We start from the raw sequence: 115,343 nt of genomic DNA, 5'->3' as shown, positions 1-115,343 counted from the left end.
TTAAAAGAAATTAGACAAACATCAGACCTTACAGGAATAGGTAGTAATATCACTGATGAAGACATTATGAATGCAAGTAATGATTTAGAGATTCCAGGAGAAGATATGCCGAATTTAATGGGAATGAATTTCTCCTCTATCTTAAAAGAGGACCAAGAGGATATAAGAAATGGCACAGAATAATATATGGGAGCCTAAAAGAAGAATAGAGCGTGGATATAATAGGGCATTAAAAAATATTACTAATCAAATTAATGTAGCTATAGGAGAAACCGAAGATCCATATAAAATGGTGAGGCTATTAAAGCAAATATCAAATCAAAAACCTTATCAAGAATACTGTGAAAGCTTGGCCATGAAAATGGTTACTAATGTTTTTAATGACTCAGCTAAAGTTTGGAGACAAGCAGCAAGAAATAGTTCTTTGAGTAGAGATATTTACCATGCAATTATGGAAGAAATAAAAAATCCTAAAATAAGATTAGCGGTAGTAGAGCAAATAAGTAATAATGCAAGACTAATATCAACATTGCCATCTGATATAGCTGACTTCTGTACAACATATATCCAAGAGGAAAGCTTAAGAGGGAAAAGAGCTTCAGATATTGCTAAAGAATTAATATCACTAATTCCTGATAAAAGCAAGGCAAGAATCGAGGTAATTGCTAGAACAGAAACAAGTAAAACTTCTACAGCCTTAACAATGGCCAGAGCAGAAAGCTTAGGCTTGAATTGGTATATATGGAGAACTTCCCAAGATGCAAGAGTACGTAAAAGTCATGACCATATGGAGGATGTACTTGTAAACTGGAAAAAACCACCGTCTCCTGAAAGGCTTGTAGGTCAAATATCAGTAGGTAATTATCATGCTGGAAATATATACAACTGTAGATGTTACCCTGAACCTGTAGTTAGTTTAGATTTTATTAAATGGCCGCATAAGGTTTATTATAATGGCAGCATACAAACGATGACTAGAAAGCAATTTGAAGAAATAGCATAGGAGGGATTTTCATGTATAAATATACTGAAAAAGTTAGAGAAATAGAACGCAAATATGAAGCTGAGTCACCAGAGGGAGTAATTGATTTATATAATAAATTTGCTAATGACGAAAGAATTGATAAGGATAACAATTTAGATTTAAGTTCTATAACAACAGAAGGATTACTAAATGAATTAGTAACAAGGCCAATACCAGAAGATGATGATAGTAAAAGGAGTTTCAAATGTTATATTGATTTAATAGCAAGTAATTATGAGCGCATTTTTAATCATTTTTAATAATGTAGTTTAGTTTTGGAAATAAGACCTTTTTTATTTTATTTGAGAGGGGGTGAAAAAAAGAATGTCGCTAAAGGAGGGCAATAGTCAGGAGATTATATCTCAAAATATAAAAAAACTAGAGGTAGGTGGTATGCCGTATAGTCAAGCTTTAGCAATAGCCATAAGTAAGGCAGGAAAAAATAATAAAGATGTTAAATACGCAGGTAAAGCCTTCTACGGGTCGAGATTAAGTAACAATATAACTAAGACCCCAGAAGGCTATTTAGTTTGTCAAAATGTTCCTTTATCCCGCACAGGTATGCAAGAATATTTAGGGCAGGAGTTAAATCTAGAAGGAGAATATTTTGACCAGATAGTACAAGTTTACAGAAGGGAAGAAGATGTATTTGACCCAAATGCACTTGCTAGTTTTGAGGGGAAACCAGTCACAAATGAACACCCTAGTGATGAGGTAAGAATTGATAATTATACGAGTTATGCCAAAGGGCATGCTCAAAATGTTCGCAGGGGGACTGGTGAAGATAGTGACAAAATGATAGGGGACTTAATGATATGTGATCCCACCCTAATATCAGAAATTGAAAGAGGAAAAAGAGAAATCAGTTGCGGATATGATTGTGTATATATCCTTGGAGAAGATGGGAATTTTTATCAAACTAGTATAAGAGGGAATCACGTTGCAGTTGTTACAGCTGGCAGGGCTGGAGCAGATGTAGCAATAAAAGATAATAAACCACAAATTAAAAATGGAAGGAGTAAAAAGACTATGGCTAAAAAAAATGAGAAAACTAGTATTTTTGCTAAAATGTTAAAGGCCTTCGCTATGGATGCAGAGGTAGAGGAAATAGCAGATGCAATAGAAGCTATGAATGGCTCAAAGGAGGATGAGGAAATTAAACCAAAAGACAACGAAGTTAAGACTAACCAAGATATTCATTCAGAAACAAAAGAGGAAGATTTCTATAAGACAGTTGTTCAGACATTAGAACAAATGAAAAATGATATTGCTGAACTTAAAGCAGGAAAAACAGTAGATGAAGAAGACCCTCTTGCAAAACTAGAAAAGGAACTTTTAAGTGACAATGAGCTTACCGATGAAGAGGAAGTCACTGTATCAGCTGAGGAAATTGACGAAGATCTAAGTATGTCTGATGAAGAAGTAGAAGACGAAGAGACGATTGATGAAGATGGATCTATTGTTAGCCCTGCAGCTCTTCCACAAAATCCTATACCGGGTGCAGATAAGGCAGCTTTATTAAATCATATCAAGAGCATGAAACCAATTATCGCTCAAATCAAAGATGCAAAGGAGCGAAAAAGAGTTTCAGATGCCTTTGCAAAATCAATTAGACAGCAAATGGGAGTTAAAAGCACTCAGCCCGGAGGATATGGAACAATTCTTCAAACGAAGAAAAGGGCAGCTTCTACTAAGTTGAAAGATGCAAAGGTAGAAGATGAAAGTCAACTTGGTAAGGATATTGCTAAGAAATACAATCCTCACTACAAAGAAAAATAATAAGGAGGTCATAAACAATGCCAGGTAAAGTAATTCAAGAAAAATTAAATTATGGTTATCCAGGAAGTGTTTCAAGAAGTAATGATGCAATCATTATTAACAGAAGGGTTAAAGGAGAGGGGATTGCATTTGGTTCTCCTGTAGTAATGAATGACGATAACTCATTTTCTGCATTTGGAGAAGGACATGCAGCAACGAATTTTGTAGGAGTAGCAGTAAGAGAGGTAAAACAAACTGCTGATTATTACAACTCTACTGGAATGTATTTAGAAAATGAACCAGCCGATGTTATTACAAGAGGTTCTGTAACAGTTGAGGTAAATGTAGGTACTCCTAAAGCTAGAGGAAAAGTCTATATTAGAGTTGCTGAAAACTCAGCTTTTCCAAATGGTGTTATTGGAGGATTTGAAGCTGCAGCTGATGGAGTTAATACAATTGAATTAAGCAATGTAGTGTTCACAACAGGACAAATAGATGCCAACAAGGTAGCTGAAATTACTATATTAAGCAGAAATGCATAAGGAGGGAAAGTAGATGATTAACTTAGGTTCATTAGGATTAGGTGGAGGAATGCCAACCTCTGCTATAAATATTCAAGGTGGTGGAGCAGTTCCTCGTTCTATGAGGACACAAGATGCGATGATATCTGGTGGTATGGCTTTTCTAATTGGAGAACTTGAAAAAAGAGATCCAAAATTAAGAGAACCATTAACTAGTATCACTTGGGCTAGAGATATTGTAGCGAAAACTGGTGGAGGATGGGTAGAATCCACTAGCGCGTACAATGTTAGTTACGCAACAACAGGTGGAGACACAAACGGTATTATCAATGGTCAAACCAATGATATACCTATAATGCAAGCTGACATTGGTAAAGATGTGTACAAGGTATTCAGCTGGGGACATATTCTGAAAGTACCTTTCGTGGATCAGCAGAAATTACAAGGAATTGGAAGACAACTTGATGATATCTTAGATAAAGGTATTAGACTAAATCATGATAAGACTGTAGATATGAACGTATATACAGGATTCCCAGACTTCGGGACTTATGGACTTGTTAACAATCCTCAAGTTACAGCAGTTTCAGCAGGAGAGAATGAAGCTGGAAAAACAAAATGGAGTGATAAAACTCCTGATGAAATTCTCATGGACATAAATAAAGCTATGAATGATACATGGGCGGCTTCTGGTTACGACCTCACTGGTATGGCAAATCATATTTTATTACCACCTGAACATTATGCATATCTAGTAAGCCAAAAGATATCTGAGGCTGGAAACATATCTATTCTTCAATTCTTGCTTGAAAACAATATAGGTAAGAATCAAGGAATAGATTTATTTATTGCTCCATCTAGATGGTGTATAGGAGCTGGTACAGCAAAAACTGATAGAATGGTTGCTTATGCTAATGATGAGGACAGAGTGCAATTTGATATAACTGTTCCTCTTAGTAGAGTAATGACACAACCAAGTGTTGAGAATTTGGCATATCTTACTGCATACGCTGGACAATTCGGAGAAGTAAAATATCTATACTTGTCTCCAGCAATGTATGTAGATGGAATATAGGAGAAGGGAGAATATATAAATGGCTGATAATTTTAAAGTATACTCATATAAAGCTTATAAATTCGAGAAAAAAGAAGCAGGTAAGACGGTGGAATCAGTAAGTGTTCCACCTCTTACTTTTTCTACTGTTCCAGAATGGGTTAGAAATACTGCGTTCTTTAATTTAGCTTTAAAAGATGGAAGTATTGTTATTGTAGAATCCAAGAATGTTGAAAAGAATACAGAACCATCTGAACTAGAGCAACTTAAGGCAAAAGCCAAAGAACTTGGGCTAAAAGGATATGGTAACTATGGAATACAAAAACTTAGAGAAGTAGTTGCTAATGCTGAAGCTGGAAAAGAATCTGGTAAGGAAGCTGTAGAAGATAAAGAGGAATAGGGTGATGGCATGACTATTAATGGTATAGTAGGTCAAGCATCAAACATAAGGGCGGGCAACAATCCGCCCTTTAATACTGAGGATTTCTTGAAGATATACCCTCAATTTGGAAAAGATAGTGATGAAAAAGAGATAGTACCTTCAGAAGTTTTAGATATGTATGTAAAGTTTGCTGATAGTTGTATTAAACAATCTAGGTGGCAGGATGGCTGGAAACTAGGAATGTCATTGTTTGTTGCTCATTTTTGTACTTTATGGGTACAAAGCTTTGCGGATCCAAAGAGTGGAGCTCATGCAGTCATGCAAGCAGCTCAAACAAAAGGACTAGTAACATCTAAGTCAGTTGGAGATTTATCTATCACTTACGACTTTTCTACAGCATTATCAGACCTAGATGGCTGGGCTGCATGGAAACTTACAACATTTGGGGTGCAATTAGCATCTATGGCCAAGCTTATAGGTATGGGTGGTATTTATATATGGTAGGTGGTTAGATTGAAGATTTTGACCGAAATAAAAGAGTTAGATCATAATTTAAAATCGATACAAGATGCTATTAAATCCATACGTGAACTTGACGTATTAGTAGGAGTTCCACAGGAGAAAGATTCAAGAGAGGGAGCTATATCTAATGCAGAATTAGCATTCATTCATACTAAAGGTTCTCCGCTTCGTGGTATTCCTGCACGTCCCATTATTGAACCTGCTATAGAGGATAATAAGGAACAAGTAGCCGAATTAATTAAAAAATCAGCTCAAAAAGCTCTTGATGGAAATAAGGAAGGAGCAATTGAATCTCTTGAAAGGGTAGGCATGCAAGGACAGAACATCGTCCGTGCATGGTTTACTAATCCTAAAAATAATTGGGCGCCAAACTCTCCTAAAACTATTAAACTCAAAGGGAGTACAAGACCTCTAATAGATTCAGGAGAACTAAGAAAATCTATAACTTATGTTGTTAGAAAGAGAGGGAGATAGATGTCTTTGGTAGATATATCTTTTTTAATAGAAGATCCAGACTTTGCACAACCTTTTATAGCCTATAGGAAATCAGGAAACTGGAAAAAGGGAAAGTACATCCAGGAGGAAAAAGAGATAAAGCATTTTGGTATAATTCAACCTGCAAGTACCGAAGACATTGAACAACTTCCTGAAGGCGATAGAGTTAAGGGGGTAATGTGTTTCTATAGCAGAAAGGACATATACTTAACACGTACAGGAAATGAAGAAGTGGACTCTGGAACATCTGATGAAATAGAGTGGCATAATAAGAGATATAAGGTAGTTCAAGTTATGCCTTTCGTTGACTATGGATATGTAAAAGCATTTGGTGTAAGAATGGAGGGGAGTTGATGGCAGATGTAGTTCTTAAACTCAATGAGATAGAAGAAATATTTTGGAGTATTACAATGCTTATGTTAGGACTTAATCCAGATAGCAAAGATGAGAAAGAAATATCAAGAGTACGTACAATATGGCCAACATCTGGAGCTCCTGCATGGAAGATTGATGAAGATATATGCTTTCTATCTATTACACAAAGAGACGATTTAATAAATCGCCAACGTAATGTAAGGCATGAGGAAATTGAAGGGCAGCTAACTAGAATAATGGAATATACACGGGTGGTAAATTGTGCTTATATTCTTTATGGTCCTAACAGTTATGATCATGCGGAACTACTCCAACATTCTTTATTTCTTCCACAATACAAAGAAATGTTTAATCAAAATCACTTATACTTAGTACCTGATATAGTCGCTCCTGTTAGGGCTCCTGAATTATTCAGTGGGCAGTGGTGGGAGCGTTCTGATTTTGAGGTGAATTTTAATCTATATGTTAGGAGAGAACAGGCAGTTGATTATATAGAAGACATTGCAATTAACTTTGTAAGTAAAAATTTTTCAACGGAAAGGAGAATAATAAATGGCGGTATTAAGCCTTAATGATGTTGTAAAGGTTATTATCAATTTATCACCAAAATCAGCGGCAAGAAGTGGCTTTAACCTTGGGTTGATAGTTGGAAAAAGTGGGGTTATTAGTGCTGAAACAAGAGTAAAAATTTATTCAGGAATAGAAGCCATGGCCGAAGATGGTTTTGAAAATGATAGTCCAGAATACAAAGCTGCATCTTTATATTTCCAGCAAAAACCTAGGCCGGACAAAGTAGCCATCGGTTTATGGGGAGCAGAGGAAACGGTACTTCAAGCAGTACAGGCTTGTAGAGCAGCTAATAGAGAATGGTATGCAGTAACTATATGTGGAGCAGTAAAGGAAGATATTATATCAGTATCAGAATATATTGAAGTTGCTACCCCTAGTTCTGTATTATTTTATACTACATCTGATGCAGATGTTATGACAAATACTGAAGGCAATATATTTAAGACTTTAAAGGCACTTAATAGACTTAGAACCTTAGGACAGTATTCAAAAACTCCTGATGCCGTGACTGCTATTATGGGATATGCTCTAGGTGCAAATACTGGATTAGCAAATAGTGCCTATACTTTAGCCTATAAAAAAGAAATTGGAGTTATGGTTGATAATGTAGACGAAACTCAGCTGCAAAATATAAAGAGTAATAACGGAAATATTTATATAAACCGTGGAGCTACCTATGATTTATTTGAACAGGGGGTTATGGCCAACGGAGTTCCATTTGACGAAGTAATAAATCTTGATGTATTGGCCAATGGAGTACAACTTTCAATTATGGATTTACTTGTAAGTAGACCAAAGATTCCTCAGACAGATGAAGGAGTAACAAGTATAATTGGAGCAATTACACCTGATTTTGAATCCGCAGTCAATAAAGGATTTATTGCACCAGGAGTATGGAGTGGACCAAGTATGATTGAATTAACTACAGGAGATACATTAACGAGAGGATATCTTATTCAATCAGAGCCAATCGCGGCACAATCTAAAGCTGATAGAGATGCTAGAAAATCTCCTCCGCTTTATGCAGCTATAAAATTAGCTGGTGCAATTGAACATGTGGTTTTCCAAATAGATGTTGATAGATAAGGAGGTATAAAAATATGAGTGATACTGTTTACAGCTTTCAAGACCTAAATTGTAGTTTTACTCATCCAAGTGTAGGACAAATTTCCATGAATGGAGAGGGTATTGGTAGTATAACAATTACCAGAGCCAATGATGTAACTTCTCATGATGTAAGTGCAGATGGCTCAGTAATGATATCAAAGATTAAGTCAAAGAACGGTACAGTCGCAATATCAGTACAGCAATCATCACCACTGAATAAATGGTTAGATAGGTTATATAATTATCTTGAAGTTGCTTCTTCTAGTGAATGGGCTAAAGCTTCAATAATACTTAGACATTTAACACTTGGAGAAGGAACAGTATGTACTGGGGTTACTTTTCAGAAAAGAGCAGACAAGCCATATCAAGCACAAGGACAGCAGGTTACATGGAACCTAATGGCTGCCAATATAGATGATAATTAGGGAGGTATATAAATAATGGAAATTTATAAGATTATTGAAATAGAAGGTAGAAGATTCAGGATAACAAAATATGATGCAGCTACAGCGATTAAGCTATCTAAATTATTAGCAGCTAAACTACTACCTGCATTTAATTCCATTACAGATGTTTTGTTTGGTGACAAAGGAAAGAAAGTGGATATGAACAATGTATCGGACTTCTTGAATTTTGAATCTATATCTAGGGCTTTAGACCTTGTATCCGATGAAGATCTGAATAAGATTATAGATTCCTCTTTGAATGTTTGTGAAGAAGAATTGCCAGCAGGATTTACAAAAGTAAAAAATGCAAATGGCTCATATGCAGTAATGAATTTGGAATTTGATCCAGTGCTAGTAATGAGGCTTGTAGTTGAATCCATAATGTGGGGAATATCAGGTTTTTTCGACGTAAGCCGCTTGACTTCAATCCTGAAACCACTCTCGAATTTATTCCAGCCAAAGCAGTAAATGTAGATGAATTTTTATTTAGTCCCGTCCTTGCAGGTTTATGGAAACAACATGAGCTGTGGGATGGGACTTATACTTTAGATGATTTGCTGGATATAAATGAGTTACTAGAAGTTAAGCAAGAAAATCAACGTAGAGCAGTTGAAGCCGCAGAAAGAAAGGCAGGTGAATAGTTAGTATGGCTGGTATTGATGTTATAAAAGAATACCTTGTTGCCATGGGACTGCAAGATAATTTTACGGAAAATTTTAATAAAGTTATAGATGATAGCAGTAACAAGATGGGTAAATTTGCCACCACCTTTATAGGTAAATTTGCAATTGCTGGAGTTGCTGTTGTTTCTGCTACAGCTATGGCAAATATAGCTATAGGAAAATTTCTAGGTAATATGGCGAAATCAGACCTTGCAATGGAGATGTATGCTAAAAGTATAGGTAAAACCAAGCAGGAAGCAACTAGACTAGATACTACTTTAAAAGCTATGGGAAGAACTTTGGAAGAAGTTAATTCTAACGCTGAACTTAAAGCAAATTTTAAGCAACTTCAAAAAGATGCGGAAAAAGTACAACCTCCTGATATGTCTGAAGGCATGAAGCAAATACGAGAAATTCAATTTGAGTTTACAAGGTTAAAACAGAATGCTACCTATGCATTGAACTGGATAGGATATTACCTTACAAAATACTTAAAGGAGCCTATCGGAAAGATACAAGAGGGGTTCAAAGGACTGAATGATATTGTTATAAAGAACATGCCTAAATGGACAGAAAAAATAGCAAAGGTATTGTCTTGGGTTGTTAGACTTGGTACCACTCTAGTTAGAGGCTCAGTTAATGTTTTTACTGCAATAAAAAGGATCTTCGACATGATTCCAAAGGAACTTAAAATTGTTGGAGCCGCAATCACAGCATTAGGACTTTTGATTCGTTCAGGACCTATAGGAAAACTCGCAATGGTTATAACCGGCATACTTCTTTTACTTGATGATTTTTATACTTATATAAATGGTGGAGACGCTCTTTTAGGTGGTTTTTGGCAAAGGTTAATAGATATTTACGAAGTGCTTAAAAATAGTGGAGCTATTGATAGGTTTAAAGATAACATGGTTAAGGCTTTTAACTATTCCGGTGAAAAGATTAATGAACTTAAATCTTATTTAATAAGCCTATTTGAGAAATTTGAGAAAAGCGGCTCAATTGAAAGTTTAATAAAGCTAATAGGTAGACTAAAAGATTTATTTATAGAATTATTGAAGCCTGTATCAAATGTTGCTAAAGAGATTACTTTTAAAGCTGGAAGATCAGCTCTTGAATGGTTTATTGATAAAGGACTACCAAAGGCTATCGATTTATTAACATTTGTGGTTGGAAAAGTCACTGACATTATAACTTGGATGAATAAATTTGGTGCAGTGGAGTCAATTATTAAAGGTGTTGGTAGTGCATTTGTAACATGGAAGTTAGGAATTATTATAGCAGACATTTATAAGGCCACAGCTGCAATAGCTGCTTCTACTAAAGCTAAAGCAGCGGATACTATCGCAACTATAGCTTCAACAAAAGCCAAGATTATAGATAAAGCAGAAACAATATATTTAATCGGATTGTATGCAAAAGATGCTGTAATCAAAGGGATAAGTACAGCTGCAACATGGACACAAACGGCAGCTACTACGGCATGGAATGTAGTTGCTGGAATTGGTGCAACTGTTACTACTGCATTTGGTGCAGCTATAGCCTTTTTAACTAGCCCCATAGGTCTTGTGATAGCAGCTATAGTCGCATTAATAGCTATAGCAATAGCATTAATAAAAAACTGGGATAAAGTAAAAGAATTTTTTATAGAGTTATGGGATAAAATTAAAAATATTTTCAGTGGTATAGGAGAATGGTTTGGAAAAACATTTTCAAGTGCTGTAGATGCTATTAAAAATGCTTTTTCTCCTTTAGTAGATTGGTTTAAAGAAAAGGTAGATAAGATAAAAGGCTTTTTCGGTGGAATAGGTGATAAAGTTAAAGGTATATTCGGGAAAGATAAACCAGATCCAAATGATGAACCAAATCCTAAACCTGTAGGTCATTCTAGCGGTGGAGTATTCTATAATAGGCATAAAGCAGAAATAGCTGAGGATGGAGCAGAGGCTGTAATACCGCTTACTAAACCAAATAGGGCAAGGGAGATATTGTCACAGATAAAAGATTTTATAAACCCCGATCAAAAATCTGGTGGTGTATCAAATATAGATGGAATAAAACAGGCACTTTCTCAAATGACAAGTGTCCTTTTTAGTGTTCAAAGTAGACTTAATGAACAGCAAAACATCAGTTACACTTCAAATGGTGGGAATGTGACAATTAACAATATAACGATAAGTCCTCAAACTAACAATAAAATCTATGGCTCAGGTAATCCAGAGGCAACCGCAAATGCGATAAACAAAGGTACAATAAATTCTACAGGATTGTTGCTTAGAAATACTCAAGGGGTGATTGTGTAATGGCTGTTTACGAGAACTCTCCATTTGGTCAAGGGAGCATAAAGCAATTAATAGGTTGCAAAACTAACATTGGTGGATTTTTCTTTGATGCTTACCTTAGGTTGGACCATACAAGAAAAACTAAAATCACTCAACATCCAGTAGAAACAGGTGCAGCTATAACAGACCATGCTTATGTAGAGCCAGCAGAATTAATTATTGAAGTTGGAATGTCTGATGCTTGTATCAGCTTTATACAAGGTCAATTTAATCAAAAATATACCAGGAGTGTATCGGCGATTGATACTCTTTGGAAACTACAAGAGCAACGTATTCCTATGGATGTACTCACTAGATTAAAGCTATATAAAAATATGCTTATAGAGGTTATATCTGTACCAGATGACTGGCAAACCTTAAATGGTTTAAGAGCAACAGTGACATTACGTGAAATAATAGTTGTAGGAGTAAAAACAGTTGAAATGAATAGCAAAGCATCATCAAGTAAAAGTCCTCAGAAAACTGCTGCAACCAACAAAGGAACACAGCAAGTGACTAAGCCAAATCAATCAGTCCTAAAGCAAACTACAAATCTTTTAAAAGGAGGTTAAGGATATGTATGAGATTCCACTTACAACTGAACCTAATCAAAGTTTTAAAGCAACTATCCCAGTTGACGGGAAAAATATCGAGCTGAAATTTAATATAAGATACAATACTATTGCTGAATATTGGGTTATGACTGTTGCTGATGCTTTAACTGATGAAATTCTCATAGATTCCGTTCCCCTGTTAACAGGACAATATCCAGCTGCTAATTTGCTCGAACAATACTCATATTTACGCATTGGCTCTGCTGTAATGGTTAATACCTCAACAATAGATCTATCTGACGAGCCAAATGATAAAAACTTAGGTACTGATTATATTTTAGTGTGGGGTGATACGATTGGGTGATATTTTATATGGAAGAAGGTATAGGATTCTTGTAGGAGTAGGAAATAACAAAGCATTAGATGTGTCTCAACTTAGATGTACATTTATGGTTGAAAAGAGTATGGCCGAGGAGCCGAATTTATCACATGTCACAATATATAATCTATCAGCGGAGACTGAAAATTCAATAATAGTTAGTGGTAATGATATTGTTATTGAAGCCGGCTACGAAGGAGAACAATATGGCATGATTTTTCGTGGAAATGTAGTACAACCTATTCGCAGTAAAGAAGAAGGGGTTACTTATGCACTCCAACTCATATCACAAGATGGCGACAAGTTTTTAAATGGTGGGGTAATAAGTACCTCCTTTAGAAAAGGTCAGACCCAGAGGAGCATAGCCAATGAACTTACTAGCAAGGCTTCAAATCCTACTCAGACAGGAGCAATATCAAGCAGCTTGGATAATGTGAAACTTGCAAGAGGGAAGGTCGTTTTTGGATTATCTAGGGATTACTTAAGGCAAATAAGCCGTTCTCAAGATGCTACTTTCTACGTAAACGATGGGGTGGTCAATATAGTAAAAGCTACGGATTTACCAGCAGGGCAAATACTTAGTCTTGGACCAGATAGTGGATTAATAGGTACTCCTGAACAAACAGAGAATGGAATTAAAGGCAAATGTCTTCTAAATCCTAGAATTAACTTGAATACCTTTATTCACATAGACAATAGTATTATTCGTATGCAAAAGGCTCAGGCTGGGGAAACAGCGAAACAATTGGATTCAGATGGGATATATAGAGTAATAAAATTAATTCATTCTGGAGATACCAGGGGAAACGATTGGTACACAGAATTTGAAGCAATTACTCAAGCTGGATCTATACCACAGACTGGCACATCAATGAGATAGAGGAAGGTGAGATTAGAATGGTACTAGGAATAGGTGAAAGAATCGGAGGTTCACAAGAACAACAGCTGCGTTCACAGGAGAGTGCAGCTTCAAAACTTAGAGTAGCAATACCTGGAATAATTCAGGAGTTTGATCCAATTACACAGACGGCTACAGTACAACCCTCAATAAGAGAAAAAGTGGTAAACGCATCTGGTGAACATGCTATGATGGAAATTCCTATGCTTCTTGATGTTCCTGTTATTTTTCCTAAGGCAGGAGGTTTCTCTATAACTTTTCCAGTTGCTAAAGGTGATGAATGCCTAGTTGTTTTCGCTGATATGTGTATTGATGCATGGTGGCAATCAGGAGGAGTACAAAATCAACTAGAGACTCGAAGGCATGACTTATCTGATGGATTTGCAATTATTGGAGTAGGGAGTGTTCCTAAGGCTATAACAAACTATTCTATGGACTCAGTGCAATTAAGAAACAAAGAAAATGATTGCCACATAGAAATTACTAATAACAAATGCATAAATATTCGAGCCAATAAAGAAGTTAATGTCTATGCTGAATCAGTTACAATTGATAGCAGTGACATTAAGCTTGGAGCAGGAGCAATGGAGGGAGTGCCATTAGGGATGACCTTAAAATCATGGCTTGATGGCCATACCCATCCAACACCAGCAGGTATTAGCGGATCACCAAATAGCCCTTCACCAGAACCGTCATCTATAACAAAGACTGAATAAAGAACCAAATCGGAGGGATTGAATATGAAATATAGATCATTAGATTCTGATGGAGATTATGTATTAGGCTATCGAAAAAACATATTTCTTTTTGGTAGGGAAGCAGTTGGACAAGCGATAAAAACAAGGCTTAAGCTTTTATTAGAGGAATGGTGGGAAAACACAGAAGATGGATTGCCTCTATTTCAACAAATATTAGGTACTTTTGGAGGCGAAGATAATCTTAATGGAGTTGATTTAATTATTCAAGAAAGAATATTATCTACCCAAGATGTAATTGGTTTAAAGGATTTTCAAAGAAACTTTAATTTCAAAACTAGAGAATATACTTTTTCTGCGATAGTTGAGACTAGGTATGGAGAGTTTGAAATTAAATCTGAAGAGGTGATGTAATGACTTATTTTACTCCATATATAGATGAGGGAGGGTTGCATATTCCTACCTATCCAGATATTAGAGATCATCTTATAGAACAGGCCAAATTAATCTTTGGCCAAGATATTTATTTAGGAAATGATAGCCAAGATTATCAATTTATATCGATAGTAGCTGATAAAATTCATGATGCTTATCAAACATCACAACTGGTATATAACAATAGAGGACCCGCCAGTGCAATTGGGGGAGGACTTGATGGGGTTGTAAAGATTAATGGAATTAGCAGGAAAGCAGCTACTAGAAGTACATGTATTGTTGAAATAATAGGAGATCCTAATACTAAAATTTTAAATGGTATCGTACAAGATAAAAGGAATAAATACAACTGGGATTTACCAACAGAAATTACTATACCTTTTACAGGTAAAATGGAAGTGATGGCAATTTGTCAGGTGTATGGTCCTACTTTTGTAGATATTGGTGATATAGATACAATAGTAACTCCAACGCAAGGGTGGTCTAGTGTTTATAATTCTACTAAAGCGACATTAGGCCAAGCAAGAGAAAAGGATTCAGAACTTAAGGCAAGACAAGCCGTTAGTACAGCCCTGCCTTCAAAAACTGTATTAGATGGTACAGCTGGTGCTATAGCCAGTATAGTAGGAGTTACTAGATATAAGGTATATGAAAATGATACTAATGAAATAGATATAAATACATTACCTCCACACAGCATATGTGCAGTAGTGGAGGGTGGAGATAATTATATGATTGCTGAAGCAATTTATAATAAAAAGACTCCAGGATGTTATACCTATGGAGATATAGAAATTAATATAACTGAAGAGTATAGTCAAGTAGGTTCACCCCCTATAAGGTTTTTCAGACCGACATACAAAGAGGTATATGTAACTGTAACAGTAAAAAAGCTAAAGGGCTATACAACAGATACATCAGAAAGAATAAAGCAAAATATCAATGAGTATTTAAATAGTCTAACTATAGGGGATAATCTTTCAATTTCTGCTATATGGGGAGTGGCATTAACAGCTATGAAGGATTTAAGAGCCCCTAGTTTTTCTATAGCATCTGTTGAGATTGGACCTGATGAAAATAACAAAAGCTCTGAAGATATAAGGATAGCTTTCAATGAGGTAACACAGGGAAATATTGAAAACATAGTCATCAATGTTATTTAGGGGGAGTTGATGTGAGAAATGAAAAATATTTAAGTAAAATTACTTCACAACATAAAACTAAGAATAAGTTCGTGTCTTGGCTAAAGGAAAATCTTAATCTAATAGATTATATATCTAATGTTTTATGTAAAATGGATGAAGATTTTAATATATATGATGCTAAGGGAAAGCAACAAGATATAATAGGTGAAATAATAGGAATTTCAAGAATCTTGGATTTTGAACCAGCAGATGGTTCAAACCCTATACTAAAAGATGATATCTATAGAACTTTACAATTAGCCAAGATTTCAATGAACCAGTGGGATGGAACCATTCCAGGAGTTTTGAAACTTTGGAAAACTTTATTCCCTAAATATAGATTATCCATTATAGATAATCAAGATATGTCAATGGATTTAATGGTTGTAGGAATGACATCTTCTCTAGAAAAAGAATTGATGATTAGAGGATATATAGCTCCAAAGCCAGAGGGAGTTCGTATAAACTATGAATTTATAATAGAGGTAAATAGTCAACTGAACTTACAAACTAACATGGAAAAATATCAAATCCCTTACAATATGTGCGGTACATTCCTTTGTGGAACTAAACCTTATATTCAAAACAAAGGAATTGATTTTAGTACCGAATTTAATATAAATACAGGCAAGATGGAAACTTCTCAAAGGTATAAGATTACAGGAACATTTAAAAGTGGGGAGGAAAGGCTATGATTACAAATGAAGGAATACAGGAAATAGCAGAAAGTATATTAGGGATTGTAAGTCATGGTGAGGTAATTATAGACAATGAGACTAAACATATTGAGCTATATAGGACTAACATAAGTGTAAATATAGTGAAAATATTTTTTAAGCTGGATGATACTTTAAGAGGCGAAATTACTTCATCAAAAGTAATTTCTAAAAGTGGAAAGATTTTGATCGATAAAGCTGAAAAGATAGAGAAAGATATGCACGGACTACTTCTCGTATTCTCAATTAAACTAACAGAAGTGGAGGTATAGGAAATGAGTAGTTTTATATATGAAAAAGTTGGATTTGTAGACCATACGACAGAAAGACCGGGAGTATATAAAGAAGTAATCCTTAATGATGGGAGCATACTTCACGTTCCCGATGAAGGGGAAATTCTTGACAAAGGAACTCCTGTCAATGCACGTACACTTGGGCATATGGAAGATGGAATTTATAAAACATCTATACTTGCAAGTGAAAATAGAGACCTATTAATAAACCATTCTGTAAGACTTGCTGTATTAGAAGGCAATGCAATGAATAACATTGGCCATAACATGTTTATTGTGAATTTTGCAAATTTAGATAGTGTGGAGTTGGCTCATGGGGTTTATGACCCTGTAGGGAAAAGGATGGTGATATAGATGGCTAAGTATATATATAAGAAATACTTAGCAGTATCCTCAACAAGATATGAAGAAGCACCATGGGTTCAAATAACTACAGACGGAAAGGTTAATACGGGTTATATTTTAACAGGTGCATCATCTTATTCATTTAATACGAGCACAGGAAAGTTTTCAGTTTCAGGTTCAACTAGTATAGGCAGAAATTCTCCAGGTACTATATATGCCTTACACAATTCAAATGCTGTAGGAATTAGAAGAACGACAATTTCTGTCAGCGGGGACACAGCATATCTCAATACATGGGACAAAGAACGAACAGCCTCTACAACTTATTCACGAGGGAGTTTTATTGAAGAGATAGTGGCAGAGGATGGGGCATATCCTTCGAACGGGCGGTCAGGTTCTTACTGGTATGTGAAAGGTGGGTTAGCAAATTCACCTCCTACAATAGATGGAATAGATAGCAATCTAGGAGATAAGAATCTAGGATTTATGATATCATATGAAGTTGATGATGTAGATTCTGCAGATAGCTTAATCGTAACAGAAAAATTAAATGGAAGTATAATAAAGACCATCAACGGAGCACCTAGAAATCAACCACTTGAAATAAAGATAACTAATAAAACTCTATTTTCTCTACCTCTTAATAGTAAAAATACTATAGAGATAAAAGTTGACGACCAAAACGGTGGTATAGCTTACCGAAGATATACCTTCAGAAGAACAAATACAGCTCCTGTTATTTCAGATGAGGACCAAGATATAGGACAAAAAATAGAACCATTTAGTGTAGAGTTTAATGCAACAGATAATGAGGGTAATTCTTTAACAGTAAAAACATACCTAAATGGAATCAAGAAGGAAGAATACCAGGTTGGAGACGGAGCAACAAATACATTTACTATCTCCAGTGAGGATTGGTATAAGCTAGGAATAGGTACTCATTCAATTAAAATCGAAGCTATAGATGAACATGGAGCAACAGCAATAAGAAACTACACCTTTACTAGATATGATGATAAAATCCAATTCACATTAAAAAATGTAATTGAAACAGATATTGCAGCTACAAAGATATTAGTTACTCCTACTTGGGTTATACCTATAGGTGCTACTGCAAAAGTAGAAGTTTGCAACAATGGATATGACGAAATACCAACATGGGAGGACATAACTTCCCAAGTTATCACCGGTAAACACTATATATTCACTAATGATACTAAGACAGCCGATAAATGGGGCATAGACATAAGATTTACTATAGAAAAAGGAACTGCAATAGAGGAATGCGTAATTCATGGATTTGGAGGTGCTTTTGAATAATGATTGAGATAATAAATAAGAAACCTCTAAGAGAGATTCGAGATGAGAGAGCAGATGAAAAAGATATAATGTTAGCTGAAATATATGAAATATTAATTGATTTTGATGATAGACTTACAGAAATAGAAAATAAGATAGATGGAGGGGAAAAATAATGATAAAACCTTGGAAAGTAAAGGCATATGCAGTATTGGTAAAAGCTAAAAAGTGGGAGTTGGAGGACTATGAAGGAAATGTCCTGTCAGTAGTTCCTGAAGAATATAAAATAGCAGTTGCTGAATACCTAGTAGAATCTGAATAACAGTATAAAAGAGAGATACAGTTTTAAAACAACTATATCTCTCTTTGAATCACTTCTAAAAATGAGGAATGTTTTGCCAAAAATCCTGAGAAATTTTGCCAAATTTCTTGAGCGGCTACAGAAGGTCTTTTTATAGGCATTCTTGATATAAGTTAAAAAAAATATGAATATAGATGAATACCCTCCTTTAATTTAGGCAATAACCTTAATTATAAAATTATAAGGGGGAGTTATATGAACATAGTAAATCTAATTACGACTTTAGTAGGTGTTATGGCTGCATGGATTGCTTATAAGCAAGTTATAATCGGCATTAAGGTTTCAAATCCAGTAACGTTTTTGAATTTGAACAATATAACTTACAATGGTTTAAAACCAAAATTTGAAATATCTAACATAGGACCCGCTCACGCACTGAATGTAAAAGTCACCATAGAGAGAGGAAAAACTATTGATAGCAACTTTAATATAACTTTAGATGAATTAATAGAACTAGAAGGTCCTAGGGTAATTATCATTAAAGATAAAGCAATATATGAATCAGATGAATCAATAGATATATGTATTGATGAGCATAGCCTAATAGTAGTATCGTATGAGAATGCCACAGGGTTTAGAACAGAGCAAACATGGAAGATTAAAAACTATAAATTTGAATTAATAGAGTCAAGGAACTTAGCTTAGCTAGGTTCCTTTTAATATTAACTTGGAGGTGGGTGAATGGAGCAATGTAATTGTACCAAAGAGGGAGAAATAGCTACATTAAAAGCAGAAAACAAGACAATATTTAAAGAAATAGATAATCTGAAAAATATACAAAATACCATACTAGAATTATCTACAAATATAACTAGACTTGTAGAGCAAATGAGAGAAACAAAGGAAGATGTAAAAACCATTAGGGATGACTTAGATGAAATTAAAAAAATTCCTTCATCCGATTTACATCATTACAAGAAATTAATTATAGGTGGAGCTATTACAATAATAGTAGGTTTTTTAGTAGGTAAGCTATTATAGGAGGAGATAACCTTGACTAATATTAAATTGGTAGAACATTGCAAAATAGCATTACAACAAAAATGGGGCTATGTATATGGTACCTTTGGTACTGTATTAACAGAGCCTTTGTTACAACAGAAACTAAAACAGTACCCAAGTAATGTTAAAATATATGAAGCTTTTATAAGACAAAATTGGATGAATAAAAGGGTTGTAGATTGTGTAGGTCTTATCAAGTCTTATCTATGGTGGAATGGCGGGAATGTGAAATATACTCCTAATCAAGACAAGTCAGCTAATGGAATGTATCAGTCAGCAAAAGAAAAAGGTCCCTTGAATACTATCCCAGAAATACCAGGTATATTGGTATGGAAGGATGGACATATAGGAGTATACATTGGCAATGGACAAGTCATCGAGAGTAGAGGTACTAAGCAAGGAGTAATCCAGTCTCCATTAAAAGACAGCGGTTCTGCCGGGTGGACTAATTGGTGCAAATGTCTTTACATTGAGTATATAGAAGAGAAATCAATACCTTCTACTACAAAATTGCCTTCTAACAAACTGAAAATAAATATATTTGGTAGAAATATTACTGTAGAAGGATATTTAAAAGATGGGGTTAATTATGCAAAAATAGGTGACAGTTATATACCTATTAGAACAATATTTGAATCCATGGGGCTTAATGTTACATGGAATAATGGAGTGATGATAGATGAATAAATTTACAGAGGAAGAATTAAATAAGATAAAAGATGTATTGGATCTAGAAGAAAAATCTAAGAAAAAGCTACAGTTCAATAAAAAAATAGTAATGATAATAGTGGTAATGAACATTTTATTTACTGCTACTATAGTATTTCTATATTATAAGACTGGTTCAGAACCGTCTACACTTATTGAAAGATGGTTTAAGTTTACTGGTACAGAGCTTGTAGCTCTAGCAGGAATAAAATCATTTGATACTATAAAAGAAATAATAAAGGAATGGAAAGGAGAAGAATAATTATGAATGAAGGATTAGTTAAAATTATATTAGGTTTAATTGGATTATTAGGTACTATAGTTACTTATGTGTTAGTGCCATACCTAAAAAGTAAAACTACTAAAGAGCAAAGAGAAAATATATACTTCTTAGTATCTTTAGCGGTTCAAGCGGCTGAACAAATTTATATTAAGCCTGGACAAGGTGAAAAGAAAAAAGAATATGTTATTAATTATTTAAATAGCAGAGGAATAAAATTAACTGTAGAAGATCTTAATATATTTATTGAAGCTGCAGTAAAAGAATTAAATATTATACAAGATAAAGCCCTAGAGTAAATCTAGGGCCTTCTTTTATTGTTTAAATAAGTACCATATCTTTGAATTGATTTCATATTTCAGCTCATAAATATCCTTCTCATTATGCATACATACAAATATAATTCTTTTGTTTCCTACAATCTTTTCTTCATAGGTTTTCATTACTTTTTCTACATTAACCACTGTATCATCTAGGCGAAATCTAATAGGTTCAATTTTTCCATCAGGATAAAAAACTGCCATAACTTTTATAGGTTGATTAATAACTTTCAAGAAAACCATCCTTTCTACAAAATGCTAGTCATACCTGGATATTCATCATCAGGATATCCACCAAGAATAGGGTGCAAATCAGAATTAGCGAACACCCCTCTCATTATAGCTGTATCTCCATACTTTTCACGTAAACTATCAATAACTTTATCAAGCTTACTATTGTTTGTATTATTAAAGAAATTCATCTGTTGTATATCAGAGCAACATAAGTCTGAGACAGATACTCCTAGCTGTCGGATAGGCTTTTTATCCCACACTTCATCGAATAGTATACATATGTTTTTATAAATTTCAGTTGTAGAGTCAGTCGAATAGAGCAATTTCCTTTGATGTGAGACATGAGAAAATAGCGAATCTTTGATACTAATTCTTACTACTCTACATACCATATTAGCTTTTCTTAATCTCCAAGCTGTCATTTCTACAAGGCTCAAAATTACGGCATGAGCTGTTTCTCTATCCTCTACATCAAATTTAATAGTAGAACTATTGCCTATGCTTTTTACAGGAGCCGAAGGTTTAAAAGTAGAATCATCAATCCCATTGGCATATGCATAAATAAGCCTGCCATGAGACTTTAACAAAGAAGATAATATATTAATATCAGTATTTGCTAAGTCTCCAATCGTATATATACCTAAATCATATAACTTAGGGGCCGTTTTTCTTCCTACCATATATAATTCTTCGACTGGTAATTTCCAAAGTTTATATTTTATTTCTTCTGGAAAACATGTATGTACTTTATCAGGTTTCTCAAAATCTCCTGCCATCTTCGCAAGTAATTTATTTTCAGATATACCAATATTGACAGTATAACCGAAAGTATCTTTAATTTGATCTTTAATCCTATAGGCTAACGGAATAGATTCTTCTTCAGTAATGTTAGTGAATCTAATAAAACATTCATCAATGCTAAATACTTCTACATCAGGAGAGAAGGTATTTAAAAAGTCATATAGTGCTTGTGATGCCTGAACATATACTTGATAATTAGGCGGTACAACGAGAAGATTAGGACATTTTTTTCTTGCAGAATGTAAGGACTCTCCCGTCTGTATCTTATATTTTTTAGCAAGTATAGATTTAGCAAGAACTATGCCGTGACGATTTTCCTCATTTCCTCCAATCACCGATGCAACTTCTCTTATGTCTCTATCAATTCCTAATTGCTTTTCATGTGCAGCTGTCCAAGCTAAAAAAGCAGAATTTACGTCAATATGCATTATTATGTCCATTCCTATTACACCTCGATTATAAACATTTGTTCTGAACATTTGTTTGTATATAGTATAACATATTTTTTCAAATTTAAAAGGATAATTTTGTAAAACCTTAAATATTTTACATATTAAAAAGCTAAGGAATAATCCCTAGCTTTTCTTAGTCTATAAGTTTTTTCGTTTCTATCAAATTAAATTCTAAAGGATTCATAGCTATTTTAAGAATTTATTCGTAATATTATAAATAAACATTCGTATTATAATGATAAAAAATTCTCTTTATTTCTTCAAGTATAGGTCAATCTAAATCTGGATTTTTAGTAATTATTATAATTTATTATTATTCTTTCTGACACTTTTTTAATTAATTCTATATAGTTATTTAATTCATTATAGTCGCCTGTAAATGTGGTTCTAAAAGGATATTCTCTATTTGAATGTGTACAATTACATCTATAATCATAAATAATGGTTGCTATTTTTTGTAAGTCTTTTAGTTCCTCTTTTCTACTTATTTTTTTAAGTTTATTTATTAAAATATCAATAATGTCTTGGTTACTTAAAAAAAATGCTTCATCATGCGAATCACCCTTGAAATATTTTTCCAACACCAATTTTAATTTTTCTCTATCGTTTTTATTTTTATTATATTGCTCCACTACATTGATCAAAGAGACTATGTTTTCATCATCATACGATGAAAACCAACTGGAGTTAATGATTTGTTTAATATCCTGTACTGTTTCATGTAGATATACTTCATCAAAAATACATTCTAAAACTTGATAATAGGCAGTATACTTAAATTCACTATCATCCATTTTATTAGCTCTATAATAATAATTAATTAAGTCTGAATCATAAGATTTTTTTATGTAGTTATCTTTAATATTCACCATGGTTTCAGCTAATTCGAATACGGGGTCATAGTCTTCAAAGTCTTCAAAAACTTCAAAATCATTAGGCAATTCTTCAAGAGTTAGAACTAAAGAGTGCTTATATGATAAATCAAATAATAAATTTTTTGCAGTGTTTTTAGCTACTTCTATAAAACTGACATCATCAATAGAGATTTTTTTTATATCATTGACATTATATATTTTTATAGTAGCTATATACCTTAAAGACTCTATGAAATCATCATTATATTTTTCATTTACTCTAATAATATTAAAAAGGTGATCACTTATACCACTTATCTCATAATAAATTTTATCATCGAAGCATTCTAATTCTGGAACATTATATCCCTCGAAACTTAATTGAAAAAAAGTATAGGGTGTACTTAACATAAACTCTATATAGTTATCCATATAGCAACCTAATCGAGGTATGTATTTTAATATAAAGAAATCTTCAATAAATTTTTCAATATCAGTATCCTCATCTAAATAAAAATATAAGTCTTTTTTCCATGATTTAGAAGATAAAGAAATCTCATCATCGGTAATAGCACCAGTTACGTTAGGATTATATTTGCTTATTATTTCTTGAATGCTACTGCTATCCATATTTATCCCCCCTATAATATTGACTTTAAATAAGAAATGTCATAGATTTCCATTATCATATATTATAACACAAATATGAAAATCAAATAAGATAGCACCTTTTAAATAAAAATTGAGTCCCAATAATATAGTACTATTAGTAAGTTAGGAATTCTACAGCACAGTAACGTCAATCTTAATGCTTAGGAAATATCAAGATAAGTAGGAGGAGATTTTTATATAAAATGGGTCTAATAAGAAAATGCTAAAGTTTATAATAAGATAAAAAGGACTATTACCTCCTATTTCTTTTAACGTCTAATATAACCTAATTGGTTATATTCTAACTATTTTAGATTGCATGTAACAATTGATGTTAGAATGTAACCAAAGGAGCAAAGGCGTATGACTATAAGAATTTTACTGTCCAAGAAGTTAGGCGAACTTCGATGGTCACAAGCTGATTTAGCACGAAAAACAGGAATACGGCCATCTACAATTAATGAAATGTACCATGAAATCATAGAAAGGGTTAACTTAGAACATTTAGATTTAATCTGTGAAGCTCTTGACTGTGATTTATCAGAAATTCTAGTACGTATTCCTAACGATATACCTAAGCTTGATAATCGTTCTCGTGCTGGGGAAACTAAAGCTAAAGATGAATAAAGTGTTGCAGCACCCATTCATCAAATTAATGCGTCTATTGAGGACGCATTTTCCTTTTACCTTTTACTCATGAGAAGATACAGGGTTTTATTTGATACATTTAATAGTACAATATATATTATTAAATGGTATAATAAAGATAGAGAAAGGCATAGAGATTAAAAGTTAAAGAAAAATTTATGATACTATTATGATACTAAAAAAACCAATAAAGAAAAAATACTAAATATAATATACATAAAATATAGAAAAAGTGACACAGGATAGACCAGTTAATACATATAAACACTAATCCGTAATAGAGTGGGAGTAGTATCCAAAACCCCTAGAAAACTGATAAATAATAGTTTTCTAGTGGTTGTTTTTATTTGTGGGGTAAATTGATATTGTCTATTTAATTTTTTTCGAGTATAATTTTCATAGAATGTTAGTAAATTCTGGTTGTAGCAGATAGAAAATGTTATCTACGGTGTTATGCTGTTTCTCAATAAGAGAGAAAATTTATATTTTCTGCAAAAAAATAGTATTACCTTCTTGACTCTTCCTTTGGGGAATCCTTTATACTAAGTTTATCCCTAATAATTTAGAAAAGAGGTCGAAACAAATGAACAACCTAATCAAAATTAAAGATGTGTCAAGCAAATATGACATTACAGCCCGTACACTACGTTATTATGAGGACATGGGATTGCTGTCCAGCACCCGAAGTGATGACTATGCATATAGAATGTACGACGAAAACGCTGTTAGGCGGCTTGAACAAATACTCATATTACGCAAGCTGAATATCAGCATAAAAGACATTCAACGTGTTTTCAACACTTCCGGTTCTGATGTAGTTTTAGAAGTGCTGGGGAAAAAAGTACAGAGCATAGACGACGAAGTTGCGCTTTTGCATGAGTTGAAAGAAATCGTGATGGATTTTATACGGGAAATCGAACAAGTGAACTTTGCAGACAACTCCGACATAAAACTGCTGTATAACAAGGCTAAAGAGATTGAAACACAGTTGATAAGCGTTGATTATATCGGCAAGCCCTCCAATGTAAACCGCTTGATTGAAATAACAGAAAAATTAGATAAAAAAATTCCTGATATAATGGTCGTCAGGATACCGGGATTCAAAGCGGTAACGTGCGGCGACCAACCGTGGGGAGAAATGTTCAAAGAAGGCGGATATATGTACCAATTGTGGCAGTATTGTCATTTGTATAAGAGTGTGATTTTCGATTGTTTTGATTTTTTGCTGTCTAAAAATGACAAAGCTGAATGGATATGTGCCGTTAAAGATGTCGTTACCAATGCGGATGTAAGCCCTTTTAAATTGTTCGATTTTCCGGGAGGCTTATACGCTATGGCAGTCAGTATTGACGAAGATAACGAGAGTATACACAAAGTAGAAGATAAAGTTCGCCGATGGATTGAAAGCACAAATTTTGAGCTTGACAAAGGCCGCAATGTTATGTTCAATATGCCTTATTTATATGAAGATGGAAGAGATATTGCCTATAAAGACATAGAAAAGGGACTTGGCTATAAACAAATGCAAAGATATTTTCCAATCAAGCTAAAAGAAGGAATATAAAGATACAAGGAATTTCCCATGTATTATTTAGGTAATTGCGAAATACAAAGTATGATAGAACCCATAGGGAAATAAAAAATAAATGGAGGAATTATCATGAACAAGTATGAAAACGTGATGAAGCTTATGGAAGAATATTGCGGAAACGGAAAGGACAACCTTATCGCTCTTGCAACTATTGCATTGTCCCCGAATGCTATAGGCAATCCCCGCCCTGCTGTCCGTATGGTTGATGCTTATTATGAAGACGGCGTGTTTTATGTTTCTACAGATGCGAATAAAAATAAAATGCTGGAAATTGGGAAAAACAACGAGATTTCCATTTGTGGGTTAGACTTGTTTGTTGCTCAAGGAACGGCTGAAAATCTCGGTTGGGTAAAGGACGAGAGGAATGCGGAAATAAGAGCCAAGATGAAAAAAATCTTCACATGGTTCGATGCACATGGCGACGAAGACAACCCTGACTCAATCGTTCTGCGTATCACCCTTACGGAAGGAACGATAACTGATAACGACAAAAAATACGGTGAATGGCAGTATAAAGTTGACTTTGCGAAGAAAGAAGTGAAATAAATGGGAAAAACACTCAAAGATATGGCAAAGCACTTAAAAAATGTTATTACGTCAGAAATACCTGAAACATATGCAATTAATCCAATGTTTGAAAATATTTCAAACGAGGAAAACATTCGAGAAGGAGTTCTTGTGTTCAGAAACTTTTTGTATCAGCTTTGCGATGTTTTGATTGTTGAAGGTGATTTGTATGACAATCATAAAAAGAATGCCCACGTATTTGATGACCGCGTTACTATTTCGGTATATTTTCCATTCCTGCACAATGTGAAATGCTTATTATTGAATATAGGTTTTCATGGTGTACTAACAGAAAGCTCTCAATCTCTTACCGTCGGAAACAATATATTCGACACGAAAATCCCCGTTTCAAAAAGCATTGAATGCTTGCGATTCTTGACTGATTGCGGCATATTGATTGACGGTATAAACTTGAATGATAAAAAACCGGATTTATTAAAAGCTGAAAGAATAAAAATTTCGTATCCTGATAATCCTGCTATGTTGACGGGCTTGAAAGTAATGGCAATAGCAGAGATAGAATTTGGTAGAAACATCAACAAATCGAAGGTCAATAAGTCCAATACAATCAGTTATTGCCGCTTCTCCGATATTTTATTGCGATGTGATTACAGAGTATTGAAAAATAATAAAACTGACGATGTTATTTCTATATTAAAAGATACTATGAAACCTTTGTCTGCCAATGTGCAAGATTTTATATTGCAGTTACATCAACGTTATTTGGATAAAGGGCTTAAATGCGATGTGGAAATAAAAGATTTATGGATAAAGATTAAATATTCTTATAAAAGAAATGAGATATGGGCAATTAATGCATCACTTAATAATGGTTATCAAATAAACGTCAAAGCAAAAAACACGCATAAATACGCTGATGCCATCGAAAAACTTCCTTTATTTTTACAAGAAATGATTGAAAAGGGATATGGGTGCGGAAAAAAAAGAGGTATAAGCGATTGTTGTGATGGAGGTTGCCGAGGGTTTCGTATTTCCCTGGATGACTCAATCATTGATATAAGAAATGCTATCGAAACTTGGCTTGACACGGAATTGTCATTTGTATAGTATAAGCATTAGTAAAACATAGTGGAAAAATACTATATACCTTGATTAGTGTGATTATCTAAGCTGAAGTTTGAAAGATATTTGTTTTGCGGAGTGATGTTGACAACAAAAAATTAGTAAGTCAAAATAATATGTGTAATTGAAATAAAAAGTCGGCATAAAAAGCACAAAAACTAAACATAAATGTTTAGAAACGCCACTGAACTTGCCGAGTGGGAATAATAGACAAAAACCTTATAATGGCTAGAAATAGCTGCTATAAGGTTTCTTTTATGTGTGACGATTCTAAAATGGTTTTGTTTAATAAGTATACTCTATGAAAATTTCGAATAATTTGCATACTAAACATCTATAAGTTAAGATATAATTAGATAAACAAGGAAATATTTGGTCAGATGGTGGTTCTGAACTTTTTGCAATCTTTATATTTGGATTATGGTTGCTCGATAAACGATATGACATATTATTAAAGAAGGAGGCATGTTTATGAGAAAAATTATCATATCAATTTTTACAATATTACTTGTATTCTCTTTAGCATCTTATAAACAGAACAATATTAGTGATGATTTAATGATAGACATTGGAGAGTCTGCTAAATTTACTGAAGAAGAAATAACTGAGGCAATAGATCTTGTCAAAAATAATTTTGATTTTCCAGCATCTACTTTAACGAAAGTCTGGTATGATGAAGAAAAATCTGACTCATATTTTAGAGATGATTTTAAACAGGGAGTTATTCCTGAAAATGTCATTTTATTATTATCTAACTTTGATGTTGATGGATCTGGAGATAATCCCGTTTTAAATCCAAATTCAACCTATACGAATTATCAATGGATATTAAGAAGAGGCAGTAAAACAAGTAAGTGGAGAATTGAGGATTGGGGTTATTAAAAAAGTATATATTATTGTATGAAGTAATAATATCTTAAAAAAAGGAGGTAGATATATTTGAAAACAATGGATATAAAAAATAAAGTCCTGTGGGGGACTAGTATGGTTGGATTAATGGGTATCTCATATTGGCTATGTAGATTTTCTTTTTTTGAAATGCACGGCATGAAACAGTGGCCAAATATATTGGCCATACTAGGTGCTATTGTAATAGTTATCGCTACTATATTTGGAAACCGCATGATTTCAGGGGCTGCTGTCGTAGGATACGTGGTTGGATTTATTCTTGCTATGATATTTAAGACTTATGGTGTAGATCAGGGTGGAGGAACCACAAATAATAATTGGATAATATGGGGAACGGTTTTTATTATTTCAATTTTGATTGCTTTTATTATAGATTTTATTCTCAAACAAGCTTATAAAAAGGAAAGAGGATAAATATTATTTATTATTTTAATAGTATTATTTATATTTTCACTCATTGATTTATTAGAGTACGTTTCAAATCCACATACATAGATATAAACATTTTTTTGAGGTGGTTTGGGTGCATTTCTTGTTAGAAAAGAGTAACATAATAAAAGTAGAGAAGAACTAAAAATAAAATCACTAGAAGACTTAGAAATGTAAGTTTTCCAGTGATTTTTTTGTTGTATCATATTAGTTGATACTCTTTGCTTCAAAGATTGGCAGTACTTTTTGATTTATAAATATATTACAAAAGATTAACATGTTTACCCTGCAGTTTGACAAATGTTGACAGTGCATTTATGTTATCATACCTATAAGTTTATAAAATCAATAGTGATATATCTTTATCTAAAATTTCATTTAATATAACTTTTATTCATATCTTAGTAATACTGCAATGGATTATGATGAGCAAATTAGAGAATATACCTGTGAGATCATAAAACCTAAGTCCTGTTAAATTGTCATGTAAATCAGAAGACATAAATATAATCCTTAGAATAACATTAATGAATTGAGGTCCTATATAAATTAACCTATTAAGTTAGTTTTATTAAGTTTAAACAAATTTAAAATCACAGATTATTCTGAAAGACATCTTTAGTTACTTCTTCAAAAATTATTTAATCTAAATTATTTACTAAATTCAAGTTTAAGTTATATTAAAAGGGCTGAAAGTTAAGGTATGAGAAATTTTATATAGATTTTCTTATATTTAAAATCAATTAAAGGGAGGGTGAAAAATGGATGGTGCTAAAACAAGAGACTTAATAGGAATTATATTAAAGGGTATTGGTTTAGCCATGGGAATTGCAGTATTTGTACTAAGTATACTAGGAAGTATTGAAAATGATACTTCTATAAAACTATTATCTTTAGGAGTTGTAGCATATGGTTTGTACTTGTTACAAGATAAAAAATAATTGAAATTAGGAGAAGAGATATGGAGATAAAAGTAAAAAACGATTCAGTTATAGCAATGAATAATATTGTTATGAACTTTGGAAATACAGAAGCCTTAAAAGGAGTTAGTTTTCATATTGATCACCAAAGAATATTTGGATTATTAGGACCATCAGGAGCAGGAAAAACCACTATTATAAAAATACTTACAGGGCAATTGAAACCCACATCAGGTGATGCCTTTGTAAATGGTATGAATAGTAAATCTCTCGATGATGTGACGTACTCAACTATGGGATTAGTATTAGATACAACAGGTCTATATGATAGGCTTAGTTGTTGGCAGAATCTATCAATATATGCAGATATATACAATGTGGATAAAAATTTAATTTCTAAAGCGCTGGAAGAAGTTGGACTTTTAGAAGCGAAGAACAAGCCTGTATCCAAATTATCCAAGGGAATGAAGCAAAGGCTATCTATTGCGAGGGCAACACTACATAATCCAAACATATTATTTTTAGATGAACCAACTACTGGATTAGACCCTGTTACTATGAATCAGATTCATGATAATATTTTGAAACTTAGAGACAACGGAACCACTATTTTCCTTACAACTCACAACATGGAAGAGGCATATAAGCTTTGTCATACAGTAGCCTTATTAAATGAGGGGGTTATAGTAGAGATGGACGAACCTAAAAGGCTTTGCAGGAAATATAATGACAAAAATGAAATTGAAATAATTCTCAAAGATGGCAGCAGAAAAATTCTATATAATAGTCCTGATTGTGCCGAAGAAATTAGGGAATTTTTTTCTCAGGACGAAGTTGAGTCTATTCATTCTTCTGAACCAAATCTTGAAACTGTATTCATTCATTTAACGGGAAGGGGGTTATTATAATGTCTTGGATAAGAGTAAAAGCGGTACTAAAGAAACAAGTACTTGACACATTAAAAAATAGAACTGTGCTAATTCAATTTATTATGTTTCCCATATTAGCCCTAATACTTACAAAAACCATAGCCAATGGTAACAATGATATTCCTTATGATTACTTTATTACTATGTTCGCATCAATGTATGTAGGCATGTCGCCGGCAGTAGCAATGGAAGGAATAATATCTGAGGAGAAAGAAAAAGGAACTTTGAGATCTTTGTTAATGGCCAATGTCAAACCATATGAATATCTATTAGGAATTGGTTTCTATACCTTTGTAATGTGTATTGTAGGAGTTGTGATTCTAGCTATTGGTGGACAGTATAGTGGGGGAGAGCTTTTAAGGTTTTTTATTATTATGGCTTTAGGGATTTTATGCTCTATGATGTTCGGAGCTACTTTAGGAATAGTGTGTAAAAATCAAATGAGTGCTAACAGTACAACTTTACCTTTGGTCATAGTTTTTGCCTTTATGCCTATGATAGCCATATTTAATAAATCCTTTGGAAAGGTTTCAAAGTTTTTGTACACTCAACAGGTATATGACATAGTTAATAACTTGGGACAATTAAGTTTAAACATGGAGTGTTTAATTATTTTAGCTGTTAATTTTATATTGTTTTTAATATTATTTATCAATTTTTATAATAAAAAAGGTTTATTAGATAATTAATATTGGGAGGAGGATTATAATGACATATGATGGAAATCAAGATAATAATGAAAATATAGTTGATAATCTAAATTCAAACAATGTGGCTATTCAAAAAATTATAGAAAAGGCAGTTTTAGACCCAGAATTTAAGAAGAATTTGATTGAAAATCCAGATGAAGTATTAGTTAATTATGACATTAGCGAAATAGGAAAAATCATGATTAAATCTTTAGGCGAAGAGGACTTTGATAAATTGACTCCTGAAAACATAGAGGAGTATTTTGCAGCAGATTCCGCAATTTACACACCAGACTTTGATGAAGACATTCCTGTAGAGTATTCTGATGAAAATGATATTTAAGGAGTGTTATATATGTTTGTTTCAAGTGAGGATATAGTTTTTAATGAATTAGATAAAAATTTAGAATCTATCATAAGAACCAGTTCTATCTTAGCAAAACTTAAGGGAAAAGATAATAAATTAATTTATATATTAGAACAAGAGTATAAAAATGATCCATTTAATATAGAAAAAATTTGTGCTTATTGCTTTTACTTATGGTTTTTAGCTGATGATCGTTTGGATTTATCAGATACTAACTCTGTATTTCAAGTTTCTTTTAACCTAATAAATGTAGTGGATGATGTGGTAGAGATAGAGCCTAGATATTGGATTTTATGGATTTTAAAATATAGAATTCAATCATTTATGAATTTCAGTGAAGAAGAGCTAATATCTGATTTAAAAGAATTATTACAGATACAGCGACTAAAGAATTATCCTTCATATTTCCTAGTATCAGACATTCTTCTTTCTCATGTATATTATCTTAAGGGAAGGTATCAAGAAGCAGAAGATATACTTAAAGAAGTCAATACCTATTATGAAGGTAAAATTAAGATTTTAAAAGAATTTTTTCAAGGATTTATAGATGAATATAGAAATCTAGTTAAGCGCTCAGAAGAAGAAAGTATTATGGAGTTATTAAATCAAATAGAAAAGGAATATTTTTAGAGGGGATATATGTAATGAAGAGAATACTGGGAGTGGCCTTGGGAGAATTATCAACAGGGGAATTGGTCATTGCTCATTCTTTTGCTAAAGGTCTTAATAAAAATCAATATTCCATGGATTTTTTAATTTCTGAAGAAAAGAATGTTTTTTTCGAGAAGGATTGTGAATTTAGAGTCCATACAATTAGCCGAAATTATGGAGTTACTCATAATCAAAGGCATATAATTTCCATAATAAAATCAAATAATTATGATTTAATAATACTTTTTGATGCCTTTACTATGGAATATGCACAGCATTGGACCGGCATAAATATGGATGTATTAAAAGCATTAGATATCCCTATTTCATCCTTAGATGAATATGACTATATAAATGCTGGATATAAATTAGATTACTATGGAATTTTTGTGAAGAAATTACCAGATCTTCTTTCAGAAGTAGATATAATATTAAAAAACTGTCCCCTCTCTATGCCTAAGGGAGGGCAAGATTTAATAAAGGAAGCTAAGAAAAAAGGCCAGTTTTATTATCAAGTTATTCAAGAAGTAAGAAAGTTAGATAAAAATGTTATTTTCAATATTAGAAAAAGATATGTAAAAGACGATGAAAAGATAGTTTTTCTTACACTTTCAAAATGGGAGCTAGAGGGAGCATATTCTTTTACAAGTCAAAGCACATTATGCAGATATCTTTTACCTCTCATTTATAATTACTTATCAGAACTAGACACCAAAATATGCTTAATTCATGTAGGTGACTCATGTTGGAATGAATCGGAATTTAAAAATCCCAAAATAAAATATATTCATTATAGATCATTGCCTGTAGATATTTTTGAAGAATTACTTCAATCATCAGATTTATTTGTAACATATAATTTAGTATCTATAACTCTTACAAAGGCAGTAGATTTTGGAGTACCCTCAATTGTATTGAACAATGATAAAATCATTGATTTTAAAACCCTTGAGAAGAAATGTATGGAAAAACCTCTATGGTATCAATACATGGCTAAGGATTTAAAAAAGATATACCCTTTTACAGCTAGTATGTTTGGTTGGAATCATTTTTTAAAGGGAATTATGAAGGATAATATTTATATGAAGAGTTTTGAAAGGATACAAGTTTTCAATACAGAACAAGTAAATTCAACACTAAAGGAAATACTTTATGGTGATTTATGTGAGAAAATGATTGACAACATCAATATATTTAAAAGAGAGTTATCAAAAGTACCTAATGTCAATGAGGTATTAAACAATGCTTTTCAATATTTGCTAGAGTTAGACGAAAAGAGGGGATAACTTGGATTATTTGTTTTTAAAAAATAAAAAGAGTAAAGAATTCACAATCAGCATGACTAATGAATTCATTAATACGAGTTCAGGAGAAATATATGTTACTAGTTTAGAAACTAAATATAAAAGGTTTATTTATGAAAAGCCTATAGAAAGCTTAGGATTTGTGAAATATATAGTAGATGAGACTCGTTATAGAAAAAAAGATAGTGAGGATTTTATGACATGGTCCTTTGCCAAGGGATTTGAATTTTACAATGCAATATATGCTTTAAAGGATAAAGCATATAAGGATATTCTGATTGAGGAAAGTACCTATAAAAAGCCCTTTGAGACGGTGGAAGAATCATTTAACAAATTGCCAAAATTACCTTCAGTATATTTATTGATGATGCAAGTATTCGATATCTTAGCTTTTGATTCATTTCTATCTTTTATTCATTGTCAGGAAGATGTAGAAAAAAGTTTAAAACAATATATGAAGATAGAAGAACTATCAAATAAAAACATCGATATGTCTATTGGAGAGAATTTTGAGCATTCAAACTTTAAGCACAATGATTTTTATATAGCATATTTAGGAGAAAGTTATATCTATGAAATATTTGATTATTATGCAGACTCTTCTGATGTGATTTTTGGGGATTTAAATTCAAAAATGAGAAAAAATAAATCATTATATTCGGGGAAAGTCCTTGTATCTAAGGAAGATGGAGATATTTATCATGGATATATGCATGAACTAATTGTACCTATTGATGGCAGTAATAAGGTCATTAGCAGAAAAGCATATAAGGATCAAATTTAAATAGGAGGAGATTTTGTGAAAGGATTGAGTATTCATCTGACGGATCAGTGTAACCAATCTTGTAAATTTTGTGTAGTTGATTCATATCAGGAAAGAAAAGAAAATGTGAATAAAAGGATTATATATAAGTTCTTAGAAGGAAACAGAAATAAAGGATATGAAGTAGTAAACATTCACGGCGGCGAGCCTACAATAGTTCCTGAGTTTCTGGATATTTTAGCCAGAATTAAGGAACTAGGTTATCCACAAGTTTCTCTTCAAACAAACGGGAGAACTTTAAAAGATTTCCATTTTGCAAAGCAATTATCAGATTACAATGTAAATACTTTTGTAATCTCGTTTCATAATACTGATAAAATGGAAATCGCCGATTTAGCTAATGTAAATGAAGAATGGTTAGGAGAAATAATACAGGGGATTAAAAATGCAAAAGCCGTGGGTTCAAGGGTAAGAACCAATACTGTAGTCTATAGAAACAATTTAAGAAATCTATGTGAGATTATGAAATTTATAGTAGGAGAATTGGACGTTGACCATATTAATATTTCAGCTATGCATCCTGCAGGAAGAGCATATAAAAACTTTTATGAGGTGGTGCCAAGGTATACTGAAATCATAGAGCCTGTAATGGAGGCTGTTGACTATGTTATAAAAACAGATAAAGAATTAACACTTGAGGGGTTTCCTCCATGTCTATTAGGTGAATATAAAGATTATTTAGTGGATTGGTATGATACTGACTTTAAACTTCTTTATCATAATTTTATTTTAAATAGTTATGCTGACTTTATGTCACAAAGTACAAAGAGCCTTGGCACTATGTGCAACGGATGCAATTATAGTCATGATAGATTATGTGGAGGTATATACAAAGAATATATAGAGAAATATGGATGGCATGAGTTTAGCGAAAGACCAATAGCGGAAGTGAATATATGAATGTAGTTTTTATAGTTACTAGTTTTTGGTCTTTTGGTGAACTATTAATTGCAGTGGAATTTGCTGATGAACTAATAAAATCGGGAGACAAAATATGTTTTATAGCTCCCCCAACTCACAAAAATACTATTCTTAAAAAAGGCTATATATGCATTTCATTAGTTCCTAAATCTAGACAGTTAAATCGAATACTTTTCAATGAAGTTAAATATTCATTTAAACCAGACTTAGTAATACTCTCTGATTTTTTAAATTATAATTTTGCGGATAGACACTATGGTATAACAAAAGAAGATTTAAATATATTTGATACCACCCTATGCACATTTGACAATTTCTATTGGAACTATCCGAGAAAATGTATGGACACCTATGGATTTAAAAGTGATATACCTAAGAAAATAGTTTTAGAAGATTATGGAGCTAGAATAGTTCCTTGTCCTATTGTAAATCCAGATTCAGTAGAGGGAGAAAATGTATACACTTATTCATTGATTAGCGATTTTGTAGATATATCTAATTTGGAAAAAAGAAAAAATAGAATAAAATATGGATTTGATAATGATGAAGATAAGATTATCTTAGTATCCTATGCAAAATGGCAAAACGAGCACATAGAGGATAGGGGAGTAAGTGAGTTTGTAAAATTATCCAATAGTTTTTTTAATAAACTTATTAGTAAACTAGCAGAAGAATTTCATATAATCTGTGTTGGAAGCAAAGAAAAGATTCAGGGTGATAATATTCATCATTACAGCTCTGTGCACACTGAAACTTTCGATGAATTAGTTTCTATCTCTAATATCTATATAAGCCGTAACATGACATCCACTTCAATGGTGAGGATCGCTTTATCAGGGGTAAGATGTGTAAATATAATTAATAGTATAAGTGATATAGGGACTATAGAAAAAATAGCAGCAAAAGATGAATTTAATATGACCATAAAACCCTATAGATATCTTATGTTCCCAGTAGGATGGTATAGTTTTTTAAAACCAATTTTTGATAATAATCCATATGCTGAGCTTATAATTCAAATTGAGCAGTTTGAAATTGAAAGAGGAATAGAAACTATAAGGGATATTCTCTATGGAGATAATTCTGATCATACTATTTTAACAAATAAACTTAGAAGGAAATTATCGGAATTGATGACACCTAAGGAAATTGTAAGATCCATACTAAGTTATGATTTGGAGGGGAAAAGGTGATAAAGAACTTTTATATGATTCTTGTTGCTGATGAGGATTCAATAATAAAAGAACAGAATTTTATAGGCTTGTCTCTAGCGATGGGAATTATTTCATCTTATTTAAGAAAACTAGGTATAGATACGTATATACATGATATAAATCAATTTCTGATGGATAAATCTTTCACTAAAACAGATAAAGAACTGATTTCTCTATTATATGATAAAGATAGGGTCTTGAGTTATATTTATGGTGAAGAGGATATTACATTAGATAGAATAGCTAGATTATTTTTAGATCAAAATTGGAAGGAATATGATTCTTATGGTATTTCCATAGGTGCTGATTTTTCTCTGTTTCAAATTCATTTAGGAGTGATTATTGCTAAATATCTAAAAAAAGAAACTAAAAGGCCTGTAATAGTCGGAGGTAACAATGTATCCTATCTTTATATTTTTAAAGATTTCTATCATGAATTACTTACAGCTGCTATAGAAAAATTAAAGTTCATAGTAAAAGGACCTGGAGAAAAAGCCATTTATAAGATTATAAACTCCATAGACAAAGGAATTCCCGAAGAAATTATAGTTAGAGAAGGAGAAGGCTTGTTATATCTTGAAGATGGAGAGATAAAATCTAACATAGAGGCCAGTCCAATTGTAATTTGTCCAACATGGGATGGGCTAGATATGAAGCCTTATAGCTATCCACTTTCTACAAGTCAAAGGGAGAATGAAAATATATTATATAGATTCCCATTGGCAATAACAAGTCAAGTAGTAGAGTTTAATAGAAGGAAAAATAGAGAAAACACCTTATTTATACCATATATTTTTAATTATAATTGTGTCTACAGTTGTGCGTTTTGTACTCAAAGTGATACAGATAGGGGACAGCTTATCATTGGAGAAGTAGAAAGAGTAGTACAGGATATTGAAGAATTATCAAAGAAGTATAATTCAAAATATTTTTATTTTCTAAATAACTATTTCCCATCATCTTTAAAATTCATAAAAGAATTTAATAGATTATTAAAGGAAAGAAATTTAGAAATATATTGGTCCGATTGTGGGCGAGTTAATGGTATGACCTATGAAAAGTTAAAATTATTATATGAAAGTGGCTGTAGAAAGCTTGTATTTGGATTTGAAACGGGGGACACTTGGCTGCTTGAATTTATAAATAAGAAATTAGATTTGAAAGAACTTATACAGGTTCTAAAGTGGTGCAAGGAAATAGGGATCTGGGCAGATTTAGAAGTTATAATAGGATTGCCTTATGAAAGAGAAAATGAATTTATGAACACCTATAATTTCCTCTATGAATATAGGGATATAATAAACAACTTTTGGTTAAATGAATATTTTCTAATACCTAATAGCTTAATAGGAAGATATCCAAATAGATATAAGATTGAACTGATTAAAGATATGTACAACTATGATATGTTATTAAATGCAAATAGGGATAAGTTCTTAAATGAAAATATAAGTAATATGACTTCTAATTCTAGGCTTTGGGGATTCAATGAAGTGAAGGAAAATTTTTTTAGGTCTTATGGTGAAATGCAAAGGGAAAATATTGATAAGATTAAACGATTATCAGAATTAAGAAATCCTGAATTTAATCAGCTATTCAAATTCTATTCTAGTATGAATAAAATTAGAGAAAGCTCATAATAAAGGAGGAAAACCATGAAGGCTGTTATATTGGCTGCAGGTAAAGGAAAGCGGATTGATTCTGTCACAAATGGGGAGAACAAATGTCTTTTAAAAATTAGAGATAAAACTATTATTGAATATAATGTGGAAAACATTAGTAGAATTGATGAAATCAATGAGATAATAATAGTTGTTGGTTATAGGTCCCATGATATAATGTCTAAGGTTGGAAATTATTATAATGGTAAAAGAATAAGTTACTGCATTCAAAAAGAGCAAAAAGGACTAATTAATGCACTTGAGGCAGCCAAATATGCAGTTGAAGATAATGATTTCATTCTTATATTAGGGGATGAGTTTATAATTAATAATAATTATTCCAGTGCAATCAAAAGGTTCTATGAAAAGAAATATAACTGTATGATTGGAATAGTAGAAGTCGATGATATAAACTTGGTTAAAAAGACTTATACAATTGAAATAGACAAAAATGATAATATACTAGATTTTATTGAAAAGCCGATTAAGCCATTTAACAATATTATGGGAACGGGGAATATTATATTTAAAAAAAGTTTTCTTAAATATATAGACCAAACTCCGGTAAATTCCATAAGGGGAGAAAAGGAATTAGTGGATTTTCTCAAGATAATATTAAAAGAGTATGGAAAGGTGACTACATTTAAGGTAGGAGATTCTTATATAAATCTAAATACTAAAGAAGATTATTATAATCTAGTAAGATTGTTTGGTATAAAAGTTGATATTTATGGTGATTCAAAATATGGTGTTGAAAGTATTTGATCTATATAAGTTTTAGCATAATTTAAAAAAGATTAATATCTTTAAATAAAAAAGATATTAATTTTTTTATTTTTGTAACTTTTTCTTCTTTTTTCCGAATATCTAGTGGAGGGTGATAAAATGGAAATAAAAATACAAAATCTTAGTAAAAAATATAAAAATGTAAAGGCTTTAAATAATATTGATTTAACTATTAATACTCCTGCAATGATTGGCCTTGTAGGGCCAAATGGAGCAGGGAAAAGTACTCTTATGAAAATTTTAGTAGGACAGCTGATGGCTACAGAGGGAGAGGTTTTAGTAGATGGAGTTCCTCTTAACAAAAGAGAAAAATACTTAAAAGAAAGATTAGGATATTTGCCCCAAGACTTTGGATTATATGAGGAGTTAAGGGTAGAGGAATACCTAGACTATATGGCTTCCTTAAAAAGAATAAAGGAAAATAAGAAAGAGGAAATAAGAAGAGTTTTAGTAATGACTAATCTTGAAGAAAAGAGGAAACTTAAAATAAAGACTCTTTCAGGAGGACAAAAACAGAGAGTTGGAATTGCCCAGGCAATGTTAAATAATCCTGAATTGCTTATAGTTGATGAACCAACTGTAGGACTTGATCCTGAAGAAAGAATTAAATTTAGGAATCTTTTTTCTGAAGACTCAATTGATAAAATAGTTATATTATCTACTCACATTATTGAAGATGTAGAATCCATATGTAATCTAATTATAGTTATAAATAAAGGTAAGATACTATTTGTCGGTGAACCTAGTGAACTAGTTAGAAAAGCCATAGATCATGTAGGAATTGTGGAGATTATAGGTGCTGACAAAGAGAATTTTTTAGAAAGAGAATTAAAAGGAGAATTTAAGATTACATCTACAGTTATAACTCCTACTGGTACTAGATATAGGGTAGTATCTAAATCTCTACCTTCATATTTTGAAAAAGTAGTTCCTTCCTTAGAAGATGCCTATATATATTGCATGCTGGAGGAGGAAGAATATGTCTTTATTTAAGAATGAAATTAAATTAATGCTTAAATCAAAAATGATAGTGTTTTTGATATTGGTATCCTGTATTGCTGCAACAACTGGAATAAATTCCTTAAATATGTCTAATGATTTTGATTTGTTTTATATAAGAAGGTCTTCTTCAACTATTGCCTTTGGTGCTGTAAGATTTGGAGCCTCAATATGTGCATTGCTATTTGGATTGTTTACAGTATTAACGCTAGATAAAGATAAGAAAAAAAGAAGTAAGGGAATTATAGAATCTAATATAAATTATCATAGATTAATGATAATTCGTATCTTGGCTATAGTTTTTTATGAAGTTATAGCAACTATAATTGGAATGATGGCTGTTATTGCCATACAAAAATTTGTATTTGGTATTCCAATTGATATTTTTTATTATCTATTTAACTATTGGATTATATTTTTTCCATCTCTTTTATTTTCTACCTTAATAGTAAGTGGCTTATATCTTTTAACAGATAGCTTGGATATAAGTTTTATAGCTTTAGGAATATTATTTGTTAAGAGTTTAACTTCGAATAACTATTTATTTACATGGGTACAAACTAATTTAGATATTATTTCAGATTTTGCAGGAATACAGCCTGTAGGGCAAACCATTATCTATAATAGATTACTGTGGATATTTATCTCTATTTCAATATTTGGAGTAGGATTGCTATTTAAAAGAAGATATGAATTCAATTTAAAGGAATCATTTTTAATCAATATAAAAAGCAAAATATTGATATTATTAGTTGTAATTGCTGTATTGGGAAGTGGGTTTACCTATATAAAAGAGCCTTATACAATGGAACTAATAAGAAATATGGAAACTAATATTGATGAAAACATATCTTTAACAGGTCTTAAGCCAGAGATCATTTTTGATAATGAAAAGGGAGAAATGTATGGAAGGGTTCTATATGATTTCATAAATAAAGGTTCTGATTCAATTACATTTCATACTAACGAGGGACTAAATATAGATTCTATAAAGGTTAATGGAAAAGAAGTAAAATATAGAGAGAATAAAGGTAAGATTGAAATTCCTATATCAAATATAGAAGAAATAGAAATCATGATTTCCTATGGTGGAAAAGTGAAAACTGATAAAAATGGAGTAGGTAGAGGTATGCCGGGATATATCTCTAAAGATAGTATTTATTTACTAGAGAATTCTAATTGGATTTTCAGGCCTTTAGTTAAAGAAGGAGACTCTATAAAGATTAGTGGATATTATTCAGCGCCGGAATATTTAACAATGGTAGTTCCAGGAAGACTCATAGCTACAGAGATAGAAGGTCAATTGAAGAAGTGGATATTTGAATATAATTCTCATACAGCAGACATTGGAGCATTTGCAGGCATATATGAGAAACACCAAATTAACTTTAAAAATATGAACATTGAATTTTACTATTCTCCTAGACATGAGGAATATGTGCAGAATATGAAAATAGAAGAATATATAAAAAATATGATGAAGTATTATATTGAAAATATAGGAGATTATTATTCGGATATATATCCACTAAAAGTTGCAGAAGTTGCACTATATAAGCGAGGTGGTCATTCATCAGAAAATGTTATAACTATTTCAGAAAACATGTTAAATCGTGATAAAGCTATGTATTCAGTAATTGGTGATGATAATACTCAGTATAGGGGTATGGATATAGATATTTTTATGAGTGATATAAGTACAATAGCTCATGAAATTGCACATCAATGGTGGGGGACAGGTGTTAAGGTAATAGAAGATAGTCCTTGGTCATGTGAAGGGCTTGCACAATATATGTCCTATAAATATATACAAAGTGAATTTGGAGATATGGAATCTAACTTATTTTTGAGTAGATGGGAAAGTCGTGTACGAGAATTGAATAACTACTATTATCTAAATAATAGTGAAATGTTAGATAAAATAAATGAGAAATATAGAAAGTCCTTAGAGATGGAAAAGCTTCAGAGTGAATTATATTATTTGATGCCTATTAAATTGTTAAATGGAGAAGAAGTCTCAGGAGAAAAAGAATTTTTAAAAGGAATAGCAAAGGTATATAAAAATTATTTGTATAAGGATTTAACCTATGAAGAGTTTCTTAAAGAAATGAATCTTTCTAAGGAGGCGATGGAATTTGAATAATATTAATTTATTAAAATATGAGATTAAAAGAACGATTATATCAAAAAAGTATTTATATATGATCCTTATATTGATGGCATTTACTTATGATTCACTGACAAGACTAGTAATAGGCGGATATTATGGAACGGCGCCATTTTCTGAATGGACATATACACTTTTTATTCAGTTAATTTCACCTTTAATAATGAGTATAATGGTATTTATCATGACAAATATTTTTAATGAAAAAGAATTAAGAGCTAGAAAGATATTATTTTCAGCTCCTATATCTCAGAGCAAATACTATATATTGAAAATTGCTGGATTAGTGGTTGTTTTTATATTGACAACTGTGGTTCCGATTGTCATGAGTTTTATATATTATAAGGTATTATTTAATTATAGCCAATTTACCAACTTTGGAAAATATATTATATGGTTTTTTATTCCTACTTTTATATTTCTATTAGGAGTTAGTATGGTTTTGGGAAAAACGAACTCAAAGCTATTATATGGCTTGATTCCAATAGTATTTTTATTAGGAAGCATAAATACAAGAAGTATTCTGCCACTATGGTTAGATATATTTGGACAACATTTCTTTGATATATCTACCTTTGCAGAACTTATAGGAAGAAAGAGCCAAGTTATACCATTTAATTTATCTAATCATTTCATTTATTCTAGACTTATATTTATATTCTTAGGTGTTATACTTTTAATGTATACATGCTTGAAAAGAGAAAAGGAATAAAGCTATGGTTAGTTATATAAATGAGATGGGGGTGAAAGAGTGGATGAACGGTTACAGCTATTAAAAAATGGTGATGAAAATGCCTTTGAGGAATTTGTTCTTAAACATAGAAAAGAAGCTGTAAATTTTGCATTAAGTATACTTAAAGATTATTATGCAGCAGAGGATGTTGTTCAAGATAGTTTTGCTATCTTTTATGTATATAGAGAAAGATTAAGAGATTATAGTACATTGAAATCTTATTTATTTTCTATTATACACAATAAATCTGTAGACTATATTAGAGATAATAATAAAAATATTTATACTGATTATAATATTGCCTCCACTATTTCTCCCGAAGAGATTATAGTAAATAAAGAAAAAGAATATAGATTCATGGACAACTTTAATAAATTAGATGAAAGTCAAAAGAGCATACTTTATTTATATGCATTTCAGCAGATGTCTTATAGGGAGATCTCAGAAGTATTAGGTATAAGTTTATCTAAGGTGAAAATAAATATTTTTAGAGCAAGAAAAAAATTAAAGGCTCTATATGCTGAAAAATAAAGTTGATGGAGGTAAATTTTATGAGATCTGAGGAAAACAATAGAAAATATCTAAATGAAGTATGGAGAAGAGTAAGAGTACAGGAATATGATAGATATCAGTTAGATAAGATAAAAGAAAACAAGAAATTTCTAAGGATGATAGAAATAAAATTATCATTATCAATATTTGGAGGTTTATCTTTTTTAAGCTTGATACTATATTTTATATTAGGAGTTAGTATGGAGTGGCTAATTATATGTATATCAGCATTTTTAATAGGTGCGGAAATTTATGATTATTTGAGTTTTAATGAGGCTAAAAGGAGGATTTATTATGAAAATTCAAATTAAAGAGTTAGAAAAATACTATGGAGCTTATAAGATATTAGAGAGAATAAATCTTACCTTTGATGAGGGAATCCACGGACTTTTAGGGCCTAATGGAGCAGGGAAGACAACTCTTATTAGAATTTTGTCAACATTATTACCTAAGACATCAGGAGAAATTTATTATGATAATATAAAAGTGGATAATAAAGAGGAAATAAGAAAGATAATAGGGTATCTTCCTCAGGAGTTTTCCTTTTATCCAAATTTTACAGTATATGAAACTTTGGATTATTTTGCCTCCCTTTCTAATATAAAGTTAAATAAAAGAGAAATATTAGATAGGCTAGAAATGGTACATCTTCAAGATATATATAAAGCTAAGACAAAGACTCTTTCAGGAGGAATGAAGAGAAGATTAGGAATAGCCGTAGCAATGGTAGGAGATCCAGAAGTATTAATTGTAGATGAGCCTACAGCAGGGCTTGATCCAGAAGAAAGGATAAGGGTCAGAAATATGCTTTCTGATTTTGGAAAGACAAAAACTGTATTATTATCAACTCATATTGTTGAGGATATTCAATTAAGCTGTAAAAGTCTTTCGATTCTAAATAAAGGAAGGCTTATCTATAGTGGGACAGTAAAAGATGTAATAAAAAAAGCAGACGGATATGTGTGGAATCTAAATGTAAATTTTGGAGAGTCTGAACAGTATATGGACAAGTACAATGTTATTTCATCTATAGTGGATGAGGATAAGATTTCTTTAAGGATTTTGTCAAAGGAGAAACCATCTCTAAATGCTAATAATGTTTTTCCAACTTTAGAAGATGCATATATGAAGCTTATAAAGGGGGTATAGAAAATGCTTAGAAAAATCTTTTTAAAGCAAATAAAGGAACAAACTAAAAGTCTAAGTATATTGATTTTAATAGTAGCTATATTCCTATTCTATTACACTCAATTTATAGGAGATGTAAAGAGAGATGGCATAAAACCTATACCTCCTAGATTTAAATATAATACTGTTGATGAAACTATAAGGGAAGTTACATTAGAAGATCATATTGAGTATGCTTATAATACTATGAAAGCTGATTATAACTCAGGTGATACTCTAAGGATTAAGGGAATAAATATGCTCTATGAAAAAATAAATGAAGAACAAAGAAAAATTTTAGAAGAAGCAATAAAAGAAATGGAAGACATAAGTTTTCAAACTATTGATGAATATTATGAGTTTATATATAGAGTAGACAAAGCTTTAGGTGGAAATACTGTATATAGCAATGAAAATAATTTCTCATCTATTATTCGTAGCAGATATTATGATGAAGAGATAGAAATTTATAATGCTATTCTTAAAGAAGATAAGGTTACTGATGCCTATGGAAGACTCTTTGCAGACTATATAGGAATTGCAATAAGCTTTTTTACCGTATTTGTAACGGCTTTTACTCTTACCAAAGATAAGAGATATAATTGTAATGAGCTTATATATACTACTAGTGTGCCTTCATATAAATATGTACTGGGAAAATATCTAGGAGATATAACTATAACAATTTTAATATTGTTCTTAGTAACAGGTCATGTAACTTGGCTATTTCATGGCTTTTCAAAATTAACAGGAGATACTATTTCCTACGGAGGATTCTTTAAATATTCTATAGTGTGGATTATACCTACTATTATGTTTGTGACTTCCCTAAGCTATGTAATTCAGCTTGTGTTTAATAATGGAATAGTATCAATTATAGCCCAGTTTTTTTATTGGCTCTATAGCATGAGAAATTTGTTGCCTCAAGGGATTCAGCCTACAAAATATTTTATAAGGTTCAATAGAGTTATTCCGTACTCTCAATTTCAACCTTTTATAAAGAATATATGTTTAAATAGAATACTATTTACTATATTTTCTTTAATATTATTATTTATAGCTATAAAGCTATGGGATAGAAAGCGAGGGGAGATGAGCAATGGATTTAAGATTAGACAAAAAGATACTTTATAGTAACATAAAGATAATTTCCTTCAATACCATGGCTTTAGCGTTGGTATATATGGGAGCTATTTATTTAATGATAAATAAAAATGACTTATTAGAAGATAGTATAATTTTTATTGGAGAACAGCTTATATCTCCTATTGGTATAGCAATGTTTGTTAGAACTGCATTGATTGAAGATGAATATGGGGTATCGGAAATGGTCTATTCAAAGGTATATCCCTACTGGAGAATTATTTTATATAGGATCGTTATTACTTCTATACAATTATCTTTGGTATTAAGTATTATCTTTCTTCCATTGAAAATTGCTAGAGCAGACTTCCATATAACTAATATTTTATTTGGCTCTTATACAACAGCATTGTACTTGGGAGTCATTGGTATGATATTAGGATATATGACTAAGGAAATATCTATTGGTATTTTAGTCCCTTTTCTCTATTATTTCTTCGAAATGTTCTCAAAGGGAAGATTTACCAAGAATTTATATTTATTTGGAATGGGTAGGGGAAACTATATAAGTAAAATAAAGTTATTTTCTATTGCTACAATTGCTATAATAGTATTTCTTTTTATTATAAAAAAAGAAATTTCAAAGTAAAATTACATTGCCAAAGGATTATTTTTACTATCCTTTGGCATTTTTTATAATTTATCTTAAGATGTTATATATTCAAATACAGGCTTTACCATAATTTGGATATGGGGTATCATAGAAAAAGAGATAGACACATAATAGGGGAATGAAAATAGGGGGAATAATAATGAATAAAAAGGCACTAATAGTATTAATAGTCGTTACAATTATTTTTGCAAGCTTTATAGAGATAAAGGCTGATGCAGAAAGTGAGTTAACTACGAGGCTAAAGGAAAGCCTAATTCCGTTAAAGACTACGGAACCTAGGAATGGTTTTGAAGACCTTATGCCATTGAAAGAAATTCTTAAGGATAAGAAGATTATAGGCATGGGGGAAGCTACCCACGGAACAAGTGAGTTTTTTCAGATGAAACATAGGATGTTTGAATTCTTAGTAGAGGAAATGGGGTATAGGGTGTTTGGTATAGAGGCTGAATTTGGTGGGGCTCAAGTTGTTAATGATTACATTCTCAGTGGCAAAGGAAGCATACAGACTTGTTTAGATGCTATGAAGTTTTGGACTTGGAATACTCAGGAAGTAGCAGATATGATTGAGTGGATGAAGGAGTATAATGAAAATACAACAGATGAAAATAAGATTAGGTTTTATGGATTTGATATGCAATCCGTAGATAATAATGTAGATTATGTTTTAGATTATTTAGAGAAAATAGGTTCTAACAATATTACTCAATATAAAGCAAGCTTAAAAGATTCAAATAAGGTTTATTATCATTCAAATAAAGATAGTTTAAAGAAATTTAACCTAAAGATAGACAAAATACATGCTGATCTTATAAGAAATAAGGATAATTATATTAATAATAGCTCAGTAGAAGAATACGACTTAATACTTCAACATATTGCAGTTATAAGCCAATGGGTTGATTTTCAAACTAATGGAGCAAAATCTGAAACCAGAGACTATCATATGGCTGAGAATGTAAGATGGATTTTAGAGTATGAGAATAGATATTACGGCAATGATAAAATTATGTTATGGGCTCATAATGGACATATTGCCAATAGTTATTTTGAAATTAAAAAGATGGGAGAAAACTTAAAGGATATATATAATGAGGATTACTATTCTCTAGGTTTTGACTTTTATCAAGGAAATTTTGTATCTTGGCCAGCCACATTTTATGGTACAAGAATAGGTAGTAGTTTAGCTAATTTCCATATAAGTTCATCACCAGTAGGATCATATGGAGATGAAATGAATAAAACAGGAATTTCAATTGGTTTTTTAGATTTTAAAAATGCTGAAAAAGACAAGATATTATTGGATTTTTTATCATCTAAAGTCCATGTAAATCATATTGGTGCAACCTATTTTGGGAAATGGCATAATGTAAATCCTATGAATAAAATTGTAGTAAGAGATAGGTTCGATGGCATGATCTTTGTGCAATCTACTACAGAAGCTAAAAGAGCCGAACCACATATTGATGGATTACCAGATGGAAATAAACTCTTAATACAATACTATATTCTTATGGCAATTATAGCTATAATTGTATTTGTAATTTTATATAAATTATATAAGAAGTCTGCATCAAATTTAACAAAGAAGTCTTCAGGAAGGTTTCATATTTTAGGGAAAGACGTTGAGGAGAAAACAGATATTAATATTATTCAAAAGCTAATAATAAATACGAATAATTATTTTAATTCTATTTCCACCTTTAAGTATTGTGCAATAGTTTTATTTATTATGACCATTTTAACGATGACATCAATCACAGTGAATTCTTTAGATATATTTAATAGAATATATGTTGATACAGGTATATCAGCTATTATATACCTAATTCTTTTTATATTGATTGGAATTGGTGAAATATTTTTACTCTATATTTTGCCTCTTAATATAATAAAAGCTCTTTCAAAAGAAAAAGCTATTTATCTTAAACATATTCTTATTGTTTCTATTATAATGGCATTGATTAATTCACAGCACTATTTTAGTTCTGGAATATTATTATATTCTTTTAATATTTTAATAAACATTATATATGGACTTATATATGGTTATACTTATGGATTGTTGTATTATAAAGGGAAAAAACCTTTAATTATGATTTCAATAATATTAGTTATCTATAATATTTTAATAATGTTAGGAGTTGTTTCAATTTCTAAAATCTAATACCTAACCTCAATCAAGCATAAACCCTTAGCCTCAATCATAGGACCTGCAATACTACGATCTCCAGCCTCAAGTATAGACTTTACATCCTTGGGGCTAATTTCTTCTTTTCCTACCCTAACTAAAGTTCCTGTAATTATTCTAATCATATTATGAAGAAATCCATCACCTTCAAAATCTATATAAATATAGTTGCTTTCCTTTAATATATTGATATTCATTATAGTCCTTATAGAGCTTTTCTTTTTTGATTTCATAGTAGTAAAGGCAGCAAAGTCAAAAGTTCCAACCAACTCATTAGCAGCTTTCTGCATTAAATCTATATTTAGTTTTTTAGGAACATGAGAAGTGAATTTTCTAGTAAATACATCTTGGTACTTATTATTATCTATAGTATATCTATATAATTTAGATTTGGCATTATATCTAGAATGAAATCTTTCATCTTCTTCCAATAGATTATAAACTACAATATCATCAGGTAAATAGCGATTAATATAACTTTCTATCGCATCTATTGTCATATCAGAATTAGTGAAAAAGTTGCAAACTAATGCTTTAGCATGGACTCCCTTATCAGTCCTTGAACAGCCTATTACATTTACTTCTTCAGAAGTCATTTTTCTCAGTAAAGTTTCTAGCTTACCTTGTATAGTATTATCATCATCACCTAATCTCTGCCATCCAGCATATCTGCTGCCATCAAATTGTAAGTACATCTTAATATTTCTCATTTTATCTACTCCTATATCTTATTATAGTTATTATAGCTTATATTAGATTATATATAAATAAAAAAACTGATGTGTAGCCATCAGTTTTTCATTTCTTTTATGATTCTTAAATAATGGTTTGCTTCTCTTAGTACATGATCTCCTAAGAGAGGAATAATGATAGATCTGATTTTGCATGCTAACAAGCCTTCAGTACCAGCTTTTTTAAAATTCCTTATATTTTCTGTTGCCTTTAAACTTTTATTTAATATTTCTTTTTCATTATTTTTATCGCATTTTTCTTCTAATATCTTTTCAAAGGTTTCTGCTAATTCTTCCGCAGTTTCCTTTAATTCTTCTTCTGTAGGATCAAGTAGTCCATCAATAAATTCTGCATGTTCTTCCATTATTTGATTCCAAAAGTTTAAATCATCACATTTAGTTCTATCAGGTAGTTTTCTATTCTGTAAAGACTTTAATGTTTCCATATACAACTCAGCCTCTCGAAGAATATGTTCTATTAGAAGAGGATAGAGGGTTGTAAATATTTTACATTCTAACTGAGATTTAAGCAATTTTTTCTTAAGATTAATGACTTCCTCTAATAAATTCATTGATCTCATGTTTATGTTGCAAATTTTTTCTTCTAACCATTCTGTATAATTAAAGTTTGGATCTGATCTTAAATCGTATTCAGCTTCAGTAATTTCCATGTTTAGAGAAGCACCAGTTAATTTAGATGATATTTGCTCTGCTCTTAGAGTAAAAGGTGTCACAATTTCATTTGATTGTAAAACTTCATTTCTTACTGCACAATTACCAAATATGACGGTTTCAGCTAATAGTGCTTCAAAGGATTTTTTAAGTATATTAGCCTCATCAATTTCAGATTCATTGATTGATGGAAGACTAGTTTGTATAAAAAATAGATGCTCTTTCATAATTCTTTGAAAAAATAAATTTGTCTCAAGTGAAATCTGAATAAATTCTTTTCTTGTTAACAAATAAATCCCCCCTATTTATAATATTACGTAATATATAATATTATGAGGGGAGATTTTTGTGATTAGTTTAATCTTTCATCAAGTTTTACTCTGATTTCATCATTAATTATATTATTATTTTGTTTTAAGTTTTCCATAAATTCTCTTATTATATCTGCAAAATTAGTATATTCATATTTTCCTATGGCATTTTCAAATTCTTTAAGAACTTCTTCTTTCATTATAAAAGTATTTTCATTAAAGTTAGGAGTATGGTTATCTCCGTAAAAATAAGTGTAGATGTACCATTTATATAATTCATCAACCTTTGGTAGTAGATTTGAATATGGATAAACCATTTTAAAGCTTTCAACTAATAATATCCTTTCGGCTAATTTATCCATAGATATCATAAGACTTCCATCATTCATAAAAGGTTCATTAGTATCTAGAGCTAATATTTTGAGATAATCATTATATTCGTTAGTAATATTTTGACCAAAAGTATCTACGAACTTTTGATTATCTATTAAATAATAATAAATACCTTCCGAAGTATCTAACTTATATCCAAGGATGATATGATCGATTAGATGTTTCTTCAATTCTTCTTCATCCTTTAGTACCTTTTCACGAGTTAAGTATTCTAAGCTATTTAATTTTTCAATAGATAAACCATATTTTTTAAATAGATAATCGAAGTTTTCATTATTCTGGTATTTTATAAATAAGTTTTCGATTTCAACACCTTCATCAAAAGACATCTCATCTAATATTTTCATATATTTCATTAAAAGCTCAGTATTATCATATTTTGATAATTCATCTTTATGTTCCTCCATATATTTTAATGCTTCAGGGAAATTATTTTCTATCAAGTCCTTTGCTTCATTAAATATTTCTTTGTCTGACTCGTCTTTAGAATAATCTTTTCTCTCAACTTCCAGTAGAGTGGCAGAATCTTTACCATCCCATCTATACCAGAGAGTCATCTTGTCAGAGCTAGAAACAGTAGAATCTTTAGTTTCTGGATCCGTTATATAAATACTAAATTCTAAGATTCCATCATCGTTTATATCTTTAATTTCATTGTCAGTATATATAGATAGTAGTGAAATCTTATTTTCATTAAATATGCTTTTAAGTTTGCCATCCTTTAGAATAAAACCATAAGTTAATCCAGAGTGAGCACCTACCTGATTATTTAAAAGCAATCCATTTTGTTCTTCAGATATTTTACCAATTGCAATTTGATAGTTGGTATTGTCATAGTTCATTGAAATTTTATCTATAGAAGTATATTTTTCTCCGTTAAATTTGTAAATTTCCAGACTTCCTTCATCATTCATGTCTTTAGGATCTCTCTCTTTAAATACAGCAAGCTCTGGTATGCTATCTTCATCAAGATTTCCAATTGCATAATGAGGAGATTTATGGTCATTTGTAAGTTCAGCCCCAAGTTTATCCATATGTTCCATATAGGCTGTATCAGTCAAAAAATCGTAGCTAGCACCTTTTGATATGATGATTTCTTTGATCGATTGCTCTAGACTTAAAGCAGTCGGAAGACTTTCTTTTTTAGAGCAAGCCATTGTAAAAATAGTTAAGCATAGAAGTAGTACTATGAATTTTATCGATTTTTTCCACATACAATATTCTCCTTTCTATAATCATATTATACACTGGAATCTTAAGGTTTGGGTAACAAACAAGTTACAAAAAAAGTGATATATAGTTGTCAAAAAAGTTGATGTAGAATCAAATCAATGGTATTATCTAATCATAATGATGGAAAGTTTATACTTTCAAAATGGGAGCTGATACAATGTTGATGATAGATGAAAGAACTGAGATTGTAGAATATGGGAAAAGATTGGTTACATCAGGACTTACTAAGGGAACAGGTGGAAATCTAAGTATTTATAATAGAGAGAAAAGATTATTTTGCATATCACCCACTGGCATAGATTATTTTGATATAAAACCAGAAGATGTAGTAGTTATGGATTTGGAAGGGAAGATAATTGAAGGAGATAAAAAGCCATCATCAGAAGTGGAAATGCATAGGATATTTTATGCTAATAGAGAAGAGATAGATGCAATAATTCATACACATACTATGTATGCCACAACACTTGCTTGTTTAAATTGGTCACTACCACCAGTACACTATATGGTTGCTTTGGCGGGACTTGATGTTAGATGTGCAAAGTATGCTACATATGGAACAAAGGAATTGGCTGAAAATGCCTTTGAAGCTATGAGAGATAGATATGCAGTATTATTGGCAAACCATGGATTATTGGCAGGTGCAAAGGATTTAGCTAATGCATTTAATATTACGGAAGAAATTGAGTATTGTGCAGAGCTATATTATAGAACTAAGTCCATTGGAGAACCGATAATTCTACCAGAAGAAGAGATGGTATTAATGCTTGAAAAATTTAAGACTTATGGGCAGGTGAAGAAATAATGAAAGAAATAAAAGCTATTGAATTTAAGGATGACATTCTATATTTAATTGACCAAAGAAAGCTACCAACTATTTATGAAATATTTCAATGCAAAGACTATAAGGAGGTGGACTTCGCTATAAAGGACATGGTTGTGAGAGGAGCACCAGCTATAGGCGCTACAGCTGCCTATGGAGTTGTCTTAGCAGCCAAGGAGTTTTTAAATCAAGACAAGAAAGATTTCCTAGGAAATCTTGATAAAGCTTTGGAAGTTTTAAACAATTCAAGACCTACAGCAGTAAATTTAATGTGGGCAATAAGAAAGATGAGATTGCTAATAGAAGAAAATAGAAGCTTATCAAATGAAGAAATATATGTAAAGATAAAGGAAGAAGCAGATAAAATATTTGAGGAAGATATGGCTACAAATAAGGCTATGGCAAAGCATGGTAATGAAATTATAAAACAAGGGGCAACTATTCTAACTCATTGCAATACTGGTGCTTTAGCTACAGTCGGATATGGTACAGCTCTTGGAGTTGTAAGAGAAGCACACTATACTGGAAAAAATATATTTGTTTACGCCGATGAGACAAGACCTAGATTACAGGGTGGTAGATTAACTGCATGGGAGCTGGTACAGGAAGGGATTCCATCAAAATTGATAGCAGATAATGTAGCTGCCACATTGATAAGAGATGGGAAAATAGATGTAATATTAGTTGGTGCAGATAGAATTGCTTTAAATGGTGATACTGCAAATAAAATAGGTACGTTTATGTTATCTGTAGTAGCTAAGGCTTATAATGTACCATTTTATATAGTTGCACCTACGACGACCATAGATTTTGATATAGAAACAGGAAAAGAAATTGAGATTGAAGAAAGGGATTCAATAGAAGTGACCCATATAGATGGAGTAAGAACTGCTCCAGAGGGAATAGAAGTATATAATCCAGCCTTTGATGTAACTCCTTGGGAAAATATATCTGGAATAATAACTGAGAAGGGAATTATAAGGTTTCCATATAAGGAAAATATAATGAAACTAAGATAGAGGTGAATCTATGAAAGCTATAATCGGAGGCACGGGTGTATATGATACAGGTCATAACACTACTATAAAAAAAGTAAAGACAAAGTATGGAGAAGTAGAATTGGATATTATCAATATAGAGGGAGAAGATATTGTATTTTTGGCTAGACATGGTAAAGGACATTCTGCACCTCCTCACTTAATAAATTATAGAGCTAATATGATGGCATTGAAAGAACTAGGAGTGAAATATATATATGGAACTGCGGCAGTAGGATCATGTAATGAAAACTATATTCCTGGCGATGTTGTTGTAATTAAAGATTTTATTGATTTTACCAAATTAAGACCAATGACTTTCTTTGAGGGCGGAAATGAACCAGTAAAACATGTTGATATGAGTGATCCATATTGTAAAAATCTAAGAGAAAAGTTTTATAATGAATCTAAAAAACATGAATTAGAAATAAAAGGAGATGCAGTCTATGTATGTACAGAAGGGCCAAGATTTGAGACTGGTGCTGAAATAAGGATGTATAAAAGTCTTGGCGGTGATGTAGTAGGTATGACTAATGTACCAGAGGTTGTGCTGGCTAAGGAATTAGGTATGTGCTACTCAACCATAGGAATTATAACCAACTGGTGCACAGGAATAAGTGGGGAAATAGAGCTGCATGACATTCAGGGTGCAATGAACAGAAATAAGGAAAAAATAACAGAAGTTTTTATAGAAATATTTAAACAAGGACTAGATCAAGAACAGTGTAAATGCAACAATTCAATAATTGAATTATAATTGTGCATTGTGAACTGTAGAAACGGAGTGATAAAAATGACAGGATTTGATACAAGAGCAATTCATGCAGGAAGTAAAGGAAATAATCCAAGTAATTCATTAAATCCACCTATATTTCAGACTTCAACCTTTGTATTTAACAATATAGATCATGCAAACAAGGTAATGTCCTTTGAGAGTGATGATTATGTATATACTAGGGGAAATAATCCAACCTTAAGATTATTTGAGAACAGAATGGCAGAACTAGAACATGGGGCAGGGGCTGTGGCATTTGCTTCAGGTATGGCTGCTATTAGCTCTGTGATATTTTCTCTTCTAAAACCAGCAGACACTATTATAGTTCACAAAACACTTTATGGTTCATCCTATAGCGTCGTTACTGAATTACTGCCAAAATATAATGTAAATTATAAAATAGCAGACCTTACCAACATAGATGAGCTAGAAAATGCTATAGATGAATCTGTTAAAGTAATATATTTTGAGACTCCATCAAATCCAGATTTATCTATTATAGATATAAAAACAGTGTCGGAAATAGCGAAGAGTAAAGGTATCAAGGTAGTAGTAGATAATACTTTTGCTTCACCATATTTCCAAAATCCACTATTACTCGGAGCAGATGTGGTAGTGCATAGTGCTACAAAATATATTTGTGGTCATGGTGATGTAGTAGGAGGAGTTGCCATAGCTAAAGATTTAGATTATATTCATCATCTAAAATTTGGCTATATGTGTGAATTTGGAGGGGTGATGAGTCCTTTTAATGCTTGGCTGCTACTTAGAGGATTAAAGACTTTAGGACTTCGAATGAGACAGCATGAGAAAAATGCGATAGAAGTTGCAGAATTTTTAAAAAATCATTCTAGGATAGATTCAGTAATGTATCCAGGTCTATCAGATTTTAAAGAACATAATATAGCGAAGGAACAGATGAATGGCTTTGGAGCTATCATAAGCTTTGAGGTAAAAGGTGGACTTGATTCTGCAATAAAATTTGTAGATAGTTTAAAACTAGCACAGCTAGCAGTTAGTTTAGGAGATTGCGAGACTTTAGTACAGCTACCAGCAGCCATTACCCATAGAGGTTATCCAAGAGAAAAATTAGCTGAATTTGGATTAACAGAAAGTATGGTAAGAATCTCCGTTGGACTTGAGGATAGTAAAGATATAATAGAGGATTTAGAGCAGGCTTTAAAACAATAGATTTAATATTTTTATTAAAGCAATAATATGTTATAATTATAACAAATATATAAGGGAAGTGATAAAATGGCAGTTAAAGTAAAAATTTGCATGGGAACTCATTGTACAATGATGGGAAATTTAAATTTACAGGAAAGTCTTGAAAATTTACAATTAGAATATCCCGAACAAATTGAAATTGAGGCAATAAAATGTTTAAAGTTTTGCAAGGGTGATAAAGCACCTGTAGTTGAGTTGAATGGAAAAATAATCACAAATGCCAGTGCGGAAAAAATCGTATCAGAAATAATAGAACTAGTTAAATAATTAGAGGAGAGAAAAAATGCTAAGAGGACTGTTTACACCAATTACATACATTCGTAGACAAGTATTTACCGAGATTGCAAAGATAGCTTGGGAGGGAAGAGACCCAAGAGAAGTTGACGATATACCCTATAAAGTAATAAGTGGGGAAATACCTCAATATAGGGGAAGTATTTTTCATGAAAGAGCAATTGTAGCGGCTAGAGCTAGACTTGGTCTAGGGTTAGATAGAAAATCTAATGATGAGAATGCTCGTTTATCTAAATCTGTTGATGAAGCAGTAGTGACCCATAGTATAATTCAAGAACCTTTAGTTAATGTAATTCCATTTGCTTGCGAAGCTTGCCCGAGATCAAAGCATTATGTTACTGACAATTGTAGAAAATGTATCGCTCACCCTTGCGTAATAGTGTGTCCAGTTAATGCTGTTTCCATAGGAAAGGATAGAGCAATAATAGATAAGGAAAAATGTATAGATTGCGGGAAATGTGCTAAAGCATGTCAATATCATGCAATTATGCGATTAGAGAGACCTTGTGAGGTTGCATGTGGAGTAGATGCTATAGAGTCAGATGAATTAGGCAGAGCAAAAATAAACTATGATAAATGTGTAAGTTGTGGTATGTGTATAGTAAATTGCCCATTTGCAGCTATCACAGATAAATCAGATATATTTCAGTTAGTTTTAGCTATTAAACAAGGAGAAGAAGTTCATGCAATAATAGCACCTTCATTTGTAGGACAATTTGGACCATTTGCAACACCGGGTAAAATAGTAAGAGCAGCAAAGGACCTAGGATTTACAGAAATCATTGAGGTAGCATTAGGGGCAGATGTTGCTGCCCGACATGAAGCTGAAATGTTTCCACAACTTGTACCGGAAAAACAACCGTTTTTAGGTACTTCTTGCTGTCCATCTTGGACAATGACAGCGAAGAAATTCTTTCCAGATCTATATCAGTATATATCTTCATCTAATACACCAATGGTAGAAACAGCAAAGGCAATTAAGAGAAGAAGTCCAAGTGGTAAGATAGTATTTATAGGGCCATGTATTTCAAAAAAAATTGAAGCAATGGATGAAGAAGTTCGACCATATGTTGATTTCGTAATCACATATGAGGAACTTGCTGCAATATTTGTAGCAGCAAATATCGATGTTGCTGAGATTGAAGAGGATGAAGTTGTTGCAGATGCATCAACGAAGGGAAGGAATTTTGCATTTGCATCAGGTGTTGCAGCATCAGTAAAAGAAAGCATAGAAAAATTTAATCCAGGAGTGGAAGTACCAACACATAATGCTAACGGTTTATCTGAGTGTAGAAAAATGTTAATGTTAGCAAAGGCTGGGAAATTTAATGGATATTTATTGGAGGGTATGGCTTGCCCTGGTGGATGCGTTGGAGGCCCAGGAACCATGTTGCCAACGGAAAAGGGTGAAAAAGAAGCGAAGGACTTCGCTAAAAAATCACCATATAATGATGTGTTTCAGAATCCATTTTTAGAGTGAGATACGAAGAATAAGTATAATTAAAACTTAAATTTAAAATGGGCAGTAGTCTACTATAGATTTTCTGCTCATTTTTTAATGCAATAAAGAAATAAAGGGAAAACTTGTTAAAATATAAACAAAATAAACATAAGAATACCTAATATAAAGAGCTTATCTATAAAAATATTTTGTCGAAAAAATATAATAATTATATTGACTAAAAGTATATTTTTGATAGAATTACATTATCAAGATTTAATAAAACCTTCAATAATATTGGAACGGAGCGGTTTGACAATTTTATTCATTCTAAATATTCTCACAATTTCATTTAGGTATATAATCATAAACTAGGCATAGCAAATATAATTCATATCAGTATTCAAATATTCACAGCATAAATTTTTCAAATTAAGGGTTAAAAAATTAACAAAATATAATAAAAAATAGTTAGGAGGTTCATTTATGCTTACTGTAGAGATGAAAGACACAATTAATGAGATTGTAATGAAGCATGGAAGTAATCAATCCTCAATCATTACTATTCTACAAGAGATTCAAGGGAACTATAGGTATTTACCTGAGGAAGTGTTGGAGTACATAGCAAATAAGATGGATATTAGTCCTTCTAAGATATTTGGTATTGCCACATTTTATGAGAACTTTTCATTAAAACCAAAGGGAAAGTATGTTATTAAAATTTGTGATGGCACAGCATGTCACGTTAGAAAATCTATACCTATACTGAGTGCATTACAGAAAGAGTTGGGACTTGATAATGAAAAGCATACTACTGATGATTTAATGTTTACTGTTGAGACTGTATCATGCCTTGGAGCATGTGGACTTGCACCAGTATTGAATATCAATGATAAGGTTTATGGGAAGATGACTCCTGAATCTACAGTTGAACTCTTAAATAAATTAAGGGAGGAAGCATAAATGAAAATCAATAGTATTAAAGAACTCATAGACATTTCTGAAAGATTTAAGAATTCCTTAGATAAACAATATAAACAAGTATTGGTTTGTGGTGGAACAGGCTGTGTAGCAGGAGGATCTTTAGAGGTATATGCTGAGATAAAAAGATTGATAGAAGAAAAAGGTTTATTAGCTAAAGTTGAATTATATGAAGAAGATAAGGGAATAGGAATTAAGAAATCTGGTTGTCATGGATTTTGTGAGGCAGGGCCGTTAGTTAGAATTGAACCTGATAAATTTTTATATTTAAAGGTAAAAGTAGAAGACTGTGAAGAAATAGTAAACTCTACTTTAGTAGAGGGAAAGCCAGTTGAAAGGCTTATGTACAATGTAGGAGATAAGGTTTATCATGAGCAGGAAGAAATACCTTTTTATAAATCTCAAACTAGAGTTGTATTAGAGCATTGTGGACATATAGATGCAGAATCAATTCAAGAATATATTGCATATGGCGGATATCAAGCATTAGCTAAGGCTATAGGCACAATGACACCAGAGGAAGTATGTAAAGAAATATCTGATGCGAGTCTTAGAGGAAGAGGAGGCGGAGGATATCCTGCTGGAAAGAAATGGTCTCAAGTTCTTTCTTATTCCAGTGATATGAAATATGTAATATGTAATGGTGACGAAGGAGACCCAGGTGCATTTATGGATAGATCCCTTATGGAGGGAGACCCTCATAATATAATTGAAGGTATGGCTATTGCGGCCTATGCTACTGGAGCCTCTGAAGGATATATCTATGTTAGGGCAGAGTATCCATTAGCAGTAGCTAGACTTAATAAAGCCATAGAGCAAGCAAGGGAAATAGGACTATTAGGTAAAAATATTCTAGGCACAGGCTTAAACTTTGATCTTCATGTTAATCAAGGAGCAGGAGCTTTTGTATGTGGTGAAGGTAGTGCACTTATTGCTTCAATCGAAGGTGAAAGGGGAATGCCTAGAGTAAAGGCAAAAAGAACTGTAGAAGAAGGACTTTGGAGAAAACCTACTGTTCTAAACAATGTTGAAACATTTGCTAATGTTAGACATATAATCATGAATGGCGCTGAATGGTACAGATCTTTTGGTACTAAAGGCAGCCCAGGTACAAAGGCCTTTGCATTGACTGGAAATGTTAATAATACTGGACTTATAGAAGTACCAATGGGTACTACTCTTAGAGAGATAATATTTAACATAGGCGGCGGAATAAAAGATAATAAGAAGTTTAAGGCTGTACAAATAGGTGGTCCATCAGGTGGATGCTTAACGGAAGAGCATTTAGACATGGCGTTGGATTTCGATTCGCTGACAGATGCTGGTGCTATGATAGGCTCTGGCGGAATGGTAATTATGGATGAAGATACTTGTATGGTAGAAGTAGCTAGATTCTTTATGAACTTTACTCAAAATGAATCCTGTGGTAAATGCGTTCCTTGTAGAGAAGGTACAAAGATTATGCTTAGTATTCTAGAAAAAATTGTATCAGGTAAAGGAACTGTTGAGGATTTAGACCTACTTGAAGAACTATCAGATACAATAACGAATACTGCACTTTGTGGATTAGGTAAGACAGCTGCCAATCCTGTAGTTAGCTCATTGAAATATTTTAGAGATGAATATTTAACCCATGTAGTAGATAAGAAATGTCCTACAAAGACTTGTCAAGGTCTAAAGGTAATAGAGATAAGCCCTGAGCTTTGTAAAGGATGTAGTAAATGTAGTAGAATTTGTCCTGTAGGTGCAATTAGTGGCAAAATAAAGGAACCATATATAATAGATCAAAGTAAATGTATCAAATGCGGTGCTTGTATAGAATCCTGCGCATTTACAGCTATAAAGGAGGCTTAGGCTATGAAGGGTACAATGATTGTAGACGGCAGAAAAGTAGAATTTGATCAAGAGAAAAATGTATTGGAAGTAGTGAGAAAAGCTGGTATCAATTTACCAACATTCTGCTATCACTCTGAGTTAAGTATTTATGGTGCTTGTAGAATGTGTATAGTTGAAGATAAATGGGGCAGTACATTTGCTTCCTGTTCCCAATTACCAAAGGATGGTATGGAGGTATTTACAAATACTCCAAAGGTACAAAAATACAGAAAGACAATACTTGAAATGATACTAGCAAACCACGACAGAGATTGTACTGCTTGTGATAGAACTGGAAAATGTGAGCTGCAAGAATTAGCTATTAGATTTGGTATTAAAGATATTAGATTTGACCATATAGGAAAAAGATTACCGATAGATAAATCCAGTTTAAGTATAATTAGAAACCCTAATAAATGTATTCTATGCGGCGACTGCGTAAGGGTATGTGAAGAGGTGCAAGGAGTAGGAGCTTTGAGTTTTGCACATAGAGGTTCAAATATGACAGTATCACCAGCATTTGATAGAGATATTGCAGAAGTAAATTGTATAAACTGCGGACAATGTAGAGCAGTTTGTCCTACAGGAGCCATTATTATAAAAAATGATAATCAAAAGGTATGGGAAGCAGTTCACGATAAATCAAAGAGAGTAATAGCACAGATTGCCCCAGCCGTAAGAGTTGCTTTAGGTGAGGAATTTGGACTAAATCCTGGAGAAGTAACTATAGGAAAAATAGTATCAGCTCTTAAAACTCTTGGAGTTGATGAAGTTTATGATACTGCCTTTGCTGCTGATATGACTGTAATAGAGGAAAGTAAGGAATTTGTAGAAAGATTAATTACAGGAGAAAATTTACCATTATTCACTTCCTGCTGTCCAGGATGGGTGAAATTTGCAGAAAATAAGTTTCCAGATATGGTTGATAATATTTCTACATGTAAATCCCCGCAGCAAATGTTCGGAGCAGTTATAAAGGAATATTATAAGGACAAAGATAAAAAAGAAGGTAAAGAAACAATAATGATTTCAGTAATGCCTTGTACTGCTAAAAAAGCAGAAGCGGCTAGAGAAGAACTTCAGCATAATGGTGTTAGAGATGTAGATGTAGTAATTACAACTCAAGAGCTGGCACTTCTTATTAGAGAAGCAGGAATTATCTTTGACCAGTTAGAAGAAGAATCCTTTGATATGCCATTTGGATTAGCAAGTGGATCAGGAATAATATTTGGAGCTACTGGTGGAGTTACTGAAGCTGTAGTTACTAGATTATTAAGAGATAAACCTGACCATTCTGCAAAAGACATATTGTTTAGCAATGTAAGAGGAATGGATAATCTAAAGGAAGCAGTATTTAATGTAGATGGAAAAGAAGTTAAGATTGCTATAGTGCATGGTTTGAAAAGTGCAGATGAATTGATAAAGCAAATAAAAGCAGGAGAAAGACATTATGATTTTATAGAAGTAATGGCCTGTCCAGGTGGATGTATAGCTGGTGGAGGACAACCGGTTCCAATGAATAAAGAAATGAGAAAAGAGAGAGCTAAGGGGCTTTATAAGCTTGATAGAACATCACATATAAAGAGCTCAGAGAAAAATCCATTAGTAATGTCATTGTTTGAAGATATACTAAAGGATAATCATGAACTATTACATGTGCATAAGAAAGCTGAAGCTGAAATGTAATTTTGAATTTTGAATTATTAATTGAAGAATTGGCAGTATGGAGGTTATTTCCATATTGCCAATTATAATATTATTTAGAAACCAAAGAAGAGGAAATAAGTTATGAAAAAATTAATAGATAAGCTTTATAAAACTAATAAATTAGAATATGATGAGCTAGTATATGTCTTAAATAATATTGAAGAGTCTGGGAAGGACTATCTTATAGAAAAGGCTCATGAAACAAGAATAGGAGCCTATGGAGATAAGGTTTATATGAGGGGCCTAATAGAATTTACAAACTATTGTAAGAAGGGCTGTAAATATTGTGGTATAAGTGCATCAAATAAAAATGTAGAAAGATATAGGTTGAGTCCAGAAGAAATACTCTTTTGTTGTGAAATCGGATATAACTTAGGCTATAGAACATTTGTTCTGCAGGGCGGAGAAGATGATTATTATTCAGATGATATGATAATTGAAATAATCATCGCTATAAAAGATAAATACCCTGATGTTGCCATAACACTTTCAATAGGTGAAAAGTCTTATGATTCTTATGAAAGATATCATAGTGCAGGTACAGATAGATATCTTCTACGACATGAAACAGCTAGCAGAGAATTATTCGAAAGAATACACACTAATTCAAGCTATGATAATAGAATGGAATGCCTTTGGAATTTAAAGAAAATAGGATACCAAGTAGGAGCTGGATTTATGGTTGGTATACCAACACAAACCAAAGAAGATTTAGCAAAGGACCTTTTGTTCTTAAAGGAGTTAGAACCAGAGATGGTAGGCATAGGACCTTTTATTCCACATAAGGACACTATTTATAAGGATGAATTAGGTGGTACACTTGAAGATACTATTACTATGATTGCTCTAACTAGATTGTTTTTACCTTATTCACTATTACCGGCAACAACAGCTTTAGGTACAATTCATCCCATTGGAAGAGAGCAGGGAATAAAGGCAGGAGCCAATGTAGTGATGCCAAATCTATCTCCTGCTAATGTGAGGGAAAAATACTCTTTATATGACGGAAAGATTTGTACTGGGGATGAGGCGGCAGAGTGTAGAAATTGTATAGAGAAAAGAATAGTATCATCAGGATTTTCTATAGATATGTCTAGAGGAGACAATATAAAGTGGAGGGAAAAAAGATGATTGACCATGAACTCATATATAATCTATTGGAAGAAGGAAAGAATGCAACGAAGGAAGATATTAAAGAGATATTAGATAGAGCAAAAAATAAAACGGGACTGTCTCATAGAGATATAGCTATTTTACTTCAAGCTGAAGATGAAGGGGATCTAAAGGAAATCTTTAAAATAGCAGGTGAGATAAAAAAGAAAATATATGGCAATCGAATTGTAATCTTTGCACCACTTTATCTAAGTGATTATTGTGTAAATAACTGTGTCTACTGTGGATATAAGAGAAATAATAATTTCAAAAGAAGAAAGCTAACAAGAGAAGAAATACAAGAAGAAGTAAAATTACTAGAAAAGATGGGACATAAAAGATTGGCTCTGGAAGCAGGAGAAGACCCAATAAATTGTAATATAGACTATATTCTAGATGCTATAAAAGCAATCTATGAAACGCAAAATGATAATGGTACCATAAGAAGAGTAAATGTAAATATAGCCTCAACTACAGTAGAAAATTATAGAAAATTAAAGGATGCAGGTATAGGCACTTATATATTATTCCAAGAAACCTATCATAAACCTACCTATGAGAAAATGCATCTAAACGGACCAAAGGCAAATTATGAGTATCATTTAACTGCATTTAACAGAGCTATGGAAGGCGGCGTAGATGATGTAGGGGCAGGAGTATTATTTGGACTACATGACTACAAATTTGAAGTATTAGCTTTGATGCTTCATAATGAATACTTGGAAAATAAATATGGAGTGGGCTTCCACACAATATCAGTTCCAAGGATTAAAAAGGCTGAAGGTATGGATTTGAATCTATTTCCTCATATAGTTACAGATGCTGAATTCAAGAAAATCGTTGCTATAATAAGGCTTGCAGTTCCATTTACAGGAATTATCCTATCTACAAGGGAAACCCATGAAATGAGAAAGGAAGTAATAGAATATGGAGTATCTCAGGTAAGTGCTGGTTCATGCACAGGTGTAGGTGGGTACAAGGAAAGTGAAGAAAAGAAAAATAAACCTCAATTCGAGGTAGCAGATAATAGAAAACCCTTTGAAGTAATTAAGGAATTAATAGACGAGGGTCATATCCCTTCCTATTGTACGGCCTGCTATAGGATGGGTAGAACTGGGGACAGATTTATGCAATTAGCAAAATCAGGGCAGATACAAAATGTTTGTGGACCTAATGCACTAATGACACTATTGGAATATGCATTAGACTATGGTGACGCAGAATTACAGAGTACAGTAAATAATATGATAGCAAGAGAAATAGAAAATATAGAGAGAGAAGATATAAGAAATCTTCTTCTAGAAAAAATAGACAAGATAAAAAAAGGGGAAAGGGATTTATATTTATAGATAGGAGAGGAATATGAACAATACGCCAAGAGCCAGTAGAAAACATATAGGATTCTACGGAAAAAGAAATGCAGGAAAATCATCTATTATGAATGCTATTATAGGGCAAGAAATATCCTTAGTATCGGAAATCAAAGGCACTACAACAGATCCAGTATCTAAATCAGTAGAGTTAATTCCCTTTGGACCTGTGGTATTTATAGATACAGGAGGCATAGATGATGAAGGGCATCTAGGAGAACTAAGAGTAGAGAAAACCATAAAGACCTTGGAAAAGATAGACTTTGCTATCTATGTAATGGAAATAACTGATATAGATGATAACTATCATAAAGAATTTGTAGAGGAATTTAAAAAAAGAGATATTTCCTATATTATAGTTATAAATAAAACTGATATAGTATCAGAGGGAAGATTAGGAGAAATTAAAAATAATATAGATAATGAGAAGAAATGGGAAAATGTAGTTTTTGTATCTACAACAGATAATACTACAATATCTTATCTAAAGGATGAATTAATAAAAAATCTAGATGCAGATAAGGAAGAGGAGACTTTAATAGGTGATATCATTCCCTACGGAGGCAAAGTAATAATGGTAGTTCCCATAGATGCAGAAGCACCAAAGGCAAGACTAATTCTACCTCAAGTACAATTGATTAGAGACTGTTTAGATCATGGTATAAAATCTTATGTAGTGAGAGATACAGAACTAGCCTCGGCTATAGAGGATTTAAAGGATATAGACCTTGTAGTCACAGACTCACAAGCCTTTAAAGAAGTAGATAAAATAGTACCCAAAAGTATAAACCTCACTAGTTTTTCTATTATAATGGCTAGACAAAAGGGAGACTTAAACACATTCTTAGAAGGTATAAAGGTTATAGAAAGTTTAAAAGAAAAGGAAACTCCTAAAATTCTAATCATGGAAAGCTGCTCTCACAATACCTCTCATGAAGATATAGGCAAGGTGAAGATTCCAAAGCTATTAACAAAACATCTAGGAAAAGAAATAGATTATCATTTTAGAATGGGAGAAGATTTCCCTAAGGATTTAGAAACTTACGATTTAGTTATTCACTGTGGATCTTGTATGTTGAATAAGAAGACTATGGAAACTAGAATGAGAGTTTGTAGTGATAAAGGAGTATCTATTACTAATTATGGAATATTATTGGCATATTTGACTGGAATATTAGATAGGGCTGTGAAGGTATTTATTGGGACAGGGGGACAGGAGTTGTGTCCCAGGTAAATTATATGATAAGGCATTCAATTGAGAGATTGGATGCTTTGTTTATTTTATAAAAATTTTATGAAATATAGAGGAATATAGAAAATTTTGTAGAATAAGTAATGTATGTGTTCTAACATATAATGATTGTAAACTTGTATAGTATTAAAGTACATAGAAAATAAAAATTTTAGGAGGATTTGGAAATGAATGTTTATGAAAAAGCTATAGAGGTTATGAGTGAATTATTCGCAAAGGATTATCAGCTTGCAATGGCTACTGTAAAAGACAATATACCATCAGTTCGATTTGTGGACACTTTCTATGAAGATAGTTCATTTTATGTAGTTACATATTCAAAATCGCAAAAGGTTCAGGAATTGAAGAACAACAATCAAGTTGCACTATGTAATAAGCTATATCGCTTTAGTGGAAATGGCTATAATATTGGACATCCATTACTAACGGAAAATAAAGAAATTAGAGAAAAATTGATAAAGGTATTTGAGCCTTGGTATTTCGCACATAATAATGAAAATGATGAAAATATGTGTTATATAAGAATTGAACTTAAGGAAGGATTTTTCTATAAGGATGGAGTAGGTTATAAAGTAAACTTTCAACAAAAAGAAGCAGAGCAGTTTCCGTTCGATATTGATATTGTCCCTGTATCATGATTTCTAAATCTTGCTGTATTAGTATAGGAGTCCATATACTTGGATATATCGAAGTCATTTAAAAAATTTGTTGAACATTGAGGAAGGAGCGGAAGAAGAGGGAGAAGATTTAACTCCAAAAGATACATCTAGCAAAGCACTTAAATCTACTTAGGGTTATAATCAAGTCCATGAATAATAAAAATTGAGGTGAATGACCATGATAGAATATTTAGGTAAAGCAATAACAGTAAAGATTGATAGACCAATTGGAAGTAAGCATCCTAAACATAATTTTATATATCCAATAAATTATGGATATATTGAAGGAACTAAAGCAGGAGATGGTGGGGAGATTGATGCATATGTTCTTGGTATATTCGAGCCTATAAGTAGCTTTAAGGGGAAGGTTATTGGTATCATAAAGAGGAACGATGATGCAGAGGACAAGCTAGTAGTTGCAGAAGAACTAAATGATTATGATAAGTATCAGATTAAGGCTTTAACTGAATTTCAAGAGAGATTTTTTGATAGCGAAGTAATAACTTTAGATTATTTAAGAAGCTCAATAAGGAATACTGTACGAGGCTTATTGAGAAAAGAAAATAAGGTTTTAGTTCTTGAAGAGGAATATAAAGGGGAAGTATACTATTATTTGCCAGGTGGAGGAATTGAGTTTTTAGAAACTAGCGAAGATGCATTGAAACGAGAGATGAAAGAAGAGCTTAATATAGATATAATAGACTATAGTTTATCACATATAATAAGCAACATATTTGAAATAGATGGTATAAAAGCCCATGAGATCGTTCAGATATATGAACTTTACAATATAGAAGACGGAAAATTAATTGATGGGACAACTATGGAAGGAGATATAATGCCCTGTACGATGAAATGGATTGAAATTGATGAGCTAATAAATGGTACTAAGAAATTATATCCTAAAGAATTGATCAAGCTATTATAACCGTTTATTCCATCTGGATCATCATTTGACATAGGTTTATCGATATTGGGTAGTAAAATTATATTAGGGGGAGTAAATATGATTAGAGATTATGAACAATATGATATTGATGAAATTGTTAGGATATATACATTAGAATACAAGGCAATGCCAGCAGAAATTGAAGCTTTAAAATCCGCATCTAAAATTTTAGTATATGATGATAATGGAATTCAAGGATTTATTCATTTAGCAATGAGTGGTAGCTATTGTTATGTTGAAATGGGAGCTGCAGCTAATGAGCTAATAAGGCCTGTGGGTTTGAAACTTTGGGAAGAAGCTAAAAAGCTTTTTATAGAGAAATCTATAAATTTTATTCAAGTTTTTCATGTGAAAGATAATCTAAACTGGCAAGAGTTATTTAATGAAATTGGATTTAAATATTGGTATTCTGTATATCGATTTTCATATGAGGGAGATAAATTTAATGAACCTAATATTCATGCAGTAAAATATGAAGATAAGCATTATCAGGATAAAATAAGACTTGAGAGTGAAGCTTTCTCAGTAGTAAGAAGAGAAAATGATATTAAGCCATATAATTGGTATTTAGGTGCAAGTGAAGAGGCAATTGAAAATAATAGAAAGGATACACTTGAGGAAAAAGAATATATTTATCTATTTTTTGAAAGCAATGAGATGGTTGGAGCTTCAATGGTTAAAAATGCTGAAATAGATTTATTATTTGTTAATATCAAATACCAAGGAAAAGGTTATGGTAAAAAGATATTAGAATTTACAGTAAATAGAGGTTTAGAACAAAATAAAGCAGGTGTGAATTTAAATGCATTGGCAAGTAATGAGAAGGCATTGAAGCTATATAAAAACATAGGATTTGAAGTTGTACAAGCGCAGGATTCTAGGAGATTATTTATAAAGTGATATATTTATATGCAGAATAGTATGATCACTTTACCTATGACTGTGATGGCAGAAAAAATTGGGTTTGAAGTATGCAATTGTGTTGAAAAAATTCGAGAAATAAAAGTAAAGCTTCACTAGGGGAGCCATTTTTAGGGGGAAGTTCAGCGGAGTCGGAAATACTAGGATATTATAATAAATGGCAATATCAGGGTCATTCTTTGGAGTATTATTTAAATTAGTTTATAGTGTATTCAGTAATAGGAAGTAAAGGAGTGTTTTTATGACTAATATAGGTATTAAGTTACTTGAGCAATCAGATGAAGAAGAGCTTTTTAAATTTGAACTAGAAAATAGAGCTTTTTTTGAAAGTAAATTTTTATTAAGGCATAGTAGTTACTATAGTTTTGATAATTTCAAAACTATAATAAAGCAGTTAATTGAGGAACAAGGAAAAGATTTGGTATACATGTATTTGATAAAAACTGAGGATGGAGAAATTGTTGGTAGGGTAAATTTAGTATCAATAACAAGAGGAAATTTTAATAAGGCTGAACTAGGCTATAGAATAGCTGAGAGACATCAAGGAAAAGGATATACAACAAATGCGGTAAGATTGGTTTTAGATGAAGCCGCCAATACGCATAAGCTTCATAGAATAGAGGCTGGTACATCACCTGATAACATAGGTTCACAAATTGTTTTAATAAAAAATGGATTTCAATTTACAGGTCGATACAATCAGTATATTTACCAAAATGGAAAATGGATTGATGGAATAAATTTCGAGAAAATACTTAATTAAACTTTACGTAGGCTAGACTAATGTTAAAGACACTACAAAAGAAAATGAATTTAGTGAGTATGATTTAGAGGGTAAAGAGGTAAAAGCATTGCGACTTCCTATAGCAAAATTCTTCTATTCGTTGTGCATATTTCATAACCTTAGATAGAAGCTATCTAAGGTTATGAAATATCAGGAATACGTGGACGCTATAAGACATGGCAATATCGGAACTGTTCATTAGTCTTAATGAAAACAAGATTTTGTGTAACATATAATTTTGTGTAATAGAAAAAATAAGGAGAATTTACTATGGAGAATGATGTTATATCAATAAGAGCTATACAAAAAAATGATATTATAAAAATTGTAACTGCTTTTAATGAACTGGTTGGATGTGAAGGAATATTTGAGAAGTATATTAATCACTGTTTCAAGCAAAACGAAACAAAAGAGAGAGTAACATTTATAGCATTTATTGATAATGAGATAGCTGGATATGTAAATATCCTTTATAAATCATCTTATCTGCATTTTCTGGAGAAGAACATTCCAGAAATAAATGATTTGGTGGTGATATCAAAATATAGAAGGAAAGGCATAGGTAAAATGCTAATAGATAAATGTGAAAAATTTGCTTCAAATAAGTACGATTACATAGGTCTTGGTGTTGGGGTATACAAAGATTATGGAAGTGCACAGAGATTATATACGAAAAATGGATATGTTCTTGATGGAAACGGACTTGTATATAATAATGCTGAGGTAAAACCAGGAAGAGATGTTTTAGTTGATGATGATTTGCTATTGTATCTGTATAAAAAAATTAGATAGTTTCATAAGGTAAGTCGCATTTTTTATTTTATGGGGAATATTATGGGATAAAAGAACCGCCATATCTTATAACAGTGAATTTGTGCAAAGGTGTACTAGGCACATTCTTAGGACATTGTGTACCATATCCTTTTACTGGGAGCAGGGGCTATCTTTCAGTTCTAGTTCAAGGACGCTGCAAATACTAGTCGTTATCTGAAAGTGTAATTTTAGAGTAAAGATTTTAACATGATGAGAGGAGAAAAATTGAATTGAACTTAACATTTCAAGATTATTACTATAAGTACTTAGGCATAGATAAAGGTGAACTTGAAATTAATAAAAGGATATTTAGCTCTAATCAAAGAAATAAACCTTTAAATGGTCAATTTGTACAATACTTGATATCAACACATATAGATGGAAAACTAATTTTTTCAGTAGCACCTCAATATTATGATGACTTATTTGTTCTTATTAAAGAACAAGCTATTGGAAATGTAGATGAGATTATTGAAATACTTAATACTTTTTTTAGTAATAAATTAGGGGATTTTAGTTTGACAAAGATGTATAGATTGATTCCTAATGAAAATTATGATATATACAATTCATTGAATTCATCTGCAATAAAGTTAACAAAGGAAATTTTCATGGATAATTTAGAAAATATAGATGAAGCAGAGAAAGTGGAAATCTGGGAAAGAAAAAAAGATGAGATTATAGAAGGCAGAAAATTTGTTGTACTTAAGGATAAGAAAATCGTGTCTGCATGTAAAATTTCTGATATAGATTTTAGTGGAGGAAATATTGCCGTATGGACTGACTTGAATTATAGAAATAAAGGTTTTGGGAAACAGGTTGTAGCTGAGGCAGTTAAATGGTGCATAAATAATAACATTCTCCCTGTATATTGGGTGGATTCTGAAAATACTGCTTCAATTAGTTTATCTAATAGCTTAGGATTTGAAATTAGATCTGAAGAAATCGTTGTCTCGATAACATTATAGATATTGAGATATTTATTGAAGGTATGTTGCATAACTAGATAACAATGTACTCGTGCAAAGATGCACTAGGGCATAATCTTAGGTAATGTGCACCGCATATCTTCATCGGGAGCGAAGCTCCACCAATGGGACTAACTATATGGTCTGACTCAAGGATATTATAAATACTAGAATGTTAATTGAAATTATATTGAAAGTGAGTTTGGATTTGAAAAAATTAAGTAAGGAATTAGCCTGATGATAGTTGTAAAATACACAATTTAAAAAACTAGCGGAGGAGAGCTTGTATATGGAAAGGTTATTATTAGTAGATGGACATAATCTACTGTTTCAAATGTTTTATGGAATGCCTGCAAAAATACTGGGTAAAGATAACAAGCCTATTCATGCAATAGTAGGCTTCCTTGGGGCATTATTAAAAATAATAAAAAATATTGAGCCATCCAATATTGTTGTTATTTTTGATGGAGAAAGTGGTAGCAATCGTGCAGAAATTAATCCAGAATATAAAGCTAATAGAACGGACTATACTGATATTGAAGAAATTGATAATCCTTTTTCACAGTTAGAAGATATAATGAAATCTCTAGAATACATAAATATAAGGTATTTTGAAACAGTCAATGGTTTTGAGGCAGATGATGTTATTGCAAGTTATGTAAAAACTTATAGAGAAAAAATGAAGATATTTATTGTTTCAAATGATACTGATTTTTTACAACTTATTGATAAGAATGTATCATTATATGTTTATCGTGGTAAAAATACAGTCATATATGATGAAGAAAAAGTATTTGAACGGTATGGAGTTAAATCAGCTATGTTTGCAGATTACAAGGCTCTTGTTGGTGATAAGTCCGATAATTTAAAAGGTGTTCCCAAAGTTGGACCTAAAACAGCAACAAAGCTAATTAACGAGTATGGTGGTGTGCATAGTATTCTAGAAAACTTAACAAATATACAACTGCCATCAATAAAAGCAACACTTAATGAAAACATCGCAAGAGTTAAAGTCGATTTAGATTTGATTAAATTAACTGGAAATGCTCCTTTACCTTTTTTAATTGATGATACTATATATAACTATAATAATGAAAAGTCTGCAACTATGAAAATTCTTAAAGATACTGGTATTGTTTAGCAAAACTAGTATAAGAAATATAATAAAGGATTCATATGTACACTTTTTTACACAAGAAGAGTTAAATAAATATTTTTTAGATTTTGAATTAATATGCTGCTGTGAAGGATTAGAATATGATTCTAATGATGGAGATCCACATTATCATGGTATTATAGAATTCATGGCCCGCAAGAAAAGTGACATCTAAATATCAGAGCAGAACTTTGGGGAGAATAAATTTTTATTTGTTTTAGTTAAACATTAGTTGAAATATGTGAAGTAACGAGTATTTATCACGATTAGATAAATCGGAACTTGAAGGAGGGCATCAGAATGAAGTTGCTATATAAAGATCCAGGATATAAATATTCTGTGGAATCAATTTCAGAGTTTATAAAACAGGATGAGTTTTGGAGTGAACCAATTTTTCATTTCTTTCCCGAATTGCTAAAATTCAAAGGTTCCTTTGATAAGAGTAGTGATAATAAGGATATTGTTAAAGAGATATCAGGAACAGTTTTTGAATTGTATAGGTCAAGAGAAAAAGAAATACAAAGTAAAGTTATATCATATCAAGAAAATTGGAATCGTTACGAAAGATTAATTAATGAGCGTTTCTCTTCAATATTTCAATTTGATACGAGTGATATTTTCAATGATCTAGTATGTAATATAACATTGAATCCAATAAGTCCTAGATACTTAAGAGAGCATGTTTTTGATGTGTTCTACATGAATAGTGATGAAGGTTCTATGGGTTCTGCATTACATGAGATTGTTCATTATCTATGGTTTTATCTATGGAATAAAAAGTATAAGGATTCATATGAACAATATGAAGCTCCTAGTCTAATTTGGATTTTAAGTGAAGCAGTAGTGGAACAGATTCTAAGTGATGAAGAGTTTAATAAAATTAACCCTTACCATGAAAGCGGAAATGCCTATCCTTACTTTTACAATATGATTGTCACTGGAAGATCACTATATGATTATCTAAATGAAATATATAAAAATAATTTCATGGATAAATTTATGGATGAGAGCTATCAATTTATAGTTGAAAATGAAAAAGAAATAAGAAGCCAAATGTTATAAAATAAATTTATAGTGTTAGGTCATCACTTAATACAGCGCAATTGTTTCTGCTAGTAGGACAAGTTTTAGAGCGGGAATAGACGATAAATATTGAGGAGACGTGTCGTCTATTCAAAATATTAGAGTAGGGATGGTACGTTCATATGCTAACTTGATAGGGATAAACTATATTGCCTTTTTATTTCTTATATGTAAGACTTTGAGAACTTTATATAAGACGGAGGATAATTTATGAAAGATTTATTTTTAATTGAGCCTAATAAAGAATATCAAAAGAGCTTTGAAAATTATGTTCTAGCATACAGAAAAATAAATGATGAACATTATTTTAATATATATAAAAGAGCATTAGAAAATTTCCAAGATTATTTAAAGGACTTGCCTCAAGGAGAGGTTATAACCTCAACATTTTGGTTAATTGATAAAAAAGAAGTTGTAGGAGTAGTAAGAATTAGACATCAAGAGATAGAATGTGCTGGTCATATAGGCTATGATATATCACCAGATTGTAGAAATAGAGGTTATGGTTTTCAAATTTTAAAATTGGCATTGGAAAAGGCTATGAAGATAGGAATAGAAGAGGTAATTTTAACTTGTAATATAGACAATGTAGCCTCAAAGAAAATTATAGAAAAGAACAAGGGGAAATTATTAGGAATTATTTTTGATGAAGAGGAAAATGAATATATGTATAAATTTAGTATTACATTAACCACTAATTAACTTTCTTTTACTTTAGTACATCTAAAGCCTTAAGCCAAGTTTGCCAAGGGTTTTATGATTCTTGAATGATATACTTCAATTTTTTAATTCGAAGAGGTGAGATAGCGTGGTTATTTTAGTATTGTCTTTAATATTAGCAGGTTTATCAATATTAGAGAGGGTTATACATATAAAAAAGAGTAAGGATTGGGATATTATAAGATTATTTATTGGAGTACTAATTATTATCACATTATTTTTAATATCCTATTTTGCAACAGATACTACTAGTGGTCTACTTTATGTTTTTTTTACTATGTGTATTTATCTTTTACTAGCAATAATTAATAGAAAATGTCATCAAAATTGGATTAAGAATTTTTTATCTATAGTAGATATACCTTTATTTGTATACTTATTGCTTAGTATTATTCAGAACATACTTATTGATTTTAAAATTATTATATTGCTTTTATTTTTAATAAAATCAATATTTGCTTATCCATATAAAAATAAAAATAAGCATGACATGAGACAAAATATCTCATTTTTAGTAGGCATTGCAATTGGAATATCGATAATCTTATTTTATTATAAACCATCTGACTTTGGAACTAGAATAATGGTCAAACAAGAAATAGTAGCACAAAAATTTTTAGAAGAAGAATTAGGTTTATATGGATTAGACATTTATGTTGATTATTTTAATAGAAATTTAAGAGGTGAAGATACGATAGTAAGAGCATATAATTCATCCGGAATTTCTGTAATCTTGATATATAGAAACAATGCAATTATAAGCTATAATATAAAAAACTAGCTAAAGAGGATACATCGTTAATCCTAATTGTTATATGACATGGTGATATATTATTGGGTTGTTTTTTTGATGCCATATTGAATAAAAGTAAGATGTTGATAGTTGTAAAATAAATTAGAGCAAAGAAAATTTATATTTGATGAGGTGCAAAAGATGATTAAAGGTGTAGATATACTAGATTTAGAACGTGTAGCAAAATATGCATATCAACTTAATTTAAATCCACAACATAAGTGTAAAGCATTTCCTACTGATTATAATGATATTTTAAGACAATTTAAAAATATGATTAATCATCCTAATGATGAATTATTAATATTAACTGATCATATTAACATTTTAGGTGTATTGGCTTTGCTTGTAGAACCAGAAGAAATGTATTTAGAGGCTATAGGTGGAGTTTTCGCAGAGAATAATTATAAAGCTGTAGCGAAGGAATTTTATGCATATGTCAAAGATAATTTTAAGGGATATCGATTTGATGCAGCCTATCCTAGGGAGAATGAACAGGCAATAGATTTTATGAAAACAATTGGAGCTAAGCTATTAGATTTTGACTATGAATTTAGATTAAGTAAGAATGAATATGAGAGTATGACTGAAATTGGTAATATTATCTTGTTGAATGAAAAATATTATGAAAGTTTTGTTGAGATTCATAATAAGTTTCACCCTGATGTATATTGGACGGGAGAGAGATTGTTAGAGGCTTTAGATAAATTCGATATCTTTATTATTTTAGAGGAGGATAAGGTAGTAGGTTCAATAGTTACTAGCAAGTTTTCGAAAGAGATTTATTTAATGGAAGTAGCAGAGGATAAACAAAATCTTGGCTATGGAACAGCTTTAATCAATAAATCGGTAAAACATGCTTTTAATAATGGAGCTGATGAGTTGATGGTCATGGTAGATAAGAATAATCTAGCTGCACTTCATCTGTATGAAAAGTTGGGATTTAAGAAAACAGATACATGTTTAACTTATTGTATAAAGTTAGAATAATTTATAAATAAATAGAGCATTAATTATTAAATTATTCTCTATTATTGTATCGTGTTAATGAGAATGGGGAAAAAGATTTTACCACTTCTTATAACATTATATTTACGTAAATGTTTATCACATATTCATATAGATTACTGATAGATTCTTAATACATAGATAGAGGAGACAATAGTGAATAATATAAATTTTGAAGATAGAATTATTGTTAAAAGAAATGCCAAATGTATTGCATCACTAGTACGAAAAGGCTATTTACCATTAAATAAAAAGTTTGTTACATATGACTATTATTTCATAAGAGAAAATAAGTATAAGTAGTATGATAAATCAAAGACGAAAATATATAGTTAAAGATAGAAAATATACGAAGAAGGACTATAGGAGCAGACTTAGGGCTGCCGCAAATACTGAGACGTTATAAGGAACAGTGATTTCGGACCTATTTCCGGGAAATGATTTGAAAAGTAAGTTACAATATATATTAGAAAAGTATATTAAAGAAAATTCATACTATATGAGGTGGTATAATGAAGAAACAACTTATTTTAATAGCAGATATGGAAGGGGCAAGTGGAATTTTTGAAAGTAATGTTGAGGCGATATATCATGGTTCAAATCTTTGGAGAAATATGGGCAGGCAATATTTAACTAGCGATGTATTAGCAGTATGCGAAGCAGCAACAGAGTGTGGAATTGATGAGATTTTACTATATGATGGGCATTATGCAGGAGATGCAGAATTTAATGTAATTATTGAACAACTTCCTAATAATGTAAGGATATTTGACACTCCAAATCGATGTTTTGATTGGTGAAGAATTAGAGGTCAAGCTGAATCTAATCCATTTGGATTAATTACAGTAGGACAACATGCTAGAAACGGAGAACCCTGGGCGTATTTTCCACATACTATTCAAACTCCACCAATTAAATCATTATTTGTTAATAAAATGCATATAGCTGAAATTGGACAGGGGACACTAAGTTTTTGTGGCACTAAATATCTTGCCAATATTGGATGTCATGCATCACATAAAGAGGCGAAAGAAATTTCTGAGAATGTTACTTGTATCACAGTAAAGAATAAGGCAACGGGATGGGAACCATCACCAATTGAGACTTATCAGATTATAAAAAGTGGAGTGATGGAAGCTATAAGAACTATAGATAAAAGAGATGTAATTTCAATTGGTGAGCCTTGTGATTTTTATATGGAACTGACAGAAGGTTACTATTTCGCTCCATCGGAAGTATTCCCATGGAAAGGTAACTTTACTGAAACTACGGCTACATGGGAATCACCAGATATTGAAATTGGGCTTGAGTTATTTAATTATGTCAGAGGTTTTATTAAGAAAAAATCAAAATAAAAAGAACACTTGATAAGTAAAGTATAAAATGAATAATTAGGTATATTTGTGAAGCTGGTATAGGAGAAATTTTCCATTTCTTATAACAGGGTATTTGTGTTAGGGTATAGGCTTAGGATGATGTGATGTAGGTAAACTCATAGGAATTAAAAGTATCATATTCAACTAAATACTTTAGGCATAGTGAAATAGACGATGATTCAATTTATCCTGATATTAAAGCTAAGTATATATTTGCAGATTTTATCAATGGTGTAGATCCAGTAATGAGAGAAATATTAAAGTTGAACTAGATGTCTTTCGTGTTGACAGAAATTATACATCATTAAATGCATAATCGGCTGATTTTAGAGATTATTATTGGATACCTGGAGAGGAGGATAGTAAAATTGAAAGAAGAAAAAAGGAAATATTGGAAATCAATAGTGTTATGTAGCTTGTTTTTTATTTACTTTATCATTTGGGGATGTTCTTCAACAAAAGATATTCATCAAATTGGAAGAAATAAGGACCAAGAATTTGACAATGGAAGTGGAATATATCTTTCCAGTATTACTGAAAAGGAGATAATGGATCTTGCTAAACTCTGTAAGGTATGGGGAGTTGTGAAATATTATCATCCTGAGGTTATATCTGGAGAAGTTAATTGGGATTATGAACTTTTTCGTGTTATGCCCTATATCTTAGAAGAAAATTCAGATGTTAATTCAATTCTCTATGAGTGGATTCATTTTTTAGATAGTAAAAATGATTTTGGAGATATAGATCAGCAATACCAATTTTCTGAAGATTCCATTCAGCTCAGTCCATCTATAGGCTGGTGCAAAGACGAGAAATATCTAGGAAAGAATTTGAGTCTTGAATTATCGAGTCTTTTAGATACTAATATCTCAGATCGAGAAAATGCATATGTTAGTTTTAAGGATGATTCACCCTATCCGTTTATGGAAAATGAAAACTCATATCCTAGTATAAAATTTGATGACACTGGCTACAGGCTACTTGGTTTATTTCGTTACTGGAATATTATAGAATATTATTATCCATATAAAGATGTTATTGGAGAAGACTGGGATCAAGTACTTCTGGAATTTATCCCCAAATTTATACATGGATCAGATTATGAATCCTATCTACTGACAATAGCAGAATTGACAACTAGAATACATGATTCTCATGCTTATGTAGTAGATAAAGATGGAGATTACATTTCTAAATATTTCGGAAAGTATAGGATTCCTATAAACTTTATTGAAGTTGACAATCAGATTGTTATAAGTAAAATAATTCATAAATGTGGACTTGAGCTTGGAGATATTGTATTAAAAGTTGGAGATAAAGATATAGATGAAATATTAGAGAATAGAAGAAAATACATATCTCAGTCAAGAGAGGATACTGGAAGCTTGTTTTTTCTTGACTTATTTCGAATTCACGAGAAGAATACTGATGTTACTGTGATTCGAAAGGGAAAGACAATTGATGTAAATGTAAAAGGTAGTCAAAAGGATATTAATGTCCATGTGGATACTAAATCGCAGGAGATGGAAGATGGCAAGATCTACTATATAAATGCTGGGCTATTGAAAAATGGCGAGATTGAAGAAATTATGAAGAAGTGGTGGAATACTAAAGGCTTAATTGTAGATCTTAGAAACTACCCTTCTAACCAAATTGCTTATAAATTAGCAGAATACCTAATGTCAGCTGAAAAAGAGTTTGTTAGGATGTCATTTCCTAATCGTTCAGTACCAGGTGAATTTTATTATTTTGATCCATTTGTGTCAGGGAAACCAAAGGAATCTAACAATGAGATTTTAGATGACGAGGTCTATAAGGGTAAATTAGTGATTCTAATAAATGAACATACTATTAGCCAAGGAGAGACTACAACTATGTCTCTTAGGAATACACCAAACTCAATTGTTCTTGGAAGACCTTCAGCAGGAGCTAATGGTGATGTGCGTCCCTTTACTCTTCCAGGAAATATAAAGTCTACTATAAGTGGATTTGGTGTGTACTATCCAGATAAAAAACCTACTCAAAGAATAGGAATACAACCAGATATTTATATGAATCCTACTATAGAGGGAATCAGGGAAGGTAGAGACGAGTTTATTGAAAGAGCTATCGAAATAATTAAAGAAAGTTTTTAATAAAGTTTTAATAAGACTCATTGTCTATATTATGTGAAGGATTATATAAGAAGAGATCTCATCACTTCTTATAACAGAGGCTTATTGATATGGGAAAGAAATAATATTAGGGGGGGGGTGACATTGATAAGCTATAGAACGGTAGGCGTAATTTTAGTGAAAAAGAGAGATCTAATGATATTTTCTTTTAATTTAGATATATAAAGATATAATTAAAAAATTATATGACATACAGGTGTCATATTTAATATGTTATTATGGAACCTAGATAATAGGTTTTAGTAGCTGAGGATATTGAATTTTGGTTTGGAAAGACTAGATATTTCATATATAGGGATATTGAGCAGAAATAATAATAAAAATCTGTGAAAAAGGAGGGGTATGATGACGGAGAATATTTATTGGATACAGGAATGGGCAAAAGTAAGGCAGGACGAGGTTGTGGGATTGCCTAATAGCTTTGAGGTTCATGATATCTTCTTAAATCATATGTCAAAGGAAGAATTTGATTCTGCATTTCAAGAAGTATGGGATATGTTTACCAATATATATGGTAATATTGCTGAATTTCCAGAAATCTATGGGATGCCTCTGCATAAATTACTGGAGTATAAGTATTCTACTAAAGAGGCGAGGGAGTCAAGAAGTGCGGCATATCGTCCGCTTAGGCTCCTATATTATCTTTTGATTGCTGGAGATTTGCATAGCGGAACTATTATAGTAGATTTAAATAAATTTAAAGCAATAAATAACGTTAGAAATATTCCAATAATTTTTGAAAGACTGAGTGATTATGGTTTTTGCTTTGATGGTTTAAAAAATTATAAAATTGCAAGTGAAAGCATCCATATATTATATCCTGATAATACACAGGTTTTAACTATATTGAAACTAATGGCGGATAAGGCTCATATAACAAACCGAATTAATGATTTTCTTAGTTGTCATTATAAATTGTTTCAAGATGATATGAATACTGTGAATTATGGAAATGATGCAGATATAATTGCTGATAAAATGCATACAAAGCAGGAAAAAGAATTTGTTTATGCCATGGATGCAGTGCTTAGTGAAATGGGTTATTATGCAGGGCCTAGAGAATCAAATGAGGGTCCTGGTTATGCTTACTATAGTAAGGAAAGTGAAGTAAGAAAAAAGGGACCATACCATTACTTAATGTCATCTAATAAAACAAAACTCGTTTTATATCTTCGTATTAGAAATGTATCTAGATGTTTAGATTATTTAAAAGAGTGCCCAGATTCTGTTAAACAAATTTTTTTATGGAGTGACATAGGATGCTCGAATCGTATAAAAGGCACATGCATACATGGACAAGAGTATGCAATAGATGGGAATACCTATTGGAGATGTGGATGTTGCAATGCGTCCTTTTATTTTAGTCCAGCTATAAAAGATATCCAACATTATATAAAATTAGTTAAATTAGGTCTGAAAAAATAGAGTATATATGTGTACACAGAAAATTATACATACCATAGGGGAGATCACAATACCTGAAGCATTTAATTGAAAGATTAGATGCTTTATTTATAATCTATAGAAAGATTCTATTTTAACTTAGACCTTACGTAAAATGAATTTCAAAAAAACTCATACAATTTATTTAGACTTTTATAGAAGTCTTTTTTATTTTGTCGAAATTTGTATTGCAAAAAATAAAGGAATATAGAAAAGCTTGGCGAATTAGTAATATAATATGAAATTTTATGCGTAAAAGTAAAGATAAGAAGTGAGATATGGCTATTTACTAGACAAAATCCAAAGGAATTTATAGCTGAAAGGACAGTACAAAGATTATAAGAGAATGCTAAAATAAAATTAGGAATAAAGAAATATGTATTGATTTACACTCTAGGACATTCTTTTCCAACACATCTATTGGAAGGATATATTGATTTAAGATATATGCAAGAATCATTAGGTTATTCTATTTCAAAGACTATAGAAATATATACTAATGTAACTTAAAAAAGCATATAAACTATTGTAAGTTTGCTTAATATAATTGTTAGAATAGATAGAGAAACTTAATCTAAAGGGTATATTAGACGGCATATGTCGTAAAAACAATAGTTATGTGTAATTAATTAATATGGAGGTATTAAACATGAGTCTAGAAGAGTTAAACCCGACGAAAAGATTTAGTGATAGAGTTCATAATTATGCCAAGTATAGACCAGGGTATTCTAATGAAATAATTGGTTATCTACATGAAGCTGCTGATCTTAATAAAAATTCAATAATAGCTGATATAGGTTCAGGCACAGGAATTTGTACTAAAATGTTTTTGGATAATGGGAATACAGTATATGCTGTAGAACCAAATCCAGAGATGAGGAAAGTAGCAGAATATTTGCTTGAAGACTATGAGAATTTTTATTCTATTGATGGGTCTGCTGAGAGCACTAAGTTACAATCTGAATCAATTGATATTATTACAGTAGCACAAGCATTTCACTGGTTCTCCCTGCAACCTACAAAAGAAGAATTTTTTAGAATACTTAAGCCTAATGGGATGGTTGTTTTACTATGGAATTTCAGAAATAGAAAGTCATATGGATTTATGCATGAATATCTAGAACTTATTAGAAGATATGCAGCAAGCTATACCAACGAGTCAAATGATGATGACATTATGTCACAGTTCTTTGATGATAGAACTATACATACAAAGGTTTTTCCTAATCATCAAAAAGCTGATTTTGAGAGATTAAAAGGAGAATTAGCCTCTTTTTCATATATGCCAAATGAAGAAGATCATCATTTTCAGTCTATGATATCAGAGTTACAAGATTTATTTAACCAATATAGTAGTAATGGAAGTGTAATTTTAGAATATGAAAGCTACCTTTATTACAGTAAATTAAAATAAAGAATAGTATAAGTTGTGAGTATGTGAAAGGAGAACCTTCATCCCCATTTAAGATAATAGTTAGCTAATATTACTTGCCTTACAGGTATGATAATGAAAGTCATAGTCACGATCACATAACATAAGATTTGAAGACATCTCTTCACTGGATCATATCAAGGAAAATTAGCCTACAAACCTAGTGCCAAAGGCAGTACTTCAATTGAACAACTTTTTATTTCTGAAGGTTATGATATGATTGTTTAAGATATACCTGATGATGAGATTATGTCCTACTAGAGTAATTGTGAAATGATGAATAATTTTAAAGAATACCTTTTGAAAAAAGTAAGTTTAAGTAATACACATAACAATGGATTTGAGTTAGTTGTGGTAAAGTTAAACCTCGGAAGATGAGCCATAACACATCTTTTCGCTAAGCAGCTAGGCTAAGAGGCGCTAAAATCCAAAGTGTCAGTAAAGAAATATATTTTTAAGTTAATACATTATAAATTTTAAAAAGTAAGCAAGGAGAAGTATAGATGGAAAGGCAAAAAATATTTGTTATAGGTGATAGTGTATCAATACACTATGGACCATACCTTAGAGAAATGATAAAAGATAAATTTGATTATGATAGAAAAAGAGGTATAGAAGAGGCGTTAACGGATTCAGATAAACCAATTGGAGGTAATGCAGGCGATAGTAGAATGGTTCTAGAGTATTTAATAGAAGAGTATCAAAAAAATGCTAGATATGATATTTTGGTTATCAATTGTGGGTTACATGATATTCGAGTTGATAGATATTCAAATAAGATTCAAGTTGACTTAGAAGAATACAAGTTAAATTTAATCAAGATAATTAAAATATCAAAAATGATGGCAAATAAAATTATATGGATTGGATTGACACCTATCATAGATGCAATTCATAATTTAAGAAAAGAAGGGTTTTTAAGATATAGTAAAGATGTAGATAATTATGATAATGCTGCTAAACAAATAATGAAAGAATACAACATACCATGCATAGACATATATAATTTTACTAAAAATTTAGGTACGGATATTTATTCAGATCATGTTCATTTTAAAGAGGAAGTTAAAAAATTACAAGCAGCATTTATTGCAGGGTATTTAAATTGTATTTAAAAAAGTTTAAAAGATAGAGGAAAGACACTATTAAAACACTTCTGCTAACAAAATGTCCAAGTCTGTTTTGGCAGAAATGGTGTCAAGTATTCGAAGAGCTAAAGCACATGGCTCAACTAACCGAATTAATAGCTTGTCCTCTGAAAATAAGATAGATTTAAGTCAGGAAGAAATATTTAAACTACTGGGAATGATTTCAAGAGAGATAAAAATTATGAAATTAATCTTGATTCAATAATTGAAAATGCATTTAGAGAATTTGGAATATATAATTTTTCAAATTTAGATGCCGCAAAATTTAAACTTAGAATAACTATATCTGATTATAAATAGAATTTAAGACTTTCCCTTTATACTATATGCAATAAATAAAAGATATAGTGTTTGACAAAGCCTGATAGTCCATGCTGAATGGACATGTCCCGGAGGAGGGTTAGAATACAAAGTGATACTTAATTCTTAAATAATAAGGAGGATTGTTATGATGCAAAATATGGGAGGTTTTATAGGTGGGTTTGGTTATTTAAGTATTATTCTAGGTTTTATTAAATCGATATTGGAAATTTTACTTTATACATCACTAATCTTTGTATCATTCAAAGCGCTACAAGCATTGAATATATATATTAATAAAAATCTAAAATAATATATTAAACCATCTATCTATAATTGTGAAGAATCAAAAGCTAACAATTGTCTTGCATTATTTACATTACTGTAAAAGATAGGAGGATGAAAAAATGCAATTTTTAGTGGGGGTTGGATTTTACACAATTTGGTTCACTCCAATCATATTTGTTACTAATCTGATTGGGGCGATAAAAGCTATTAAAGAAGGACGACAGACCGAAAAATATACAGCAGCATGTTGTATTAGTTTAATGCTAATAGTTATTCCAATATATATGATGTTAATGTATGTCTAATATATGATTATCTAGATGAAATATATAAAAATAATTTCATAGATAAATTTATGGATAAGAGTTATCAATTTATGATTGAGAACAAGGAAGAAATAAGAAGTCAAATGCTATAAAATTAATTATTGTACATTTTTTATCTTTTGATAAAGATGTTTTATTAAGTGATTGAGACACTAAGGAAATGATTGAGAGATTAAGACTAATGCTAAATAAGTTTGAGGTAAGTAGCTCAGTCTAACAACGCATTTATACAAGGGTCTAGGGTCCGGTTCAGGGACATCGAAAATACTCAGACGTTATAAAAAATGAAGATATCGATGTTGTTCATTGGGATATGGATTGATAAAATTGAGGTGTCACATAATTGTAGGAAGATATGAAGTAATAAGGAGGGTTATTATGAATTTTTCCGTTCGTTTCTCAAGTATTAAAAATATGCTTGAACTATGTAAAAAACTGACTACAGGAAACGTTGAAAGAAAGGATATAGAGAACATATTAAAACATGAAGATTATAAGTTTGAATTCGCGCGTTATAAGGGCAGGGTATCTGAAGATGAGTATACTGACTATTTACTAGATTTAAGTAATTTAAATGAAAATGATATTACAAATTTAGATTTAAAAACTCATCATAGTTACTATAAAGACTTATTAGCTAATTTGGATTTTTATAGAGAAAAATTAATCGAATTAAAGAGTTTGCTAACAACGAGTTTGTTTAACGAACAGATTTCAATTGCTTTAAAGGGATTGCCAGAGGATATAAAACTTCCAGATTCAAATTTTATTTTTACAATTGGTATAGGGCAGAGTTTTGGATATGTTTATCAGAATGGTATGCATTTCGATTTCTTGCAATTAGCCAAAGATAAAACAATTAGTGAATTTTGTTCTACTATTGCTCACGAAGTACATCATGTTGGAATAAATGCAATATATGAACAAATGGATTTAAATAATATATCTCTTGAGTCATTATTTTATCTATATTTTTCAGGAGAAGGATTGGCGGTAAAGTATTGTAACAATGCTGAAGGAATATTGTCAAAAAGTATTTACAGTGGAGTTAAAAACAAAGGGTTGGATACTTTTACTTGGAAATACTTAAATGATGATTTCTATAATACAATGACTCATTTCAGAAAAGACATAAACGATATAAGAAACAATAATATTAAATCGGTAGATGAATTGGAAAGACTCATATCACAATATTGGATGAATCCTTATACTGCAGAACAAAGTAAAGAAGAAATTCCTAAATTGAAACATTTTAGATTATACAGTTTTGGAAATGATATTTGGGGAATAATACATGATTGCTTTGGTAAAAGTGCAGTTTTTGAAACACTTAAAAATCCAGAAAAATTTCCTATGATGTTCAATAAATCATTAGATAAAATGGGGTACGGACAATTCAAAATTTAATTCTTAACTTTCTTATTATGTGAAGTATTATAGGTGGAAAGGTGTGGTCACTTCTTATAAGAGAGGCTTATCCACATCGGGAATTAAATAGTATATGGAAAGTTCGACCTCAATAAGCCCTAGAACGTTATAGGAACTGTATTAGGGGTAATTTCAATAGCAATATAATAGGTGAGTTTCTATGATTAATTCTTTTGTCAGGATTCAATGCGTTTGAAATAGCAATATTTACATTGTTATATATAGTGCTAGGATATTTATTTAAATTCATATCTAAGAAAATTTGTCAAATGTAATAAAATTTAATGTTACAAGTAAAGAAGTTGGCATTATCCTGGTAAAAGTTATAAAGTTAAAACATATTCTTTATATACTAAGAAAGAGAAATATGAGGCTGCAGCATCCCTATTGCCCTTAGCTTTGCGCGGGGTTCGGTCATAATGTTTCTGCACAAGAGTGCAGGAGGGAGAGGATAGAATGAAAAGAAATATTAACTATAAGTTGATTTTGTTATTAATAGTGCCCTATTTAGCTAGTGAAATAATTAATCGCTTAATGGGTTATGGAATTAGCTTGAATTCCTCATTATTATTAACTATTTCAAGTATACTTTTATCTTTATGGACATTTAGTTCTGTGGTTTTATGGTTTTGGGTGGGAAGACAGTTTGGAAGTTTAACAATAGAAAAAATAAAAAGTTTTATTTTAGGCAATGTTATATGGGCGATTTCATTAGCTTTATATATCTGGCAGTTTATTTTCGTAGATGATATAAATAGGAATTTTTTTGTTGCCGGAATATCACAACATTATGTGCTTGGTTTCGTAAGTTGGGGAAGTAAGGCTGTAAGTTTATTTACAAATACAATAGATGGAACCGTAGTAGTAATAGTCGCATATTTGATGATGTTTATTGTTTTTACAGTAGGATTTATTACTTCACTCACATTTAAAATAGAAAGAAAGCTTTATTAAATAAATTTTAAATTGTATAGTGACTTTAAAGATTTATAGTAAATACAACGTCTAACAAGATATTTACGTAAAGATGCACGAGGCGTAATCTTAGGGAGTTATGCACTACATTCCTTCACCGGGAGCAAAGCTTTACCAAGGCGTAAGATTTCGGTATCTGGTTCAGGGAGGGTGCAAATACTGGTACGTTACAGGCTATTCCTAAGTGAATTTTTGGTTGCTTTGGAATATTATTATTTATCTTGTAATTTTATTAAGGAGAGATATTTATGGAGAATTATATTGTCATGGAGTTATCAGAAGAATATGCTAAAGAGATTTGTAGCTGGAGATATGAAGGAGAATATTCGATATATAATTTTTTGAACTGGGATGCTGTAGTAGAGAACGGATGGGGTTTATCAATCGAAAAGAAAAGGAAATTGGAATTTATTTCAATACATTTAAATAATGAATTGATTTCTTATGGCAGGATAAGTTTAAAGGCAGATAAAGTATATATAGGAATTGGACTAAAGCCATCTTTTTGCGGAAAAGGCTACGGAAAAAATATTATGAAATTATTAATTAAAGAATGCAAAAGGAGATTTCCTAATAATACGATAGCACTTGAAGTAAGAAGTTTTAATAAAAGAGCTATTAATTGCTATAACAACGTTGGCTTTGAAATTAAAGATAAATATATGAAGAGGACCTTTAATAATTCAGAAGATGAATTTTATTATATGGAATATATAGGGTAAGAAATATTATATTATTTATAAAAAGCAATTGAGTTATACAAAGATACTAATTTAGTTAGAGTATTAAAATTGGCTAAATATAGAATTTGTGGTTGCGAAACAGCGTATAAGGATTGTTTGGGGAAAGTCCGACACAGCTAAGCTTTGGGGCGTTATACGACAGACTATGCCATGATGGTTTAATACGTAAGATATAATCAAGAGATGAATAGTTATGGATAAAAAGATTGAATCTTCCAATGCTGGAAAAGTGTGTAGAAGAGTAAATAATTTATTAAAAGAATAGGATTTTTCAACAAAACCCTCAGTCGAGATTATACGGATACAAGATGAATGAGTATACAAATACTAATTCAATTTTAAAAGATATTATTATGTCAAAATTAGAAAAAAGAAAACAAAATGGATGCAGATATCCAGATAATATTTTGGTAAGAATTAAGTTGCTTAAGCTAAACTGGATAAGTTATGAAGATGTTCTAGAAAGAGAATTCAACCTTTCAGACTTAGATGTGACAAAAGATAAGTGGGAAGAAAATGAAGGAATTGTTAGTAAGTTAAATGAAATTATTAAAAATATGTTTGCATAAGGATGCACTAAGAATCAGAATAAATTGTATAGGAGTGAAAGTTATGAAGGATAGACTTTATTTAAACACTCACAATCCAAATGCGGCGGCAGTTGCAAAAAAATTTGGGTTCGGCATTGAGTTAGATGACTATGCGTACTTTAATGCTAACATAGATTTAGATGAAGGTAAAACGTTATTTGACCGATGCGTTGGATTGATTCAGGGATGTAACAAGCTTATTTTTCATGGAGCTATTCTCGGAACGGATTTAAAGATGCTTGCAGAGGCATCTACATCAGATATTATAGCATTATACAACCAATCTTTTGCCACTGCAGAGGCTCTGGGTATCAATCATATTGTATTTCATTCGGATTATATCCCTGGGCATAGTAATAGACGAGAATGGCTTCACCGGTCTATTGCCTTATGGCAAGAATATATGTCAGACAAGCCAGAAAATTTATATATTTACATAGAAAACTTTGTGGACAATGATCCTTATATAATGGCAGAGCTTTGTGAGAAAATCAATGATAAACGGGTAATGCTTTGTTTGGATACAGGTCATGCTTGTTCTAATTCAAATGTGGATGTTGCCGATTGGATAAGCATCCTTGGTAGCTTTATCGGACATACACACATACATAATAATGATGGAAATTGGGATTATCACTGGCCGCTTGGCAAGGGTATTCTTGATATGGAGCAAATTCTCCATCTTCTTGAGGCAAAAACACTGAATACAACCTATACTATTGAAGCTGATTATTCCCTATCGTTGGAATGGCTTTTAGCACATGGATTCCTTGGAGGCTATGATTATCGAATAGATTTCCAATAGATGTTAAAATTTAGCTGCTAATTAACACCAAAAAAGTTATAATTTCGGATTTTAAGTATAATCATTAGTTTCATCTAATTAGCATTCTTTAGGACCTTTTGAGGGATTATTGGAATGAAAGATGTTACTACTTCCTATAACACGAATATTCCTGTAGGGGTGCGGATGGGAAGTCTTCGAGGTAAAGTGAACCACACCTGTGACCATAAGAGACGTAACAGATGCAATATGGATAACACACATTCCACCATATTGGGAGAAGTTAGATATAATCAGGGGTCTTTCTTAGGGATTATTTTAGAAGATAGAATCATATATAGCAATAGTATTATGAGTACTAAAGAAAACTTATTTTATATTTGTGAAGAAATATAGTGTAGATAGTTAGGTGGTAGTTATAGTAGTTTAAATACGCTTTTATAATATATGTAAGACTTGGAATACTAGATATATAGTTGTGTTTAATATAGTATTTATAGTAAACTAAGTATATAGAATAAAGTAGAATTATAGGAATGTATATAGAACTATGGAAGTAGTAAATGTGAACTGCTGATTATTTATATTAGGTGGTGGTGGTTTGAAAAAAACACTGATACTTGTAGCGGGAATGCCAGGTGCAGGAAAAACCAGATTTGCGAATTATTTATCTGAAAAATTACAGATTTCTTTAATCTGTAAAGATAAGTTAAAAGAAATAATCTGGGATAAGGTTCATTATGATACAACTGAAAGGACTGAATCAAAGATATATGCTGGATTGGCGTATGATTTATCATTTTATTTCTGCGAAATGCTTATGAGTACAGGTCAATCAATAATTTTTGAAAGTAATTTTACAAACGCTGGTGTAGATATATTCCAACCAATGGTGCAAAAATATGGTTATAAAGTTATTACTGTCCTTTTTGACGGAGATTCCCAAGTAATTCACAGACGATTTGTTGAAAGAGATGTAACAAGCGAAAGACATCCAGGTCTTGTTTCTAATGGTTTTTTTGATGATTTTGAGGTGTTTAAAAAAGCGGCTCAAAATTGTGGCAGTTTCAAATATGGAGATGTTATGATTTATGTTGATTCAACAGATTATTCAAAAATATCTTATGATGATTTAATAGAGAAAATTTTATCACACAAATAGTGAGCGTGAACAAAATAAGCATAATCTATAGTAAACTTAATGCACAATATTCTTCTATGGCGAATTATCTACAAAGTTATTAACATGTTATACACAATTAAATAAATTATAGACTACATAGATTATATGTAGTCTATGTATAAAGTAAGTAAAGCCAATCAGTGTATAGGAATGTACACTAGATATGTGAAGAAGGTGATATTTTGAATATACTGATTTATGGTGCTGGTGTAATTGGAAGTATTTTTGCAAACAAGTTGTCTTTGTCAGGGGAAAACGTCACTATACTTGCCAGAGGAGACCGGTATAGTGAAATAAAAAGTAATGGCGTTGTTCTTATAAATCCTAAAACTGGGAAAAGAGAAGTTGCCAAAGTGAGTGTGACTGAAACACTTGAGCCTAATGACGTTTACGACTATATATTTGTAGTTATGCAGAGAACACAAGTTGAAGATGTTTTGCCGATTTTATCTCAAAACAAATCATCCAATATTGTCTTTATGGTTAATACAGCTTTAGGCTATGCTGACTATGCAGATAAGATTGACGAAAAGCGAATTATAATAGGATTTCCTTCTGCAGGAGGGGAACGAAAAAACGGAGAAGTTCACTATTTTATTGGCAGAGGTTTGATGCGTGCTTTTCAAACAACTACATTTGGAGAGTATCATTGTCATAAAACAGAGCGTGTAAAACAAATTATTAAAATGTTCAATCAAGCAGGGATTCCATCTGTGTATTGTAATAACATGGATGCTTGGCAGAAGACACATGTGGCAATAGTGACAAGCATAGGAAACTCATTATATGGTTATAAATGCATCAATTATGAATTGTCAAAATCATACTTTGATGTTGCCATAATGGTAAAAGGCATCAAAGAGGGTTTTTCGGTACTGAAGACATTAAAAATTAAGGTTACTCCGCCAAAGTTAAACTATTTTAAACTTCCCACTTTTTTGCTTGCTAGGATTTTTAAAATTGTTATGGGAACACAGCTTGCAGAAGTAACTATGGCAAAGCACACATCAGTTGCTCGAGAAGAAATGATATACCTCCAAAATGAATTTGATGAGCTGATTAAGAAGAGTATGATAAATACTCCGAATATCGATAAATTGCGAATTAATTTATACAAACAAAATGAACATAATATGTGTAACTTATGATAAACTCTTGTATCTTGTAAAAGATTATAGTTATCAAAAGGTATTTAATAAGTTAAAGTGTATCCTATAGAAGAGACTTTTTTAATATCTACTCTATAGGATACATTTTGCTTTTATATAAGCCTTTTTTATTTTGTCGAAATTTGTATTATGACAATTTTTAAAAAAATAGAGGAATATGTAGAGGGGTGGCGAATAAGTAATATAGTATGAAAGTAAGGAGAGAAAAATAGATAAACTGTGGGGTGATAATATGGCATCAAGTAAGCCGGCTGTTTTTTTGGGAAATTTGTATTTGCAGATAATATTGCCATTTGAGTTAATATATAAAATCTTTATTCGAAGATGTGATACCATAAATGAATATGTTTTATTAGCAATATATGTACTCGGGATATTCTTTTTTCTTTTTTCTTTTTGCTATTGGGAATATACGAATTTTTATCTTAGATATATATATTACTTCTTAATAATAATTGGCATTCTTTTGATTATTTATAGAATTATATTTACTCCAAACCTTGCGTTTGGTGAATTAAGCAACCTAATTAATCGATCTGAAACATTTATTTGGATTATAGTTTTTATTATAATTGATACTAGTATTATCTTAAGTAAAATCAAAAAAAAGAACTGCTTTAGCTTAGCCTTTCCCTTTAAAAATGGTCAATTTTTAGTTATTGATGGTGGAGATGGCAAGAAGTCTTATTTTAGCAATTATCATTACTATGGATGGAAAAGAAAAAATATAAAAAATTACTATTCTATGCGCTTTGCTACAGATATAATAAAATTGAATAAATATGGTTTTGCAAAAAGGAAAATACTATCATCATCTAATGAGGACTACAATATTTATGGAGAAAGAGTATATAGTCCTGTAGAAGGTGAGGTAGTAGAAGTAATTTTAAATGAAGATGATAATATTCCATATGGGAAATTACCCAATAAAAGTGGGAATCAAATTACTATCAAGAATGGTAATTATTATATATCTTTATATCATTTTAAAAAGGACACTATTGTAGTGAACCTTGGACAAAAACTGAAGGTAGGAGATTACCTTGGGCAAGTTGGTAATTCAGGGTATTCGTCAAGATCTCACTTTCATATTCAGGTTGTATATTCTGAAGATAATAATTATTGGTTAGGAAAAGGTATTCCAATAATATTTAATAATAGGTACCCTGTGAAGAATTGTTTAATTAATGCTTAGAATCTTATTAAAGGAGTTCTTGTCCTCGTCCATGGATCTAAGGCAGGAGTTATCTAATGACAGTAAATGTTGCAGATACAGGAGCATTAAACGACAGAATCAGAAATTTAAGTACTGACCTAAATTAATATATCTTGGATAACTGGGCCCAAAATAGTGGTTTACTAAATTTAAAGGATTATAAGCCAAAGAAAATAGGATGAGACTTTCTAGTTCAATAAAATGCAGGTATGATATTTTATGAAAACATAGGAAAGGAGAAAAAGAATGAAATTAGGAGAGGTTTGTTTAGAAACGAATGATGTAATTAAAATGGCTGACTTTTATAGAAAGATATTAAATATTTCTTCAGACTGTAAAGATGAAGAGCATCAGTTCATTATAACTGAAGGCACAACACTAACTGTTTATAACAATGGAGAAGTAAAGAACAACCAAAATCATAATATAAGCTTAGCTTTTACTGTTGATGATGTAGAAGAAGAATATAAAAGATTATTACATTTAGGGATAGATATAATTGATGCTCCTAAAATACAGCCATGGGGAGCAAAGAATATGCATTTTTGTGATCCAGATGGTAATCATGTGTATTTTAGAAGTATACCAAAATAATTGTATTGTGAAGAAATATTAAATCTACAGTAAACAAAGACTTAAAACAAAATCCATTAGGTGTGAATTTTTAAATGCATTATCAAGTAATGGGAGAACACTAGAGTTATATAAAAGCATAGGATTTAAAATTGTACAAGCATAAGATTTTAGAAAACTAATATTTTACTAAATTAAAATAAATAGGAGGAGTTAATAACATGATTCAAACAATAGTACATATAGCTTTAGTAGTTAGAGATTATGATGAGGCAATAGAGTTTTATACTGAGAAGTTAAATTTCACATTAGTTGAAGATACTTATCAGCCGGAACAAGACAAGAGATGGGTAGTTGTATCTCCCCCAGGTTCGATTGGAACCACAATATTACTTGCGAAAGCATCAAAGACTGAGCAGGAATCATTTATTGGAAATCAAACGGGAGGAAGAGTGTTTTTATTTTTAAATACTGATGATTTTTGGAGAGATTATAATGAAATGATCGCAAGAGGAATTGAATTTGTAAGAGAACCTAAAGAAGCTCCATATGGAACTGTTGCTGTCTTTAAAGATTTATACGGTAACTTATGGGATTTATTAGAGTTAAACGAAGATCATCCAATTGCTAAACGAATGAAGTAAAACTTTAAATATCTTTAGTGTTTATTGGATTTTGGAATTATATCACAACTAAATCTAAGGCAAAATAAATACTTAGATATTGGCAGGAAGGATTATCAGTAAAAGATAATAGATTGTTGAGTAATGTCTTAGCATTATTTGGAGATTTTGTAATTATGATAGGTTATGATTTGCTTTTGCATTAGGTAAAAATATGATTTGAGGTGATTATTTTAAATACTATAAAAAATGACTGGAATAGTCAAAGGCTTATTATAGAAAATGTAGATGGAGAATACCAAATTTCTTTATCTGATATAATTAAAAACTCTATAAATATATTTAATGATAAGAACTATAAGAAAATACTTGATTTGGGTTGTGGAACTGGAAGAAACTCTTTGTTTTTTGCTCAGCATGGATTTGAAGTCTTTGCTTCAGACATTTATGAGAAACCAATAGGTATATTGAGAGATAAAGTAAATAGAAAAAATATATCCAATATAGACATATGTAATTTTAGTTTTCAAGATATTTTATTTGAAGATAATTTCTTTGATGCTGTTGTTTGTACATCAGTATTACATCATGCAAAGCTTAAGGATATTGAAAGGGGAATAGCAGAAATATATAGAGTATTAAAACCAAAAGGATGTCTAATTTGTGATATGTTATCAAAAGATGATTTGTCATATGGTTTAGGGAAGGCTATTGAAGAGAATACTTTTATTGGATCTAGAGAAGGAGAAGAAGGAATTCCTCATCATTATACTGATATAAAAGAATTAAAAAAAACATTGGAAAAATTTCATGAAGTTAATATTTACACAAATGAGTATATTATTGATGGATTAAATGGTAAGGAATATTGTTCAAAAGTATTTGATGTTATTGCATTTAAGTAGAGAATATGAATTTCCCCTGGAAGTGTAAGTATATTCTTAGGGGTTATATGTTCCGTTATTTTATTACTAGGAGCAAAGCTGAATTTTGAAAGATGGAAATCTAATATATAATGCTATTAAATTTAAGAAAGATTAAGGAGTGAAGAAATGCCTTTTCCAATGACTCATTTACATATTGCATATAACATATTAAGTAATACACCACAAATTAAGAAACCTTGTGACTTCATGCTGGGTGCCATTGCGCCTGATTCCGTTCACTTTCGTGATAATTATGTAAGTGACATGAAAAAGATAAGTCATCTGTGTGCTGGGAATGAAAAGTGGGGAATGGTCACAAACAATCAAGAATGGTTAGAAAATGTACTTTCTTTTTTAGAAGAAAATAAGGATACAGAGAAAGCTGATTTTATATATGGATACTGCTCTCATATAATTGCTGATATACAAAATAATATAAAAATATGGATGCCGTTCCAATTAGAAAATAAAGAAGCTTTAGAAAAAGGTATGGGAAGCATCTATCATCAAGAATCAAATAATGTGGATTATGCACTATACCTATTGCAGCCACAGCAGAAAATAATATGGGAGATACTTAAAGATGCTAATGGATATGATATACAGAATGTTGTAGACCTCCGTGAAATTAATGAAATAAAGGATACTATTTTACGAAGTCAATTTATAGATAGGGAAGATGTGGACATGTCTTCAAATAAGTATGTTACACTTTCCAATATGCAAAAGTTTATTTCTGTGGAATCCCAGTATATTAGAAAGCTTTTATACCAAAACGATTAAGTGCAAATGCTGAACATGTTTTGAGTTTTTATCTATGTGAGCATTTTGTGTAAAGTAAATAATTGAAAGGGGAAATTTATGAATAGATTAGAAGGTGTTCGTAATATTGTTGATAAAATTTTAATGGAACAACTAGATTTAGAAGAAAGACGTTGTGGATATGTCCATTTATATGGTGTATCTACTATTTGTGGTCTTCTTGCATTGAAACGTGGATTAGATGTTGAGATATGTTCAGTTGCAGGGATGCTCCATGATATTTGGAGTTATAAAGCAGGCTATAGTGTAGACCACGGAAAATTAGGATCTATTGAAGCGAGAAAAATCCTAAATGAGATTAATTGTTTTAGTGAAGAAGAAATTGATATTATTTGTAGTTCAATATTTAGCCATAGTAACAAACAAAATATAGATGATGCTTATTGTGAAATACTTAAAGATGCTGATGTACTTCAGCACTATTTATATAATACCAATCTTTCTATTAATGAAAATGAGAAGGATAGATTGAATATCTTATTTAAAGAATTAGGACTTAATTTATAGTTTTTATTATTAGTATTTTGAGATCTTGTATTTACTGTAGACTAATAGGTAGATTTATAGGCTGTCAGTTTATAGTAGGAGAACTGTGTAAAGCAAAACATTAATTATTAGATTTAAGATACCAAAGGAGAATTATTACAAGATGATAGAACGATGCATTATGATATTTCCCGAATTTGACAATATAAAAATCATTGATGAAGTAAGAGAGAAATATGATCCGCTAGCAAGTCGTGTTAGGCCTCATATTACACTTGTGTTTCCATTTTATAGTGATATAGGCTCAGACAAATTGAAAGAGCATATAGAATATGTCTTGTTAAATACAGGATCTTTTAAGATAATACTTAAAGGTATTACACCGGTACAATCATTTGGAAATTATCTTTTTCTTAACATTGAGATTGGTAGAGAAGAAATATATACTATTCATAAAAAACTTTATACAGGAATATTAGAACCGTATTTTCCACAGTGGCTGAGAGATGGTAAATATTACCCGCATATGACAGTGGGCAAGATAGAAAATGAGGAGGAATATAAAGCTGCGATTCTTGAGGTAGATGATATAAGTGATACTTTTGAAACTATGGTAAATAGGATCAGTGTAGAGATTATAGATGAGAATCAAGATTCAATAATAGAGATGGAAATAGAGTTGAGGTAATTTGTGTTATTTGAAAAAATATTGAAAGCTTATAAGTAGGGATGTGGTTTAATGGATGTTGGCAAATTAAAACGTAAGCTAAGGCAATTAAAGAAAGCCGAAGATAAAATTCGTTTTGAGTATGTTGATGAGGGATTTTCTAAAAAATATGTATGGGATGAATACTTTTCTACAAAATTAATTGATGATATGACAGTTAAGTATCCTATTTCTAAACTACTTAATTTACATAAGCAGGAATTGAAGGAGGTATTTGAAGAATACTTTTACAGTGTATATTTTCAAAAGTACAAAGATATTGGACTAGACTTTGATGAAATTCAAGATCCTAGTGTCTTAGATTATTTTGGGTTATCTCTAGGAGCTTCTGTTGATGATATAAAGAAGAAGTTCAGGGAGTTAGCTAAAAAATATCATCCAGACCATGGGGGAAATAGTGAGAAAATGATTGAGGTATTAGATGCCTATAATAGATTAATGAATAAGGATTATTGAACTAAATGAGACTAGCTATGTATATTATTATGTAATTATTTATATAGGGAAAAGGAGATTGAATATGACAGAATATTTTATAGGAATGCATTGTAGATTTGACGATATAAAGTATAAGAGAGATTACACATCGAGAATTTCAGGGATAGAGTTTTGTAATTTTAATGAGCAAAAAGAAATCCAAAGGGTGTTGGAGATAGCAAAAAAAGATAATTTCAAAATAGGAGTACATTTTCCTCTAAAAAAATCAAGCTATAAATATAGAGATCCATTATTACTATCTCTCGATAAAGATGAAGTTTTAGAAGCATTTAAAGCAGTTGAAAATGAGATTAAATATGCATCAGAGATAGGAGCGGAATATTTATTATTACATTTTCCGAAACCTATGGTAATAGATGAAAGACTTAACTGGGAGAAATGCAAATTTTCTCATAAAGATGAGACTATTGGAGAAAAGGGATATGGATTTGAAGAGTTTAAAAATCAATGCCAATATACATTTGAAAAATTATCTGAGTTATCTAAAAAGTATAAGATTCAAATAGTATTGGAAATAGAAATGCTCAATAAGTATTTGTATCAAGGAAAATTATTAAAAGATTTATTAGAAGCGTATCCAGACCTAAAACTATGTTTAGATAGTGCGAGGATTCATGTTCTAAGTAATATAGATTATAACTTTGATTATAATATTTTCATAAAAGAAATGGCTAAGTATACATATTTACTTCATATATCTAATATAAAGGTTACAGATGTAATAGAAAATGGTCATCATCCTGCATTAATGAAACTAAATGAACAAGATGGGTGGAGTAATATAGGAGAATTTTTAAACATTATATCTTCCGAAAATAAAGATGTAAAAGTATTATTTGAACATCGTTCAGATATTTTAACAGAGGATGAGCTAAATGAATGTTATGATTGGGTTATGAGTTATTTTTAGTCAGATAGAATAAGTTATGGATATCTTCTAATAAAAGATTGGCAGGCGTCTCTTTACTAGGTATGAGATACCCCTAGGAATGAATATTTCGATAGTTCCTTGGGATTTGTTTGATAGAAAGCAAGAAGTTACTAAATTGTAGATTATTTTAATTGGAGAGGTGAGAAGATGGATGATGTAAAACTGATATCTCCTTCAAAGGAGTATGAAAAAGAAGCATTTGAATATATACAAGAATTTTTAAAGTATAATTCAGAAATTAACGGGACAGGTGGACTTGATAGGTACGACGATTATGGTGAATGGTTACTAAAGATTGAAAAAGATTTGGATTTATCAAATATCCCAGAAGGAAGAGTACCTGCAAATACTTACTTTCTTATTAGGAAATCAGATAATAAGATTATTGGAATGATTAATATACGACATAAATTAAATGAGTTTCTTTTAGATGAAGGTGGCCATATAGGCTATTCTATTAGACCTGCTGAGAGAAAAAAAGGATATGCAACTATAATGTTAAAATTAGGCTTACAAAAATGTAGAGAGTTAAGTCTGAATAAAGTTTTAATTACCTGTAATAAAATAAATATGGCATCAGCTAAAGTTATTCAAAATAACAATGGAATATTGGAAAATGAAGTCTTTAGTGAAACTTTTTCTGAAATTATTCAGAGATATTGGATTGAATTATAAACTAAGTAAAACTTAATTAGAAGATATTAAGACAATAGATATTAATAAAATTATAAAAAGAAAGGTAGGTGGAAATCCTGATTTAATGGAAAACCTTTTATAGATCAGGATAACTATGAAAAATAAAATAATCGGTATGGTATTAGCTATTGTATTGATCAGTACGGCATTTACAGGATGCAAACAAAATAATGATACACTATCAAAAGCAGAAGACAATTCTGAACAGAAAATTCAAGTATATCCGGAACCATTAAACTATAACAGAGGAAAAATAACAGATATAAGTGAAATTTTTGATGAACAGAGAAATAGATATGATTTAAGGAGTTATGATGCATCTGATATGGACCTTACACGAATAGAATTAAGGAATTTTATATTCGATAGTCAAACCATATGGCCTGAAAAACTTCCTGTAAATTTTGATGTAGAAACTATTATAAAATATGGAAAGCAGCCAGGTCTAGGTATTGATTATCTGCATAAAGAAAATATTACTGGAAAAGGTGTGAACGTTGGCATAATAGATGGACGTTTGCTTGCAGATCATGAAGAATTCAAAGATAATATAGTGGTATATGAGGAAATATTTGATATGGATAGTCCTGCTCACTATCATGGAACCCCTATAACATCAATATTATGCGGAAAAGATGTAGGGGTAGCACCAGAGGCTAATATATATTATATTGCATATTTGGAAGAAGATACAGATTATGAAGAGGGATATGTACATTTAGCCAATGCCATAGAAAGAATGGTCGAAATAAATAAAGCTTTGCCAGAAGACAATAAAATTAAAGTATTGTCAATATCATCTGGTTGGGATCCAGAGAGTAAAAATGCAGAAGCAATTTATAATGCTATCGAAAAAGCTGAGGCAGAAAACATATTTGTTGTAACTGCACGACTTTATGAAACTCATAAGCTTTTTTTTAATGGTGTTAATAGAGAACCAATGTCTGATCCAGAAAAAATAGAATCATATTATTTAAAATACTATGTAGAAGGAGACGGTACAGCAGAGGATATATTGTTGACTCCTATGGATGCAAGATGGTTAGCTAGTCCAACTGGAAAAGATGAGTATGTAATGTACAGTAATGGCGCATGGAGTATGGTTATACCATATATCAGCGGATTATATACATTGGCATGTGAAGTAGATCCAGATATGACTCCAGAAAAATTTTGGGATATGGCTATATCCACTGGAGATAGTCTTGATGAAGATAAAAGGGATGATGCCAGTAAGGAAAAAAACATGAAAATAGTTAATCCAGTAAAATTAATTTCAGAGGTTAAATCAAAGAAATAGTGAAATTTTTTAGGAGCGGATTCAAGTCTATTTTAATAACTATGGAACACTGAGAACTATGAAATGTGGGAAGGAAAGGTATTTTTAGTTAAGAAAACGAGCAACAGCAGATGAGAACTTAATATTGGATTTATTATATAATATATTGAAGAAGAATTGATTTTCTATAAATCAAAATAGGGATAAAATAGGATATTCACTAGGGAGATAATATGGAGGAAAACATTTTTAACGATAAAAGCTTTATTGCTATGATAAATAATCTTATTGATAGAGTTAAAGCGATATTAGATGATAATTTATTATCAATAATTATCGTTGGATCAGTAGCTTTAGGAGACTATATCTATGGGAAAGGAGATATAGATTTTTTAGTAGTAACTGAGCGTGATTTATTATCTAATAATTGTGAAGAAATAATAAATTTACATGAAAGATTGAGGGCTGGAGAATTTGGACAATTTGGAATTCAATTAGAGGGAATGTATTGTCCTTTACCTATGCTGAAAGAACCGGAAGAATATATAGGTTTGGGTTATTATATAGGTACGGGCAGAAATGGATGGAAGAAGATATCAACATCTGTTATGTCTAAGGTAGACCATCTTACTTTAAGCAAATATGGCAAAATTGTTTATGGAAAAGATATTAATGAACAAATATTTAGACCTTCTCATGATGAATTAAAAAAAGAAATACTTAAAGAGATTGGAAATAATATTAAGTATTCAAAAGATATTGAGGATATTTATTTCTCATTACATTTGCTATATTTAGGGACAAGAAGTCTATATACATTTATAAATAATGATATTTTATCCAAAGGGAAATCTTGTGATTGGTTTATGAAAGAGTTCCCTGATTCATCATGGATACCATTTATTAAATATACTTCTCAATATAGATATCCATTTGATGAAATAGAAAAGAAGCAAGTTAATGAAGATTATATAATCAAAAATGCACCATTGTTTTTAGAGCATATATATTCAATGATTAAAGATTAAAGATAAAGAATATATCTAGATAGGATAAATTATATTAACCTTAATTTACTGGAAGAATCAGAATGTGAACTTCTAGAAGAATTTATCTGGTCAGATGTAGTGGAAAATGGTTCTGAGATAAATTCGGCACAAAAATGCAAGTATTGGATAGCAAAAGTGGATGGATAATATACGTTTGTGTGTTAGTTCAAGCATGTAATAAATACTCAGACATTGTGCGAAATTAATATAAAGGAGGAACATATTTAATGAATATCGGGGTATTATTATCGGGATGTGGAGTTGGTGATGGCAGTCAAATAGAAGAAGTAATATTGACATATCTAGCCTTAGATAAATATGGAATTGACTATATATGTCTTGCTCAAGATAAAAATCAGTATCATACTTTTGATCATCTTAATGAGAAAATTGAAGAAAGTGAGAATAGAAATGTTTTGATGGAGTCAGCACGTATTGGGAGAGGAAGAATTAAAGCATTAGATAATATTAGTATAGATGAATTAGATGGATTGATATTACCAGGAGGATTAGGAGTATTTAAAAATTTATCAAACTATGTATTAGAAAAAGAGAACTTTTCAATAGATAAAGATGTAGATAAATTAATAAAAGACATATATTTATCAAAAAAACCCATTGCAGCAATGTGTGGTGCAACAGTCTTAATAGCAAAAAGTTTGGGGAATGAAGCTAAACAACTAGAGCTTTGTACCAGTAATAATGCTCATAGAAATATATTAGAAATGAATAATGTAATTGTAAAAGAAGTTAATTCTACAGAAGCATATGTAGATATACAAAATAGAATAGTAACAACTCCTGCGTTTCTAGGAACACAAAATTTATATGAAATAAAGATAGGCATAGATAGAATGGTAAAGGAGTTCATAGAATTAATAGATTAGAATTTAGAAATAGTAGGAGAGAGACAAATGAAATATGGGAAAATAATAGGCAAGGGTAATACAGCAACTGCATATGAATTGGAAGAGGATAAGGTACTTAAACTTTTCAATCAAGGATATCCGAAAGAATCAGTAGAGAAAGAGTTTAATAATGCAAGAGTAATAAGCAATATGGGTTTTATAAAACCAAAAGCACATGAGATTGTTTTTTTGGAAGAGCGAATAGGTATTATCTATGACAAAATAGAAGGTGAATCTCTACTTGATTGGGTTATGAGAACAGGTGATGTACAAAGTTGTGCTGTATATATGGCAAACTTACATAAGGAAATCCTTCAAAATAACATCAGTAATGTACCAAGTTACAAGGAGTTTTTAAAATATAATATAGTAAAAGCTTTATCAGGAAATCCAAATAAACAAAAAGAAGCATTAGACATGCTAGACAAATTGAAGGATGGTAATACTCTATGTCATGGTGACTTCCACCCTGGTAATATATTTATATCTGATGGACAAGCAATGGTGATAGATTTCATGAATGTATGCCATGGAGACTTCTTATATGATATAGCAAGAACTGTATTTCTTGTGGAATACACACCTGTGCCAGCAGAAGTAAAAGAAAGAGAAATGCTTTTACAGCTTAAGAAAACACTGGCAGATTTATACCTTATAGAAATGAATGTTACAAGAGAAGCGGTACAAGATTATCTATTAGTAATTATTATGGCTAGAGCAGGGGAATGCCCTAATGAATAGCTAAATATGGGATAAAAATATAGGAGTTATTAAATGTTGTACAGTTAAGATAGTAGATAATCTAATAAAATCGCATAAATAATAATAGCAGGAGGGTCTAACGATGAAATATAGAAAAATTGAGATTGATGGCAGCTATACTGATGAAAAATTAGAGTTAGTTTTAATGCAAATTGCGAGATGGCATAATCTAACACCAAAGCTATGGAGACCAGATTATAAAGCTTCAACAGCAGATATAGAGGAAACGGTGCAAAGAATTTTAAACACAAAAAAAGAAGAATTATTTCTTGCCATTGCAGAAGATGAACAGGGGGATATGCAAGGATTCATATGGGCATATAAACAAGAAGAACCTAAAGGTACTGTTATGATTCTATCCTTGTACGTTACAGAAAGTTACAGGGGTCATGGGATAGCCACAAACCTAAAAATGTTATTAGAGGAATGGTGCCGACTTGAGGGAATTAAAGCGATACAAACAACAGTTCATTATAGAAATAGCAATATGCTGGCACTAAATCAGAAACTTGGATATATCCCAGGGATGGTGTATATGACTAAAAACTTAGTACAGAATGACTAAGAGGAGGAAGAGAGATATAGACATTAATAGAATAGAAGAATTAGCATTTAAAACGATGGGAAAAAGAAAATCTCATTCTAAGAGAGAAAAAGGATATGTTTATTATCATGGATTGAGAACAGCAAAATTAGCAATAGAAATTAGAAAAATAGTAGGACAAATCGATAATTCAAAGGATAATATCATATATGTAGCATCACTTTTTCATGATATAGCTAAAGGAATAGAACCACATAATGAAAATGGCAGTATCTTAGTTCAACAAGTATTGAAAGACAAATGCTCATATGAAGAACTAATGGAGATTGCTGAAATAATTAGATGTCATAATTTAAGAAGCAGTAATGAAGATTGGTCTAAACAGATAAGAATAGTACAAGATGCAGATATGATAGATCATATGGGGACTATGGAAGTATGGTTGAACTTTATATATCAAGCATATGATGAAAAAAGTGTTGATACATCAATTGAATTTTATAATGATAAAGAATTTGAATATTATCTTAAGGATTGCAGAAGAAAACTGAATTACGATATATCTAAAAAGATATTTGATGACAGAGCAGAATTTATACATGAATTTATTCAAAGGCTAAGTATAGAGGGGAAAGGTGGAATTTTTAATAAGGACTTATTAAGTAGATAAATAAAAACATATATTTACTAGAAGAATCAGAGCATGAACTTTTGGAAGAATTTATCTGGTCAGATTTGGTGGACAAGGATTGCGAAATAAATTCAGCACAAAAATGTAAATATTGAGTAGCAAGAGTGAAAAAGTAATATATATTTATATATGGAGGTCAATGATGAACATAATATTTAAAAATGCAACAGCTGTTGATATTGATAAAGTATTTGAATTAAATAAAAATCTTATTAAGAAATATGAAACTAATTTGAATTTTGATTTTGAAAAGATTTTTATTTGGGTTAAGAACAAGATAGAATATAATATAGAGAACTACCAATGTATTTACTTTGAAGGAATTAAAGTAGGTTATTATTACTTGCATGATGAAGATGGAAGTCTTGAACTTGATGATTTCTTTATTTTTGATGAATTTCAAGGTAGAGGTATTGGAACAGAAGTTTTAAAACATGTTGCCTTAATTGCAGGAGAAAAAAATAAAGATGTATTTTTATATGTATTTGTAAATAATCAAGGAGCTATTAACTTATATCATAGAAATGGATATAAAATTGTAAAGAACATTGCTGATAGCAGATATATAATGAGTACATAAATAAAATAATGTTTTTACGGAATAATCATTCAAAAAACATCTATAAAGAGGTGATAATCATTTTTTACTATATAACCGGAATTATCGTTATAGCTACAATATCTATAATTATTTCAAGCACTCATCTAGTTAAAATAGAACATACAGAAATACAGAAAAAAGTACCTTCTAATTTTAGATTCATTCATATATCTGACATTCATAATAAAGTAAATTTTATTAATGGCAGGATTAGTAGCATTATAAATTCTACTAATCCTGATTTTGTAGTGGTTACGGGAGATTATTCAAATACTCAAAAAAAGTTGCCTAGAGTAATAGAAGAACTGGGAGTTATAAAACATCCTGTATTTATGGTACTAGGAAATTATGAGAGAGAAGAACAGAAGAGTTTTCTTAGAAAAAGAAAGATATCGCTAGACAAACTAATTAATGAAATTAACAAGTACAATAATCTAAAGTTATTGATTAATGAGAACTCAACCTTAATAATAGGAGAAACAGAAATCTTAATATATGGCTTTGATAATTCTATATATGGAAACGAAGACTATGATATTGAGATTGAGAAAATAGATAACGATTATAAAATAATACTAGCTCACTCACCAAATATAATTAATACATTAGAGTCTAAAGAAATAAGCTATGATCATATTCTTGTAGGACATACACATGGAAGACAAATAAATATACCAATTTTATATAAAACTCTATATGATGGATTTCATATTGGATGCAAGAAGAACGATAATGATCAATATTTTTCCATAAGTAGGGGGTTGGGTACTGTGAGAATACCATTAAGAATTAGAAGTATTCCTGTGATTGATGTATATGATGTAGTGAGTGGATAGTAAGGAGTAAATTTATTAGTGACACTAGATAGGAAGGAGATATTTGATGGATACTGCTTTTATCGATGCTTTAAAACGATGCGACATAGAAAGTATAAAAAAAATTCCTAAAGGTGATCTTCATAATCATGCACCAAGAGGTGGAAATGTACGCTTTATTGAAAAGTGGGCAGGAGTTCAAATTCCTCGATTAAATCAAAAATTTTTAGATCTTGGGGATATGCAGAGATGGTATGAGAAAAACATTAGATGTCATTGTCAGGGGATAGATGGTTATGAAGTTCGAATTAAGGGTGCATTTCAGCAGGCAAAAGATGATGGAGTTACTAAGCTTATTTTGAGTTTTGGGTTAGGGGAAGAAGCACTTTATGGTTCTTTACCAAACTTTATAAAGGCTATTTCAAGTATTCATAAAGAAACTGCACCAGAAATTGAATTTGTTCCTGAGTTGGCTTTTGATAGAGGAAGTAATGTAAATTCTATATTGAATTTATGTCATGAATATTTCAGTATGAATTTCTATAAATCAATTGATATTTGTGGAAATGAATTTGCGCAATCAATAGCAAATTTCAAACCATTATATCGTTTAGCAAAATCATATGGTATAAAGCTTCGTGCCCATGTAGGAGAGTTTGGCGATGCAGATTCTGTTAGAGAAGCAGTGGAAGTATTAGAACTAGATGAGGTACAGCATGGGATATCTGCGGCAAATTGTAAAGATACTGTTCGTTGGTTATCCGACAATCATATTATCCTAAATATCTGTCCAGCCAGTAATATTATTCTCAGTAGAACTGATGATTACAAAACTCACCCTATACGTACTTTATTTGATGGTGGAGTAAAGGTAACAATCAATACTGATGATATGTTAATTTTTGATGTGAGTATATCTCAAATGTTTTTAGACTTTTATAAAGCTAATATTTTTACTGTAGATGAATTAAATGATATTCGAAAAAATGGACTTACATAATAGAAAATTATCTATGATTTTCAATATTATATCAATATCAAAGTTAAGTTATTATTTTTAATAATATAGGCACTGTAATTAAGGATAATAATGTAGTTATAGACACTAGAACAGCTGCATATTCCTTCTCCTTATCAAAACTCTCTGCAAATATTGAAGTCATAGCTGAAGCAGGCATAGCAGTCATAATAATTACTGTATTTATAGCCTTTGATGTGTCTCCTACTAATAGTGATATAGAGTATATAATTATGGGAATAATTGCCAATTTAGTAGTTATTCCATAATATATTGTCCAATCCTTTAAATGCTTTCTTATTTTAACATTTGAGAGTATAGCCCCAATAATAATCATAGACAAAGGGCCAGTAATATTTCCTATGCTTTTCATACTGGATGATATGGCACTAGGCAATTGAATATTAAATACCATGATTATAATACCTATAAAGACTGCTATAATTGATGGGTTTAAAAGAACCTTTTCTATTTCTACCTTTAATTCCTTCCTTTCAAAATTACCTTTGAATAATATAAGTCCGTATGTCCACACAAATATTACAAAGAACATATTAAATATAGATCCATATATAACACCTTCTGCACCATATATAGAATTGAGTATTGGGAAACCAACGTAACCTGTATTAGTAAATACATTAGCAAAATGCAATATTGTTTTCTTATCATTCTTTACTGGCAATAGGAGTAAGTATGAGATAGCTATCATTATTATATAGGCTATTAGGCTATAATAAAATGTCTTTATAACATTAGATTTAATAGTATCGTCATATGTAAAAATAAAAGATGCAGCGATCATGAAAGGTAATGCTATCTGTATAAGTATATCTGTTAATCCTTTATTCATTTCTGAAGTGATAATTTTTTTCTTACTCCCATAAACACCGACTAAAATCATAATAAATAGAGAAAAGACACTGTCTATTATAGCTGATATTTTCAAAGGAATTCCCCCTTTTATTTAGGTATTAATCATGTTATGTTGAATGAATATTTTTGTTACAAAATGACCTGCTAAGTAGAAGAAGACATATCTAATATAGATGGCACTTAATTTAAAATGCAGGTATTTTTGAACTATTCAAATTTATTTTCCTGGAAAAGAAGGAATATGAGGAAATTTGCAGAATAAGTAATATAGAAGAATCAATTTATGAAGAGTTCACTACGGAAAAATTTACAGGAGGAGTAGTATGGAAAGCTGTTTGATAATCGATGGACATAATTTATTGTTTCGTATGTTTTATGGTATACCAGGAAGTATCAGAAACTCTAAAGGGAATGAAATCAAAGGAGTTGTTGGATTTATAAGTGGACTTATTAAGTATATTAATGAATTTTCCCCTAATAGTATAATGATTGTGTTTGATACTGAGACAAGCACAATAAACAAGTGCAATGATTACAGTGACTATAAAAGCAATCGAATAAACTATCTAGATGTACCAGATAATGAAAATCCATTTACACAACTACCATATATATTTGAAGTTTTAAACTATCTAGAGATGCCCTACAAAGAAATAAAAGAATACGAAGCAGATGATTATATTGCTTCTTTTTGTGAGAAGTATAGTAATAGATATAGATGTATAATTGTTTCTACAGACCAAGATTTTTTTCAACTAGCTAATGATAATATATCTGTGTTTAACCCAAGTGGAAAACAGGGTATGATGTATACTTCTCAGAAAATATATGAAAAGCTTGGAGTATATCCACAGCAAATAGTTGAGTATAAATCATTAATTGGAGACAAAAGTGATAATATAACAGGTATTAGAGGAATAGGTCCCAAAACAGCACAAAAAATATTGAGTATTGGGAGTATAAGTGAGATATTAGAAAAAGGTTTGATGGATGGTAAATTGTATGATGCTTTGAAGGAAAATGAACCCATAATTAATAGAAATATTAATCTTATAGCTATGAAAAGAGATATACCAATTGATTTTGAAGTTAATAAATGGAGAAATAAAGTAGTAAATGTTAATTTAAATGTAATGAACGTTATAAAAGCTAGTGGAGCTTATTGATAGATAAGATTAAAAGAATTTAGGGGGGAATATGCTAAACATAGATTTAAATGAATTAAAAGATAAATTAAAGCCAATTATTGGAATTGTTGATTCAATTGAACCAATTGGTAATCATAATTTACAAAGACATCTGGTTTATAAGTTGTCATGTGGTAGCAAAAAATATGTAATTAAGCTTTATTACAAAAAGAATAGGTGGAATAGAGAGGTTGCAAGTCTAAAGCTTTTTGCAAATACAGAAGGTTTAGTTCCCAAGATTGTTGATTATGGTATATTTGACAATGGGTTAGAATGGCTAGTATATGATTTTATTGAAGGGGAGCTGTTGACTCAAGTACATGAGAAATTATCATTGGATAATTTAAAGGATATCTATTATGAAATGGGGAGGCAGTTAGGTATAATTCATTGTCATAAAGAATTTGATTTTTTTGGAAGCATGGATGGGAATGGCAGGAGTATTCAAGGTTTTGTTACATATAGAAAGTACTTTGAAGACTTAATGAATAGAATATTGCCGGAGTTGTATTCCTTTGAGCATCAAAATTTAACACTGCTAAAAGAAGCAGAGAATCGGTTGAAATCAATGTATAGTATATTAGATGAAGTAAGTAAAGCAACTGTGTGTCATAATGATTTTAGTCCTAGAAATATATTAGTCAGCGAAATAGATGATAAGTATTACTTAAAAGCTATAATAGATTTTGAACAAAGTATACCGATTGATATAGATAAAGAATTAGTTCAAGTTTATTTACCACTTATTGAAAATGATAAAGTATTGGCAGAGAGATTTAAATCTGGTTATGAGGAATTTGGTAGAATTAATCTTAGTAAATTAGATTTAAAAAGAGATTTTTATAATTTACATATGGGGTTAGGGATTTGTGCATGGGCTAAAGAAGTTAATTATGAATATTATTTAGAAGGAATGAAAATCTTAGAAGAAACTGTGAATAGGTTGATGGATTGTAAATAAATAATCTAAAGAGGAGAGTTATCAATGCAAGAGAGCGTAAAATTAAAAACTATTGATGAATATATCGGGACATGTTCAGAAGAAATTCAACCTAAACTTAGAAAGCTTAGGCAGATTATTCTAGATGTATCACCAGAATTGACAGAGAAGATTAGTTGGAATATGCCTACTTTTTATTTCAAGGGAAATGTAATCCATTTTGCAGCACATAAAAGACATATCGGTCTATATTGTGGAGCAGAAACAGTTAAAGTCTTTAGTAACATACTTCACAGTTATAAGACTTCCAATGGTACAATCCAAATATCTAATGATAGGGAATTAGATATAGATCTGATTCAAAATATTGTAAGGTTTAATATTGAAGGAAATAGAAATAAATAGATTTGCGTTAACAGTAGACTTTAGAAGTATAAAACTGGTATATACATGACTACAGGATAGGAATTAATCTAGCTGAAAGATTGATAGAATACCTTAGCAAATTGCACTTAAATTACTATAATACTTAGGTTTTTTCCATTACAATATTTATTTTAATGGAAAAAGATGGTTAGGAGATAAAATTAGAGAAATAAATGACTTCATATAATAAGATATTTTATAAATAGATATTATTATCTCTAGAAAAATAATTAGGAGGTCTTGGGATGAGTAGTGAAATAAAAATTTTCAGTGGTAGTTCAAGTAGGAATTTTGCTCAGAGTATATGTGATTATATAGGAGTTGAACTTGGCAAGTCTGAAGTAATTACATTTTCAGAAGGCAATACATTTGTTAGGATTGGAGAAACTGTGAGAGATAAGGATGTATATCTTGTACAATCTATAGGGTTAAATCCAAACGATGAATTTGTTGAGATATTATTTTGGATGGATGCATTTAAAAGAGCAAGTGCAAGTTCAGTAACAGCTATAATGCCATATTTCAGTTACGCAAAAGGAGATAAAAAAGATGAGCCTAGAGTATCCATAAGGGCAAGGGTATGTGCAGAATCGATAGAACTAGCTGGAGCAGATAGGATAGTTACAATGGATTTACATAGTCCACAGATACAGGGCTTTTTCAAGAAACCAGTTGATAACTTAATAGCACTACCAGTACTATGTGAATATATAAAGAATATGGATATTGATAATTATGTTATAGTTTCTCCTGATGCAGGTTATGCAAAACAAGCAAGAGAGTTTTCACGCCATCTTGGTGTTTCTACAGTAATAGGAGATAAGACTAGAAAGGCTCATGATGAAAAAGCCAAGGTACTGGAGCTCATTGGAGATGTTAAAGATAAAAATGCAATAATAGTTGATGATTTTAGCATAAGTGGAGGAACGTTAGTAGAATTAGCAGGATTTCTTAAAGAAAGAGGTGCTAAGAAAATATTTGCATGTTTATCTCATATATTACTCAATTCAAAAGGAGTAGAAAAAATTGAAAATAGTCCAATAGAAAAGGTTATAAGTACAGATACAGTTATAAACCCATATGTTCAAGATTCTAGCAAAGTTGAAATTGTGTCAGTTGCACCTCTTTTTGCAGAGGCTATTATAAGGATTCATAATAGAGATTCTCTTAGTATATTATTTGAAAAGCTGCCAGAAAGAGTTATTAGGGCATTAGATTTAAAGAAATAAAGAGAAAATATTATTTTATTGATAAGGAGATAATCTATGGAATTAGGTAATATTTATGAAAATACGGCATGGCTTTATGATTATGACAATAGAGATAATTTGACAGATGATATACCTTTTTATAAAGAATATGCGTTAAAATCAGGTGGAGAAGTGCTAGAATTAGGATGTGGTACTGGAAGGGTGGCTTTGAAATTAGCAGAAGCTGGATTTAAGATAACAGGACTGGACTTATCAGATACTATGCTAGAAATTTTCAATAGGAAACTAAAAGAAAGTTCTTATAAAAATAATATTGCTTTAGTAAAAGGAAATATGGCTAAGTTTAATTTAAGAAAAAAGTTTAAACTGATTATTGCTCCTTTTAGAGCATTCCAAGTACTAACTGAAGAGAAGGATATAATAAGTAGTTTAAATTGTATTAAAGAACATTTGTCAGATAAGGGATTTTTTATATTAAATGTATTTAGACCATATAAAGAATTAGATGAAGCTTGGTGCTATGATGAAGTAGTGCAATGGGAAACCATTGATAATAGCTGTGGATATAGAATTGTAAAGAAACACTGGGGTGATAAAATCGATACAGTAAATCAGATTATCTATCCTCATTATGCCTTTGAAATTACAGAGAGTAATGGAAATATGAAAAGATTAGAAGAACATTTAAAATTAAAATATTATTACTATGACCAAATTACTAAATATTTAACAGATGCTGGATTTTCTATAGAGGAAGAATATGGCTGGTATGATAAGAGTGATATTAAAAGTGGGAGAGAATTAATTTTTGTATGCAAGAAGATATAAAATCATATATCAAGCAAGGAATATCTTGAATTAGTTCAAGAACTATTAAAGTTTGTTATGGATATTTACATAGGGAGGTAATAAATAATGAAAACGTTGGAAACTGAAAGAACTATTCTTAGAACATGGAAAATAGATGATATAGATGATTTTTATGAATATGCAAAAAATCCTAATATAGGTCCAAGTGCAGGATGGGAGCCCCATGAGAACCAAGATGTCTCAATGAAAATACTACAATTATTTATAGAAAAAGACGAAGTATGGGCAATTGAATATAAAGCTAATAATAAGGTAATAGGCTCAGTAGGAGCTCATATTGATGAAAAAAGACGAAGTGTTAATGGGAAGATGATTGGATATGTACTTTCAGAGGATTACTGGGGGCAGGGAATTATGGGTGAAGTTGTAAAAGAAGTAGTAAGACACTTATTTGATGAAGAGAATTGTGACATAATTTCTTGCTATCATTACCCTTTCAATAGCCAATCTAAAAGAGTAATTGAAAAAAGTGGATTTCAATATGAGGGGACTTTGAGGTTTGCTAGTAAAATATATGATGGAAGGATTTATGATGATGTTTGTTATTCTATAACGAGAGAAGAGTATTTAGATAGAAAACAAAAATAGACTAATGAAAGAGATTTGTCATTTATAAACTATATAAAATTGTTATAGAAATGATGATGTAGGAGGGAAAAAGGATTGAAAATAAAAGGATTAAGAAAAGCAGTTATGATATTTACTGTTATTGCTATGGCAATGACTATTATTAGTATAAGTTTTAATTCTTTATTAACTATGTATTTATCATATAAATTAAATAATGAAATAGGTAAAGTAAGCTCCATAGGAATCATAGGTGGTGCTGATGGACCAACAGCTATCTATTTGACAAGCCAATCGCATCCATATCTTTTTACTGTTATATTTTTATTGCTTTCAATAGTTGGAGTTTTATATTTGTTTTTTACTAGAAAAGTAATTAAATAGCTATGAGCGCAATTCATTTATTTTAAATCATATAAGCAAAGACTATGGGATACTAAGGAGAGATTTACTTTGAAGAAACTAGAAACTGCAATTAGATTGAGAGAGGAAAGAAAATTAAAAGAATCGAATGAAATTTTAATAAATCTTGTAAAGGAATATCCAAATGATGCAATGGTCAATTATCAATGTGCTTGGAGTTTTGATGTTTTAGGTCTAGAAATAAATGCAGTACCGTATTATGAAAAAGCTATTTTAATTGGGTTAGATGATGAGGATTTACAAAGTGCTTTTTTAGGATTAGGTAGCACATATAGAACATTAGGACAATATGAAAAGTCAAAAGAAGTTTTTGAAAAAGCTTTATTTAAGTTTCCAGAGAATAGAGCTATAAAGGTTTTTTATGCAATGACCTTATATAACTTAAAGGAACACTCTAAAGCAATGGAAATTTTACTATGTAATTTAACCCAAACATCTTTAGATGGAAATATAAAGAAGTATAAAAAAGCAATAGAATTTTATTCTGATAAGTTGGATAGGATATGGTAATTTATATAATTTCAAATAATCAGTTTTAAAATAGGAAAAGAAAATGATATATCATGTAGGGGAGATTAAATATGAAAAAAACAGAACATAATTCAGTGGGAATTATGTGGAAAAATTATTTAGAAACAATTGGTGAATCCATTTCTAAGACTAAGAAAGAATATGTATCATGGCATTTCGAGATAACAGAAGGTGCAGCAAACAAATTAGCAAAATTAGTTTTGGAAGGTAAGAAGAAAGCTACGGCGTCTTCATTATGGGTGTATGAATATGAGGGAGAACCTATACCAAATGAAGGCGATTACAGTATAATAACGGATTGGGATGGTGTCGCAGTATGTATTATTCAGACAAAACGTGTTGAAATAATACCATTCAACTTAATTACAGGAGAGCATGCAAGAAAAGAAGGCGAAGGAGACTTAAGTCTTGAATATTGGAGAAAAGTCCATGAAGAGTTTTTTACTGAGGAATGTAATACTATTGATAAAGAATTTACGGAAGGCATGCCAGTTATTTTTGAAGAATTTGAGGTAGTTTATATTTAGTTAAAGATAAGTATAAAAAATGAAAATTATACTAAGAAGAAGAGGAACTATGTATGAAAAAACTAATTATTATTAATGGGGTACCAGGGGTGGGAAAGACTACTATCTGTAGAGAGCTTTATAAATCAATTTCCAACTCAGTATGGTTAGATGGTGATTGGTGTTGGATGATGAACCCTTTTGTAGTCAATGAAGAGAATAAGAAGATGGTTGAAGATAATATTAACTTCTTATTAAGAAGCTACTTGAATAATTCCTCTTATAAATATGTTATTTTTAATTGGGTAATAGGCAACGAAAAGATATTTGAAACAATACTAAGTAAATTAGATGATCTAGAATTCCAACTTTATAAAATATCATTGATATCTTCTCCTAAAACTCTTAAAGAAAGAATGCTAGAAGATGGAAGAACGGAAGAACAAATAGAAAATAGCATTAATAGACTAAAATTTTATGAAGATATGGATACGTTTAAAATAGATATAACAAACATGAGTGTAAGAAATGTAGTCAGTAAAATTTTGGAGATGATAAAATAATGGAAAATTTAGATATAGCTATTGAACGAATTACTAAAAGTAATTATCATATGTTTGATGATATGGTATATTGGAGGACAAATGGATGTGAAAGGACTGGGGAGGAAAGAGATAAGAATAAAGATATAATCTTCGAGGATGCATTTTCGGAGCTTGATCATCAGGGGTTTTATGTTTTTGCTGCTCGTCATGAAGGACGTTTCGTAGGATGGATAATGTTAATATATATACCTAAACTAGGTAAGTGGAATAAAGGTGTAATTTTTGTCGAGGAATTGTGGACAGCCCCTGAATTTAGAAGAAAAGGAATTGCGATGAAGCTTATGGGAAAAGCATTTGAAGTTCAATATGAAACAGGAGCTATTAAAGTTAGACTCTATACAGATAATATGTCAGCACAAAAATTATATGAAAAATGTGGTCTCAGAGTAGCAAATAAGGCAGTATTTATGGAATCAAAGGATAACTAGAAAAACATATACCTTTCATTAAGAAATTGAGAAGGTATAGGATATGACAAACTTAAAAAGGTAGGGAGTTATAGTATGATAAAGGTGAATTTTCATGATTTAAATACAATAGAAGATGCTAAACTGCAATTTGCAGTTATTATGGCAAGGTGCGAAGGGAAATGGATATTTGTAAGACATAAGGAGAGACTGACTTGGGAAATTCCAGGTGGACACAGAGAAAGAAATGAGGATATTAATTTTACGGCATCAAGAGAACTAATGGAAGAAACTGGAGCACAGGAATTTAAAATTATTCCAGTTTGTATATATTCGGTAAATAGAGATGAAATTGAATCCTTTGGGCAATTATTTTATTCTGAA

The 115,343-nt window shown here is 31.0% G+C and carries 134 protein-coding genes and 1 pseudogene (2 of these 135 cut by a window edge); 128 read left to right on the top strand and 7 right to left on the bottom strand.

The window, feature by feature from the left end; all coding sequences use genetic code 11:
* The 33 genes from RDK80_RS00950 to RDK80_RS00795 form a co-directional block, all read left to right on the top strand.
* Nucleotides 1-183, top strand: partial view of a DUF1073 domain-containing protein gene (locus RDK80_RS00950; RefSeq protein WP_308523210.1) — the 3' portion only. 1,326 nt of this gene lie to the left of the window's left edge; the window shows 183 of its 1,509 coding nt (coding positions 1,327-1,509); its start codon lies off the left edge, out of view; its stop codon occupies nucleotides 181-183.
* Nucleotides 170-1,003, top strand: a complete 834-nt coding sequence (locus tag RDK80_RS00945; RefSeq protein ID WP_308523209.1) for a phage minor head protein — start codon at nucleotides 170-172, stop codon at nucleotides 1,001-1,003. Before RDK80_RS00950 ends, RDK80_RS00945 begins: the two co-directional genes overlap by 14 nt.
* A gap of 11 nt (nucleotides 1,004-1,014) precedes the next feature.
* Nucleotides 1,015-1,284 carry a hypothetical protein gene (locus RDK80_RS00940; protein WP_308523208.1) on the top strand — a complete coding sequence of 90 codons (270 nt, stop codon included), beginning with the start codon at nucleotides 1,015-1,017 and terminating at the stop codon, nucleotides 1,282-1,284.
* A gap of 64 nt (nucleotides 1,285-1,348) precedes the next feature.
* Nucleotides 1,349-2,803, top strand: coding sequence for a DUF2213 domain-containing protein (locus tag RDK80_RS00935; protein WP_308523207.1), 1,455 nt, complete (start codon nucleotides 1,349-1,351; stop codon nucleotides 2,801-2,803).
* 17 nt (nucleotides 2,804-2,820) lie between these two features.
* Nucleotides 2,821-3,324 (top strand): hypothetical protein, encoded by a 504-nt coding sequence (locus tag RDK80_RS00930; protein WP_308523206.1) that lies wholly within the window; start codon nucleotides 2,821-2,823, stop codon nucleotides 3,322-3,324.
* 13 nt (nucleotides 3,325-3,337) lie between these two features.
* Nucleotides 3,338-4,378, top strand: coding sequence for a DUF2184 domain-containing protein (locus RDK80_RS00925; RefSeq protein ID WP_308523205.1), 1,041 nt, complete (start codon nucleotides 3,338-3,340; stop codon nucleotides 4,376-4,378).
* Between the two features lie 19 nt (nucleotides 4,379-4,397).
* A complete protein-coding gene (locus RDK80_RS00920) occupies nucleotides 4,398-4,757 on the top strand; it encodes a hypothetical protein (protein ID WP_308523204.1) in 360 nt (119 codons plus the stop codon).
* 9 nt (nucleotides 4,758-4,766) lie between these two features.
* The gene (locus RDK80_RS00915) at nucleotides 4,767-5,243 is read left to right on the top strand and encodes a DUF4054 domain-containing protein (RefSeq protein WP_308523203.1); all 477 of its coding nucleotides are present in this window, start codon (nucleotides 4,767-4,769) and stop codon (nucleotides 5,241-5,243) included.
* A 9-nt stretch (nucleotides 5,244-5,252) separates the two neighbouring features.
* A complete protein-coding gene (locus tag RDK80_RS00910; protein ID WP_308523202.1) occupies nucleotides 5,253-5,735 on the top strand; it encodes a hypothetical protein in 483 nt (160 codons plus the stop codon).
* Nucleotides 5,736-6,110 carry a hypothetical protein gene (locus tag RDK80_RS00905; RefSeq protein ID WP_308523201.1) on the top strand — a complete coding sequence of 125 codons (375 nt, stop codon included), beginning with the start codon at nucleotides 5,736-5,738 and terminating at the stop codon, nucleotides 6,108-6,110.
* The gene (locus RDK80_RS00900) at nucleotides 6,110-6,703 is read left to right on the top strand and encodes an LIC_12616 family protein (RefSeq protein ID WP_308523200.1); all 594 of its coding nucleotides are present in this window, start codon (nucleotides 6,110-6,112) and stop codon (nucleotides 6,701-6,703) included. Before RDK80_RS00905 ends, RDK80_RS00900 begins: the two co-directional genes overlap by 1 nt.
* On the top strand, nucleotides 6,684-7,787 hold the full coding sequence (locus tag RDK80_RS00895; RefSeq protein ID WP_308523199.1) for a DUF3383 family protein: 1,104 nt from the start codon (nucleotides 6,684-6,686) through the stop codon (nucleotides 7,785-7,787). The genes RDK80_RS00900 and RDK80_RS00895 overlap by 20 nt, the downstream gene beginning before the upstream one ends.
* A 14-nt stretch (nucleotides 7,788-7,801) precedes the next feature.
* Complete coding sequence (locus tag RDK80_RS00890) at nucleotides 7,802-8,233, top strand: phage protein (protein WP_308523198.1); 432 nt, start codon at nucleotides 7,802-7,804, stop codon at nucleotides 8,231-8,233.
* Between the two features lie 15 nt (nucleotides 8,234-8,248).
* Nucleotides 8,249-8,722, top strand: coding sequence for a phage tail assembly chaperone (locus tag RDK80_RS00885; protein ID WP_308523197.1), 474 nt, complete (start codon nucleotides 8,249-8,251; stop codon nucleotides 8,720-8,722).
* Nucleotides 8,638-8,895, top strand: coding sequence for a hypothetical protein (locus RDK80_RS20065; RefSeq protein WP_374041659.1), 258 nt, complete (start codon nucleotides 8,638-8,640; stop codon nucleotides 8,893-8,895). The genes RDK80_RS00885 and RDK80_RS20065 overlap by 85 nt, the downstream gene beginning before the upstream one ends.
* A gap of 5 nt (nucleotides 8,896-8,900) precedes the next feature.
* Nucleotides 8,901-11,219 carry a hypothetical protein gene (locus RDK80_RS00880; protein ID WP_308523196.1) on the top strand — a complete coding sequence of 773 codons (2,319 nt, stop codon included), beginning with the start codon at nucleotides 8,901-8,903 and terminating at the stop codon, nucleotides 11,217-11,219.
* Nucleotides 11,219-11,809 carry a phage baseplate protein gene (locus RDK80_RS00875; protein ID WP_308523195.1) on the top strand — a complete coding sequence of 197 codons (591 nt, stop codon included), beginning with the start codon at nucleotides 11,219-11,221 and terminating at the stop codon, nucleotides 11,807-11,809. The genes RDK80_RS00880 and RDK80_RS00875 overlap by 1 nt, the downstream gene beginning before the upstream one ends.
* A 4-nt stretch (nucleotides 11,810-11,813) precedes the next feature.
* Nucleotides 11,814-12,155, top strand: a complete 342-nt coding sequence (locus RDK80_RS00870; protein ID WP_308523194.1) for a hypothetical protein — start codon at nucleotides 11,814-11,816, stop codon at nucleotides 12,153-12,155.
* Nucleotides 12,148-13,050, top strand: a complete 903-nt coding sequence (locus tag RDK80_RS00865; protein ID WP_308523193.1) for a hypothetical protein — start codon at nucleotides 12,148-12,150, stop codon at nucleotides 13,048-13,050. Before RDK80_RS00870 ends, RDK80_RS00865 begins: the two co-directional genes overlap by 8 nt.
* 17 nt (nucleotides 13,051-13,067) lie before the next feature.
* Nucleotides 13,068-13,784, top strand: coding sequence for a Gp138 family membrane-puncturing spike protein (locus RDK80_RS00860; protein ID WP_308523192.1), 717 nt, complete (start codon nucleotides 13,068-13,070; stop codon nucleotides 13,782-13,784).
* Between the two features lie 24 nt (nucleotides 13,785-13,808).
* On the top strand, nucleotides 13,809-14,177 hold the full coding sequence (locus RDK80_RS00855) for a hypothetical protein (RefSeq protein ID WP_308523191.1): 369 nt from the start codon (nucleotides 13,809-13,811) through the stop codon (nucleotides 14,175-14,177).
* On the top strand, nucleotides 14,177-15,361 hold the full coding sequence (locus RDK80_RS00850; protein ID WP_308523190.1) for a baseplate J/gp47 family protein: 1,185 nt from the start codon (nucleotides 14,177-14,179) through the stop codon (nucleotides 15,359-15,361). The genes RDK80_RS00855 and RDK80_RS00850 overlap by 1 nt, the downstream gene beginning before the upstream one ends.
* Before the next feature lie 11 nt (nucleotides 15,362-15,372).
* Nucleotides 15,373-16,077: a DUF2612 domain-containing protein gene (locus tag RDK80_RS00845; RefSeq protein WP_308523189.1), complete on the top strand. Its 705-nt coding sequence runs from the start codon at nucleotides 15,373-15,375 to the stop codon at nucleotides 16,075-16,077.
* Complete coding sequence (locus tag RDK80_RS00840; RefSeq protein WP_308523188.1) at nucleotides 16,074-16,370, top strand: hypothetical protein; 297 nt, start codon at nucleotides 16,074-16,076, stop codon at nucleotides 16,368-16,370. The genes RDK80_RS00845 and RDK80_RS00840 overlap by 4 nt, the downstream gene beginning before the upstream one ends.
* Nucleotides 16,371-16,373: 3 nt before the next feature.
* On the top strand, nucleotides 16,374-16,745 hold the full coding sequence (locus RDK80_RS00835) for a hypothetical protein (protein WP_308523187.1): 372 nt from the start codon (nucleotides 16,374-16,376) through the stop codon (nucleotides 16,743-16,745).
* On the top strand, nucleotides 16,746-18,056 hold the full coding sequence (locus RDK80_RS00830; protein WP_308523186.1) for a hypothetical protein: 1,311 nt from the start codon (nucleotides 16,746-16,748) through the stop codon (nucleotides 18,054-18,056).
* A complete protein-coding gene (locus RDK80_RS00825; RefSeq protein WP_308523185.1) occupies nucleotides 18,056-18,211 on the top strand; it encodes a hypothetical protein in 156 nt (51 codons plus the stop codon). Before RDK80_RS00830 ends, RDK80_RS00825 begins: the two co-directional genes overlap by 1 nt.
* Complete coding sequence (locus RDK80_RS00820) at nucleotides 18,211-18,357, top strand: CD1375 family protein (protein ID WP_308523184.1); 147 nt, start codon at nucleotides 18,211-18,213, stop codon at nucleotides 18,355-18,357. The genes RDK80_RS00825 and RDK80_RS00820 overlap by 1 nt, the downstream gene beginning before the upstream one ends.
* A 234-nt stretch (nucleotides 18,358-18,591) precedes the next feature.
* Complete coding sequence (locus RDK80_RS00815; protein WP_308523183.1) at nucleotides 18,592-19,041, top strand: hypothetical protein; 450 nt, start codon at nucleotides 18,592-18,594, stop codon at nucleotides 19,039-19,041.
* Between the two features lie 36 nt (nucleotides 19,042-19,077).
* A complete protein-coding gene (locus RDK80_RS00810; RefSeq protein ID WP_308523182.1) occupies nucleotides 19,078-19,377 on the top strand; it encodes a hypothetical protein in 300 nt (99 codons plus the stop codon).
* Nucleotides 19,378-19,389: 12 nt separating this feature from the next.
* Entirely contained in the window at nucleotides 19,390-20,085 is a 696-nt protein-coding gene (locus RDK80_RS00805) for an NlpC/P60 family protein (protein ID WP_308523181.1), read from the top strand.
* On the top strand, nucleotides 20,078-20,368 hold the full coding sequence (locus RDK80_RS00800; protein ID WP_308523180.1) for a hypothetical protein: 291 nt from the start codon (nucleotides 20,078-20,080) through the stop codon (nucleotides 20,366-20,368). Before RDK80_RS00805 ends, RDK80_RS00800 begins: the two co-directional genes overlap by 8 nt.
* A 2-nt stretch (nucleotides 20,369-20,370) precedes the next feature.
* Entirely contained in the window at nucleotides 20,371-20,685 is a 315-nt protein-coding gene (locus RDK80_RS00795; RefSeq protein WP_308523179.1) for a phage holin, LLH family, read from the top strand.
* A 15-nt stretch (nucleotides 20,686-20,700) separates the two neighbouring features.
* Here the strand turns inward: RDK80_RS00795 and RDK80_RS00790 are convergent, their stop codons facing one another.
* The 3 genes from RDK80_RS00790 to RDK80_RS00780 all read right to left on the bottom strand — a co-directional run bounded on the left by RDK80_RS00790 (nucleotide 20,701) and on the right by RDK80_RS00780 (nucleotide 23,677).
* On the bottom strand, nucleotides 20,701-20,940 hold the full coding sequence (locus tag RDK80_RS00790) for a hypothetical protein (RefSeq protein ID WP_308523178.1): 240 nt from the start codon (nucleotides 20,938-20,940) through the stop codon (nucleotides 20,701-20,703).
* Nucleotides 20,941-20,954: 14 nt separating this feature from the next.
* Nucleotides 20,955-22,181, bottom strand: coding sequence for a DNA polymerase IV (locus RDK80_RS00785; protein WP_308523177.1), 1,227 nt, complete (start codon nucleotides 22,179-22,181; stop codon nucleotides 20,955-20,957).
* A 302-nt stretch (nucleotides 22,182-22,483) separates the two neighbouring features.
* Nucleotides 22,484-23,677, bottom strand: a complete 1,194-nt coding sequence (locus RDK80_RS00780; protein ID WP_308523176.1) for a hypothetical protein — start codon at nucleotides 23,675-23,677, stop codon at nucleotides 22,484-22,486.
* 384 nt (nucleotides 23,678-24,061) lie between these two features.
* On the opposite strand from RDK80_RS00780, the gene RDK80_RS00775 reads away from it, so the two are divergent.
* The 26 genes from RDK80_RS00775 to RDK80_RS00650 all read left to right on the top strand — a co-directional run bounded on the left by RDK80_RS00775 (nucleotide 24,062) and on the right by RDK80_RS00650 (nucleotide 48,728).
* Complete coding sequence (locus RDK80_RS00775) at nucleotides 24,062-24,325, top strand: helix-turn-helix transcriptional regulator (protein ID WP_308523175.1); 264 nt, start codon at nucleotides 24,062-24,064, stop codon at nucleotides 24,323-24,325.
* A 604-nt stretch (nucleotides 24,326-24,929) separates the two neighbouring features.
* Entirely contained in the window at nucleotides 24,930-25,910 is a 981-nt protein-coding gene (locus tag RDK80_RS00770; protein ID WP_308523174.1) for a MerR family transcriptional regulator, read from the top strand.
* 96 nt (nucleotides 25,911-26,006) lie between these two features.
* A complete protein-coding gene (locus tag RDK80_RS00765) occupies nucleotides 26,007-26,483 on the top strand; it encodes a pyridoxamine 5''-phosphate oxidase (protein ID WP_094899687.1) in 477 nt (158 codons plus the stop codon).
* Complete coding sequence (locus tag RDK80_RS00760; protein ID WP_308523173.1) at nucleotides 26,484-27,572, top strand: hypothetical protein; 1,089 nt, start codon at nucleotides 26,484-26,486, stop codon at nucleotides 27,570-27,572.
* Nucleotides 27,573-28,058: 486 nt separating this feature from the next.
* The gene (locus RDK80_RS00755; RefSeq protein WP_308523172.1) at nucleotides 28,059-28,469 is read left to right on the top strand and encodes a DUF4829 domain-containing protein; all 411 of its coding nucleotides are present in this window, start codon (nucleotides 28,059-28,061) and stop codon (nucleotides 28,467-28,469) included.
* Between the two features lie 57 nt (nucleotides 28,470-28,526).
* Nucleotides 28,527-28,910 (top strand): hypothetical protein, encoded by a 384-nt coding sequence (locus RDK80_RS00750; protein ID WP_308523171.1) that lies wholly within the window; start codon nucleotides 28,527-28,529, stop codon nucleotides 28,908-28,910.
* Between the two features lie 776 nt (nucleotides 28,911-29,686).
* Nucleotides 29,687-29,866: a hypothetical protein gene (locus RDK80_RS00745; RefSeq protein ID WP_094899692.1), complete on the top strand. Its 180-nt coding sequence runs from the start codon at nucleotides 29,687-29,689 to the stop codon at nucleotides 29,864-29,866.
* A gap of 20 nt (nucleotides 29,867-29,886) precedes the next feature.
* A complete protein-coding gene (locus tag RDK80_RS00740) occupies nucleotides 29,887-30,753 on the top strand; it encodes an ABC transporter ATP-binding protein (RefSeq protein ID WP_308523170.1) in 867 nt (288 codons plus the stop codon).
* Nucleotides 30,753-31,463: an ABC transporter permease gene (locus RDK80_RS00735; protein WP_308523169.1), complete on the top strand. Its 711-nt coding sequence runs from the start codon at nucleotides 30,753-30,755 to the stop codon at nucleotides 31,461-31,463. The genes RDK80_RS00740 and RDK80_RS00735 overlap by 1 nt, the downstream gene beginning before the upstream one ends.
* A 19-nt stretch (nucleotides 31,464-31,482) precedes the next feature.
* Nucleotides 31,483-31,806, top strand: coding sequence for a hypothetical protein (locus RDK80_RS00730; RefSeq protein WP_094899695.1), 324 nt, complete (start codon nucleotides 31,483-31,485; stop codon nucleotides 31,804-31,806).
* 12 nt (nucleotides 31,807-31,818) lie between these two features.
* A complete protein-coding gene (locus RDK80_RS00725; protein WP_308523168.1) occupies nucleotides 31,819-32,460 on the top strand; it encodes a hypothetical protein in 642 nt (213 codons plus the stop codon).
* A 14-nt stretch (nucleotides 32,461-32,474) separates the two neighbouring features.
* Nucleotides 32,475-33,767 carry a DUF6365 family protein gene (locus RDK80_RS00720; protein WP_308523167.1) on the top strand — a complete coding sequence of 431 codons (1,293 nt, stop codon included), beginning with the start codon at nucleotides 32,475-32,477 and terminating at the stop codon, nucleotides 33,765-33,767.
* A gap of 1 nt (nucleotide 33,768) precedes the next feature.
* The gene (locus RDK80_RS00715; RefSeq protein ID WP_308523166.1) at nucleotides 33,769-34,569 is read left to right on the top strand and encodes a hypothetical protein; all 801 of its coding nucleotides are present in this window, start codon (nucleotides 33,769-33,771) and stop codon (nucleotides 34,567-34,569) included.
* Between the two features lie 15 nt (nucleotides 34,570-34,584).
* Nucleotides 34,585-35,508, top strand: a complete 924-nt coding sequence (locus RDK80_RS00710) for a radical SAM protein (RefSeq protein ID WP_308523165.1) — start codon at nucleotides 34,585-34,587, stop codon at nucleotides 35,506-35,508.
* Nucleotides 35,505-36,722 (top strand): DUF6365 family protein, encoded by a 1,218-nt coding sequence (locus tag RDK80_RS00705; RefSeq protein WP_308523164.1) that lies wholly within the window; start codon nucleotides 35,505-35,507, stop codon nucleotides 36,720-36,722. Before RDK80_RS00710 ends, RDK80_RS00705 begins: the two co-directional genes overlap by 4 nt.
* Complete coding sequence (locus RDK80_RS00700) at nucleotides 36,719-38,383, top strand: radical SAM protein (RefSeq protein WP_308523163.1); 1,665 nt, start codon at nucleotides 36,719-36,721, stop codon at nucleotides 38,381-38,383. Before RDK80_RS00705 ends, RDK80_RS00700 begins: the two co-directional genes overlap by 4 nt.
* A 15-nt stretch (nucleotides 38,384-38,398) precedes the next feature.
* Nucleotides 38,399-39,169, top strand: coding sequence for a nucleotidyltransferase family protein (locus RDK80_RS00695; protein ID WP_308523162.1), 771 nt, complete (start codon nucleotides 38,399-38,401; stop codon nucleotides 39,167-39,169).
* Between the two features lie 120 nt (nucleotides 39,170-39,289).
* Nucleotides 39,290-40,183, top strand: a complete 894-nt coding sequence (locus tag RDK80_RS00690; RefSeq protein ID WP_308523161.1) for an ABC transporter ATP-binding protein — start codon at nucleotides 39,290-39,292, stop codon at nucleotides 40,181-40,183.
* Nucleotides 40,170-42,332: a M1 family aminopeptidase gene (locus tag RDK80_RS00685; RefSeq protein ID WP_308523160.1), complete on the top strand. Its 2,163-nt coding sequence runs from the start codon at nucleotides 40,170-40,172 to the stop codon at nucleotides 42,330-42,332. The genes RDK80_RS00690 and RDK80_RS00685 overlap by 14 nt, the downstream gene beginning before the upstream one ends.
* A complete protein-coding gene (locus tag RDK80_RS00680; RefSeq protein WP_094899706.1) occupies nucleotides 42,325-43,068 on the top strand; it encodes an ABC transporter permease in 744 nt (247 codons plus the stop codon). The genes RDK80_RS00685 and RDK80_RS00680 overlap by 8 nt, the downstream gene beginning before the upstream one ends.
* 39 nt (nucleotides 43,069-43,107) lie before the next feature.
* Nucleotides 43,108-43,620, top strand: a complete 513-nt coding sequence (locus RDK80_RS00675; RefSeq protein ID WP_094899707.1) for an RNA polymerase sigma factor — start codon at nucleotides 43,108-43,110, stop codon at nucleotides 43,618-43,620.
* Nucleotides 43,621-43,640: 20 nt separating this feature from the next.
* The gene (locus RDK80_RS00670; RefSeq protein WP_094899708.1) at nucleotides 43,641-43,952 is read left to right on the top strand and encodes a hypothetical protein; all 312 of its coding nucleotides are present in this window, start codon (nucleotides 43,641-43,643) and stop codon (nucleotides 43,950-43,952) included.
* On the top strand, nucleotides 43,936-44,790 hold the full coding sequence (locus RDK80_RS00665; RefSeq protein WP_308523159.1) for an ABC transporter ATP-binding protein: 855 nt from the start codon (nucleotides 43,936-43,938) through the stop codon (nucleotides 44,788-44,790). Before RDK80_RS00670 ends, RDK80_RS00665 begins: the two co-directional genes overlap by 17 nt.
* A 3-nt stretch (nucleotides 44,791-44,793) precedes the next feature.
* The gene (locus RDK80_RS00660) at nucleotides 44,794-45,942 is read left to right on the top strand and encodes an ABC transporter permease (RefSeq protein WP_308523158.1); all 1,149 of its coding nucleotides are present in this window, start codon (nucleotides 44,794-44,796) and stop codon (nucleotides 45,940-45,942) included.
* A complete protein-coding gene (locus RDK80_RS00655) occupies nucleotides 45,908-46,540 on the top strand; it encodes a hypothetical protein (protein ID WP_094899711.1) in 633 nt (210 codons plus the stop codon). Before RDK80_RS00660 ends, RDK80_RS00655 begins: the two co-directional genes overlap by 35 nt.
* A 163-nt stretch (nucleotides 46,541-46,703) precedes the next feature.
* Complete coding sequence (locus RDK80_RS00650) at nucleotides 46,704-48,728, top strand: erythromycin esterase family protein (RefSeq protein WP_308523157.1); 2,025 nt, start codon at nucleotides 46,704-46,706, stop codon at nucleotides 48,726-48,728.
* Here the strand turns inward: RDK80_RS00650 and truA are convergent.
* From truA to RDK80_RS00635, 3 genes are all read right to left on the bottom strand, one after another.
* Nucleotides 48,725-49,462: a tRNA pseudouridine(38-40) synthase TruA gene (gene truA, locus RDK80_RS00645; protein WP_308523156.1), complete on the bottom strand. Its 738-nt coding sequence runs from the start codon at nucleotides 49,460-49,462 to the stop codon at nucleotides 48,725-48,727. The genes RDK80_RS00650 and truA overlap by 4 nt on opposite strands.
* Before the next feature lie 80 nt (nucleotides 49,463-49,542).
* Nucleotides 49,543-50,445: a DUF2935 domain-containing protein gene (locus RDK80_RS00640; protein WP_094899715.1), complete on the bottom strand. Its 903-nt coding sequence runs from the start codon at nucleotides 50,443-50,445 to the stop codon at nucleotides 49,543-49,545.
* Nucleotides 50,446-50,507: 62 nt separating this feature from the next.
* The gene (locus RDK80_RS00635; RefSeq protein WP_094899716.1) at nucleotides 50,508-52,073 is read right to left on the bottom strand and encodes a hypothetical protein; all 1,566 of its coding nucleotides are present in this window, start codon (nucleotides 52,071-52,073) and stop codon (nucleotides 50,508-50,510) included.
* 176 nt (nucleotides 52,074-52,249) lie between these two features.
* On the opposite strand from RDK80_RS00635, the gene RDK80_RS00630 reads away from it, so the two are divergent.
* From RDK80_RS00630 to RDK80_RS00350, 57 genes and pseudogenes are all read left to right on the top strand, one after another.
* On the top strand, nucleotides 52,250-52,897 hold the full coding sequence (locus tag RDK80_RS00630; protein WP_094899717.1) for an L-fuculose-phosphate aldolase: 648 nt from the start codon (nucleotides 52,250-52,252) through the stop codon (nucleotides 52,895-52,897).
* Nucleotides 52,897-53,934 carry an S-methyl-5-thioribose-1-phosphate isomerase gene (gene mtnA / locus RDK80_RS00625; RefSeq protein WP_094899718.1) on the top strand — a complete coding sequence of 346 codons (1,038 nt, stop codon included), beginning with the start codon at nucleotides 52,897-52,899 and terminating at the stop codon, nucleotides 53,932-53,934. Before RDK80_RS00630 ends, mtnA begins: the two co-directional genes overlap by 1 nt.
* A gap of 10 nt (nucleotides 53,935-53,944) precedes the next feature.
* On the top strand, nucleotides 53,945-54,709 hold the full coding sequence (locus RDK80_RS00620) for an S-methyl-5'-thioinosine phosphorylase (protein WP_094899719.1): 765 nt from the start codon (nucleotides 53,945-53,947) through the stop codon (nucleotides 54,707-54,709).
* Between the two features lie 36 nt (nucleotides 54,710-54,745).
* Nucleotides 54,746-55,918, top strand: coding sequence for a PLP-dependent aspartate aminotransferase family protein (locus RDK80_RS00615; protein ID WP_094899720.1), 1,173 nt, complete (start codon nucleotides 54,746-54,748; stop codon nucleotides 55,916-55,918).
* 45 nt (nucleotides 55,919-55,963) lie between these two features.
* The gene (locus RDK80_RS00610; protein ID WP_304440613.1) at nucleotides 55,964-56,224 is read left to right on the top strand and encodes an NAD(P)H-dependent oxidoreductase subunit E; all 261 of its coding nucleotides are present in this window, start codon (nucleotides 55,964-55,966) and stop codon (nucleotides 56,222-56,224) included.
* Between the two features lie 16 nt (nucleotides 56,225-56,240).
* Nucleotides 56,241-57,731, top strand: coding sequence for a 4Fe-4S dicluster domain-containing protein (locus RDK80_RS00605; protein ID WP_094899722.1), 1,491 nt, complete (start codon nucleotides 56,241-56,243; stop codon nucleotides 57,729-57,731).
* A gap of 447 nt (nucleotides 57,732-58,178) precedes the next feature.
* Entirely contained in the window at nucleotides 58,179-58,655 is a 477-nt protein-coding gene (locus RDK80_RS00600) for an NAD(P)H-dependent oxidoreductase subunit E (RefSeq protein WP_094899723.1), read from the top strand.
* On the top strand, nucleotides 58,656-60,527 hold the full coding sequence (locus RDK80_RS00595; RefSeq protein WP_308523155.1) for an NADH-quinone oxidoreductase subunit NuoF: 1,872 nt from the start codon (nucleotides 58,656-58,658) through the stop codon (nucleotides 60,525-60,527).
* A 3-nt stretch (nucleotides 60,528-60,530) separates the two neighbouring features.
* Nucleotides 60,531-62,234, top strand: coding sequence for a [FeFe] hydrogenase, group A (locus RDK80_RS00590; RefSeq protein ID WP_308523154.1), 1,704 nt, complete (start codon nucleotides 60,531-60,533; stop codon nucleotides 62,232-62,234).
* A 102-nt stretch (nucleotides 62,235-62,336) separates the two neighbouring features.
* Nucleotides 62,337-63,386, top strand: coding sequence for a [FeFe] hydrogenase H-cluster radical SAM maturase HydE (gene hydE, locus RDK80_RS00585; RefSeq protein WP_308523153.1), 1,050 nt, complete (start codon nucleotides 62,337-62,339; stop codon nucleotides 63,384-63,386).
* Nucleotides 63,383-64,756 carry a [FeFe] hydrogenase H-cluster radical SAM maturase HydG gene (hydG, locus tag RDK80_RS00580; RefSeq protein WP_308523152.1) on the top strand — a complete coding sequence of 458 codons (1,374 nt, stop codon included), beginning with the start codon at nucleotides 63,383-63,385 and terminating at the stop codon, nucleotides 64,754-64,756. The genes hydE and hydG overlap by 4 nt, the downstream gene beginning before the upstream one ends.
* A 13-nt stretch (nucleotides 64,757-64,769) precedes the next feature.
* Complete coding sequence (gene hydF / locus RDK80_RS00575; protein WP_308523151.1) at nucleotides 64,770-66,011, top strand: [FeFe] hydrogenase H-cluster maturation GTPase HydF; 1,242 nt, start codon at nucleotides 64,770-64,772, stop codon at nucleotides 66,009-66,011.
* Nucleotides 66,012-66,196: 185 nt separating this feature from the next.
* Nucleotides 66,197-66,667 carry a pyridoxamine 5'-phosphate oxidase family protein gene (locus RDK80_RS00570; RefSeq protein ID WP_308523150.1) on the top strand — a complete coding sequence of 157 codons (471 nt, stop codon included), beginning with the start codon at nucleotides 66,197-66,199 and terminating at the stop codon, nucleotides 66,665-66,667.
* A 199-nt stretch (nucleotides 66,668-66,866) separates the two neighbouring features.
* Nucleotides 66,867-67,616: an NUDIX domain-containing protein gene (locus tag RDK80_RS00565; RefSeq protein ID WP_308523149.1), complete on the top strand. Its 750-nt coding sequence runs from the start codon at nucleotides 66,867-66,869 to the stop codon at nucleotides 67,614-67,616.
* A gap of 78 nt (nucleotides 67,617-67,694) precedes the next feature.
* On the top strand, nucleotides 67,695-68,537 hold the full coding sequence (locus tag RDK80_RS00560; RefSeq protein WP_308523148.1) for a GNAT family N-acetyltransferase: 843 nt from the start codon (nucleotides 67,695-67,697) through the stop codon (nucleotides 68,535-68,537).
* A 262-nt stretch (nucleotides 68,538-68,799) separates the two neighbouring features.
* Entirely contained in the window at nucleotides 68,800-69,321 is a 522-nt protein-coding gene (locus RDK80_RS00555) for a GNAT family protein (protein ID WP_308523147.1), read from the top strand.
* A gap of 291 nt (nucleotides 69,322-69,612) precedes the next feature.
* On the top strand, nucleotides 69,613-70,134 hold the full coding sequence (locus RDK80_RS00550; protein WP_308523146.1) for a GNAT family N-acetyltransferase: 522 nt from the start codon (nucleotides 69,613-69,615) through the stop codon (nucleotides 70,132-70,134).
* A gap of 251 nt (nucleotides 70,135-70,385) precedes the next feature.
* Entirely contained in the window at nucleotides 70,386-71,123 is a 738-nt protein-coding gene (locus RDK80_RS00545) for a GNAT family N-acetyltransferase (protein ID WP_308523145.1), read from the top strand.
* 289 nt (nucleotides 71,124-71,412) lie between these two features.
* A complete protein-coding gene (locus tag RDK80_RS00540; protein WP_308523144.1) occupies nucleotides 71,413-72,264 on the top strand; it encodes a 5'-3' exonuclease H3TH domain-containing protein in 852 nt (283 codons plus the stop codon).
* Between the two features lie 315 nt (nucleotides 72,265-72,579).
* Nucleotides 72,580-73,341, top strand: coding sequence for a hypothetical protein (locus tag RDK80_RS00535; protein WP_308523143.1), 762 nt, complete (start codon nucleotides 72,580-72,582; stop codon nucleotides 73,339-73,341).
* Between the two features lie 231 nt (nucleotides 73,342-73,572).
* Nucleotides 73,573-74,064 (top strand): GNAT family N-acetyltransferase, encoded by a 492-nt coding sequence (locus tag RDK80_RS00530; protein WP_308523142.1) that lies wholly within the window; start codon nucleotides 73,573-73,575, stop codon nucleotides 74,062-74,064.
* 106 nt (nucleotides 74,065-74,170) lie between these two features.
* Nucleotides 74,171-74,863 carry a hypothetical protein gene (locus RDK80_RS00525; RefSeq protein WP_308523141.1) on the top strand — a complete coding sequence of 231 codons (693 nt, stop codon included), beginning with the start codon at nucleotides 74,171-74,173 and terminating at the stop codon, nucleotides 74,861-74,863.
* Between the two features lie 153 nt (nucleotides 74,864-75,016).
* Nucleotides 75,017-75,865: a GNAT family N-acetyltransferase gene (locus RDK80_RS00520; RefSeq protein ID WP_308523140.1), complete on the top strand. Its 849-nt coding sequence runs from the start codon at nucleotides 75,017-75,019 to the stop codon at nucleotides 75,863-75,865.
* 174 nt (nucleotides 75,866-76,039) lie between these two features.
* Nucleotides 76,040-76,186 carry a hypothetical protein gene (locus RDK80_RS00515; protein ID WP_308523139.1) on the top strand — a complete coding sequence of 49 codons (147 nt, stop codon included), beginning with the start codon at nucleotides 76,040-76,042 and terminating at the stop codon, nucleotides 76,184-76,186.
* 209 nt (nucleotides 76,187-76,395) lie between these two features.
* Nucleotides 76,396-77,238: pseudogene (locus RDK80_RS00510) on the top strand (M55 family metallopeptidase).
* A 389-nt stretch (nucleotides 77,239-77,627) separates the two neighbouring features.
* Nucleotides 77,628-79,394: a S41 family peptidase gene (locus RDK80_RS00505; RefSeq protein ID WP_308523138.1), complete on the top strand. Its 1,767-nt coding sequence runs from the start codon at nucleotides 77,628-77,630 to the stop codon at nucleotides 79,392-79,394.
* Nucleotides 79,395-79,778: 384 nt separating this feature from the next.
* Nucleotides 79,779-80,858: a hypothetical protein gene (locus RDK80_RS00500; RefSeq protein ID WP_308523137.1), complete on the top strand. Its 1,080-nt coding sequence runs from the start codon at nucleotides 79,779-79,781 to the stop codon at nucleotides 80,856-80,858.
* A 667-nt stretch (nucleotides 80,859-81,525) separates the two neighbouring features.
* The gene (locus RDK80_RS00495; RefSeq protein ID WP_308523136.1) at nucleotides 81,526-82,290 is read left to right on the top strand and encodes a methyltransferase domain-containing protein; all 765 of its coding nucleotides are present in this window, start codon (nucleotides 81,526-81,528) and stop codon (nucleotides 82,288-82,290) included.
* A 521-nt stretch (nucleotides 82,291-82,811) separates the two neighbouring features.
* Nucleotides 82,812-83,423 (top strand): SGNH/GDSL hydrolase family protein, encoded by a 612-nt coding sequence (locus RDK80_RS00490; RefSeq protein WP_308523135.1) that lies wholly within the window; start codon nucleotides 82,812-82,814, stop codon nucleotides 83,421-83,423.
* A 740-nt stretch (nucleotides 83,424-84,163) separates the two neighbouring features.
* A complete protein-coding gene (locus tag RDK80_RS00485) occupies nucleotides 84,164-84,349 on the top strand; it encodes a hypothetical protein (protein WP_216561630.1) in 186 nt (61 codons plus the stop codon).
* A 399-nt stretch (nucleotides 84,350-84,748) separates the two neighbouring features.
* On the top strand, nucleotides 84,749-85,780 hold the full coding sequence (locus RDK80_RS00480) for a DUF5700 domain-containing putative Zn-dependent protease (protein WP_308523134.1): 1,032 nt from the start codon (nucleotides 84,749-84,751) through the stop codon (nucleotides 85,778-85,780).
* Nucleotides 85,781-86,257: 477 nt separating this feature from the next.
* Nucleotides 86,258-86,755, top strand: a complete 498-nt coding sequence (locus RDK80_RS00475; protein ID WP_308523133.1) for a hypothetical protein — start codon at nucleotides 86,258-86,260, stop codon at nucleotides 86,753-86,755.
* Between the two features lie 269 nt (nucleotides 86,756-87,024).
* A complete protein-coding gene (locus tag RDK80_RS00470; RefSeq protein ID WP_308523132.1) occupies nucleotides 87,025-87,498 on the top strand; it encodes a GNAT family N-acetyltransferase in 474 nt (157 codons plus the stop codon).
* A 374-nt stretch (nucleotides 87,499-87,872) separates the two neighbouring features.
* Nucleotides 87,873-88,088, top strand: a complete 216-nt coding sequence (locus RDK80_RS00465) for a hypothetical protein (RefSeq protein ID WP_308523131.1) — start codon at nucleotides 87,873-87,875, stop codon at nucleotides 88,086-88,088.
* A gap of 43 nt (nucleotides 88,089-88,131) precedes the next feature.
* Nucleotides 88,132-88,914, top strand: a complete 783-nt coding sequence (locus RDK80_RS00460; protein WP_308523130.1) for a sugar phosphate isomerase/epimerase — start codon at nucleotides 88,132-88,134, stop codon at nucleotides 88,912-88,914.
* 114 nt (nucleotides 88,915-89,028) lie between these two features.
* A complete protein-coding gene (locus tag RDK80_RS00455) occupies nucleotides 89,029-89,289 on the top strand; it encodes a hypothetical protein (protein WP_143598518.1) in 261 nt (86 codons plus the stop codon).
* A 205-nt stretch (nucleotides 89,290-89,494) separates the two neighbouring features.
* A complete protein-coding gene (locus RDK80_RS00450) occupies nucleotides 89,495-90,055 on the top strand; it encodes an AAA family ATPase (RefSeq protein WP_308523129.1) in 561 nt (186 codons plus the stop codon).
* A 203-nt stretch (nucleotides 90,056-90,258) separates the two neighbouring features.
* Entirely contained in the window at nucleotides 90,259-91,224 is a 966-nt protein-coding gene (locus RDK80_RS00445; RefSeq protein WP_308523128.1) for a 2-dehydropantoate 2-reductase N-terminal domain-containing protein, read from the top strand.
* A gap of 253 nt (nucleotides 91,225-91,477) precedes the next feature.
* On the top strand, nucleotides 91,478-92,440 hold the full coding sequence (locus RDK80_RS00440; RefSeq protein WP_308523127.1) for a M23 family metallopeptidase: 963 nt from the start codon (nucleotides 91,478-91,480) through the stop codon (nucleotides 92,438-92,440).
* A gap of 267 nt (nucleotides 92,441-92,707) precedes the next feature.
* Nucleotides 92,708-93,055, top strand: coding sequence for a VOC family protein (locus RDK80_RS00435; protein WP_308523126.1), 348 nt, complete (start codon nucleotides 92,708-92,710; stop codon nucleotides 93,053-93,055).
* Between the two features lie 200 nt (nucleotides 93,056-93,255).
* Nucleotides 93,256-93,678, top strand: a complete 423-nt coding sequence (locus RDK80_RS00430) for a VOC family protein (protein ID WP_308523125.1) — start codon at nucleotides 93,256-93,258, stop codon at nucleotides 93,676-93,678.
* A gap of 203 nt (nucleotides 93,679-93,881) precedes the next feature.
* Nucleotides 93,882-94,562: a class I SAM-dependent methyltransferase gene (locus RDK80_RS00425; RefSeq protein ID WP_308523124.1), complete on the top strand. Its 681-nt coding sequence runs from the start codon at nucleotides 93,882-93,884 to the stop codon at nucleotides 94,560-94,562.
* 147 nt (nucleotides 94,563-94,709) lie between these two features.
* Nucleotides 94,710-95,366 carry a zinc dependent phospholipase C family protein gene (locus tag RDK80_RS00420; RefSeq protein ID WP_308523123.1) on the top strand — a complete coding sequence of 219 codons (657 nt, stop codon included), beginning with the start codon at nucleotides 94,710-94,712 and terminating at the stop codon, nucleotides 95,364-95,366.
* A gap of 78 nt (nucleotides 95,367-95,444) precedes the next feature.
* The gene (locus RDK80_RS00415; protein ID WP_308523122.1) at nucleotides 95,445-95,912 is read left to right on the top strand and encodes an HD domain-containing protein; all 468 of its coding nucleotides are present in this window, start codon (nucleotides 95,445-95,447) and stop codon (nucleotides 95,910-95,912) included.
* A 142-nt stretch (nucleotides 95,913-96,054) separates the two neighbouring features.
* Nucleotides 96,055-96,579: a 2'-5' RNA ligase family protein gene (locus tag RDK80_RS00410; protein ID WP_308523121.1), complete on the top strand. Its 525-nt coding sequence runs from the start codon at nucleotides 96,055-96,057 to the stop codon at nucleotides 96,577-96,579.
* A 51-nt stretch (nucleotides 96,580-96,630) separates the two neighbouring features.
* Nucleotides 96,631-97,074 carry a DnaJ domain-containing protein gene (locus tag RDK80_RS00405; RefSeq protein WP_308523120.1) on the top strand — a complete coding sequence of 148 codons (444 nt, stop codon included), beginning with the start codon at nucleotides 96,631-96,633 and terminating at the stop codon, nucleotides 97,072-97,074.
* A gap of 64 nt (nucleotides 97,075-97,138) precedes the next feature.
* The gene (locus tag RDK80_RS00400) at nucleotides 97,139-98,026 is read left to right on the top strand and encodes a TIM barrel protein (RefSeq protein ID WP_094899761.1); all 888 of its coding nucleotides are present in this window, start codon (nucleotides 97,139-97,141) and stop codon (nucleotides 98,024-98,026) included.
* Nucleotides 98,027-98,194: 168 nt separating this feature from the next.
* A complete protein-coding gene (locus RDK80_RS00395; protein WP_308523119.1) occupies nucleotides 98,195-98,722 on the top strand; it encodes a GNAT family N-acetyltransferase in 528 nt (175 codons plus the stop codon).
* 115 nt (nucleotides 98,723-98,837) lie between these two features.
* On the top strand, nucleotides 98,838-100,043 hold the full coding sequence (locus RDK80_RS00390; RefSeq protein WP_308523118.1) for a S8 family serine peptidase: 1,206 nt from the start codon (nucleotides 98,838-98,840) through the stop codon (nucleotides 100,041-100,043).
* A gap of 212 nt (nucleotides 100,044-100,255) precedes the next feature.
* Entirely contained in the window at nucleotides 100,256-101,050 is a 795-nt protein-coding gene (locus RDK80_RS00385) for a nucleotidyltransferase domain-containing protein (protein ID WP_308523117.1), read from the top strand.
* Between the two features lie 248 nt (nucleotides 101,051-101,298).
* Complete coding sequence (elbB, locus tag RDK80_RS00380) at nucleotides 101,299-101,958, top strand: isoprenoid biosynthesis glyoxalase ElbB (protein WP_094899766.1); 660 nt, start codon at nucleotides 101,299-101,301, stop codon at nucleotides 101,956-101,958.
* A gap of 27 nt (nucleotides 101,959-101,985) precedes the next feature.
* Nucleotides 101,986-102,720, top strand: coding sequence for an aminoglycoside phosphotransferase family protein (locus tag RDK80_RS00375; RefSeq protein WP_308523116.1), 735 nt, complete (start codon nucleotides 101,986-101,988; stop codon nucleotides 102,718-102,720).
* A 103-nt stretch (nucleotides 102,721-102,823) separates the two neighbouring features.
* Entirely contained in the window at nucleotides 102,824-103,306 is a 483-nt protein-coding gene (locus tag RDK80_RS00370; protein ID WP_308523115.1) for a GNAT family N-acetyltransferase, read from the top strand.
* Nucleotides 103,299-103,955 (top strand): HD domain-containing protein, encoded by a 657-nt coding sequence (locus tag RDK80_RS00365; RefSeq protein WP_094899770.1) that lies wholly within the window; start codon nucleotides 103,299-103,301, stop codon nucleotides 103,953-103,955. Before RDK80_RS00370 ends, RDK80_RS00365 begins: the two co-directional genes overlap by 8 nt.
* Before the next feature lie 163 nt (nucleotides 103,956-104,118).
* Nucleotides 104,119-104,556 carry a GNAT family N-acetyltransferase gene (locus RDK80_RS00360; RefSeq protein ID WP_308523114.1) on the top strand — a complete coding sequence of 146 codons (438 nt, stop codon included), beginning with the start codon at nucleotides 104,119-104,121 and terminating at the stop codon, nucleotides 104,554-104,556.
* An 8-nt stretch (nucleotides 104,557-104,564) separates the two neighbouring features.
* On the top strand, nucleotides 104,565-105,413 hold the full coding sequence (locus RDK80_RS00355) for a metallophosphoesterase (protein WP_308523113.1): 849 nt from the start codon (nucleotides 104,565-104,567) through the stop codon (nucleotides 105,411-105,413).
* Between the two features lie 46 nt (nucleotides 105,414-105,459).
* Entirely contained in the window at nucleotides 105,460-106,392 is a 933-nt protein-coding gene (locus RDK80_RS00350) for a hypothetical protein (protein WP_308523112.1), read from the top strand.
* A 43-nt stretch (nucleotides 106,393-106,435) separates the two neighbouring features.
* Here the strand turns inward: RDK80_RS00350 and RDK80_RS00345 are convergent, their stop codons facing one another.
* A complete protein-coding gene (locus RDK80_RS00345) occupies nucleotides 106,436-107,359 on the bottom strand; it encodes an AEC family transporter (protein ID WP_308523111.1) in 924 nt (307 codons plus the stop codon).
* A 250-nt stretch (nucleotides 107,360-107,609) separates the two neighbouring features.
* On the opposite strand from RDK80_RS00345, the gene RDK80_RS00340 reads away from it, so the two are divergent.
* The 12 genes from RDK80_RS00340 to RDK80_RS00285 all read left to right on the top strand — a co-directional run.
* Nucleotides 107,610-108,452 carry a 5'-3' exonuclease gene (locus tag RDK80_RS00340; RefSeq protein ID WP_308523110.1) on the top strand — a complete coding sequence of 281 codons (843 nt, stop codon included), beginning with the start codon at nucleotides 107,610-107,612 and terminating at the stop codon, nucleotides 108,450-108,452.
* Between the two features lie 31 nt (nucleotides 108,453-108,483).
* Nucleotides 108,484-109,434, top strand: coding sequence for an aminoglycoside phosphotransferase family protein (locus RDK80_RS00335; protein ID WP_308523109.1), 951 nt, complete (start codon nucleotides 108,484-108,486; stop codon nucleotides 109,432-109,434).
* 24 nt (nucleotides 109,435-109,458) lie between these two features.
* Nucleotides 109,459-109,818, top strand: coding sequence for a DUF1801 domain-containing protein (locus RDK80_RS00330; RefSeq protein WP_308523108.1), 360 nt, complete (start codon nucleotides 109,459-109,461; stop codon nucleotides 109,816-109,818).
* 266 nt (nucleotides 109,819-110,084) lie between these two features.
* Nucleotides 110,085-111,068, top strand: a complete 984-nt coding sequence (locus RDK80_RS00325; protein ID WP_308523107.1) for a ribose-phosphate diphosphokinase — start codon at nucleotides 110,085-110,087, stop codon at nucleotides 111,066-111,068.
* 36 nt (nucleotides 111,069-111,104) lie between these two features.
* Nucleotides 111,105-111,878 (top strand): class I SAM-dependent methyltransferase, encoded by a 774-nt coding sequence (locus RDK80_RS00320; RefSeq protein ID WP_308523106.1) that lies wholly within the window; start codon nucleotides 111,105-111,107, stop codon nucleotides 111,876-111,878.
* 87 nt (nucleotides 111,879-111,965) lie between these two features.
* Nucleotides 111,966-112,508, top strand: a complete 543-nt coding sequence (locus RDK80_RS00315; RefSeq protein ID WP_308523105.1) for a GNAT family protein — start codon at nucleotides 111,966-111,968, stop codon at nucleotides 112,506-112,508.
* A gap of 75 nt (nucleotides 112,509-112,583) precedes the next feature.
* Nucleotides 112,584-112,871 (top strand): sodium ion-translocating decarboxylase subunit beta, encoded by a 288-nt coding sequence (locus RDK80_RS00310; protein WP_308523104.1) that lies wholly within the window; start codon nucleotides 112,584-112,586, stop codon nucleotides 112,869-112,871.
* Nucleotides 112,872-112,940: 69 nt separating this feature from the next.
* A complete protein-coding gene (locus RDK80_RS00305) occupies nucleotides 112,941-113,420 on the top strand; it encodes a tetratricopeptide repeat protein (protein ID WP_308523103.1) in 480 nt (159 codons plus the stop codon).
* A gap of 71 nt (nucleotides 113,421-113,491) precedes the next feature.
* Nucleotides 113,492-113,968, top strand: coding sequence for an ASCH domain-containing protein (locus tag RDK80_RS00300; RefSeq protein ID WP_308523102.1), 477 nt, complete (start codon nucleotides 113,492-113,494; stop codon nucleotides 113,966-113,968).
* Between the two features lie 53 nt (nucleotides 113,969-114,021).
* Nucleotides 114,022-114,510, top strand: a complete 489-nt coding sequence (locus RDK80_RS00295) for an AAA family ATPase (RefSeq protein WP_094899784.1) — start codon at nucleotides 114,022-114,024, stop codon at nucleotides 114,508-114,510.
* A complete protein-coding gene (locus tag RDK80_RS00290; protein ID WP_094899785.1) occupies nucleotides 114,510-114,980 on the top strand; it encodes a GNAT family N-acetyltransferase in 471 nt (156 codons plus the stop codon). Before RDK80_RS00295 ends, RDK80_RS00290 begins: the two co-directional genes overlap by 1 nt.
* Before the next feature lie 75 nt (nucleotides 114,981-115,055).
* On the top strand, nucleotides 115,056-115,343 hold the 5' portion of the coding sequence (locus RDK80_RS00285) for an NUDIX domain-containing protein (protein ID WP_094899786.1). It continues 135 nt past the right edge of the window; the window shows 288 of its 423 coding nt (coding positions 1-288); the start codon lies at nucleotides 115,056-115,058; its stop codon lies off the right edge, out of view.

The sequence above is a fragment of the uncultured Tissierella sp. genome (assembly GCF_902479755.1).
GTDB lineage: Bacteria > Bacillota > Clostridia > Tissierellales > Tissierellaceae > Tissierella > Tissierella carlieri.
Note: the sequence above shows the minus strand (reverse complement) of the source record. Positions and strands in the feature narration are given on the sequence as shown.

Excerpts from the sequence above, each read along its gene's own strand:
- RDK80_RS00460 (WP_308523130.1), top strand. The coding sequence starts at position 88,132 with ATGAAGGATAGACTTTATTTAAACACTCACAATCCAAATGCGGCGGCA.
- RDK80_RS00945 (WP_308523209.1), top strand. The coding sequence starts at position 170 with ATGGCACAGAATAATATATGGGAGCCTAAAAGAAGAATAGAGCGTGGA.
- RDK80_RS00420 (WP_308523123.1), top strand. The coding sequence starts at position 94,710 with ATGCCTTTTCCAATGACTCATTTACATATTGCATATAACATATTAAGT.
- RDK80_RS00745 (WP_094899692.1), top strand. The coding sequence starts at position 29,687 with ATGGATGGTGCTAAAACAAGAGACTTAATAGGAATTATATTAAAGGGT.
- hydG (WP_308523152.1), top strand. The coding sequence starts at position 63,383 with ATGATTGACCATGAACTCATATATAATCTATTGGAAGAAGGAAAGAAT.
- RDK80_RS00735 (WP_308523169.1), top strand. The coding sequence starts at position 30,753 with ATGTCTTGGATAAGAGTAAAAGCGGTACTAAAGAAACAAGTACTTGAC.
- RDK80_RS00430 (WP_308523125.1), top strand. The coding sequence starts at position 93,256 with ATGATTCAAACAATAGTACATATAGCTTTAGTAGTTAGAGATTATGAT.
- RDK80_RS00620 (WP_094899719.1), top strand. The coding sequence starts at position 53,945 with ATGAAAGCTATAATCGGAGGCACGGGTGTATATGATACAGGTCATAAC.
- RDK80_RS00395 (WP_308523119.1), top strand. The coding sequence starts at position 98,195 with ATGGATGATGTAAAACTGATATCTCCTTCAAAGGAGTATGAAAAAGAA.
- RDK80_RS00770 (WP_308523174.1), top strand. The coding sequence starts at position 24,930 with ATGAACAACCTAATCAAAATTAAAGATGTGTCAAGCAAATATGACATT.
- RDK80_RS00905 (WP_308523201.1), top strand. The coding sequence starts at position 5,736 with ATGTCTTTGGTAGATATATCTTTTTTAATAGAAGATCCAGACTTTGCA.
- RDK80_RS00880 (WP_308523196.1), top strand. The coding sequence starts at position 8,901 with ATGGCTGGTATTGATGTTATAAAAGAATACCTTGTTGCCATGGGACTG.
- RDK80_RS00560 (WP_308523148.1), top strand. The coding sequence starts at position 67,695 with ATGATTAGAGATTATGAACAATATGATATTGATGAAATTGTTAGGATA.
- RDK80_RS00725 (WP_308523168.1), top strand. The coding sequence starts at position 31,819 with ATGTTTGTTTCAAGTGAGGATATAGTTTTTAATGAATTAGATAAAAAT.
- RDK80_RS00600 (WP_094899723.1), top strand. The coding sequence starts at position 58,179 with ATGCTTACTGTAGAGATGAAAGACACAATTAATGAGATTGTAATGAAG.
- RDK80_RS00520 (WP_308523140.1), top strand. The coding sequence starts at position 75,017 with ATGATTAAAGGTGTAGATATACTAGATTTAGAACGTGTAGCAAAATAT.
- hydF (WP_308523151.1), top strand. The coding sequence starts at position 64,770 with ATGAACAATACGCCAAGAGCCAGTAGAAAACATATAGGATTCTACGGA.
- RDK80_RS00925 (WP_308523205.1), top strand. The coding sequence starts at position 3,338 with ATGATTAACTTAGGTTCATTAGGATTAGGTGGAGGAATGCCAACCTCT.
- RDK80_RS00860 (WP_308523192.1), top strand. The coding sequence starts at position 13,068 with ATGGTACTAGGAATAGGTGAAAGAATCGGAGGTTCACAAGAACAACAG.
- RDK80_RS00720 (WP_308523167.1), top strand. The coding sequence starts at position 32,475 with ATGAAGAGAATACTGGGAGTGGCCTTGGGAGAATTATCAACAGGGGAA.
- RDK80_RS00940 (WP_308523208.1), top strand. The coding sequence starts at position 1,015 with ATGTATAAATATACTGAAAAAGTTAGAGAAATAGAACGCAAATATGAA.
- RDK80_RS00485 (WP_216561630.1), top strand. The coding sequence starts at position 84,164 with ATGCAATTTTTAGTGGGGGTTGGATTTTACACAATTTGGTTCACTCCA.
- RDK80_RS00495 (WP_308523136.1), top strand. The coding sequence starts at position 81,526 with ATGAGTCTAGAAGAGTTAAACCCGACGAAAAGATTTAGTGATAGAGTT.
- elbB (WP_094899766.1), top strand. The coding sequence starts at position 101,299 with ATGAATATCGGGGTATTATTATCGGGATGTGGAGTTGGTGATGGCAGT.
- RDK80_RS00295 (WP_094899784.1), top strand. The coding sequence starts at position 114,022 with ATGAAAAAACTAATTATTATTAATGGGGTACCAGGGGTGGGAAAGACT.
- RDK80_RS00535 (WP_308523143.1), top strand. The coding sequence starts at position 72,580 with ATGAAGTTGCTATATAAAGATCCAGGATATAAATATTCTGTGGAATCA.
- RDK80_RS00540 (WP_308523144.1), top strand. The coding sequence starts at position 71,413 with ATGGAAAGGTTATTATTAGTAGATGGACATAATCTACTGTTTCAAATG.
- RDK80_RS00595 (WP_308523155.1), top strand. The coding sequence starts at position 58,656 with ATGAAAATCAATAGTATTAAAGAACTCATAGACATTTCTGAAAGATTT.
- RDK80_RS00895 (WP_308523199.1), top strand. The coding sequence starts at position 6,684 with ATGGCGGTATTAAGCCTTAATGATGTTGTAAAGGTTATTATCAATTTA.
- RDK80_RS00885 (WP_308523197.1), top strand. The coding sequence starts at position 8,249 with ATGGAAATTTATAAGATTATTGAAATAGAAGGTAGAAGATTCAGGATA.
- RDK80_RS00365 (WP_094899770.1), top strand. The coding sequence starts at position 103,299 with ATGACTAAGAGGAGGAAGAGAGATATAGACATTAATAGAATAGAAGAA.
- RDK80_RS00775 (WP_308523175.1), top strand. The coding sequence starts at position 24,062 with ATGACTATAAGAATTTTACTGTCCAAGAAGTTAGGCGAACTTCGATGG.
- RDK80_RS00660 (WP_308523158.1), top strand. The coding sequence starts at position 44,794 with ATGCTTAGAAAAATCTTTTTAAAGCAAATAAAGGAACAAACTAAAAGT.
- RDK80_RS00440 (WP_308523127.1), top strand. The coding sequence starts at position 91,478 with ATGGCATCAAGTAAGCCGGCTGTTTTTTTGGGAAATTTGTATTTGCAG.
- RDK80_RS00405 (WP_308523120.1), top strand. The coding sequence starts at position 96,631 with ATGGATGTTGGCAAATTAAAACGTAAGCTAAGGCAATTAAAGAAAGCC.
- RDK80_RS00690 (WP_308523161.1), top strand. The coding sequence starts at position 39,290 with ATGGAAATAAAAATACAAAATCTTAGTAAAAAATATAAAAATGTAAAG.
- RDK80_RS00565 (WP_308523149.1), top strand. The coding sequence starts at position 66,867 with ATGATAGAATATTTAGGTAAAGCAATAACAGTAAAGATTGATAGACCA.
- RDK80_RS00530 (WP_308523142.1), top strand. The coding sequence starts at position 73,573 with ATGAAAGATTTATTTTTAATTGAGCCTAATAAAGAATATCAAAAGAGC.
- RDK80_RS00875 (WP_308523195.1), top strand. The coding sequence starts at position 11,219 with ATGGCTGTTTACGAGAACTCTCCATTTGGTCAAGGGAGCATAAAGCAA.
- RDK80_RS00385 (WP_308523117.1), top strand. The coding sequence starts at position 100,256 with ATGGAGGAAAACATTTTTAACGATAAAAGCTTTATTGCTATGATAAAT.
- RDK80_RS00355 (WP_308523113.1), top strand. The coding sequence starts at position 104,565 with ATGTTTTTACGGAATAATCATTCAAAAAACATCTATAAAGAGGTGATA.
- RDK80_RS00835 (WP_308523187.1), top strand. The coding sequence starts at position 16,374 with ATGAGTAGTTTTATATATGAAAAAGTTGGATTTGTAGACCATACGACA.
- RDK80_RS00320 (WP_308523106.1), top strand. The coding sequence starts at position 111,105 with ATGGAATTAGGTAATATTTATGAAAATACGGCATGGCTTTATGATTAT.
- RDK80_RS00570 (WP_308523150.1), top strand. The coding sequence starts at position 66,197 with ATGAATGTTTATGAAAAAGCTATAGAGGTTATGAGTGAATTATTCGCA.
- RDK80_RS00555 (WP_308523147.1), top strand. The coding sequence starts at position 68,800 with ATGACTAATATAGGTATTAAGTTACTTGAGCAATCAGATGAAGAAGAG.
- RDK80_RS00475 (WP_308523133.1), top strand. The coding sequence starts at position 86,258 with ATGAAAAGAAATATTAACTATAAGTTGATTTTGTTATTAATAGTGCCC.
- RDK80_RS00465 (WP_308523131.1), top strand. The coding sequence starts at position 87,873 with ATGTCAAAATTAGAAAAAAGAAAACAAAATGGATGCAGATATCCAGAT.
- RDK80_RS00810 (WP_308523182.1), top strand. The coding sequence starts at position 19,078 with ATGGAGCAATGTAATTGTACCAAAGAGGGAGAAATAGCTACATTAAAA.
- RDK80_RS00785 (WP_308523177.1), bottom strand. The coding sequence starts at position 22,181 with ATGGACATAATAATGCATATTGACGTAAATTCTGCTTTTTTAGCTTGG.
- truA (WP_308523156.1), bottom strand. The coding sequence starts at position 49,462 with ATGAGAAATATTAAGATGTACTTACAATTTGATGGCAGCAGATATGCT.
- RDK80_RS00375 (WP_308523116.1), top strand. The coding sequence starts at position 101,986 with ATGAAATATGGGAAAATAATAGGCAAGGGTAATACAGCAACTGCATAT.
- RDK80_RS00740 (WP_308523170.1), top strand. The coding sequence starts at position 29,887 with ATGGAGATAAAAGTAAAAAACGATTCAGTTATAGCAATGAATAATATT.
- RDK80_RS00755 (WP_308523172.1), top strand. The coding sequence starts at position 28,059 with ATGAGAAAAATTATCATATCAATTTTTACAATATTACTTGTATTCTCT.
- RDK80_RS00800 (WP_308523180.1), top strand. The coding sequence starts at position 20,078 with ATGAATAAATTTACAGAGGAAGAATTAAATAAGATAAAAGATGTATTG.
- RDK80_RS00795 (WP_308523179.1), top strand. The coding sequence starts at position 20,371 with ATGAATGAAGGATTAGTTAAAATTATATTAGGTTTAATTGGATTATTA.
- RDK80_RS00360 (WP_308523114.1), top strand. The coding sequence starts at position 104,119 with ATGAACATAATATTTAAAAATGCAACAGCTGTTGATATTGATAAAGTA.
- RDK80_RS00870 (WP_308523194.1), top strand. The coding sequence starts at position 11,814 with ATGTATGAGATTCCACTTACAACTGAACCTAATCAAAGTTTTAAAGCA.
- RDK80_RS00605 (WP_094899722.1), top strand. The coding sequence starts at position 56,241 with ATGCTAAGAGGACTGTTTACACCAATTACATACATTCGTAGACAAGTA.
- RDK80_RS00350 (WP_308523112.1), top strand. The coding sequence starts at position 105,460 with ATGGATACTGCTTTTATCGATGCTTTAAAACGATGCGACATAGAAAGT.
- RDK80_RS00390 (WP_308523118.1), top strand. The coding sequence starts at position 98,838 with ATGAAAAATAAAATAATCGGTATGGTATTAGCTATTGTATTGATCAGT.
- RDK80_RS00760 (WP_308523173.1), top strand. The coding sequence starts at position 26,484 with ATGGGAAAAACACTCAAAGATATGGCAAAGCACTTAAAAAATGTTATT.
- RDK80_RS00830 (WP_308523186.1), top strand. The coding sequence starts at position 16,746 with ATGGCTAAGTATATATATAAGAAATACTTAGCAGTATCCTCAACAAGA.
- mtnA (WP_094899718.1), top strand. The coding sequence starts at position 52,897 with ATGAAAGAAATAAAAGCTATTGAATTTAAGGATGACATTCTATATTTA.
- RDK80_RS00490 (WP_308523135.1), top strand. The coding sequence starts at position 82,812 with ATGGAAAGGCAAAAAATATTTGTTATAGGTGATAGTGTATCAATACAC.
- RDK80_RS00915 (WP_308523203.1), top strand. The coding sequence starts at position 4,767 with ATGACTATTAATGGTATAGTAGGTCAAGCATCAAACATAAGGGCGGGC.
- RDK80_RS00590 (WP_308523154.1), top strand. The coding sequence starts at position 60,531 with ATGAAGGGTACAATGATTGTAGACGGCAGAAAAGTAGAATTTGATCAA.
- RDK80_RS00615 (WP_094899720.1), top strand. The coding sequence starts at position 54,746 with ATGACAGGATTTGATACAAGAGCAATTCATGCAGGAAGTAAAGGAAAT.
- RDK80_RS00765 (WP_094899687.1), top strand. The coding sequence starts at position 26,007 with ATGAACAAGTATGAAAACGTGATGAAGCTTATGGAAGAATATTGCGGA.
- RDK80_RS00315 (WP_308523105.1), top strand. The coding sequence starts at position 111,966 with ATGAAAACGTTGGAAACTGAAAGAACTATTCTTAGAACATGGAAAATA.
- hydE (WP_308523153.1), top strand. The coding sequence starts at position 62,337 with ATGAAAAAATTAATAGATAAGCTTTATAAAACTAATAAATTAGAATAT.
- RDK80_RS00825 (WP_308523185.1), top strand. The coding sequence starts at position 18,056 with ATGATTGAGATAATAAATAAGAAACCTCTAAGAGAGATTCGAGATGAG.
- RDK80_RS00730 (WP_094899695.1), top strand. The coding sequence starts at position 31,483 with ATGACATATGATGGAAATCAAGATAATAATGAAAATATAGTTGATAAT.
- RDK80_RS00470 (WP_308523132.1), top strand. The coding sequence starts at position 87,025 with ATGGAGAATTATATTGTCATGGAGTTATCAGAAGAATATGCTAAAGAG.
- RDK80_RS00695 (WP_308523162.1), top strand. The coding sequence starts at position 38,399 with ATGAAGGCTGTTATATTGGCTGCAGGTAAAGGAAAGCGGATTGATTCT.
- RDK80_RS00435 (WP_308523126.1), top strand. The coding sequence starts at position 92,708 with ATGAAATTAGGAGAGGTTTGTTTAGAAACGAATGATGTAATTAAAATG.
- RDK80_RS00480 (WP_308523134.1), top strand. The coding sequence starts at position 84,749 with ATGAATTTTTCCGTTCGTTTCTCAAGTATTAAAAATATGCTTGAACTA.
- RDK80_RS00705 (WP_308523164.1), top strand. The coding sequence starts at position 35,505 with ATGAATGTAGTTTTTATAGTTACTAGTTTTTGGTCTTTTGGTGAACTA.
- RDK80_RS00920 (WP_308523204.1), top strand. The coding sequence starts at position 4,398 with ATGGCTGATAATTTTAAAGTATACTCATATAAAGCTTATAAATTCGAG.
- RDK80_RS00930 (WP_308523206.1), top strand. The coding sequence starts at position 2,821 with ATGCCAGGTAAAGTAATTCAAGAAAAATTAAATTATGGTTATCCAGGA.
- RDK80_RS00335 (WP_308523109.1), top strand. The coding sequence starts at position 108,484 with ATGCTAAACATAGATTTAAATGAATTAAAAGATAAATTAAAGCCAATT.
- RDK80_RS00815 (WP_308523183.1), top strand. The coding sequence starts at position 18,592 with ATGAACATAGTAAATCTAATTACGACTTTAGTAGGTGTTATGGCTGCA.
- RDK80_RS00855 (WP_308523191.1), top strand. The coding sequence starts at position 13,809 with ATGAAATATAGATCATTAGATTCTGATGGAGATTATGTATTAGGCTAT.
- RDK80_RS00935 (WP_308523207.1), top strand. The coding sequence starts at position 1,349 with ATGTCGCTAAAGGAGGGCAATAGTCAGGAGATTATATCTCAAAATATA.
- RDK80_RS00890 (WP_308523198.1), top strand. The coding sequence starts at position 7,802 with ATGAGTGATACTGTTTACAGCTTTCAAGACCTAAATTGTAGTTTTACT.
- RDK80_RS00340 (WP_308523110.1), top strand. The coding sequence starts at position 107,610 with ATGGAAAGCTGTTTGATAATCGATGGACATAATTTATTGTTTCGTATG.
- RDK80_RS00900 (WP_308523200.1), top strand. The coding sequence starts at position 6,110 with ATGGCAGATGTAGTTCTTAAACTCAATGAGATAGAAGAAATATTTTGG.
- RDK80_RS00630 (WP_094899717.1), top strand. The coding sequence starts at position 52,250 with ATGTTGATGATAGATGAAAGAACTGAGATTGTAGAATATGGGAAAAGA.
- RDK80_RS00685 (WP_308523160.1), top strand. The coding sequence starts at position 40,170 with ATGTCTTTATTTAAGAATGAAATTAAATTAATGCTTAAATCAAAAATG.
- RDK80_RS00330 (WP_308523108.1), top strand. The coding sequence starts at position 109,459 with ATGCAAGAGAGCGTAAAATTAAAAACTATTGATGAATATATCGGGACA.
- RDK80_RS00670 (WP_094899708.1), top strand. The coding sequence starts at position 43,641 with ATGAGATCTGAGGAAAACAATAGAAAATATCTAAATGAAGTATGGAGA.
- RDK80_RS00325 (WP_308523107.1), top strand. The coding sequence starts at position 110,085 with ATGAGTAGTGAAATAAAAATTTTCAGTGGTAGTTCAAGTAGGAATTTT.
- RDK80_RS00840 (WP_308523188.1), top strand. The coding sequence starts at position 16,074 with ATGATTACAAATGAAGGAATACAGGAAATAGCAGAAAGTATATTAGGG.
- RDK80_RS00410 (WP_308523121.1), top strand. The coding sequence starts at position 96,055 with ATGATAGAACGATGCATTATGATATTTCCCGAATTTGACAATATAAAA.
- RDK80_RS00850 (WP_308523190.1), top strand. The coding sequence starts at position 14,177 with ATGACTTATTTTACTCCATATATAGATGAGGGAGGGTTGCATATTCCT.
- RDK80_RS00455 (WP_143598518.1), top strand. The coding sequence starts at position 89,029 with ATGAAAGATGTTACTACTTCCTATAACACGAATATTCCTGTAGGGGTG.
- RDK80_RS00370 (WP_308523115.1), top strand. The coding sequence starts at position 102,824 with ATGAAATATAGAAAAATTGAGATTGATGGCAGCTATACTGATGAAAAA.
- RDK80_RS00655 (WP_094899711.1), top strand. The coding sequence starts at position 45,908 with ATGGATTTAAGATTAGACAAAAAGATACTTTATAGTAACATAAAGATA.
- RDK80_RS00500 (WP_308523137.1), top strand. The coding sequence starts at position 79,779 with ATGACGGAGAATATTTATTGGATACAGGAATGGGCAAAAGTAAGGCAG.
- RDK80_RS00415 (WP_308523122.1), top strand. The coding sequence starts at position 95,445 with ATGAATAGATTAGAAGGTGTTCGTAATATTGTTGATAAAATTTTAATG.
- RDK80_RS00550 (WP_308523146.1), top strand. The coding sequence starts at position 69,613 with ATGGAGAATGATGTTATATCAATAAGAGCTATACAAAAAAATGATATT.
- RDK80_RS00665 (WP_308523159.1), top strand. The coding sequence starts at position 43,936 with ATGAAAATTCAAATTAAAGAGTTAGAAAAATACTATGGAGCTTATAAG.
- RDK80_RS00635 (WP_094899716.1), bottom strand. The coding sequence starts at position 52,073 with ATGTGGAAAAAATCGATAAAATTCATAGTACTACTTCTATGCTTAACT.
- RDK80_RS00650 (WP_308523157.1), top strand. The coding sequence starts at position 46,704 with ATGAATAAAAAGGCACTAATAGTATTAATAGTCGTTACAATTATTTTT.
- RDK80_RS00300 (WP_308523102.1), top strand. The coding sequence starts at position 113,492 with ATGAAAAAAACAGAACATAATTCAGTGGGAATTATGTGGAAAAATTAT.
- RDK80_RS00820 (WP_308523184.1), top strand. The coding sequence starts at position 18,211 with ATGATAAAACCTTGGAAAGTAAAGGCATATGCAGTATTGGTAAAAGCT.
- RDK80_RS00780 (WP_308523176.1), bottom strand. The coding sequence starts at position 23,677 with ATGGATAGCAGTAGCATTCAAGAAATAATAAGCAAATATAATCCTAAC.
- RDK80_RS00290 (WP_094899785.1), top strand. The coding sequence starts at position 114,510 with ATGGAAAATTTAGATATAGCTATTGAACGAATTACTAAAAGTAATTAT.
- RDK80_RS00400 (WP_094899761.1), top strand. The coding sequence starts at position 97,139 with ATGACAGAATATTTTATAGGAATGCATTGTAGATTTGACGATATAAAG.